We start from the raw sequence: 113430 nt of genomic DNA, 5'->3' as shown, positions 1-113430 counted from the left end.
CCGCTGCTGAAGGCATTCGACTGGCCGGAGATCCGTTCGCGGATCACCGTCGACGGCGTGATCGCGCTCGCCGATGCCGAGGCTGTCGCCGCTGGCCGCTTTGCGCCGGATCCTGACGCCGTCGAAGCGCAGCGCGCGGCGGACGAGAATTTGGACCATGAGACGCCGCTGTCGGAAGTGTTCGAGGATCAGATCGCCTGCGCCGACATCGTGCTGCTGACCAAGGCCGACCTCGCTGGGGCGGCGGGACTTGAAGCGGCCAAGGCTGCCATCACCGCCGAGATGCCGCGCCGCGTGCCGATGCTCCCCGTGACCGACGGTGCGATCGATGCGCGCGTCATCCTCGGTCTTGGCGCCGCCGCCGAGAACGATCTCGCCGCGCGTCCCTCGCATCATGACGGCGAGGAAGAGCACGAGCACGATGATTTCGCCTCGGTCGTGGTCGACCTCCCTGAAGTCGCCGACGTCGATGCGCTGGTCGCATCCGTCCAGAAGCTGGCGCGCGAGCAGAACGTGCTGCGCGCTAAGGGCTACATCGCGGTCGCGGGCAAGCCGATGCGGCTGCTGCTGCAGGCGGTCGGCGAGCGTGTGCGCCACCAGTTCGACAAGCCCTGGGGCGCAGGTCACAGGCAGTCGAAGCTCGTCGTGATCGGCGAGCACGGCGATATCGACGAGGCTGCCATCAAGGCAGGACTAGGTATCTGATGCACGTCGTCTTCCGCGAGAGCCGCGGTCTGGAGGAGACCGCGACGCCAAGGGATATCGGCCAGGACCCGGCCGATCTCGTGGTGCTCTCGTATTCGGATTCGGATCTCGCGGCGTTCGCAGCCGGCTGGCGGCGTGGTCGCGAGAGCCTGCCGTCATTGCGGCTCGCCAATCTCGCGGAGCTGCGCCATCCGCTGTCAGTGGACACCTATATCGAGCGCACGCTGTCTCAGGCGCGTGGCATTCTGGTTCGTCTGATTGGTGGTGAGTCCTACTGGCCGTATGGTCTGGCTGCGCTCCGGCAGCTCGCCAAGGACCGTGGCATTGTGCTGGCCGTGCTGCCGGCCGACGGCCGCGACGATCCGCGGCTGGATGGATACTCGACCGTGCCGGTCTCGACGCTGCGCCGGCTCAAGGTGCTCTGCGACACTGGCGGACCGGTCGCCGCGCAAGCCGCGATCGCACAGCTCGCACTGGCTTCGGGACTCTATGCCGGGCCTGTTATCGGCGACACCGCCGTGCCCGAGATGGGGTTCTACGATCCCGCCCGCGGCGTCATTGCGGCACCGGCGCACGGCGAGGGCAAGCCGCGTGTGCTGGTAACGTTCTATCGCTCATATCTCACCGCCGCGGATACGGGCCCGGTCGATGCCCTGATCGCAGAGCTGCGCGGGCGCGGCTTTGAAGCCTGCGGCGTGTTCGTGACCTCGCTGAAGGCCGCGGGCGTCGCGGATTGGTTGCGGGCGCATCTTGCACAAAATCCTCCGGCGGCGATCGTCAACGCGACGGCGTTCTCCGCGGCTGGCGACGACAGCACGACGCCGTTCGATGCCGCAGCGTGCCCGGTGTTCCAGGTCGCGCTCTCCACCGCCCGGCGCGAGGACTGGGCGGACTCGCTGCGCGGCCTGTCGCCCGGCGATCTCGCGATGCATGTGGTGCTGCCCGAGGTCGATGGCCGTTTGTTCGCGGGCGTGGTGAGCTTCAAGTCGGCAGGGATGCGCGATCCCGATCTGCAATTCGCGCATCTGGCGCATCGCGCCGATGAGGGGCGCGTGACAGCCGTCGCCGCGCGCGTCGCGGCCTGGCGGCGCCTCGCGGAGACGCCGGCCGGTGAGAAGCACCTGGCGCTCGTGCTCTCGAACTATCCGGGCCGTCCGCACCAGATCGCGCATGCGGTCGGGCTCGATGCGCTGGCCTCGGTCGAGGCGTTGGTGTCCGATCTCGCTGAGGCCGGCTTCGATGTTGTTCCGGTCCATGCGCTCGGCGAGGCGCTGCTGAGGCAGCAGCTCACCTGGGGCATCGCCGATTATCGCGCGGCGCTTTCGCGCCTGCCGCAAGTTTTGCAGGATGATCTTGCGCAAGCCTGGGGCGCGCCGGAGAGTGATCCGAGCTGCCGCGACGGCGCGTTTCATTTCGCCGCGATCCAATGCGGCAAGTCGGTCATCGCGGTCCAGCCGGAACGCGGCGATGCGACCACGCGCGATACCGATTATCACGATCTCGCCCGCACGCCGCGCCACGCCTATGTCGCGTTCTATCTCCGGCTTCGGCAGCAGGCCTGTGACGCCGTCGTGCACATGGGCGCACATGGCACGCTGGAATGGCTGCCCGGGAAATCCGTGGCTCTGTCGTCCGCGTGCTGGCCGGAAGCCCTGATCGGCGATCTTCCAATCATCTATCCCTTCATCGTCAACGATCCCGGCGAGGCCGCGCAGGCGAAACGGCGCTTGGGGGCCGTCACCATCGGCCATCTGCCGCCGCCGCTCACCGCATCCGCCGTGCCGGAAGGCTTGCGCCGGCTCGAACAGCTCCTCGACGAATATTCGACCGCCGATGGTCTCGATCCCGCGCGCCGCCAGCGATTGATCGCAGCGATCCGTGATGAGGCGCGCGTGGCGGGCCTCGAAGACGATCTCGGTTTGGATGCCTCGGCCGCGCCGGCCGAAGCCATTCCGCGCATTGATCGCTTCGTCTGCGATCTCAAGGAAAGCCAGTTCGGCGACGGCCTGCATGTGTTCGGCCGCGGCGCCTGCGGCGATGCGGAGCGCGATGCGTTGCGTTCGGCACTTGCCGGCAAGCGCGTTGCGCCGGGACCGTCGGGCTCGCCCTATCGCGGCCGTCAGGACGTGTTGCCGACCGGACGCAATCTCTTTGCCGTCGATCCGCGCGCGGTGCCGACGCCGTCGGCGCATGCGCAGGGCATCAAGCTTGCCGAAGAGCTGCTGCGCCGCCATCTGCAGGATCATGGCGACTGGCCGAAGGGCCTCGTGGTCGATCTCTGGGGCTCGGCAACGATGCGCACCGCGGGCGAGGAATTTGCGATGGCGCTGCATCTGGCTGGCCTTGCGCCGCGCTGGGATCACGCCTCCGGCCGCGTCATCGGATACGACATCGTCGCGCCGGCCGAACTCGGCCGTCCCCGCATCGACGTCACGCTGCGGGTGTCGGGCCTGTTCCGCGACGTCTTCTCAGGCCTTGCGCAATTGTTCGAGGCCGCCTCCGAAGCGCTTGCGACACGCGAGGACGAGGGCGACGAGAATCCGTACCGCCACCGCGCCTCCCGCGTGTTCGCGCCGCGTCCCGGACAATACGGCGTCGGTCTATCGGCGATCCCCGATGCCTTCACGCCCGAGACACGCGAAGCCGCGGGCGAAGCCTGGTTGTCGGCATCGTCCTGGGCGTTCTCGGCCGACGGCGAGCTGCAGCCGAATCGTGCCGGCATCGAGCAGCGCCTTGCTTCGGCTGATGGCTTTGTCCATGTCCAGGATTTGCCGGAAACTGATCTGCTGCTCGCGGCCGATTATGCCGCGCATGAAGCCGGCGTTGCGGCGGCTGCAGCGCATCTCGGCGCGGCAGGACCCTCGCTCTATCACATCGACACGACTCGTCCCGAGCAGCCCCACGCGCGCACGCTGACCGAGGAGATCTCGCGCGTCGTCCGAGCGCGCGCCGCCAACCCGGCGTGGATCGCCGGCATGATGCGTCATGGTTTTCGCGGCGCCGCCGAGATCACCGCGACGCTGGAGCATATGGCCGCTTTCGCTCATCTCGCCGGCGCCGTGCCGCCGCATCTGTTCGATCTCTACTACGATGCGACGCTCGGCAATGACGACGTCCGCGCCTTCATGGCACGTGAAAATCCGTCCGCTCTCGCCGCGATGGAAACCTGTTTCGCGCGCCTGCACGATGCTGCGCTTTGGCAAACGCGCCGCAATTCGATCGCGGCGGCGCTGCGGGAGGCCTCGTGAGCGCGGCCACGGTCAAGGGCTGGTGTCCCGGCGCGCTGCGCCCGATGCTCTCGGGCGATGGGCTCGTGGTGCGCGTGCGTCCGTTCGGTGGGCGGCTCGAAGCACCACAAATCACAGGACTTGCCGAGCTCGCCGGGCAACACGGCAATGGTCTGATCGACGTGACGAGCCGCGCCAATCTGCAGATCAGGGGCGTCAGTGAAGAAGGCCATCGGCCGTTGATCGACGGCCTTGCGCGACTGGCGCTGCTCGATCCCGATCCGGCCACGGAAGCCCGTCGCAACATCCTCGTCACGCCGTTCTGGCGCGCTGGCGACGCGACACAATCGCTCGCCGCCGAGCTCGAAGAAGCGCTCGAGGATAACGCGCTCGCGCTTCCAACGAAGTTCGGCTTCGCGATCGATGACGGGACCTCGCGCGTGCTCGCCGGCGATTCCGCCGACATACGCATCGAGCGCGATCGCACGGGCGGTCTCCTGGTGCGGGCCGACGGCGCAAAGCTCGGCCGCTCCGTCGCACGCGGAGAGGCCGTGAGCACGGCGCTCGCGCTCGCAGGCTGGTTCCTGGTCTCCGGCGGTGCGACGGGCGGGCGAGGGCGCATGGCGGCCCACATCGCCTCCGGCGCGGCATTGCCTCAATCGCTGCGCGGCGAGACCGAGCCCGCGCCCGTGATGGCCGCCTCGCGCCCCGGGCACTATCCGCAAGGCGCGATGGTGGGCGTCGCGTTCGGGCAGATGCTGCATACGACGCTGCATCAGTTCGCCGGGTGCGGTCATGCGCTGCGCATGACGCCCTGGCGGATGGTGCTGAGCGAAGGCAAGCGCGAGATGCCGAGCGCGCCGGGCCTGATCACCGAGCCGTTTGATCCCGCGCTGCGCGTCATTGCCTGCAGTGGCGCACCGCGCTGCCGCGAAGCCCATGCCGATACGCGTGCGCTCGCAGCAGCGCTCGCCCCGCGCATCGCCGCCGATACGCGGCTCCACGTCTCCGGCTGCGGCAAGGGCTGTGCCCATTCCGGCACGGCCGCGGTCACGCTGGTGGCGACCCGTGCCGGATTCGATCTCGTCCGTGACGGCTCGATCCGCGACGAGCCGGTGTTGCGCGGCCTGAACGGCGCCGACATCGTCAGCGATCCCTCCATCCTGGTGGGAGGGAACTGATGCCGCACACTTACGAGACCGATGGCGCTGCGATCTACCGGCAGTCCTTTGCGACCATCCGCGCCGAGGCCGATCTTGCCCGCTTCTCGCCCGACGAGGAGCAAGTCGTGGTGCGGATGATCCATGCCGCCGGCATGGTGGGTCTTGAGGCGCATATCCGCTTCACCCCAGGCATGGCGATCGCTGCGCGCGCCGCCTTGCAGAAGGGCGCGCCGATCCTCTGCGACGCGCGCATGGTCTCGGAAGGGATTACGCGCGCAAGGTTGCCCGCAGCCAATGCTGTGATCTGCACGCTTGGCGACGAGACCGTGCCTGCACTCGCACAATCCATGCACAACACCCGCTCGGCCGCGGCGCTGGAGCTGTGGCGGCCGCATCTCGATGGCGCGGTAGTTGCGATCGGCAATGCGCCGACCGCGCTGTTTCATCTGCTCAACATGCTGGAGGACCGTGACTGCCCACGGCCCGCGGCGATCATCGGCTGTCCCGTCGGCTTCGTCGGCGCGGCCGAGTCCAAGGCCGCGCTGATGGCCAATCCGCCCGTGCCGGCGCTGACGGTCCAGGGCCGCCTCGGCGGCTCCGCGATCACCGTCGCCGCCGTCAATGCGCTGGCGAGCCGGAGCGAATAGCGATGGGACGCATCATCTGCTGCGGTCTCGGCCCCGGCGATCCTGATCTGATGAGCGTGCGCGCCGATCGCACCGTGCGCGCCGCGCAGCACGTCGCTTATTTCCGCAAGAAGGGCAGGCCGGGTCAGGCGCGGCGCATCGTCGAAGGCATGTTGGCGACCGATGTCACCGAATATCCCATGGAATATCCCGTTACGACGGAGATCGCCTTCGACAGCGCCGAGTATGTGCAGCTGCTCGCCGGCTTCTATGACGAATGGGCCGAGCGTCTGGCGCGGCTGGCGCGCGCCGTCGATGTCGTCGTGCTCTGCGAGGGCGATCCCTACTTTTACGGCTCCTTCATGCATCTGCACACGCGTCTGCAAGGCCGCGTCGAGATCGAGGTGATCGCGGGCATTCCCGGCATGGTCGGCTGCTGGAATGGTGTCGGACAGCCGATCGCGCTCGGCGATGACGTGACGACGGTGCTGATGGGGACGCTGGCTGAAGACGAGCTCGAGCGGCGTATGCGCGATTCCGATGCGCTCGTCGTCATGAAGACCGGCCGCAATCTCGCAAAGGTGCGCCGCGCGCTCAGCTCTGCCGGCCGGCTAGACGATGCCTGGCTGGTGGAGCGCGGCACCATGGCGGGCGAGCGCGTGGTGCGGCTCGCCGAGGTCGATGGCGCCGACTGTCCCTATTTCGCGATCGTGCTCGTGCACGGCAAGGGCCGGCACCTGGACGCTGCCGAATGACGGGCACGTTGACCATCGCGGGCCTCGGGCCGGGCAGCGATGCGCTGGTGACGCCCGAGGTCACGGCCGCGCTGGCTTCCGCAACCGACATTCTGGGTTACGCGCCCTATGTCGCGCGCGTGCCGCCGCGTGCTGGGCTGAAGCTGCATCCCTCGGATAACCGCGAGGAGCTGCAGCGTGCGAGCGAAGCGCTGCGGCTTGCCGCCAAAGGCGGTCAGGTCGTCGTCGTCTCCTCCGGCGATCCCGGCGTCTTCGCGATGGCCTCGGCCGTGTTCGAGGCGCTCGAACAGGCGCCGCAATGGCGGGATCTTTCGATTCGCGTGCTGCCTGGCATCACCGCGATGCTGGCGGCGGCCGCACGCGCCGGCGCGCCGCTCGGCCATGATTTCTGCGCGATCAATCTCTCCGACAATCTCAAGCCGTGGGCAGTCATCGAGAAGCGCCTGCGGCTCGCCGCCGAAGCCGATTTTTCGATTGCGATGTATAATCCGCGCTCGGCAAGCCGGCCGGAAGGTTTCGGCCGCGCGCTTGCAGTGTTGAAAGAGGCCGGCTGCGGCGAGCGCCTCGTGATTTTTGCACGCGCGATCAGCGCTTCTGACGAGAGCATCGAAACTGTCACGCTGAACGAAGCTCGGCCCGAGATGGCCGACATGCGGACGCTGGTGATCGTGGGAAATTCGCAGACGCGCCGGGTCGGCCGCTGGGTCTATGCGCCGAGGCGGGTAGAATGACCGAGCCACTGCATGATCTCGGCCACGCTCTCGACCCGCAACCGCTCGGGCAGCTCCGGCCGCGATATCATCATCACGGGCAGGCCGAGCATGCGGGCCGCGTCGATCTTGGCGCGCGCGCCGTCGCCGCCGGAATTGCGGGCGACGATCCAGCCGATGCCGCGCCTACGCAACAGATCAAGCTCACTGTCGAATGTGAACGGCCCGCGCGACACGATCACGTCGGCGGCGAAGGGCAGGGGCGCCTCCGGCGGATCGACGAACCGCAGCGTATAGGTATGCTGCGGTTTACTCGCGAACGGCGCGATATGCTGGCGGCCGATGGCGAGGAACACTTTTGCGGGCGCCTCGGGCAGCGCGGCGACGGCGGCGCTGACGTCCGTGACTTCGATCCAGTTGTCGCCGGGCGCTTTCGTCCAAGGCGGGCGCTCCAGCGCAATCAGCGGTGCGGCGGTTTCCGCGCACGCTTCGATCGCATTGCGGCTCATCTCGGCAGCGAACGGATGCGTCGCGTCGATCACATGCGTGATGCCTTCGCGGCGGATGTAATCGGCCAGTCCGCTAACGCCGCCAAAGCCGCCGATGCGGGTCGGCAGCGGCTGATCGGCCGGCGCGCGGGTGCGACCGCCATAGGAGTAGACGGCCTCGATGCCTGCGCGCGCGATCGCCGCGGCGAGCTGGCTCGCATCGGCAGTTCCGCCCAGAATGAGGGCGCGCCTCATGGCTGATTCCTTGGCTGATCCCTGGCTGACCATCATCGGTATCGGCGAAGATGGCCTTGCCGGGCTGTCCGAAGCAAGCCGAAAGGCGCTCAATGAGGCCGAAACCGTCTTCGGTGGTGAACGGCATCTCGCGCTTGCCGGCGTCGGCAGCCGCGGCCGTCCGTGGCCGGTGCCGTTCGACGCCGGTGTCGTTCTGAGCTGCCGCGGCCGGCCGACCGCGGTGCTCGCTTCCGGCGATCCATTCTGGTACGGCGCCGGCGCAGGTCTTGCCGAGAAGCTCGGAGGGGACGAGTGGATCGCGCATCCGGCACCGTCGACCTTCTCGCTCGCGGCAGCGCGTCTGGGCTGGCGTTTGGAGTCCGTGACGTGCATCGGGCTTCATGCCGCGCCGTTCGAGCGTCTCGTGCCGCATCTGGCGCGGGATGCACGCATCATCTGCCTGGTGCGCGACGCAGCGGCGGTCGACGAACTCGCGAAATGGTTGACCGAACGCGGATGGGGCGCTTCACTCTTGTGGACCCTCGTGGCACTTGGCGGCCCACGGGAATACATTGATCAGCATCGCGTCGATCTCTTTGCTGATGATATCGCTGGAAATCTGGTTGCGGTAGCGCTGCTGGCGAGGGGCACGCAAGGTATCCCCCGCAGCTCGGGACTTTCGGACGATCTGTTCGTCCACGACGGCCAGATCACCAAGCGGCCAGTGCGCGCGCTCGCGCTCTCGGCGCTGGCGCCGCGTCCGGGCGAGCGGCTGTGGGATATCGGCGCCGGCTCGGGGTCGATCTCGGTCGAGTGGGCGCTGTGCGGCGGGACGGCGACCGCGATCGAGGCGCGCGAGGAACGCGCCGCAAACATCCGCAGCAATGCAGCGGCGTTTGGACTTTCGCACCGGATCACGGTCGTCAAAGGGAGGGCGCCCGAGGCTGTTGCTGCCCTCGAAACACCGGATGCGGTCTTCATCGGCGGCGGCCTCGATAGCGCGATGTTCGATGCGATCTGGTCGCGGCTTGCGCCGGGCACGCGGCTGGTTGCACATTCAGTCACATTGGAGACGGAAGCGTTGCTCGGCGATCTGCACCAGCGCCACGGCGGTGAGCTGATGCGGGTGGAGATCGCGCATGCCGCGCCGCTCGGCCGCTACCGCTCCTGGGAGGCGGCACGGCCGGTGGTGCAGTGGAGTACGGTCCGATGAAGGTGGCCGGGTTTGGGTTCAGGAGAGATGTCAGTCTCGCTTCGCTGCGCGAAGCACTGCTGGCGGCGGGTGATCCCGAAGGTCTTATGGCGATTGCAACCGTTAGCGACAAGGCTGATGCGGAGCCGCTGCAGGAGCTCGCGCGTGAGTGCGGTGTGCCGATCAAGGCTGTTCCAGCCGATATGTTGGCCGGCATCGCCACGCCGACCCAGTCCAATCTCGTGATGGAGAAGTTCGGCACTGGATCGGTCGCGGAAGCCGCGGCGCTCGCTGCGGCCGGGCCTCGCGCTCGGCTGATTTCGACACGCGTTGTCTCGCAGGATCGCACGGCGACGGCCGCGATCGCGGAAGGAGATGGCGCATGACGGTGCATTTCATTGGCGCGGGGCCGGGCGCTTCCGATCTGCTGACGTTGCGGGGGCGCGACCTGATCGCGGCCTGTGCGGTCTGCCTCTATGCCGGCTCGCTGGTCCCCGAGGGCGTGCTGGCGCATTGCCCGCCCGGCGCGCGCATCGTCAATACCGCGCCGCTGTCGCTCGACGAGATCATCGCCGAGATCGCTGCCGCGCATGCGGCGGGCAAGGACGTTGCTCGCCTGCATTCGGGCGACCTCTCGATCTGGTCGGCGATGGGCGAGCAGCTCCGCCGCCTGCGCGCACTTGGCATTCCGTTCACTGTGACGCCTGGTGTGCCGTCCTTCTCCGCCGCAGCGGCAGCGCTCGAGGTCGAGCTGACGCTGCCGGGCCTTGCCCAGACAGTCGTGCTGACGCGCACGCCGGGCCGCGCCAGCGCGATGCCCGAGCGCGAGAAGTTGGCAGCCTTCGCCGCGACCAGTGCAGTGCTTGCGATCCATCTGTCGATCCATCTGCTCGACAAGGTCGTCGCCGAGCTCGCGCCGCATTATGGCGCGGATTGCCCGATCGCCATCGTCTGGCGCGCGAGCTGGCCGGATCAGCGCATCATCCGCGCCACGCTGGCTACGCTCGATGCTGCCATCGGCACCGAGATGGAGCGCACCGCGATCATTCTGGTCGGCAAGACGCTCGGCGCTGCGGATTTCGACGAGAGCCGCCTTTACGCCGCCGATTACGATCGCCGCTATCGGCCGGTCGGCGCCGAGCCGCGTTTTCCGGAGGGCTCGTGATGGCGGCAGGCCTCGTCATCTCCGCACCGGCCTCCGGCGTCGGCAAGACCACGCTGACGCTGGCGCTCGCGCGCGCCTGGCGCCATCGCGGCTTGAACGTGCAGTGCTTCAAGAGCGGTCCCGATTACATCGATCCCGCCTTCCACGCCGCCGCCACGGGGCGCGCTTCCGTCAACGTCGACAGCTGGGCGATGGATCGCGGGGCGATCTCGCATCTCGTCAGCCGCGGCGCGGACGCCGATGTCGTGCTCGCTGAAGGATCGATGGGCCTGTTCGACGGCGTCGCCGCGCCCGGTGTTTCCGGCACCGGTGCCACCGCCGACATTGCGGAGATGCTGGGCTGGCCGGTGGTGCTGGTGATCGATCCTTCCGGACAAGCGCAGACCGCGGCGGCGATCGCCGCGGGTCTTCGTGATTATCGCCCCGGCGTACGGCTCGCCGGCGTCGTGCTCAACCGCGTTGCCAGCCCGCGCCACGAAGACCTCGTGCGGCGTGCGCTCAACGACGCCGGCATTGCCGTGTTCGGCGCGCTGCCGCGCCATGCCGAGATCAGCCTGCCGAAGCGGCATCTCGGCCTGGTGCAGGCCGAAGAGCAGGCCGAGATCGGCAAGCTGATCGACGAGGCCGCGCGCTTCGTTGCCGAGCATGTCGATCTCGATGCCGTGCTGCGATCGGCCGCCAGCTGGTCGCCGCAACCTGCCGCGAATGGGCTAAACGTGACGCCGCCGGGCCAGCGCATCGCGCTCGCACGCGATGCGGCGTTCTCTTTCGTCTATCCGCACATGCTGGAAGCCTGGCGCGGGGCGGGCGCGGAGATCTCGACATTCTCGCCGCTCTCCAATGAAGCGCCCGACGCGAGCGCCGATGTGTGCTGGCTGCCCGGCGGTTATCCCGAGCTACATGCCGGCAAGATCGCGGCCAATGCGCGTTTTCGCAGCGGCCTGCGCGCCTTCGCCGAAACGCGACCGGTGCACGGCGAATGCGGAGGCTATATGGTGCTGGGAACCGCTTTGACCGATGCGGACGGTGTTCGCCATGAGATGACAGGCCTGCTTGGCCTCGAGACCAGCTTTGCCAAACGTCGCATGCATCTCGGTTATCGTCTCGCGACGCTGGCCGCGCCGATGCCGGGACATCGCCCCAGTGCACGTCTGCGCGGCCATGAGTTCCACTATTCGACCATTCTTGCCCAGCCTGATACGCCGTTGGCAGTCGTGCACGATGCAACCGGCGCCGTCATTGCCGAGACCGGCTCGCAGCGCGGCCACGCCACCGGCACGTTCTTTCATCTGATCGCGGAGGACCGGTGAGCGGATTCGTCTCCTTCATCTCCGCCGGACCCGGCGACCCCGAGCTTCTCACGCTCAAGGGCGCCGCGCGGCTGCGCGAGGCCGACGTCGTGCTCTATGACGATCTCGCCTCCGGCGCGATCCTTGATCTCGCCCGGCCCGGCGCCAATCTCGTCGCGGTGGGGAAACGGGCAGGGCGTCCCTCGACCAAGCAGCACCACGTCAACCGCCTGCTGGTCGACTATGCCGCAACAGGTGCGCGCGTGGTTCGGCTCAAGTCGGGCGATGCCGGCATTTTCGGCCGGCTCGAGGAGGAGCTGGAGACGCTGCGTGAGGCCGGCATCGGCTACGAGATCGTTCCCGGCGTCACCTCGGCCTGCGTTGCCGCGGCGCAAGCCGGCATCCCCCTGACCCGGCGCCACACCTCGCGCCGGGTGCAATTCGTCACCGGCGCTGATGGCACCGGCGAGTTGCCGCCGAATCTGAATTGGGCGGCCCTGGCCGATCCTGAGGCGACGACCGTGGTCTATATGGGCCGGCGCACCTTCCCCGCGCTTGTCGCAAAGTTGATCGCGCACGGCCTCGCTGCAGATACCCCCGCGCTGTTCGCCGAATCCCTCGGCCGCCCCGACGAACGGCTGGTCCGCACCACCATCGCCGAGCTTGCCGAGCAGCTTGCGCGCGGCGGCGCCGCGTCGACGGCCGCCGTGATCCTGTTTGGGGCGCTGGCGGGGGATTATCCGTCATGACGGCCTTGGCCGCCGTTCGCCCCTTGACGCAGGCTCAGCGAAAGGGGCACACAAGAGAGGCATGGTGCTCGACGCAACGCAAAGCGCCGGAGCATAATCGGGAATGGGGGTGGGCGGACCCAGTTGCGGCGCCCAAAACCCCAGCCGCCCCCGCGACTGTAAGCGGTGAGGGACTCCGATCAGCCACTGGGCCGCAAGGTCCGGGAAGGCCGGAAATCCCGGGGAACCGCGAGCCAGGAGACCGGCCCTGCACGTTTTGAGGCCAAGGCCGTCGGGTGTGACGGCAGGAAGGAATTGAGCCATGCATATCGAACCCGGGGTCGTGACGGGCGCCAAGCTCGTGTTGAGTTACGCAACCGGCATCGCCGCAGGCGGCGTTGCGCTGAAGCTCGCGGTGGAAACCGTGCGTGAGCAGGGCATCACGTCGTTCGCGGCGCGGACGCTCGCCACCACAGTCCTTGTGTTCATCTTCTTCGAGATCCTGCCGCACTTCCCGGTCGGCGTCTCCGAGGTGCACTTCATTCTCGGCTCGACACTGTTCCTGCTGTTCGGCGCAGCGCCCGCGGCCTTCGGCCTCGCATTCGGCCTGCTGCTCCAGGGCGTATTCTTCGAGCCGGTCGACATCCCGCAATACGGCATGAACGTCACGACGCTGCTGGTGCCGCTGTTCGCGATCCAGGCGATCGCCACGCGGATCATCTCGCGGAACACCGCCTATGTCGATTTGAAGTATCGGCAGGCGTTGGCGCTCTCGACGACCTACCAGGCCGGCGTGATCGCCTGGGTGGCGTTCTGGGCGCTCTATGGCTCGGGCTTTGCGATGAGCAACCTCGCCAACATCGCGACGTTCGCGGCGTCCTATGCGCTGGTCATCGTGATCGAGCCGCTCGCCGATCTCGCGGTACTGGCACTGGCGAAGTCGCTGCGCGGCGTCACCGCGCCCGGTCTCGTCACCCCGCGCCTGCATAACGCGGCCTGAGAGACAAGCGAACGGGCGGCCAGCAGGGCCGCCCGTCGCGTTCGCGATGCTCACGCTCTCCCTGATAGGTATCGGTTGCGGCGATCCCGACCAGCTCACGCGCGCCGCTGTTCGAGCGATCAACGCCGCCGATCTCGTCCTGATCCCGCGCAAGGGTGCCGCGAAGTCCGATCTCGCCGATCTCAGGCGGACGATCTGCGCGGATGTGCTCACCAGAGATAACACAGCCATCGCCGAATTCGACCTTCCCGTGCGCGATGCAGGTGAGGCGGAATACCGCAAGGGCGTGGACGATTGGCACGATGCGGTTGCCGCGACTTGGTCGAAAGCGATTGCGAACCATCTCGAAGGCGAGGGCAAGGTTGCGCTGCTGATCTGGGGCGATCCCTCGCTCTACGACTCCTCGCTGCGCATTGCGCGGCGGCTCAATCCCTTGCCTGACATCGAGGTCGTGCCCGGCATCACCTCGATCCAGGCGCTGTGCGCGGCGCATGCGCTGCCGCTCAACGATATCGGCGAGCCCTTTCTGGTCACGACGGGGCGGCGTTTGCGCGAAGGCGGCTGGCCGGCAGGGGTGGATACCGTTGTTGTAATGCTCGACGGCGGCACGGCATTCCAGTCGCTTGATCCAGCCGGGATTCAAATCTATTGGGGCGCCTATCTCGGCATGCCCGACCAGATCGTCATGTCCGGCGTGCTCGCCGAGGTTGGCCCGCGCATCGTCGCGGCGCGGCAGGAAGCGCGCGAGCGGCATGGCTGGATCATGGACAGCTACATTCTCAAGCGCAGGCCGTAAGCGAGGCAGCATGCTCTCCGAATGGGTCACCCGAAATTGCCCCGATGTCTCCGCCGTGCATCGCGAGGCGGCGATCGCACGGCAGGCGCAACTGACAAAGCCGACCGGTGCACTCGGCCGGCTGGAGCAGCTCGCAATCGAGCTTGCGGGCCTGCAGGCGACCGAACAGCCGCGTGCCGCACGGGTGCCGATCATCGTCTTCGCCGGCGACCACGGCATCGTCGCGCAGGGCGTCTCGGCCTATCCGCAAGCCGTGACCATCGCGATGATGGCGAATTTTGCCTCCGGCGGCGCCGCGATCTCGGTGCTGGCGCGCGAGCTTGGCTCGAGCCTGGACGTCGTCGACGCCGGCACGCTGGCAACAGAGGCGATGGCGGGTGTCATCACCGACAAGCCGCGCCATGGCACGCGCGATTTCAGCGTCGAAGCCGCGCTCGCACCCGCCGAGCTGGCGTATGCGTTCGAGGCCGGCCAGCGCGCGGTTGCGCGCGCGCAAGCCAATCAGCCCGATCTCTTGATCTTCGGCGAGATGGGGATCGGCAACACGACGACGTCGGCGGCGATTGCTGCAGGCCTGCTCGGCATCAGCGCCGAAGAGATCGCGGGCAGCGGCACCGGCGTCGATGCGGCCGGCCGCGCACATAAGGCCCGCGTGATCGACGCGGCGATCGCGCGTCACGGCGTTGGCGGCGCTTCGCCGGAAGAAATCCTATGCGCCGTTGGCGGCCTGGAGATCGCGGCGATCTCAGGTGCGATCATTGCGGCCGCGCAGCGCCGTATTCCCGTATTGATCGATGGCTTCATCGTCTCGGTGGCAGCGCTCGCAGCAGTACGGCTCAATCCGTCGTGCCGGCCGTTCCTACTGCCGTCGCATCAATCGGCGGAGCAGGGGCATCGGCTGGTGTTGCGCGCGCTGAACGTGCAGCCGTTGATCAGCCTCGATCTCAGGCTCGGCGAGGGATCGGGTGCCGCCATCGCGCTGCCGCTGGTGCGGCTCGCCTGTAGCCTTCACAACGGCATGGCGACGTTCGCGCAGGCCAATGTGCCTGACAGACCTAACTGATCGGCTGATTGACGGAGACGACGCGCCAGCCGCTCGCAAGGCGATCGATCCGGGTCAGCGACAGCGGATCGACCACGAAGCGCAAGGCGGCCTGCGGCGTCAGATCCAGCGCGATGCAGAGCGCGGCGCGGATGGTGCCGGAATGCACGACGAGCGTGGCCGATCCGGCTGCGATCCGCGACAGACCCAGCCGGACACGCGCGACCTGATCCGCAAAGCTTTCGCCGCCCGGCGGCCGTCCGCCAGCCGGATCGCTCCAGAACTGCGCATAGGCCTCGCCGCGGGTCGCCTCGAGTTGGTCATGGCGATGGCCGGTCCAGTCACCAAAATCCTGCTCGCGGAATTCACTGACCAGCTTCGGTTCGAGTCCCAGCGCGCGTGCCGTCTCGATCGTGCGCCGCGACGGGCTGGCATAGCCGGCGGCATCCGGTGGCAGGCGCCGTCGCACAGCGTCCAGTTGCACGCGATCGCTGAGATCGGCCGGCGCGTCGGCGGCATGGATGGTGCCTGTGACGCCCGCGACGGGCGCGTGCCGTATCAACCAGAGGAAGGTCTCGCCTTCCATGCTCATCTCCAAGGAAGTTGGTCGTTGTGGCCATAACGCCGCAACTGGCACATTGACTCTGTTGTGATGGTAATCCTAGATGCTCGCGACGGTTTTCCCGAGAGGGAATGAAAAGGGAATACGGTGCGGGGACATTGTCCCCAACGCCGTGGCTGCCCCCGCAACTGTGAGCGGATAATCCTTCGTCAGAAGCCACTGGGTCCTCGGTCCCGGGAAGGCGACGAAGTGGTGATGACCCGCGAGCCAGGAGACCTGCCGTCAGCCGTGGTCACACGCGAAGATGTCGGTCGGGGAGTACAGACATTCGGCTTCATCGGACGGCTGAAGAGCCAAAAGGTGAGACCTCGTTCGCTGTGACGTGCCACTGACGTCATACCGAGGTCCGAAAACCGTGTCTTCCATCCGTATCGTACGACCGCGACAATTCCTGCTCGCATCCGCTGCGCTCACATCCCTTGCCGCGCTCGATCTGCCCGCTGCGCTGGCGCAGCAGGCCCGTGAACCCCTGCCGCCGGTCGAAGTATCGCCGGCCCAATCCCGCACGCAGGCCAAGCCTGCCGGCCGGGAGGCGCAGAGCACGCGCCGGGCAGCAGCGCGCAGGCCGGCGGCCGCGGCAGCGATGCCGAAGCCCGTCGTGCCGGCTACGGCACCCCCGACGCCGCTCAACAGCAACGCCGTGGCCGAAAGCGCTTCGCGGCTCGGCCTGACGGTGCGACAGACGCCCGCGACCGTCGAGGTGATCTCCGCCGAGACCATGCGCGAGCAGGGCTATCGCACTGTGTCCGACGTGGCCCAGGGCGCGGTCGGCGTCACCGCCGGCGATAATCCGGCCGAACCTTCCGCCTTCTCCATGCGCGGCTTCACCAACAGCCAGATCAACACGCTCTACAACGGCATCAAGATCGGCCCGCAGAACATGACCTCGCGGATCATGGACACCGCCAATCTGGAAGCCGTGGAATTCCTGAAGGGGCCGGCCTCGCTGATCTCGGGTGAAGGCGCCGCCGGCGGCGCGATCAATTTTGTGACCAAGCAGCCGCACACGGGACCGATCCTGAACGAAGCTGATTTCTCCTGGGATTCGCTGAATTCGTTCCGCGCGCATTACGGCTCGGGCGGCAGCACCAACGTCCAAGGCCTCGACTATCGCTTCGACATCAGCCGTTCCGCACTCAACGGCTTTGCCGACGACACCAACACCAAGATGCTCGATGTGTCCGGCCAGCTCAATTACCGCATCTCCGACAGTCTCAAGATCTGGGGCGCGATCGAATATCGCGAGGACCGCTCGAAAGCCTATTGGGGCGCGCCGCTGGTGCCGATAGCCTTCAGCGGCTCGCATGCGACGTCGGGGATCGTCTCCGGCAACTACTTCAACAGGACCGACCTGGGCGCGGTCACGATCGACGACCGCACCTTCAACACCAACTACAACGTCCTCGACAACCGCAACGTCGCGCAGGAGGTGTGGCTGCGCGGCGGCTTCGAGCTGAAGCTGGCGCCGGACCTGACGCTGAAGAGTCAAGCCTATGGCTACGGCGCGGAGCGTACCTGGTTCAACAACGAGATCGAGGCGTTCGATTCCACCAACAACCAGGTGTATCGCGAGCGCTTCTATGTCGCGCACAGCCAGCGCCTGGTCGGCAACATCACCGATTTGATCTGGGACGCGAATATCGCGGGCTTCGACAATCGCTTGGTCACGACGCTGTCGTCGAGCTATCTTGATTTCGTCAGGCCGGGCGCGGCAAACTTCCCGAACGATTATGTCTCGCTGGTCGATCCGAACCGCGGCTTTTACGGCCTGCTGACGACGCAGCAGCAGACCGCGCGGATCGACAACGAGGCGCTGTCGTTCGAGGACCGGCTGAAGCTGACGCGGACCTTCGCGCTGATCGGCGGCCTGCGCGTCGAGCATATCGGGCTCGACCGCAATTCGACCGATTCCGCCGGGCTTGTGAGAGCCGGTTTTCCGTTCACGAAAGACTGGGCGCCGGTGACGGGCCGCATCGGTTACACCTGGGAGGCCGTGCCCGGCCTGACCTTCTTCAGTCAGTACGCAACCGGCGCCGACGTCGCCGCGAACACCAGCTTCCTGCTGTTGCCGACCCAGCCGCTCGATCTGACGACCTCGCGTACCTACGAGACCGGCGTCAAGCACCTGTTCTGGGACAACAGGGCGGAGTGGTCGTTCTCGGCCTACGACATCGTGCGCAAGAACGTCTATGCAGCGGCGGGCGGCATGGCGCTCAACATCGCCGGGCGCCAGGAATCGAAGGGCGTCGAGCTTGCCGCTTCGGTTCGTCCGATCGATCCGCTGCGTCTGTGGGGCAACATCGCCTATGTCGATGCCCGCTATGCCGACTACAATTTCGCCGGCGGCTCGTTCTCCGGCAATACGCCGCCGAACGTGCCGCGCATTGTGGCGAATGCTGGCGCGTCCTGGCGCTTCTTCACGCCCTGGCCGGTAGAGCTCGGCATCACTGGCCGCCATGTCGGCGACCGCTACAACACCGATGCCAATGTCGTGACGATGAAGGCGTATACCGTCGCCGACGTCTATGCCTTCGTCGATATCCCCAAGACGGTGTTCAGCGCGGTCGACCAGGCACGCCTGACCTTCCGCGTCCGCAACATCACCGATAAGCGCTATGCGATCTGGGGCGATCCGTTCTATCCCGACCAGATCCTGCTCGGTGCGCCCAGGACCTACGAGCTCTCGGCCGCGTTCAAATGGTAGGGCACTGAACGCATGATGGGCGCGATCGTCCTTACGCATCGCTGGCTCGGGATCGCGTTCTGCCTGCTGTTCGCGATGTGGTTCGCGACGGGGATCGTGATGCACTTCGTGCCGTTTCCGTCGCTGACAGAAGCGGAACGGTTTGCCGGCCTGGCGCCGGTGGATCGCGAAGCGGCGAGGATCCCGGTTGCGGCGGCGGTCGCTGTGAGCGGGGTCGTGGACGCCGTGCGCGTTCGGCTGATCCAGCGGAGCGATGCAGCGGTCTACATTGTGTCGGGATCATCGCGCGTGCGCGCGGTCCGTGCCTCCGACGGAGCGGATGCGTCGGTCGCAATGGCCGATACCGCGCTTGCCATCGCGCGGGAGCACGCGCGCAATCGCGGGCTCGATGCCGCGCCGGCCGCGGTCGTTGCCGGTCCGGACTATGATCAGTGGAGCGTTCCGAACGGCTTCGATCGCCACCGGCCGCTGTTTCGTGTGGCGCTCGGCGATGCTGCCGGGACGGAAGTCTATGTCTCCTCGCCCACCGGCGAGATCGTCCTGGATACGACGCGGCGCGAGCGGGGCTGGAATTGGGCCGGTAGTGTGCTGCACTGGATTTATCCGACGGTCCTGAGAAGCAACTGGTCGCTGTGGGATCGCGTCGTCTGGACACTGTCATTGCTGGCCCTGATCGCGGCGATGCTTGGCGCGGTGCTCGGGATCGCGCGGGTGAAGCTGCGAGGGCGCCGGATGTCCTCGCCCTATCGTGGCTGGCACGCGTTGCACCATGTCATTGGCCTCGCGGCAACAATGTTCGTGCTGACATGGAGTCTCAGCGGCTGGCTCTCGATGGATCACGGCCGGCTGTTCTCGCGCGGACAATTGACCTTGGCCGAATCCGGCGTGATGAACGCGCCGCCTGATTGGGCGGCTGCCTCATGGCTCGATCGGCAGCCAATATCGCCCTCGACCCGGGAGATCGAATGGTTTGCCTTCAACGGCAGCGTCTATCGCCGCGATCGGGTGAGCCTCGACCGTCAGGTCTTGATCAAGGCAGGGGACGCGTCCCTCGACGGACCAAGGGAATTTCTGGATAGGCATGAGATCCAGAGTCTCGTGGCGCACCTTGCTGCCGGCTGCGGTGCGGCGTCCGTTCTTGCTGGCAACGACGACTACCCCGCGCAATCGGCTATTGCCGGTGCGCCCGTCTACCGTTCGCGCTGCGGCGACCTCTGGTTCGATATCGACGGTGCCGACGGCAGTGTGCTGCAAAGGCTGGATTCATCGCGGCGGGCCTATCGCTGGCTCTACAGCGCGCTCCACACGCTCGATTTTCCCCTTCTGGTGGCGCACCCGCGTCTGCGCGATACCATCATCGTCGGACTCTGTGCGTTGGGACTGGTGTTCTCCGTCACCGGGATCGCGATTGGCTGGCGGCGTCTGCGGCCCCGACCGACCCGTAGGTCCTGACCGACAGCCGGCCGTTCCATCGGTTCCTCTCTAATCCAAACCGGTCTTGCCCGGTGCCCAATAGGCTTTCGCCCTGATCCGCGATGATGCGACGCCGGCGGCCTTCAGGGTGCGGCCGACGCGCTGGATCGAGGGTGCCTTGCCGGTCAGGACGAACTGTGCGCCGTTTGCGGCAAGGCGCAGCAGCTCGGATTCTGCAGTTGCAAGATGGGTGTCATCGGCACTGCGTGCGATTAATCTGGCCTGGCCGAGGCCGATGGAATCCAGCACCAGTCTCGACTCCGCGACATCGGTGGCTTCGAACAGATGGAGCGCGCCGCCAGCCTGCAGGCTGTCGCGCAACGCGGCCGCAAGGCCGAACGAGGTTTCATCGCCGAACAGAACGATGGGCGCTCCGAGGTCCGCGAGGTCGAACGAGCGGCGTGGACCAAAGAACTGGCAGGCGTTGCCCGCGCGCAAGCCGCTGGCCCAGCGGCTGCCGGGACCATCGCCATGTGCAAAGGCGAGCAGCCGCGTTCTGCCGTTGCCGGCGTCCCACGACATCGGCGTATAGGTGCGCGCGCTCAGGCCCGAGCCCATCGCGACCTGGATCTTGTCGCCAGCCGTCCAGGCGACGTTTCTGAGCGCTTCGCCTTCGAGCTCGACGAGCCGGAAACTCTGCGAGAGCGTCTCAACGCCGGCAACGTGTGCAGGACGCATCAGCCATCGCAGCAACATCCGCGTGAGCCGTCCCTGCGGTGCCCGCGATGGCTCGGACGTCTGTGGCTCGTGAGCGGGCTCGTTCAAATTCGGCTCCATCACAGTTTCACCACCGCGCCGATCATCGGGTCTTGATCGTGAATTCGTTGCCGCGTCCCGGCTCGAACGGCAGCGACAGTGAGAGGTAGCCGTTCTCGGGATCGCGTACGTAGTCGATATAGCCCGAAGCTTCCTCGAGCGCGTTCTCGCCGACGATGAGCGCGCCGCGCTTCAGGTGCGGCTCCAGCAGCCTGAGAATGGGAAGATAGAGAGTGAAAGCGCCATCGAGCATCACCATGTCGACCTCGCCGCCGAGGCCGGAGCTGAGCGTTTGGCGCGCATCGCCGTGCCTGAACTCGACGAGGTCGGCGAGCCCCGCGGCGGCAAGGTTCGCTTGCGCCCGCTCGATCTTGCCGGGTTCGAGATCGGTCCCGATCAGACGGCCGCCACCGATGTCGCGCAGGCCCGCCGCCATGTAGATCGCGGAAATCCCCATCGAGGAGCCGAACTCGACGATGCGCTGTGCCTTGGTGGCACGGACGCACATGTAGAGGAAGCGTCCGAACCGCGGAGAGACGCTCAGGAAATTGTCCGCAAGTCCACGATAGACTTCGTTCAGATCACGGCTCTCGGCGGCGATGGTCTTGCTGATGATCTCATCGCGGCTGTTCGCTTCGTTCGCGAAGGTTTGCATCAGTTGTCCGTCGGCGACCTCCGCTTCCTGGTGAAGGCGATGGAGGACGTCGGCGACGACGCCCTTGCTGAGTGAATCCATGTCGGTCGGCTCCTTAATGCGCCCGCCGGGCGCTTCGGAGCCTGGATACGAAATGGTCCCTCAGACCGCATTCCGCGAACGGGACAATCGATTGCGAATTCCGGTCAGTGTGCGCCGATGCGGCGTTCGGCCAGATATCGCGCCGGCGGCTTGCCCAGCGCCTTGCGGAACATGGTGACGAAAGCGCTGGCTCCCTCATAGCCGAGATCCAGCGCCACCGCCTGGACCGATGCGCCCTGGTCGAGGCGCTGAAGCGCGATCAGGATGTGGAGCTGCTGGCGCCAGCGGCCGAAGCTCATGCCGGTCTCGCGTTGCAGGATGCGGGTGAGGGTGCGCGGGGCGACGGCCATGCGCCGGCTCCAATCCTCGATCGTCGCGCGATCGGAAGGATCAGTCATCATCGCGCTGGCGATCCGGCGCAGCCTGGCATCGGCCGGCATCGGGAAGCGCAGCTCTTCGGCGGGAGCCAGCGACAGCTGGTCGAGCAGCACCGCGGCGATCCTGCCGTCGGCGCCGTCGAGATCGTACATCACCGGCATGTGGGTGGCGTGCACCAGCAAACGCTCGAGCAAGGGCGAGATCGTCAGCGCGCAGCATTGCCGCGGCAGCGCCGGTACCGCCTCCGGTTCGACGAACAGGCAATGCATCTCGACGTCGCCGGCGACGCTGACGCTGTGCGGGACATGCCCGGGAATCCACACCGCACAGCGCGGCGGGACGATCCAGACGCCGTGTCCGGCCTCCAGCCTGACGAGGCCGCGCATGGTCAGGACGAGCTCGTCCTTGCGATGCTCGTGCATGGCCAGCTCCATGCCCTTGGTGACCATCTGGCCCCCGAAAGCGGCGACGGCGCGCGGCACGTTTTCTGGATCGAAATCCCCGAGATCATCGGGGTTCACATGGTCGTCGTTGAGCCGGAAGAAGGGCATGGCAGGTGATGGTCGATCCGAACATGACTGGCGGGTTCGGGCAATATCTGGCCCGCGATCGCGACTTTCAACGCAGGACGTCCGAATCTCGATGGTTTCTAACGAGCTTGTCCAACGGATCGCGGCGCTGCTTGCGAGACGATATCCTCGCTTACTGACCGTACAATAAAGAAAGGCTGTGCCGCCTGGCGTGCATAGCTCATAGGATACAAACCTCGCGTCCGATCGCCTGCAAATTAGACAGATGATTTTAGACGTTGCGATTGCACTGCAACGGACGTGACGGTTTGCGCCGAAAAATCCGTGGTGCGATGCACTCTGCTGGTGTCCAGCAATCGACATCTGCATGCTCTCCGCGCGGGCAGAGCTGCACCAAAACGTGCAACCGAATTTGCGGCTCGCGGCGCCGGCCCGGTGGTTTGCGACAACTCTGGCTCTATCCCGACCTGACCGCTCTGTCGCACACTCGCGGACAATGGCAAGACAAGGGATGCATGATGAGCGCTCTCGGTTGGGCATTGGATGTCGCGATGGACGGTAACAGCCCGGCGTCCGGTTCGGACCTCATCCGTCGCTGCCCTCGCACATGAGCTCCTCCGAAAATCACTGGGAGGTTGGCACCGATATCGGCGGCACCTTCACCGATATCATCGCGATCCGGCGCGATTCCTCGGAGGCGCGGATCGCAAAGGTGCCGTCGCGCCCCGGCGCTCCGGTTCAGGCGATGCTGGAAGCGATCGAGGCGGTGGGCCTGCGCAAAAGCGAGGTCAGGCGCTTCGTCCACGGCACCACGCGCGTGACCAACGCTATCGTCGAGGGCCGGCTGCCGAAGGTGGCGCTGGTCGCGACCGAGGGCTTTGCCGACGTGCTCGAGATCGCGCGTTATCGCCGCCGCGATCTCTACCGTCTCGACATTCCGCCGAAATCGCCGCCGCTCGTGCCGCCTGAGCGCTGCTTCGGGCTCGCCGAGCGCCTCGATCACGAGGGACACGTGCTGAAGCCGCTGGAGCAAGCGGAGATCGAGCGCCTGGTGGCCTGGCTGAAGGAAGCCGGCGTTCAGAGCGTCGCGGTGGCTCTGCTTCACGCCTATGCCAATCCGGTGCACGAAAAAATGCTCGGCGAGCGCCTCAAGGACGTCGTCGCCCATGTCTCGCTGTCGCACGAGGTCAACCCCGAGGCACGCGAATATGAGCGGACTTCGGCGACCGTGTTCAACGCGGCCGCGATGCCGATTGCGGTGGAATATCTGAGCGAGCTGGAGCAGCGGCTGCCGATCGGGCCGGGGTTGCAGGTGTTTCATTCCGCCGGCGCGATGATCCCGATCTCCGCGGTGAAGCGTCGCCCGCTTGTGATGGCGATGTCGGGCCCGGCCGCCGGCGTCTCGGCGTCGGTCAGCATCGCGCGCCACTTTGGCACGCCGCGCATGCTGACCTTCGACATGGGCGGCACCACGACGGACGTGTGCCTGATCGTCGACGGTCAGGCCGAGATGACCGACGGCCGCATGCTCGGCGACAAGCCGCTGCGCCAGCCGATGCTCGCGGTTCACTCCATCGGGGCGGGCGGCGGATCGATCGTGCGCAGCGGCCCGGGTGGCCTGACCGTCGGGCCGGAGAGTGCCGGCTCCGAGCCGGGTCCGGCCTGCTACGGCCGCGGCGGCACCGAGCCAACCATCACCGACGCCAACGCCGTGCTTGGCTATCTCAATCCCGAAACCAAACTCGGCGACCGGATCGGCATCGACGTCCAGGCGGCCAGGCGCGTCATCGAGCCGATCGCGCGGGCGTTGGGGCTGAGCCTGACCGAAACGGCGCTCGGCATCATCAAGGTCGCCAACGCGACGATGGCCCGCGCGCTGCGCCGCGTCACGGTCGAGCGCGGCATCGACGGGCGCGACTGTACGCTGCTCGCCTTCGGCGGTGGTGGCCCCATGCATGCCGCGGGGCTTGCCGATCTCTACGGGATTGCGCAGGTCGTCGTGCCCAGCGCATCGAGCGCGTTCTCGGCGCTGGGCTGTCTCACCGCCGATTTCAGCTTCCTGCAGCAGCAAACCTTGCGCGCCGGTCTCGACGGCATCGATCTCGTACGTGTATCGGAGCGCATTGGGGCGCTCATCGACGATGCGTCGGCGCCGCTGATCGCCAACGGTGTCGCACAGGCGGAGATCGAAATCGAGCTGGTGGCGCTGATGCGTTACGCGGCGCAAAACGACGCCATTCCGGTCCCGCTCGCACTCCCGCTCGACGTGATCAGGCTCAAGAGCAATTTTCTGGCGCGGCATCACGAGCTGTTCGGCTATGCGACGAGCGAGCCCTGCGTCATCGAATCCGTGCGGGTACAGGCGCGCCGGCCGTCGACAACGGTGGTGAGCCGGCCGGCGACGGCGGCCAGGGCGATGTCGTCAGGCACGCGCCTCTGTTCGTTCGATGGCTTCCACGACATCGCGACAGGGATCATCGACCGTGCCTCGCTGGCCGACCCCGTCCGCGGCCCGGCCATCATTGAAGACGCCTGGTCCACCGTGGTGGTGCCGCCGGGCTGGCAGGCGAAGCCTGATGCCGCAGGCAATCTGTTCCTGACGCGGAGGGCAACATGAAGCTCGATCCGTTCGTCGTCGAGGTTATCAGGCACGGGCTCTCCGCTGCGGCCGAGGAAATGAGTCTGGTGATGACGCGGTCGGCGCGCTCGCCGCTGCTGCGCGAGGCCGGCGATTTGTCGTCGGCGATCACGGACGGCCATGGCGGCCTGGTCGGGCAGGGCCGCGACATCCCCATCCACCTTGGCGCGATGGCTTACACGGTCCCCGAATTGCTGAAGGTGGTGCCGCGCGACAGCCTGAACGACGGTGACGTCGTGATCTACAATGTCGGCGCGCTCGGCGGCAATCATCTCAACGACGTCAAGGTCGTGCGCCCCGTCTTCGTCGACGGCGAGATCGTGGCGTTCGCGGTCAGCCTCGCGCACTGGCCCGATATCGGCGGCACCTGGCCAGGCAGCTATTTTGCAAAAGCCATCGACACGTTCCAGGAGGCGATGCGCATCCCGCCGGTGCTGATCGCGACTGCAGCCGGCGTCAACGCGCCGATTGTGCAACTGCTCAAGGCCAATATCCGCGACCCCGAATCCGGCGAGGGCGATCTGCTTGCGCAGATCGCGGCGACCAAGGCCGGCGAGCGGCGCATCGTTGATCTCTGCCGCGAGCACGGCAAGGCGGTGTTCACGGCGACGCAGTCGCGCCTGCATGACCTCTCCGAAATCGAGATGCGCGAAGCGTTGCGCGCCTTGCCGGATGGCGTCTACGAAGGCGAGGACCATCTGGACGACGGCAGCGCGAACGACGCGCCCGCGCGTATCCACGTCAAGATTACCATTGCCGGCGACGAGGCGACCTTCGACCTTTCGGGGAGCTGTGACCGCGTCTCGAATTTCTGCAACACGACGCCGTTCATGGCGCGTTCGGCGGTCGCCTATGCCGCCCGCATCATGAGCGGGCGCGACATGCAGCAGAATGCCGGCGCGCTGCGCCCCCTGACCATTATCACCCGCCCGGGCTCGATCCTGGAGCCCGGCTGGTCGGCCTCCGTCGCCGCGGGCAACCACGAGACGTCGATGCGCATCGTCGATGCGATCTTCCGCGCCATGCAGGACACCATCCCCGAACGATTGTCCGCGGGCGGCGCGACCACTGCGGGCGTCCTGTTCTTTGCGCAGCCGCGGCAGGACGGTTCCTGGAAGATGCTCTACGAGGTCCACGGCGGCGGCGAAGGCGCGCGCCATGACCGGGCCGGCATCTCGGCAACCCGGGTGCATCTGTCCAACACCTCGAACACGCCGGTCGAGGTGATCGAGGCGAACTACGCGATCCGCCTCGAGCAGCAGGCCATCCGCCGGCAATCCGGCGGCGCCGGCGTCCACCGCGGCGGCGATGGAGTCGTGCGTGCTTACCGCATTCTGGCTCCGTCGATGCATCTGACCACCTGCATCGAGCGGATGGTGATTCCGCCGTTCGGCATGCAGGGCGGTGAACCCGGCAAGGCCTGTCGCATCTCGCTTGTCAGGCAGGGCGCAAACGTCGCGATCGACGGCAAATCCAACCTCGTGCTGCAGCACGGCGATCTCGTCACCGTCGAGACTTGTGGCGGCGGTGGCTACGGCGCTGAAGCTGCGGAGTGAGAGGATTGCGATGAGCAAATTATTGCGAACCGGACTGAACGCGGGCGAGAGCGCGCCTATGGCCGTGGTCGGCGGCGAGGGCGTCTATTTTCATCTTGCGGACGGCCGCAAGCTCATCGACGGCAGCAACACCGGCGGCGGTCTCGGTCACCGTCATCCCGCGATGGTGGAGGCGATCCGCCGCGCGGCGGATACGCCCGTGGTCAACGAGGGCTGGACCTGGGTCGGCCGCGAGCAGGCCGCCGACGATCTGATGGCCATCGCCTTTGCCGGCGAGGAGGATTGGGTCGGCGCGGTGCGATTCTGCATCAGCGGCAGCGAGGCCAACGACATGGCGCTGTCGCTCTGCCAGGCCTTGACGCAGCGCTCGGCGCTAGCGACGCGTGAGCGTGCCTATCACGGCATCACGGGCCTGTCGCGCAGCATGACCGTGCAGCCGCAATGGCATGGCGGCCTTGCGGTGCACTCCGGCGGCTCCAGGCTACCGGCGCCGATGGCGTCGGTGCGAATCCTGCCGGCGCCGGATGGTGCGATCTACGGTGGGCCGGCCAGCAACAAGCCGCCACGCGAATATCTGGCCGACGCCACGCGTTTGTTGTCGGATGCCGCCGCAACGATCATCGACTACACCCAGGGCGGCATCTATTACGACGGTGCCTATCAGGACGAGGTGGCGCGCTGCGCGCGACAAGCGGGCTCATACTGGATCGCCGACGAGGTCGTCACCGGCGCGGGCCGCGCCGGGCGCTGGTTCGCGTTTCAGGGCGCCGAAAGTCGCCCCGATATCGTGACGCTCGGAAAGTCGCTCGGCGGCGGCGCGGCCGCGGTGGCGGCGGTCGTGGTGTCGAAAGAGATCGTCGAGCGGTTGAATGGCACGAGCTGGCAAAACTACGGCACCTTGCGCGGCCATCCGATCAGCATGGCCGCCGTCAGTGCCTACCTGAAGGTCATCAGCGAAGAGAAGATTCTCGAGCATGTGAAGAGCCTCGAAAAGCTGTTCAGCCGCCGCCTGCTCGCGATCGCGCGGAAACATCCCAGCGTGCAGCGCGTGGCGGGGCAGGGGTTGCACTGGACGGTGGAGCTGCACGGACCGGACTGGCGCTCCTGGCACGCCGACACCACGGAAGTGCCGATCGCCTCGCGCGTCGCGACGCGGGCGCTGGAAGCCGGCGCGGTGATCGGAACCAGTGGCGAGCAGGTTTCGCTGTTCCTGGCACCGCCGCTCGTCATTTCGGAGCACGAGGCCGACCAGCTTCTGGACGCGCTCGATCATGGCCTCGATGTTGCCGACGAGGAGCACCGATGAGCGCCGATCGCGCCACAAAAACTGTCCAACCCATCCGGCTGGAAACCTTCGGCGGTGCCGCGTTACGCTGCACGCGCCGGCAATTCGTTGAAGCTTTCACTTCCTCCAAGAGATCACCGGGAAATCGCTGATGCGTATCGTCAATGTTGCCGCCGCCCAGATGGGTCCGATCCAGAAGGCCGACAGCCGCGAGGTCGTGGTCAAGCGCATGATCGCGCTGATGGACGAAGCCAAGAGCAAGGGCGCCGATTTGATCGTCTATCCGGAACTGGCGCTGACGACATTCTTTCCGCGCTGGTACGCGGAGGACCGCGCCGAGTTCGACATCTGGTTCGAGCGTGAGATGCCGAACGCGGCGACGAAGACGCTATTCGAGCGCGCAGCGCAGCACCAGATGGCGATGAACTTCGGCTATGCGGAGCTGACACCGGACGGCCATCACTTCAACACGGCGATCCTGACCGACAAGTCCGGCAAGATCGTCGGCAAATATCGCAAGGTTCATCTGCCCGGCCATGTGGAGTACGACACCAAGCGCTCGCACCAGCATCTGGAGAAACGCTATTTCGAGCCGGGCGATCTCGGCTTCAACGTCTGGCGTGAGCTGGGTGGCATCATCGGCATGGCCATCTGCAACGATCGGCGCTGGCCGGAGACTTATCGCGTGATGGGCCTGCAGGGCGTCGAGATGGTGCTGATCGGCTACAACACGCCCTCCGTCAACGCGGAGCGGAGCGAGGAGGGCGTCGAGAAGCGCCTGTTTCACAACCGCCTTTCCGTGCAGGCCGGCGCCTATCAGAATTCGACCTGGGTGGTCGCGGTGGCCAAGGCCGGCAATGAGGATGGCCACCCGCTGTTCGGCGGCAGCCTGATCGTCGATCCCAACGGCGAGATCGTTACTGAAGCCAGGACGGAGGACGATGAGCTCCTGCTCCATCCCTGCGATCTCGATGCCACAAATTTCGGCAAGACCACGATCTTCAATTTCGCGCAGCATCGCCGGATCGAGCATTACGGCCTGATCACCAGCCAAACCGGCGCGGTGCCGCCGCCGGAGAAATGACGCCGATGTCGGATAATGGCATTTCCTTGCGCGAGCTTGATCCGCGCGATCGCTACAAGCTGCTCTGCGGCGTAATCGTGCCGCGGCCGATCGCGCTGGTGACGACATTGGACGAGAACGGGGCGGTCAATGCGGCCCCGTTCAGCTTCTTCAACGTGTTCTCCGAGAGCCCCGCGCTGATCGTGCTCGGCCTTCAGCACAAGCCGGATCACTCGCCGAAGGATACCACCCGCAACATCCATCGCGGCGGCGAGTTCGTCGTGCACATGGTGGACGAGGCGCTGTCGGTCGCGATGAACGATTGCGCGGTCGATTTCCCTTCGGGCGACAGCGAGGTCGCGGCGACCGGGCTTGCGACGCTTCCCTCCGTCGATGTGAAAGTGCCGCGCCTCGCCGCTGCACCCTTCGCGCTCGAATGCCGGCGTCATGTCGTGCTGAACTTCTCGCCCGACCGGGAGCTGCTGGTTGGCGAGGTGCTCAGGATTCACGCTCGCGAGGGCCTGGTCGACGAGGCCAACATGTATGTCGATCTCGACGCTTACCGGCCGATCGGCCGCATGTTCGGCAATCTCTACACGACCCAACGGGATGTTTTTTCGCTGACGCGCGAGAGCCATGCGCAATGGCGCGCGCGGCAGGACGCCAAAGAGCTGAAGGACGCCTAGTGAGCCGAGAACTGCACCGTGCCCAGCGCCATCGTGACGGCCGCCTGTGTCGGGTCGATCACGGGAATGCCCAGCGCGTCTTCGAGCGGGCGGCGATGGCGCGCCATGCCGGCGCAGCCCATCACGATGGCGCGGGCGCCGTCCTGGTCGCGCAGCGCACGGCCGATTTCGATCATCTTCGCCAGCGTGCCTTCGCCCGAGGCGGTCTCGGCAACGCTCATGTTGAGCGGCCGCTCGCCGGCGAGGCGATCGGTCAATCCCATCTGCCTGAGATAGCGCATGTGGCGCGGGATCGAGCGCTGCGCGATGGCGATGACGCCGAACGTTTCGGCGCGGGCGAGCGCGGTCAGCACGCCGCACTCGGCAATGCCGAATACCGGCCGTTCCGTGCCTTCGCGGCAGACCTGAAGGCCGGGATCGCTATAGCAGGCGATGACGAATGCCGAAGAGCTGTTGTCGCTTTCGACCAGCCGTCGCAGCGGCATCGCGACGCCGTCGACGTCGGCCTGGCTCTCAATGCCGAACGGACCCTCTGCCAGCGACTGGCAGACCAGTTCCGGCCCACCCTCGAAACCGAGCGGCCTCAAGGCCTCCTCCAGCCCTTGCGTGACTGCAGGGTTGGAGTTCGGATTGATGACGAGAATGCGTGGCCGGGACATGATGGTCTTCCTACGAAACGGAGATCATTTGCCCAAAGCCTATCACGGAGTGCCTCATGACTGAACCCACCTACGACCTGATCATCCGCGGCGGACGCGTCGCCACCACCACCGATGTCTTCGAGGCTGACGTTGCCATCTCCGGCGAGACCATCGCGGCGATCGGCCGCGGACTTCCGGCGGCCAGGCGCGAGATCGATGCGCGCGGCAAGTTGGTGCTGCCTGGCGGCGTCGACAGCCACGCCCATATCGAGCAGCTGTCGGCCGCCGGCATCATGAATGCCGACACGTTCGAGAGCGCGACGGTCTCTGCCGCCTTCGGCGGCACCACCACGGTGATCCCATTCGCCGCCCAGCATGTCGGCATGAAATTGCCGCAGGTGGTGGAGGATTATCACGCGCTGGCGAAGAAGGGCGCCGTGATCGACTACGCCTTTCACATGATCATTGCGGACGCGACCAAGGAGACGGTCGAAGAGCATATTCCGGCGCTGGTGAAGCAGGGCCACGCCTCGATCAAGATCTTCATGACCTATGACCGGCTCAAGGTCGACGACGAGCCGTTGCTCGACATCCTGCTCGCGGCGCGCCAGTCCGGCGCGATGCTGTGCGCCCATGCCGAGAACCACGGCATCATCGCCTGGATGGTGAAGCGGCTGCTCGCGCGCGGCTACACCATGCCGAAATACCACGCCGTCAGTCATGCCCGTGTGTCGGAAGCGGAAGCTTTCACCCGGCTGATCGGCATGGCGGCGCTGATCGACCAGCCGATCATGATCTTCCATGTCTCGACCGCCGGAGGCGCCAAGGTGATCCGCGACTCCCGCGGGCAGGGGCTGAAGGTGTTCGCGGAGACTTGTCCGCAATATCTGTTCCTCACCGCCGCCGATCTCGACAAGCCTGGCTCGGAAGGCGCCAAATGGATGTGCAGCCCGCCACCGCGCACGCATGCAGATCAGGAGGCGCTGTGGCAGTCGCTGGCGCTCGGCGACCTCCAGACCATCTCGTCGGATCACGCGCCCTATCGCTTTGACGAGACCGGCAAGCTGCGCGCCGGCCCTAATCCAAATTTCAAGCAGGTCGCGAACGGCCTGCCGGGACTGGAGCTGCGGCTGCCGCTGCTGTTCGACGCGATGGTCTCGAAGGGGCGGCTGGGCCTGGAAAAGTTCGTCGAGCTGACCTCGACCGCGCCCGCCAAGATCTACAATCTGCACCCGCGCAAGGGCTCGATCGCGGTCGGCGCCGATGCCGATATCGCGATCTGGGATCCCAACCGAGAGACCGTGATCGCCGACGAGATGATGCACGACCTCGCCGGCTACACGCCGTTCGCGGGCCGCAAGCTGAAGGGCTGGCCGGTGTCGGTGCTGTCGCGCGGCCGCGTGATCGTCGACGGCGACAAGTGCCTCGCGAGCGCCGGCAGCGGAAAATTCCTGGCGCGCAGCGGCGGCGAGGCGGCGAAGCCGACGGGCCGGCTGGTCGCCGACATGGATCCGGAACGGAATTTCGGGGCCAAACTGCTGTGATCGTGGATCGCGCGCGATGAAGATCGTCATCTTCGGCGGCACCGGCTTTGTCGGCCTCAACCTCGCCGAGGTGCTGCTCGCGCGCGGGCACGAGGTGATGCTGTATGATCGCGCGCCGCTGCCGAAGACTGCGCAGCGATCGCTGGCCGATCGTCGCGAGCGGCTCAAGGTCGTTCAGGGCGACATCACCGACGCCGAGGCCATCGAGGCCCTCATCGCCGGGGGCTGCGATGCGATCGTGCTCGGCGCTGCGGTCACCGCGGGCGATGACCTCGAACGCGCATCGCCGGCGCGCGTTCTCGAGATCAACGTGATGGCGCAGATTCCGATCCTGCAAGCCGCGATCCGCCATGGTGTTCGCCGCGTCGTCAATCTCTCGTCGGCATCGGCTTACGGCGCTGCGGGCCAGCGCTGTCAGGTGCTCGACGAGGAAACGCCCTGCGATCCCGTCTCGTTCTACGCCATCAGCAAGTTCACCTCGGAGCACTCCGTGGCACGCCATGCCGAGCTCTTTGGCGGCGACTTCCTCAGTGTCCGCTTGAGTGCCGTGTTCGGTCCGTGGGAGCGACCCGGCTCAGTGCGCGATACGCCAAGCCTCCAGTTCCAGATTCTCGCCGAGTTCGCCCGCGGTGAGCCGGCGCTCCTTCCCGCGCCGGGCACCAAGGATTGGACCTACGCGCCCGACGCCGCCGAAGCGGTGGCGGTGCTGATCGAGGCCGAGCGGCCGCGCCGCCGGCTCTACAACATCTCCAGTGGTGCGGCCTGGTCGGCGCTGCAATGGGGCGAGGCGTTTGCGGCCCTGCATCCTGGGCTGGTGTGTCGGCTCGCGTCTCCTGGAGAAAAGACCTTCATCAAGCTCCATGGCGGGGATCGGGTGCCGCTGTCGGTCGAGCGGATGGCCGATGAGTTCGGCTGGCGCGCCCGGTTCGGCTGCGCGGAGTCGGCCGCTGCGATGAGCGCTTGGTGGATGCAGCACAAGGATGGGATCTGACATGCGGCTGCAGGGGCGCACGGCCATTATCACCGGAGCGGGCTCGGGCATCGGCCGCGCCAGCGCAAAGCTGTTCGCAGAGGAAGGCGCACGTCTCGCTCTGGTCGATCGCGACGCCGCAGGGCTCGAAGAGACGTTGCGCTTGGTGGGCGAGGCCACGACGCATATCGGCGACGTCGGCGATGCCGCATTCGCCAAGACTGTCGTAAGCGACGTCGTCTCTCGGCACGGCCGGCTCGACATCCTGATGACGGCGGCCGGATTTTCCGTCGGCGGCACGGTGCTGACCACGGATCCGGACGATTGGGATGCCGTGTTCCGCACCAATGTCGGTGGCACCTGGCTGTGGGCGCGGGCCGCGGTGCCGCAGATGCAGCGGCAGAACAGCGGCTCCATCATCACGCTGGCCTCGCAACTCGCGATCGCCGGCGGCAAGGGCAACAGTGCCTACATCGCTGCCAAGGGCGCCATCGTCAGCCTCACCCGCACGATGGCGGTGGATTTCGCCACCGACGGCATCCGCGTCAACGCCATCGCGCCGGGTGCGATCGACACGCCGATGCTTCGCCGCAGCTTTGCCCGGCATGGCAACGCCGACGAGGTGCGCGAAGCCTCCCGCAACCGCCATGCCATGAAGCGGGTCGGCGTGGCTGAGGAGATCGCGCAGACCGCGCTGCATCTGGCGAGCGACGCATCCTCGTTCACGACCGGCACGGTGATGGTGGTCGACGGGGGATGGCTCGCGGCATGAGTGATGCGCTGACACAGCTCGAAGCGGGCATTCGCGCCGATCTCGCGCGGATCGCGCATCCCGGCGCCGCCTGGCTCGAACCGAAGATGGGCCCGGACTGCAAGCCCGCGCTGGACGTGCTCATCGTCGGCGCTGGCCAATCCGGCGTGGCGATCGGCTTCGGTCTGATGCGCTCCCGCGTCAGCAACATCCTGCTGCTCGACAAGGCCGCGGAGGGGATGGAGGGGCCGTGGCTGACCTATGCCCGCATGCCGACCTTGCGCAGCCCGAAGGACTATACGGGGCCCGACCTCGATATCCCGAGCCTGACCTATCAGTCCTGGCATGAAGCCCGCTTGGGCAAGGAGAGCTGGCAGGGGCTTGGCCTGATCGAGCGCGGCCATTGGGCGGACTATCTGCTCTGGCTGCGACGCACGATAGACCTGCCTGTGCGCAACGGCTGCGAGCTTCTGAAGATTGCGCCAGCGGCCGACGGCCTGCTGGCTGCCGTCGTGAAAAGTGCCGATGGCGTCGAGACGCTCCATGCGCGCAAGATCGTGCTGGCGACGGGACAGGAGGGCATGGGCGGCTGGATGATCCCGGAGCCGCTGCGCGATTTGCCGGCACGTTCGGTCGCAACCGTCGCCGACGAGATCGATTTCGAAAACCTTCGCGGCAAGCGCGTCGCCGTAATCGGTGCCGGCGCATCCGCCTTCGACAATGCGGCCACGGCGCTGGAGGCGGGCGCCAGTGAGGTGCACCTGCTCTGTCGGCGCGCGCAGATCCAGGTGATCCAGCCCTATCGCTGGCTGACCTTCCGCGGCTTTCTGCGCCATCTCAGCGATCTCGACGATGCCTGGCGCTGGCGCTTCATGCGCACCATCCTCGAAATGCGGGAAGGATTCCCGCAAGCAACCTATGACCGCTGCGCGCGCCACGCCAATTTCACGTTGCATGAGGGCGCGCCGATCGAGGCCGCGTGCGCGACCGGAAAAGGTATTGAATTGCACACGCCGCTTGGCGCCATAGCGGCGGACTTCGTCATCTGCGGCACCGGCATCGATATGAACTTTGCCGCGCGCGGCGAGCTCGGTCGATTTTCTGGCAATATCGCGACCTGGGCCGACCGTTACCAGCCGCCGGACCACGAGCGCAACGCGCGGCTCGGCCGCTTCCCTTATCTCGCCGACGATTACGCCTTCACCGAACGCGTGCCGGGCGAGACGCCGTGGATCTCCGACATCCATCTGTTCGCCATCGCCTCGACCATGAGTTTCGGCCCGTCGGGGTCATCTATCAACGCGATGACGACGGCCGTGCCGAAGCTGGTCCACGGCCTGACGCGTGGCCTGTTCCGCGCCGATGTTGCGCGGCACTGGGCCTCGCTCAGCGCCTACGACGTGCCGCAGGCCGTGGTCACGCGGAGGGCGGGAAAAATAGGAGAAGCGCGATGATCATCCATGCGCCGCCGCGACGATGCGCCTCTGCGAGACTGGCGCGCAACTTGCTTCTTTCTTAACCTGCCTTGTTGACGTTGTTGTCGAAATCTTGGGGAAAACGAATGCGTTTTGTGTCTTTCAGGCCGGCGTCCTCCGTGCTCGCCGCCACTGCGCTGTTGCTCGTCGCCACCGCGCCTTCGCAGGCGCAAACCCGGGCGGAGACGCTGCGCTATGTCACCGGCGCATCCGTCAACACGCTCGATCCCAACATCCCCGGCTCGACGCGGGAATCGTTCGCGCTGAGCATGAGCACCTATGACCGGCTGGTGGCGTTCGGCCGCAAGCAGCTCAACGGCAAATGGGTGTTCGATCTCGACAAGATCACCGGCGAGCTCGCCGAATCCTACGACGTCAGTCCCGACGGGTTGAAGCTGACCTTCCGCCTGCGCAAGGACGCAAAATTCCAGGACGGCTCGCCGGTCACGGCGGAGGACGTCAAATGGTCGCTCGATCGCTGCGTCACCGCGCCGATCCTCGGCAAGGCGCAGCTGCTTACGGGCTCGTTGACGTCGGCCGACCAGTTCAAGGTGATCGATCCTCTCACCATCGAGGTGACGTTGCCGAAGCCCGACAAGCTCGCGCTGCCGAACCTCGCCACCGTCTATCCCATGATCATCAATTCGAAGGTAGCGAAGGAGCACGCGACCGCGGATGATCCCTGGGCCACCGCCTGGCTGAAGGAGCACACCGCCGGCAGCGGCGCCTATGTGATCGAGACGTTCAAGCCGGGCGAGCAGGTGATCGTCAAGCGCAACGAGGCCTGGAATCGCGGTTCGCCCGATAAGCCGGCGTTCTTCAAGCGCGTGATCATCCAGTCGGTGCCGGAGCCGGCGACGCGCGCTAATCTGGTCGAGCGCGGCGATGCCGATCTCGTGGTCGATCTCCAGGCCAGCGACGTGCAGTCGCTGGAGGCCAAGGGCAAGCTGAAGGTGATCTCGACCCCGCAATACAATTCGATCACCTTCGTCTCGATGAACAACCAGATCCCGCCCTTCGATAACGTCAATGTCCGCCGCGCCGTCGCCTTCGCGCTGCCCTATGACGACATGTTCAAGGCCGCTCTGTTCGGCCGCGGCGCGCCGCTGTTCGGTGCGAGCTGGCCGGACGGCAAGCCGCTGAACGGCATCTATCCGTTCCAGCAGCCCGTCAAGATCGACCTCGACAAGGCCAGGGAATATCTCAAGGCCGCAGGGCTCCCCGAGGGCTTCTCGACCACCTTCAGCTTCAACGTCGGCCAGGCCTCGACCGCCGAGCCGATGGCGGCGCTGGTCAAGGAGTCGCTTGCCAAGATCGGGATCAAGGTCGACATCCAGAAGCTGCCCGATGCGCAGATGTCGACGCAGATCAACGAGAAGAAGCTGCCCTTTTACACCGAAGGCATCGTCGCGTGGCTGCCGTCCACGGACTACTTCTACCGCAACTTCTACACCGGCAATCAGCGCTGGAATTACAGCTCGATCAACAACCCGGACCTTGCCGCGATCGCGCAGGAAGCCCGCTTCGAGCCGGATAAGGCGAAGTACGAGGAAGCAGGCCGCAAGCTCAACGCGATGCATTTCGATTTGATGCCGCAAATCATGCTGTGGCAGCCGAATCAGGATGCGGTGATGGCGTCCTCGATCGAGGGCTACACCTACGAGTTCCACCGCCAGGTCGACTATCGCGACGTCAGCCGCAAGTGATAGCGTCAGTCCAAAGGAGCTCTAGAAGGTGAGGACCGGACTTGGCGCAACGATGGTGCGGGCGGGCAGGCGGCTGCTGTCGTCGCTGCCGGCGCTGTTCGGTGTTCTGGTCTTCACTTTCCTCCTGATGCGCGTCCTGCCCGGCGACCCCGCGGTGTTCTTCGCCTCCGGACCCAATGCCGGCAAGGAGGAGATCGAGCAGATCCGCAAGCAGATGGGGCTCGACAAATCGGTGCCGGAGCAGCTCGTGTTCTATCTCTCCGACATCGGCCGCGGCAATCTCGGCCGCTCCATGATGACCGGGCAGCCGGTGCTGAAGGATCTGCGCGAGCGGCTGCCGGCCTCGCTCGAGCTCACCTTCACCGCGCTCCTGATCGCGCTGATCGCCGCGGTGCCGCTCGGCGTGGTCGCGGCCTTGAAGCCGGGCTCGGTCGTCGATCACGGCGTCCGGCTGTTCTGCGCGCTCGGCGTCTGCGTGCCGACCTTCGTGTCGGGCCTGCTACTGATCTACGTCTTCTACTATCTGCTCGGCCTTGCACCTGATCCGACGGGGCGGATCGACGTTTTTACTTCGCTGCCGCCGCAGCATACCGGGTTTCTCTCGATCGACTTCCTGCTCGCCGGTGATTTCGAGGGCTGGTGGGCGGCCTGCAAGCAATTGATCCTGCCGGCGGTGAGCATGGCGCTGTTCGTGATCGCGCCGCTGGCGCGGATCACGCGTGCCTCGATGCTGGTCTCGCTCGGCAGCGACTTCGTGCGCACCGCGCGCTCGGTCGGGTTGTCCTGGCGCAAGGTGGTCGTGACCTACGCCCTGCGCAATGCGATCCTGCCCGTGATCACCATTGCCGGCATCGTGTTCTCGACCATGCTGGGCGCCAATGTGCTGGTCGAGAAGGTGTTCTCCTGGCCGGGCGTTGCCTCCTACGCGCTCGATGCGCTGCTGTCCTCCGACTATGCGCCGGTGCAGGGTTTTGTGCTGCTGATGGCCAGCCTGTTCGTGCTGGTCAATCTGGTCGTGGACATCTGCTACGGCATCGCCGATCCCAGGGTGTCGATCGGATGACCAGCGCAACTCTCCGTCATTCGGTCTGGATCCTGCGCGGCAACCCGCTCACCGCCGTTGCCGCCACCGGTGTACTCCTGTTCGTGCTGGTTGCGATCTTCGGACCGTGGATCGTGCCTTACGATCCCGTAGCCTCCAACGTCTCGGAGGCGTTGCTGCCGCCGAGCGCGGCGCACATCGCCGGCACCGACCAGCTCGGACGCGACGTGTTCAGCCGTCTCATCATCGCCGCGCGTCTTGATCTCGCCATTGCGGTCTCGGCCGTCGGCATCTCCTTCGCGATTGGTGCCGTGGTCGGATCGTTCTGTGGCTATGCCGGCGGTCGGCTCGATCGCGGCGTCGGCCGCTTCGTCGACGTGATGATGGCCTTTCCGCTGTTCGTGCTGGCGATGGCCATGGTCGCAGCCCTCGGCAACCGGATCGAGAACATCGTGATCGCAACCGCGATCATCAATCTTCCCTTCTACATCCGCTTCGCGCGGGCCGAGGTCAATGTCCGCCGGAATGTTGGTTGGGTCGAGGCGGCGCGGGCCTGCGGCGAGAGCCATTTCTCGGTGGTGCTGCGCTTCCTGCTGCCGAACATCCTGCCGGCGATGGCGGTGCAGATCTCGCTCAACCTCGGCTGGGCCATTCTCAACGCCGCGGGCCTGTCCTTCATCGGTCTGGGCGTCAAGCCGCCGACGCCGGAATGGGGCATCATGGTCGCGGAAGGTGCGCGCTTCATCTCGACCGGGCGCTGGTGGCTGGTCGCATTTCCGGGGCTGGCGCTGATGATGGCCGTGCTGTGCTTCAACCTCCTCGGGGACGGGATGCGGGACATTCTCGACCCCCGCATGCGCACATGAGCCAGGCGCTGCTCAGCATTGACGACCTCCACGTCGCGTTCTCGACGCGTCGCGGCATGGTCGAGGCCGTGCGCGGCGCGACGCTCACGGTCGAGAAGGGCGAGATGCTCGGCCTTGTCGGCGAGAGCGGCTCGGGCAAGTCGGTGACCGGCTTTGCCACGACGCGGCTGCTCGACGCGGCCGGCCGCGTTACCCGCGGCAAGATCCTGTTTCGCGGGCAGGACGTGACCAAGCTCAGGGGCGATGACCTTCGTCAGCTCCAGGGCGCCGCCATGTCGATGATCTTCCAGAACCCGCGGGCGGCGCTCAATCCGATCCGGGCCATCGGCCTGCAGATCGCGGACGCGATCCTCACCCATAAGCGCATCTCGAAAGAGGCAGCGCGGGGCGAGGCGCTGGATTTGCTGCGCGCCGTTCAGATCCGCGAGCCCGAGGCGCGGATGAACGCCTATCCGCACGAGCTTTCCGGCGGCATGTGCCAGCGCGTCATGATCGCGATCGCGATCTCCTGCAATCCCGCGCTGCTGATCGCGGACGAGCCGACCACCGGCCTCGACGTCACCACGCAGAAGGTGGTGATGGATCTCCTGGCAGATATCGCCGCCGCGCGCGGCATGGCCACGATCCTGATCACGCACGATCTCGGGCTTGCGGCGCGCTATTGCCGCCGTATTGCCGTGATGGAACGTGGCCGCATCGTCGAGGAAGCGAGTCCCAGGACACTCTTCAGCGCGCCGCAGCATGCCTATACCAGGCGCCTGGTCGCGGCATCGCCGACCGCGACGTCCCGTATCGAAGACCTTGTGACGGATGAGGAGAGGGAGCGCTACGCGACTGTCGTCGGCAAGCCCCGAGCGGAGCTCGCGCACGGCACGCCGCCGCTCCTGGAGGTGCGAAAACTGGCAAAGCGTTTCGACCAGGGCTCTGCTGCCGTGGCCGACTTCTCGATGACGATGGCCGGTGGCGAGAGCGTCGGTCTCGTCGGCGAGTCCGGGTCCGGCAAGAGCACGACGTCGCGGATGATCTGCCGGCTGATCGACCAGAGCGAAGGCGACATCGTGTTCGACGGGCATTCGATCGGTCACGTGGCCTCGCGCGATTTTCACCGCTCGCCCTTGCGCAAAGACATCCAGATGGTGTTCCAGGATCCGAACGAGAGCCTCAATCCGCGCTTTACGGCCTTCGATTGTATCGCCCACCCCCTAATCCGGCTTGGCGGCATGCGGGCGGGTGAGGCGCTGCGCGAACGGGTGGAAGAATGCGCGGAGCGGGTCGGGCTCCCGCTCGATCTGTTGCCGCGCTTTCCGCACCAGCTCTCCGGCGGCCAGAAGGCCCGCGTCGGCATCGCCCGCGCTATCGCCTGCCGGCCGCGGCTGCTGGTGCTGGACGAGCCGACTGCCGCGCTCGACGTCTCGGTGCAGGCGGTTGTGCTGCAACTGCTCGACCGCCTCAGGCGCGAGAACGACATCGCGCTGCTGTTCGTCAGCCACGATCTCAACGTGGTGCGCATGCTTTGCGACCGCACCATCGTGCTGCGCAATGGCGGAATCGTCGAGCAGGGCGAGAGCCGGGCGCTGTTCGACAATCCGAAGACGGACTACACGCGCAAGCTGGTCGAGGCCATCCCGCATATCGAGACTGGCGAGATGCTGGCGGCAGCTCTGTGAGGCCTGGGCCGGCCCAAAAGACATTGAGATCCCGCTGGCGAAGGTCCGGTTAGTGGCATACCATTTGCACGCCAACGGGTTCTGGTTTCACCTGCTCTTGGCCAACGATGGCCGGCATCACGGCATTAACGGGAGGACTTCATGGATCGCAGGACCGTATTGAAGGGACTGGCTGGCGCGGGCGGTCTGGCATTGACGGGCCTCTCGGCCCCGGCGATCGCGCAGGGCGCATCAGCCCGCACCCTCCGCTTCGTGCCGCAAGCCAATCTCGCCAATTTCGATCCGATCTGGGGCACGCAATATGTCGTGCGCAATGCCGCCGCGCTGGTCTGGGACACGCTTTACGGCATCGACGCGCAGCTGCAGCCGCAGCGGCAGATGGTCGAGTCCGAGGAGACTTCGGACGACGGCAAGATCTGGACGTTCAAGCTGCGCCCCGGTCTCAAGTTCCACGACGGCGAGCCGGTGCTGAGCAAGGATGTCGTCGCGAGCCTGTCGCGCTGGGCTGCGCGCGATCCGATGGGCCTGATGATCCTCGCCAACCAGCAGGAATTGACCGTCGTCGACGACCGCACCTTCAAATGGGTCTTGAAGCAGCCCTTTCCGAAAATGCTCTACGCGCTCGCCAAGAACAACGCGCCGTGCTCCTTCGTCATGCCCGAGCGCATTGCCAAGACGGATCCGTTCAAGCAGATCACCGAGTATGTCGGCTCCGGGCCGATGAAGTTCGCCAAGAGCGAATGGGTGCCAGGCGCCAAGGCCGTGTTCGAGAAGTTCGCCGACTACGTGCCGCGCCAGGAGAAGCCGTCGTGGCTCGCAGGCGGCAAGCAGATGCAGCTCGATCGCATCGAATGGATCGTGATGCCGGATCCGGCCACCGCGGCGGCCGCGTTGCAGAACGGTGAAGTCGACTGGTGGGAGAATCCGATCGCCGATCTCGTGCCCGTGCTGAAGAAGAACAAGAACATCAGCGTCGATATCGGCGATCCCCTCGGCAATATCGGCTCGTTCCGCATGAACCATCTGTTCGCGCCGTTCAACGACGTGCGGGCGCGGCGCGCGGTGCTGATGGCCATGAGCCAGGAAGACTACATGCGCGCGATCGTCGGCGACGACAACGCATTGTGGAAGGCGCTGCCCGGCTTCTTCACGCCGGACACCCCGCTCTACAGCGAGCTCGGCGGCGAGATCCTGAAGGGCAAGCGCGATCTCGAAGCGGCCAAGAAGCTGCTGGCCGAAAGCGGCTATTCCGGCCAGCCGGTGACTTGCTTGGTGGCGCAGGATCAGCCGATCACCAAGGCGCAAGGCGACGTCACCGCGGATCTCCTGAAGCGGCTCGGCATGAATGTCGACTTCGTCGCGACCGACTGGGGCACGGTCGGCTCGCGCCGCGCGGCGAAGACGCCGCCCGGGCAGGGTGGCTGGAACATGTTCCACAGCTGGCATGCCGGCGCCGACTGCATCACGCCCGCCGCCTACACCGCCATCCGCGCCAATGGCGAGAAGGCCTGGTTCGGCTGGCCCAATAGCCCGACTACCGAGAAGGAGATCACGACCTGGTTCGACGCCAAGAATCTCGAGGAGGAGAAGGCGGCGATCGGGCGGGTCAACAAGGCCGCGCTCGAGGATGTCGTCTATGCGCCGACCGGCTTCTTCCTGACCTACACGGCCTGGCGCAAGAACGTCTCCGGCATCACCAAGGGGCCGCTGCCGTTCTTCTGGGGCGTGTCGAAGTCTGCATGATCGTCCGTTGAGGCCAGATGCTCTCCTACATCCTCCGTCGCATCGTCGCGACCCTGCCGGTCATGGCCATCGTCGCGCTGTTCGTGTTCAGCCTGCTCTACATCGCGCCGGGCGATCCCGCCGTGGTGATCGCGGGCGACCAGGCGAGCCCGGAGGATGTGGAGCGCATCCGCCAGAGCCTCGGTCTCGATCGCCCCTTCCTGGTCCAGTTCGGAAGCTGGGTCTGGCGTATCCTGCACGGCGATCTCGGCACCTCGATCTTCACCAATTTGCCGGTCTCGGCGATGATCGGGCAGCGCCTCGGACCGACGCTGTCGCTGATGATCGTCACGCTGCTGCTCACGATCGTGGTGGCGGTGCCGCTCGGCGTGGTGGCGGCCTGGAAGGCCGGCAGCCTGATCGACCGCGTCATCATGGGCTTCGCCGTGTTCGGCTTCTCGCTGCCCGTGTTCGTGGTCGGCTACATGCTCGCCTACATCTTCGCGCTCGAGCTCGAATGGCTGCCGGTGCAGGGCTATACGCCCCTCAACCAAGGCTTCTGGCCCTGGCTCGAGAACCTGATCCTGCCGGCGATCGCGCTCGGCTGCGTCTACATTGCCCTGGTCGCGCGCATCACCCGCGCCGCCATGCTCGAAGTGTTGCAGCAGGACTATATTCGCACCGCCAAGGCCAAGGGCCTCGGGCAGGGCGGCATCCTGTTCATTCACGCGCTGAAGAACGCGGCGGTGCCGATCGTGACCGTGATCGGGATCGGCATCGCGCTGCTGATCGGCGGCGCGGTGGTGACCGAGAGCGTGTTCGCGATTCCCGGCCTCGGCCGGCTCACGATCGATGCCATCCTGCGCCGTGACTATCCCGTCATCCAGGGCATCGTCCTGCTGTTCAGCTTCGTCTACGTCCTCGTCAATCTGATGATCGACGTCATTTACACGCTCGTTGACCCGAGGATCCGCTATTGACCGATACGACCGTCAATCCGCAATCGCTTCCGGCCGGCCTCGTCCTAGCGCCACAACTGCCTGAAATCCTGCGGCCGGTCACGATCCGGCGCGGCTTCGTCGGATTCTTGCGCGGCCATCCGACGGTCGCGATCGGCGGCGCGCTGCTGCTGGCGCTCGTCCTGATCGCGATCTTTGCGCCCTATCTCTGGACGGTCGACCCGACCGCGCTCGCCCCCGCCAAGCGCACCCGGGCGCCGTCGGCCGATTTCTGGTTCGGCACCGACGTACTCGGCCGCGACATCTATTCACGCGTACTGTTCGGTGCGCGGGTCTCGCTCACGGTCGGCCTGTCGGTCGCTATCTTCGCATCCGTGGCCGGCCTGGCCATCGGCATGGTCTCCGGCTTCATCCGCTGGGCCGACGGCATCCTGATGCGGTTCATGGACGGCTTGATGTCGATCCCGCCGATCCTGCTGGCGATCGCGCTGATGGCGCTGACGCGGGGGAGCGTCGGAAACGTCATCCTCGCCATCACCGTTGCCGAGATCCCGCGCGTTTCGAGGCTCGTGCGCAGCGTGGTGCTGTCGCTGCGCGAGCAGCCTTATGTGGATGCCGCAATCGCCTGCGGCACGCGCACGCCGATGATCATCCTGCGCCACATCCTGCCCAATACGCTTGCGCCCATGCTGGTGCAGGCGACCTATATCTGCGCCAGTGCCATGATCACCGAGGCGATCCTGTCCTTCATCGGCGCCGGCACGCCGCCGACCATTCCGTCCTGGGGCAACATCATGGCCGAGGGCCGCGCGCTGTGGCAGGTCAAGCCCTACATCGTGTTCTTTCCGGCGGCCTTCCTCTCGGTCACCGTGCTTGCGGTGAATCTACTCGGCGACGGTCTCCGCGATGCGCTCGATCCGCGCATGGCCAAGCGTCTCTGACCGGGGTTGATCACGATGGCGCTGCTCGAAGTCGAAAACCTCCAGACCCACTTTCGTACCCCCGGCGGCATCAACCGCGCGGTGGACGGGGTGTCCTTCCATGTCAACGAGGGCGAGACGCTCGCCATCGTCGGTGAATCCGGCTGCGGCAAGTCGGTGACATCGATGTCCTTGATGCGGCTGATCCCGGAGCCGCCGGGCAGGATCGCAGGCGCGATCCGCTTTGCAGGGAGAGACCTGCTGCAACTCTCCGATCGCGAGATGCGCGCGATCCGCGGCAACGACATCTCGATGATCTTTCAGGAGCCGATGACGAGCCTCAATCCGGTGCTGACCGTCGGCCGGCAGATCCGCGAGACCTTGATGATCCATCAGGGCCTGGACAAGCAGGCCGCCGAGGCGCACGCGATCGAGATGCTGACGCTGGTTGGCATCCCCGAGCCGAAACGCCGCGTGCGCGAATATCCGCACCAGCTCTCCGGCGGCATGCGCCAGCGCGTCATGATCGCGATTGCGCTGGCCTGCAATCCCAAGCTTCTCATTGCCGACGAGCCGACCACCGCGCTCGACGTGACGATCCAGGCGCAGATCCTGAAGCTGATGCTGGACCTCAAGCGCCGGGTCGGCGCCGCCATCATCCTGATCACCCACGATCTCGGCGTCGTCGCCGAAATCGCCGAGCGCGTCATGGTGATGTATGCGGGCCGCAAGGTCGAGGAGGCGCCGGTGGCCGAACTGTTCCGCGCGCCGCGGCATCCCTACACGCAGGGCCTGCTTGGCGCGGTGCCGCGGCTCGGCTCGTCGCTCACGGGCACGGCAAGACGCCTCGCCGAAATTCCCGGGCAGGTGCCCGATCTCAGAAAGCCGATCACCGGCTGCGTCTTTGCCGGCCGCTGCGCGCTTGCGACCGATCTCTGTCGTCAATATGCGCCGGGGCTCGAAGAGAAAGGCCCTCGTCACGTCGCCGCCTGCCACTATGCGGCCAAGGGAGCTGTCGCGGCATGAGCCCTCCGCTGCTCCAGGTCAACGACCTCAAGAAGCACTTTCCGGTCAAGTCCGGCCTGTTCGGCCGCAAGTCCGAATTCGTCTATGCGGTCGATGGCGTCTCCTTCGAGATCGCGCGCGGCGAGACGCTGTCGCTGGTCGGTGAGTCCGGCTGCGGCAAGTCGACGGTCGGGCGCGCCATTTTGCGGCTGTTCGACATCACCGCAGGCCAGGTCATCCTCGACGGCCAGCGTATCGACGACGCACATCCGGGCACGATGCGCCAGATGCGCCGGCGCGTGCAGGTGGTGTTTCAGGACCCGTTCTCCAGCCTCAATCCGCGCATGCGGGTGCGCGACATCCTGGCCGAACCGATCCGGAATTTCGGCCTCGCCAAATCCGCCGAGGATCTCGAGGTCCGCGTCACCTCTCTGATTGACACCGTGCGCCTGCCGCGCGAGGCGCTGAACCGCAGGCCGCACGAGTTCTCCGGCGGCCAGCGCCAGCGCATCGGCATCGCCCGCGCGCTCGCGGCCGAGCCCGAGCTGATCGTGTGCGACGAGGCGGTCTCGGCGCTCGACGTCTCGGTCAAGGCGCAGATCGTCAATTTGCTGCAGGATCTCCAGAGCGAGTTCGGCCTCGCGTTGCTGTTCATCAGCCACGACCTCGCGATCGTCGAGCACATGACCCACCGCGTGGCCGTGATGTATCTCGGCAAGATCGTCGAGATAGCGCCGCGCCGAGAGATCTTTGCCGCGCCAAGGCATCCCTACACCAGAGCGCTGCTGTCCGCGGTGCCGCTCCCCGAGCCCGGCGCCCAGCGCAATCCCATCATCCTCAGGGGTGACGTGCCGAGCCCGATCAATCCGCCGAAGGGATGCCGCTTCCACACCCGCTGCCCGCTCGTATTCGATCGCTGCCGGGTCGAAGAGCCGGTGCTTCGCGCAACTGGGACCGAGCAGTGGGTGGCCTGTCATCTCGAAGACGGAGCTGCGGCGACGAGCGGCTGAAGGGTGAGATTCGCGCCGGAAATTCGTCAGCAAAAACAACCCCATTCTACTGTGCATGGGGTTGTTTTCGCATTTTTGATGGGGCCGGCCTCAACCCTGCCGGCGCAGGAAGCCCGTGATCGTGACCTTTTCCCAGATGCCGGCCGCGGCAAAGGGGTCGGCGCGATTGAAGGCCTCGACGTCGCCACGGCCGGGCGCCTCGATCAGGAACAGGCTGCCGATCATCGTTTGACCATCGTCGGAGACGAGCGGCCCCGACATCACGATCTTGACGCCGAAGCGCGAGGTGTCGCTGAGGAAAGACTTGTGGGCGTCGTAATTGGCAAGCCGGGTCGGCAGCGCGCCGGCGCGGTCGACGGCGTGAATGGCGAACAGCATGGTGGTCTCCGTTTCTTGACTTTGGTTCTTGGGACGGCCGCGAGAGGCGGCCGTCCGGACGTGATCGGTGGACTTACTTCGCGCTGAGCTTGCCGGCATCCTCGAAGGTCGGGCAGGTCCGCTGCTCCAGCGGCACGTCGAAGGGCCCAAAATTGTCCTTGGTGATGACGGTCGGCTTCAGCACGATCTCGGCGATGACCGGCTGATTGCGCAGGGAGCGGATCGCCATCATGGTGCCGAGGCAGCCTTGGGCAAATCCGTTGTAGTCGCCGCTCGCGAGCAGCTTGCCGGACTTGATCGCGTCGATGGCCTCCTTGGTACCGTTGATGCCGATCACCTGGGCCTTGCGGTTGGCGCCGTCGAGCGCCTCGATCGCGCCGACCGCCATGGCGTCGTTGGCCGCCAGCACGCCGTCGATCTGCGAATTCGACTGCATCAAATTCTCCATCACCTGGAGCGCCTGGAGCCGCTGGTAGTTGCCCGGCTGCGAGGCCAGGAGCTTCGCACCAGGGGTCTCCTTCAGCGCGTCGTTGAAGCCGCGGACCCGGTCGACATTGGTCAGCGAACCCTTGACGCCCTCGATGATGACGATGTTGCCCTTGCCGCCGAGGGTCTTGAGCAGGAACCGTGCGGTCTCGAGCCCGAGGCTGTAATCGTCGGCGCCGACGAAGGAGAGGAACTTGCCGCCCGCGGAACGGTCGGTGATGTTGACGACGGGGATCCTGGCTTCGTTGATCTTCTCGACCCCGGGTACCATCGCCTTGTAGTCGACCGGCGTGAACACGATCGCGCTCGGCTTCTTCACCACGACATCCTCGATCTGGCTCAGCTGCTCCGGGATCGAATCCGGCTTGGTCGGGATGTATTGCAGCGTCTTGGCGTTCAGCGCCTTCGCCATGTTGTCGGCGCCGACGCGCACCGTCTGGAAGAACGGGTTGGTCTGGTTCTTGGTGAAGACGGCGATGGTCTCGCCGTCGGCGCGCGCCTCGGTGGTGAACGCGGCCGCCATCAGCAGCGGCAGCGCCAGATAGCCCAGTTTCTGTCTCATATTGCCTCCATCCCTCGTTTTGCTTGTTGGATATCGAAAAACACTTACTGCGCGCGGCGGCGGGTCTTCATGTCGAGCCAGACCGCGAGAATGACGATGATGCCGGTGACCAGCGGCTGCCAGTTGGCGCTGACCGAAAGCAGGTTCATGCCGTTCAGCACCAGCGTCAGGATCAGCGCGCCGATGAAGGTGCCGAACACGGTGCCGACGCCGCCGAACAGCGAGGTGCCGCCGATCAGCACGGCCGCGATCGCGGGCAGCGTCAGGCTCTCGCCGATATCGGCCTCGGCCGAATTGAGCCGCGACAGGAAGATGATCGATGCAAGCCCCGCCATGGTGCCCGAGACCGCATAGACCAGCAGCAGGCGGCGCGCGACCGGGATACCGGAGAGGCGGGCCGCGACCGGATTGGCGCCGATCGCATAGATCTCCTGGCCCCAGATCGTCCGCTGCGCAAACAGCGTCCCGATCCCGAGGAACACCAGCAGCAGGTAGACCGGGATCGGCAGGCCGAACAGATAGCCGCTCCCGATCTGGCGGAAGCCCGCGGGGAAGCCGTGAAGGGTCTCGCCTGCCATGTACCAGTAAGTGAGGCCGTTCAGCACCCAGAGCATGCCGTAGGTGGCGATGAAGGAGGGGATACGCAGCGCGGTGACCATGATGCCATTGAGCAGGCCAACGATGCCGCCGCAGGCAAGCCCGGTGAGGATGCCGAGCGCGGGCGAACCGGTCTTGTGGATCACGGTGCCGGCGATGCAGGCCGACAGCGCAACATTGGCGCCGACGGAGAGATCGAGGCCGGCGGTCAGCACCACCAGCGTCAGTCCGGAGGCGATGAAGAAGGTCAGGCTCGCTTGTCTCAGCACATTGAGGATGTTGCCGAGGCTGAGGAAGGAATCGCTGAGCACGGCGAGCACCGCGCAGATCAGGAGAGCTGCGAGCAGGCGATAGAACACCTGGATCGCGTCCTGCGACAGGAATGAGCGGGGCGGCATCATGGCGTCTTTCGTGATGTCGGTCATGCCCGGCTCCTGAGACCATCGAGGAACAGCGCGACGATGACGAGGACGCCGACGCTTGCGACCTGCACGGAGGAGGGCAGCGAGATCAGGTTGAGCCCGTTGCGCAACACGCCGACGGAGAGGACGCCGAGCAGGGTACCGAGCAGCCAGCCATTGCCGCGCTCGAACGAGGTGCCGCCGACGGCGACCGCGGCGATGGCATCGAATTCGAGGCCAAGGCCGGCGGTCGGGTGGCCGGAATTCATCCGCGCGGTCATCAACAAGCCCGCGATGCCGGCCATGGCGCCGCCGAGCGCGTAGACCGCGATCAGCAGCTTGTTCGGCGAGAGGCCGGCATAGCGCAGCGCCTCGCGGTTGCCGCCGAGCGCGAAGATGTAGGTACCGAAGCGGGTGTGATAGAGCAGGCCGTGGAACGCAGCGTAGGTGACGAGCGCCATCACGATCGGCACGGGAATGCCGAGCAGCGTCGCCGAATAGATGTCGCGGACGCTGTGGGGGATGCCGACCACGCTCTGGCCGTCGCTGACGATCAGCGACAGGCCCTGGGCCATGCCGAGCGTGCCCAGCGTCGCGACGAAGGGCGGAATGCCGAGGATGGCGACCAGCCAGCCATTGGCGACGCCGAAGGCCGCACCGACCAGCAGGCCGGCGCCGAAACCCAGCAACATCGATTTGGTGGCCAGCGACACGATCGCGACGCAGAGCGAGGTCAGCGTCAGCACCGCGCCCATGGAGAGGTCCAGCCCCTCGGTCATGATGATTAGGGTCATCGGCAGCGCGAGCATGGTCAGGATGGTCGACTGCACCAGCACGTTGGAGAGGTTGGCGACCGACAGGAAGCCGGGCGCGATCACGCTGAACAGCGTGATCAGGAGCACCAGGACGATGGCAACGCCGGGAATGCGTTGCAACGGATTGGGTTGTGAAACGACCGCGGCCTCACGCATGATGCATCCCCAATCGCACGATGTTTTCCTCGGTCAGTTCGTTGCGGTTCAGGTGGCCGGCGATGCGCCCCTCGCGCATCACATAGGCGCGGTCGCAGACATGGCAGATCTCGACCTGCTCGGACGAGATCATCAGTGCCGCCGCGCCTTCCGCGACCAGGCGGTCGATCAGCGCAAAAATCTCGGACTTGGCGCCGATGTCGATGCCGCGCGTCGGCTCGTCGAAGATGAAGAGCTTTGAGCCGGCCGCCAGCCATTTGCCGATCACGACCTTCTGCTGGTTGCCGCCCGAGAGCAGGCCGACGGTCTGACGCGCACTCGGTGTCGCGATCCTCAATTGCCGGATCAGGCCGTCGGACGTCCGTTGCGCGCCACGGGAATCGAAAAGTCCGCTCGGGAACAGTTTTCGCAGCGCCGAGACCACCAGATTGTCGCTCACCGAGCGCAGCAGCGCGAGGCCCTCGCTCTTGCGGCTCTCCGGGATCAGCGCGATGCCCCGGCGGGCGGCGAGGTCAGGCTCGCCGGAGATGGTCTTGCCGTCGAAGATGATCTCGCCGGCGCTGACGGGATCGGCGCCGAAGATGGCGCGCGCGACTTCGCTGCGGCCCGAGCCGACCAGGCCGCATAGGCCGACGATCTCGCCCCGGCGCACCTCGATGTTGATGTCGGAGATGCCGGTCGAGGCGGTCAGACCCTTGACCTCTAGCAGCAGATCGCCGGGCTTGTCGGCAAAGTTGCGCGGATAGGTCATGTCGACGTTGCGGCCGACCATCATGCGGACCAGTTGGTCGGGCGTGACGTCGGCGGGCCGGACGCCGTCGATGCGCCGGCCGTCGCGCAGCACGGTGATGCGATCGCCAAGCGCGAACACCTCGGCCATCCGGTGCGAGATGTAGACGATCGACACGCCGTCGGCCTTCAGCCGTGCGATCAGGGCGAACAGCAGCTCGGTCTCGCGGTCGGACAGCGCCGCGGTCGGCTCGTCCATGACGAGGATGCGGGCGTTCTGGCTGATCGCCTTGGCGATCTCGACCATCTGCTGCTGCGCGACGCCGAGCTTATCGACAATGGTGGAGGGATCGATGTCGAAGCCGATGGTATCGAGCACGCGCTTTGCGTCAGCCAGGATCTTGCGGCGGTCGATGGTGCCGGGGATGTGGCCTTTCGGCTCGCGGCCGAGGAAGATGTTCTGTGCGATATCGAGATAGGGGACGAGCGAGAATTCCTGGAAGATCACGGCAATGCCGAGCTTCTGCGCATCGGCGGTCGAGGAGATCGCGACCTTCTCGCCCTTGTAGTAGAACTCGCCGGCATCGGCGCGGTAGGCGCCGCACAGCACCTTCATCAGGCTCGACTTGCCGGCGCCGTTTTCGCCGAGCAGCATGTGCACTTCGCCGGGGTAGACGGCAAAGGACACGTCATCCAGCGCCTTGACGCCGGGGAATTCCTTGCTGATGCCGCGCAGCTCCAGCAGCGGTGTCGGCGAGGTGACCTCGATCGGGAGCGCGTCGCTCATGCTTTGGCTCCGCTCGCAAAGATCTTTCCAGGGTTCATCAGACCATTCGGATCGAGCGCGGTCTTGATGGACCGCATCACATCGACGGCTTCGCCGAGCTCGTCGGTGAGATAGCCGATCTTGCCGAGTCCGATGCCATGCTCGCCGGTGCAGGTTCCGTCCATGGCGATGGCGCGGGCAACCATGCGGGCCTGCAGCGCCTTGGCGTCTTCGGCCTCCTCGGGCTTTGTCGGGTCGATCAGGATCAGCATGTGGAAATTGCCGTCGCCGACATGGCCGACGATCGGCGCCGTAAAGCCGTGCTCGTCGGCGTCGCGCCGCGTCTCTGTCAGGCATTCCGCCAGCCGCGAGATCGGCACGCAGACATCGGTGATCACGGCGCGCGCCCCGGGCCGGAGGCCCAGGCCCGCATAGAGCGTGTTGTCGCGGGCGTGCCAGAGCCGGCTGCGATCTTCCTGTGCCTTGGCCCAGGCAAAGCCGTGGCCGCCATTGTCGGCGGCGATCGCCTGCGCGGCCTCGGCCTGCTCGGCGACCGAACTCTCGGAGCCGTGGAATTCGAAGAACAGGGTGGGCGCTTCGCGATAGCCGAGCTTGGCGTAGGCATTGATGCCGCGCATCATGACGTCGTCGAGCAGCTCGATGCGCGCGACGGGGATCGCGGACTGGATCACGGAGATCGCGGTGTCGACGGCATTATGGAGTGTGTCGAAGCTACAGACCGCGGCCGAGATCGCCTGCGGCACCGGATGCACCTTCAGCGTGATCTCGGTGATGATACCGAGCGTGCCCTCCGCGCCGACGAACATGCGCGTGAGGTCGTAGCCGGCCGCCGATTTGCGCGCGCGCTTCGCGGTCCGGATCACGCGGCCATCGGCCAGGACCACTTCCAGCGCCATGACATTGTCCTTCATGGTGCCATAGCGCACCGCCATAGTGCCGGAGGCGCGCGTGGAGGTCATGCCGCCGATCGAGGCGTCGGCGCCGGGGTCGATCGGGAAGAACAGGCCGGTATTGCGCAGCTCCGCATTCAGCTGCTTGCGGGTGATGCCGGGCTGCACCACGACATCCATGTCGCTGTCGTGCACGCTGAGCACCTTGTTCATGCGGGCGAAGTCGAAGCAGACGCCGCCGGCGACCGAGGCCGCATTGCCTTCGAGCGAGGTGCCGGCGCCGAACGGAACGATCGGCATGCCCGCGCTCGCGCACAGCTTCACGATCTCCGCGACCTCCTGCGTGGTCTCAGGGAAGACGACGATGTCGGGCGGCAAATTGCGATAGTGCGACTCGCTTTGCCCGTGCTGATCGAGCACGCCGCGCGCAACGCTCGCGCGCGGGCCGATCATGCCCGTGAGGCGCTCGGCCAAGATGCTCGTGCTGACCCGCGGTCCCATCCTCAGCTCCCGTCTGCTCCCTGTTGCCGGACTCTTGCTGGTCCGTCGCCGCTCTAGCTTAAGCGGCTCTTGCGTTGCTCGCGGCCTGCTTCAGGCCGAAATCATAGTTGAGATGGAAATACTCGCTGTCCACCATGCGACCATCAGGCGCACGGCCGGCCGGATGCCTCGCGAATTCACGGATCAGGCTGTCCTTGACGCCGAACACCACGTCCGAATCGAGATACTGGTCGCCGGCGACGAACACGTGTGTCACGAGCTGCTCAAAGCCAGGCGCGGAAATCATGAAATGCACATGCGCTGGCCGCCAGGGATGACGGCCCTGCGCCTCCAGCATCTCGCCGACCGGCCCGTCATGCGGAATGGGGTAGGCGGCCGGCTTGATCGACCAGAAATGAAATCTGCCGTTGGCGTCGGTGTGGAAGCGCGCGCGCATCGCGAGATCGCCGATGGCGTCGAGCTGCTGCACGTCGTAATAGCCGTCATCGTCGGAGTGCCAGACGTCGACGACGGCCCCTGCGAGCGGCTTTCCGTCGACGGTCGACACCGAGCCGGTGACAAGCATCGGATCGCCCTCCATCGGACCGGAGATATCCGCGCCGCTGTCCTTTTCCGGTGCGGCCTGGACGAAGAACGGGCCGAGCACCGTTGTCTCGGTCGCGCCCTCCGGCACCGGGTGGTTGATCGCATCGACGAGCATGGAGACACCGAGCGTGTCCGACAGCAGGATGAACTCCTGGCGCTTGTCGTCGCACATGTGGCCGGTGCGGGTCAGGAAGTCGATGCCGAGCTCCCATTCCTTCTGGGTCGGACGGATCTCGCGGACGAAGGCATGAAGGTGGCGCACTAGCGCTTCGCTGACCTGCTTGATGCGCGGATCGCCAGCGTCCTTGATCCGCTCCAGCACCGCGTCGGTGATCGTGTTCTCGTTGAAATTGCGCATGTGTGCCTTCCGCCGATCAGAGTTTGGGCTCGCCGAGCCCGGACAGCCGTTCGAGGTGCTTGACGGTCGCGATGAAGTCGGTGTCGCCGTCGCCTTGCGCGACCAGCGAGCCGTAGGTCTCGCGCACTTGCGCCGCGAGCTGCAACGGCACGCCGACGGCGTGGCCGGCTCCCAGGATCAGGTCGAGATCCTTGGCCATCTGCTTGCAGGAGAAAGTGGATTCGAAATCGCGGGTGCGCAGCGGCGCGGTCTTGTACTTCACCATCGGCGAGGCCACCGCGCTGTCGTCGAGCACCTTCAAGATGTCCTGCCAGGCGATGCCGCCCTTGCGCGCCAGAGCCAGGCTCTCCGCCATCATCGCCGCCGATACCGCGATCATCAGATTGACCGAGAGTTTCGCGTAACGGGCTTCCTCGGCCGGCCCGAGATAGGTCTGCGCGCGGGTGAAGGCGGCGAACAGCGGCTTTGCGTTTTCGAAGGCGTCTTTCGGCCCCGAGACGAAGCAGGTCAGCGCGCCCGTATGAACGATGCTGGCATTGCCGGAGACCGGTGCGCGCAGATAGGCAATGCCGCGGGCCTGCGCCGCAGCCGCAACTTCCGTAGAAGCCTCGACGCTCACTGTGCTGGTTTCGATCAAAACGGCGCCGGGCGCCATGGCGGCGATGACGCCGGTGGGGCCGAGCATGGCGCCGCGCAACGCGACGTCGTCGGGCAGGGAGGTGACGACAGCCGCCTTGCCGCTCACGGCCTCGGCCGGCGATGCGGCAATCGCAATGCCTTGCGTGCGTGCCTCGTTGATCCGCGCGGCGCTCTGGTCGAACGCGGTGACGGCATAACCGGCCTTGGCGACAAGCGCCGACATCGGCAGGCCCATCTTGCCGATCCCGATGAAAGCGATGTTTTTCGAGGTGTCTGTCATTGTTGTTGTCCGTTGGCGCCTCAGGCGGCGCGTCCCTGTCGTTCGATGTCCTGCACCAGCCGCCGGCCGGATTGCGCCAGTAGCTCTTTCTTCGTCTCCAACCCCTCAGCCAGCAGTCGGCCGTTCCGCTTCTTCCAGGCGCCGCCGATCATGACCGCCTCGATATTGGCGAGGCTCGTCTGCATCAGAACGGTCGCAACGGGATCGTGCACCGGGACGAGGTTGAGATCGGAGGCGTTGATGATGACGAGGTCGGCAAGTTTCCCGGGTGTCAGCGAGCCGATCTGGTTTTCGCGGCCGAGCATGCGAGCGCCTTCCGTCGTGATCCAGCGCAGCGCCTCGCGCACCGGAATCGTGGTCGTAGCGGGGATGGTGCCGCTGGTCTTGCGGGACTCCGCATTGTCGAGCGATCGCTGCATCGAGAGCGCAATGCGCGCGGCGGAGAACAGGTCGCCGGCGAGGATTGATTCGAGGTCAATGCCGATGGTCGGTCGCACGCCACGCCTGAGCAACCGCCCGGTGATCGGAAAGCCATGGCCCTGGATCATCTCGTTCTCGGGCGTCACCGAGAAGGAGACGCCGAGATCGACGAGACGATCGAGCAGATCGTCGGGCAGATCGTTGCCATGGACGATGTTGATGCCGGTGCCGACGAGGCCGGCTTCGATCAGCTTCTCCCAGCCGCCGGGTGTCTTGGCCGGGCCACCGCCCTGATGCATCGATGCGATCAGCTTGAGCTCGCGCGCCATGCGGAAGTCATGCATGGCGACCTCGAGCGTCGAATAATGCGGGCCGAGGATCGCAAGGCCCAGCGTGACGAGACCATCGCGGTCGGCGAGGGGACCGGCCAGCAGCCGCTCGACCTCGCGGCGCGGATGCGGCACTTCCGAGAAATGCGGCTCGCCCGGCTTTGGCTCCGGCTTCGGCGAGCCATGGAAGAAGGCGGCGCGAATGCCGCTCTCGATCAGGCCGCGCACGGCGGCGTCGGTATGATCAGGCGTCGGATTGTTGTGGCACCAGTCGACCAGCGTGGTGGTGCCGCAATTGATCTGGTTCAACGCGCCCACGAGGGTTGCGATGTAAATGTCGTCGGGTCGGAACACGGTCGCAAGGCCCGCATGCATGTGGCGGAAATATTCCAGCAACGTCCAGTTCGCGGCATAGCCGCGCAGGCCGGTCTGCCAAGTGTGCATATGCGCGTTGATCAGGCCTGGGATGATGATGCGCCCTGCGCCGTCGACGATCTCCGTGTCGGCCGCGACGTCGATCGATGGCCGCACCTCGACGATGCGGCTGCCCTCGATCAGCACGTCGCCGTTGCCGAGGTCGCCGATCGCGTCATCCATGCTGATGACGGTCGCGGATCTGATCAGGGTGCGCTGCATCGCCTCAAGCCGCCGCTTTGATTGGGGCCGGCGGCTCGCCAGCCCAGGCGCGCGCGATCAGGTCGCGGATGGCGCCGCGCTCGAGCGGGCGCGGATTCCAGTAGGCGTTGGTGACGGCAAGATCCGCCGCCTTGTCGATACCGCCCTCGGGCATCCCGATATCGCGCAGTGCCGTCTTCGCACCCAACCGCTTCGCAAGCTCGAAAAGTCCCTGCGATGCATCGGCAGCGCCGATTGCGCGCGAGACGCGTGCCATGGCGTCGGGCACGGCTGGCGCGTTGTAGGCGAGCGCATGCGGCAGCACGATGGTGTGTGTCTCGGCATGCGGCAGGTCGAAGGTTCCACCGAGCGTGTGGCAGAGCTTGTGATGCAGCGCCATGCCGACGGTGCCAAGACAGACGCCGCACAGCCATGCACCATAAAGTGCTTCGGTGCGGGCCTCGCGGTCATCGCCCTTGGCCGCGATGGCAGGCAGGGCGCGGGCCAGTGCGCGGATGCCTTCTTCCGCCATCAGCGAGGTCACGGGATTGGCATCCCGCGCATAGAGGGCCTCAACGGCATGGGCGATCGCGTTGATGCCCGATGTCGCGGCCAGGCTCGCCGGCAGCGTCAAGGTGAGATCGACATCGTAGATCACGGTCTCCGGCAGGATTGCCGCATCGCGCACCGTGGTCTTCAGGCCGTTCTCGGTCTGGCCGACGATCGGCGTCATCTCGGAGCCTGCATAGGTGGTGGGAATGCAGAGCTGGTTGATTCCGGTGCGCAAGGCCAGCGCCTTGCCGAGGCCGGTGGTTGAGCCGCCGCCGAGCGAGACGACGCAATCGGCCTCGCACGCCTTCATCGCCGCGAGCGCACGCTCCGTAACCTCAACAGGCGTGTGCATGGTGGCGCCGGAAAACAGTCCAGCATAGAGCGGGCCGAGCGCCGACCCAAGGCTCTTGCCCTGCGCCTCCTGCTGCGGCGTCGTCAGCACCAGGGCGCGCTTGCCGCCGAGCCGCTCGACCTCGGCCTTCGCGGAGCCAAGCGTTCCGCTGCCGAACACGACGCGGCAGGGCAAGTTTTCAAAGGTGAACGAACCGATCATGCGCCGGTCTCTTTGATGGGATAATCGACCTGGAAGCGCCCGATCCGCAAGTCGCCAAGCGCCTCGCGCACGCGCAGATGTTCCGGATGGTTGGCATAGGCCGAGAGCGCGGCCTGGTCGGTGAATTCGGAGAACAGCACCACGTCGCAGGCGTAATCCACCGCGCTGACGTCCATGCCGACTTCGATATGGGTGAGGCCGTCGATCCGGCCCTTGAGGCCCTCGAACAGAGTCTTGACCTTGACCCGGGCGGCGGAGCGCTCCTCGGGGCTTTCCCCGCGCAGCCGCCACATCACGATGTGCCTGATCGGGCCCGACATTTCCTGATTTCCTCGCCTGCCATTGTGCTTTGTTGGCGCTATTTTGCCTTGCAGAAATCGGAAATAAAGGCCAAAATTTGTAAGTCTCTTTTCCTGTTTTCGCAAAAATGGACCGGCTGCTCCAACTCGAAGTCTTCTCCAAAACCGCCGAGCTCGGCAGCCTGTCCAAGGCCGCCGAAATCCTGCGGATGTCGAACGCGGCCGCCAGCCGCCACCTCAGCGCGCTGGAGGAACGACTCGCAGTCAGGCTGATCGAGCGCAACACGCGCCGCCTATGGCTGACGGAGGCAGGGCAGGAGCTCCTGCAGCGGTGCGGCACATTGTTGAACGAGCTCGCCGAAGCCGAGGATGCCGTCTCCGACCGCGCGCTGTCGCCGAAGGGCATGCTGCGCGTGACGAGCTCGCTGTCCTTTGCGATGATCTATCTCGCGCCGATGCTGCCCGCCTTCCGCGCGCTCTATCCTGATCTCAGCGTGCAGATCATCAGCGCAAACCGCTACCTGGACTTCATCGAGGCCGGCATTGACGTCGCGATCCGCACGCGCGAGCACGAGCCGGATTCCAACATCATCGTCCGCCGTATCGGCCAGATGCACCGCGTGCTTGCGGCGGCGCCGTCATATCTGGAGAAGCACGGCCGGCCGGAGCACCCTGCCGATCTCGCCCGCCACAACATGCTGATCTACAATCTCGCCAACGATCCCTATTCGCTGCGGCTCAGCCAGGGCAGCACGACGCAGACGGTGCGGATCGCGCCGACGCTCGACAGCAATGATGGCCAGATCATCTGCGGTGCGGCACGCGCGGGGCTCGGCATCCTGATCCAGCCACTTTACATCGTGCAGAGCGATATCGCGGCCGGCCGGCTCGTGCCTGTCCTGATGGGCTGGGAGCTGCCGCTGCTCACCATGAACATCGCCTATCAAAACCGCGTCCGGCTGCCCGCCAAGATCAGGGTGTTTTCCGACTTCCTGGTCAGCCACATCCGCGAGCATTCGGAACCGGGGATCTGGATCGACGCGGCGAAGTGAGCGGCAGCAGTCATGTATCTCGGCATCGATCTCGGCACCTCCGCAGTCAAAACCGTTCTCGTCGACGGTGCCCAGCGCGTGATTGCAAGCGAGAGCCGGCCGCTGACGATCACCTCGCCGCAATCAGGCTATTCCGAGCAGGATCCCGCGCAATGGATCGAGGCGACCTTCGCCACGCTCGATGCCCTGAAGGTATCGCATGGAAGAGAACTCGCGGCGGTCGAGGGCATCGGGCTGTCCGGACAAATGCATGGCGCCACGCTGCTCGATGCGAGCTTGAGACCGCTGCGGCCTTGTATCCTCTGGAACGACGGACGCGCCGCCGCCGAGTGTCGCGTCCTGGAGCAGCGCTGGCCCGCCTTGCGTGCAGTGACGGGCAACAAGGCGATGCCGGGATTCACCGCGCCAAAACTGCTCTGGATCGCGAGGCACGAACCTGAAGGCTTTGCAGCGACGAAGTTGGTGCTGCTGCCAAAGGCCTACCTGCGCCTGGTGCTATCAGGCGAAGCCATCGAGGACGTCTCGGATGCGTCGGGATCGCTGTGGCTCGACGCCGCGCGCCGCGACTGGTCGGACGCAGCGCTGGCGGCGACCGGACTGTCGCGCGAGCACATGCCGCGTTTGGTCGAGGGATGCGCGCCTGCAACGACGTTGCGCAGCGAGCTCGCGCGACGCTGGAGTATGACCGGGCCGCCGGTGATCGCGGGCGGCGCCGGCGACAATCCGGCCGGCGCTGTCGGCATCGGCGCGATCGAGCCGGGAACCGCATTCATCTCGCTGGGAACCTCGGGTGCCTTGCTGGCCCCGACCAACAGGATAGCCGCCAACCCCGACCGCGTCGTGCACACGTTCTGCCACGCCATTCCCGGCATGTGGATTCAAGCCGGCGCGATCCTGTCGGCTGCCTCCTGCCTTGCCTGGACCGCGCGCCTGTTCGGCGTTACCGAGGCTGAATTGCTGGCACCGCTCGGATCGCGCCCGCGGGCACCGTCGCCCGCGAGCTTCCTGCCGTATCTCGCGGGTGAGCGGACGCCGCACGACGATCCCGTCGTGCGCGGGATGCTCGATGGTTTGAGCCATGGCACCGATCGCGGGATGATCGTGCAGGCGGTGCTCGAGGGCGTTGCATTTGCGCTCGCCGATTGCCGCGACGCGCTCGCCGATGCTGGCATTGTGATTACGGAAGCCGATGCCATTGGCGGTGGTTCACGGTCCGGCTTCTGGCTCTCGGTGCTGGCGAACGTGCTGAATGTTCCGATCCACCGCTTCGCCGGAGGTGAGACCGGCGCCGCGTTCGGTGCGGCGAGATTGGGGCGACTTGCTGTCACGGGTGAGGCAATCGAAACCGTGTGCACGCGGCCGCAACGCATCGACACGTTCGAACCTGACGCTGGGCTGACGGATGCTTATGCCGAGCGGCTTCCCGCGTGGCGCGAACTGTATCGGCCGCGCCACTAGCATCGCCTCGATGCTACATTCCGGCCTGTTCGGTATTGCCCTGTGCCGCGGCCTTTTGTTTAATGCGCAAGCCGCGCTGACAGAATGATTGAGACGCGGGTGGGAAACGCATTGTGCGCCGGGAGGCACGATGAACGATCCGATCCTCGAGATGCGTGGGGTCTCAAAATCCTTCTTCGGCATCAAGGCGCTGCGTGCCGTCGATCTCACCGTCTATGCCGGCGAAATTCATGCGTTGATGGGTGAGAACGGCGCCGGCAAGTCGACGCTGATGAAGATCCTGTCCGGCGCCTACAGACCCGATCCCGGCGGCGAGATCCGCATCGAAGGACATCCGGTCCGGATCGAAGGCCCGCTCGGCGGCCGCGCGGCGGGCATCTCCATCATCTATCAGGAGCTGTCGCTCGCGCCCAATCTCAGTGTTGCCGAGAATATCTATCTGGGACGGGAGATATCGCGGACAGGCTTGCTGGCGCGCGGCGCCATGCGCGAGGCCGTCGGTCCGATACTGAAACGGCTCGGCGCTGACTTCCAGCCGTCGACGCTGGTGGCGCATCTGTCCATGGGACAGCGGCAACTGGTCGAGATCGCGCGGGCGTTGCATGCGAGATCAAAGATCCTGATCATGGACGAGCCGACCACCTCCTTGTCGGCCGCCGAAAGCGAGCGGCTGTTCGCGCTGATCCGGCAGCTTCGCGCCGAGGGCCTCGCCATCATCTACATCTCGCATCGCATGGACGAGGTCTACGCGCTCGGCGACCGCGTCACCGTGCTGCGCGACGGCCGCCTGGTCGGCTCGCTCGACAAGGCCGAGATCCGTGCCGACACCATCGTGCGGCTGATGGTCGGACGCGACGTCTCATCGTTCTACAAGAAGGACCATGATCCGGAGGCAGGACGCGGCCATCCCGTGCTCGCCGCGATCGACATGGCCGATGGCCTGCGCGTCAAGGGCTGCTCGCTGACCGTGCATGCGGGTGAGGTGGTCGGTCTCGCCGGTCTGATCGGCGCCGGCCGCACCGAGCTTGCGCATCTCATCATCGGCGCGTTGCCAAAAACCTCCGGCCGGCTCGAGCTGGAGGGGCGCCCGGTCGAGATCCGCGCGCCGGGTGAGGCGCTCGAGGCCGGGATCGCCTATCTGACCGAGGACAGGAAGGCGCTCGGCCTGTTTCTCGACATGTCGTGTCTGGACAACATCAACCTCGCGGTGCTCGGCCGCGATGCGAAGCTCGGCTGGTTCCTGGATCGTGACAAGGCACGCGAGCGCGCCGATCGAGCCTTCGCAGGGCTCAGCATTCGCGCCGCCAATGTCGGCGTCCCCGCCGGTGGCCTGTCCGGCGGCAACCAGCAGAAGCTGCTGCTGTCGCGGCTTCTTGCCATTGCGCCAAAGGTGCTGATCCTCGACGAGCCGACGCGCGGCGTCGACGTCGGCGCCAAGTCCGAGATCTATTCGATCATCGACAATCTCGCCAAGGCCGGCACCGCCATCCTCGTCATCTCGTCCGATCTGCCGGAGATTATCGGCATCTGCGACCGCGTCGTCGTCATGCGAGCCGGGCACATCGCCGGCGAGGTCAGGCGTGAAGTGGCGGTCGCGCTGAACCAGGAAGACATCATGGCGCTTGCGACGGGGATGGAGCATCTCGATGCCTGACAATGGTGCTTCGCAGGCCAAGCCGGCATCGACGACGACCAACGGTGCTGCCGCAGAGTCCAAGCGCCAGCGGGTGAGGGTGCTGATCAGCGCGCTCGGCATGCTGCCGGTGCTGCTGATCCTCTGCATCGGCTTCCATTTCCTGTCCGAGGGCCGCTTCTTCACCGGACAAAATCTCGGCATCGTGCTGCAGCAGGCGGCGGTGAACACCGTGCTCGCCGCGGGCATGACCTTCGTGATCCTCACCGGCGGCATCGATCTTTCGGTCGGCTCGATCCTGGCGGCTTCCGCGATGGCCGGGCTGACGCTCTCCAAGATGCCGGAGCTCGGGATGCTGTGGCTGCCGGCCGCGCTGCTCACCGGCCTTGGCTTCGGTGTCGTCAACGGCGCGCTGATCGCGCTGCTCCAATTGCCGCCCTTCATCGTCACGCTCGGCTCTCTCACCGCCGTGCGGGGCCTGGCGCGACTGCTCGGCGCCGACACCACGGTGTTCAATCCCTCGATTCCCTATGCTTTCATCGGCAACGGCTCGCTGACGCTCATTCCCGGCGTCGTCTCGATCCCATGGCTCTCGGTGATAGCCTTGCTCGTCATTCTCGTCTCATGGCTGGTGCTGCGCCGGACCGTGCTCGGCGTGCACATCTACGCGGTGGGCGGCAATGAAAGCGCGGCGCGGCTTGCCGGCATCAAGGTCTGGGCCGTGCTGATCTTCGTCTACGGCGTCTCCGGGCTTTTCGCCGGGCTCGGCGGCGCCATGCAGGCGGCGCGGCTCTACGCCGCCAACGGCCTGCAGCTCGGCCAGTCCTACGAGCTCGACGCCATCACCGCCGTGATCCTCGGCGGCACCTCATTCGTCGGAGGCATCGGCTCGATCTGGGGTACGCTGGTCGGCGCGCTGATCATCGCGGTGCTGTCGAACGGCCTGATCCTCGTCGGCGTCTCCGACATCTGGCAATACGTGATCAAGGGCCTGGTGATCATCGGTGCCGTCGCGCTCGACCGCTATCGGCTGCAGGGCTCCGCCAGGACGTGAAAGGTTCCGGTGCGGCTACTGGTCTGCCGTGCCTGACATGAAGACAGACCAGGGAGGAAGCCAATGTTGAAGACGATCACGCTCGCCGGTGCCGCGACGGCGCTTGCCCTAAGCGCCGCGCCATCCTTCGCCAAGGAGCTCAAGTCGATCGGCGTCTCGCTGGGGTCGATGGGCAATCCGTTCTTCGTCGCGCTGTCGAAGGGCGCCGAGTTCGAGGCGAAGAAGACCAATCCCAATGTGAAGATCACGACCGTCGGCTTCGAATACGACCTCGGCAAGCAGGTCACCCAGATCGACAATTTCATTGCCGCCGGCGTCGACCTGATCCTGCTCAATCCCGGCGATCCCAAGGCGATCGGGCCGGCGATCAAGAAGGCACAGGCGGCGGGCATCGTCGTCGTCGCGGTCGACACCGCGGCCGAAGGCGCCGATGCCACCGTGACCACGAACAACGTGCAGGCCGGCGAGATCTCCTGCCAGTACATCGTCGACAAATTGGGCGGCAAGGGCGAGGTCATCATCGAGAACGGGCCGCAGGTCTCGGCGGTGATCGACCGCGTCGTCGGCTGCAAGAACGTCTTCTCGAAGAACGCCGGCATCAAGGTGTTGTCCAACGACCAGGATGGCAAAGGCTCGCGCGAAGGCGGCCTCACCGTCGCGCAGGGCTATCTGACCCGCTTCCCCAAGATCGACGCCATCTTCGCCATCAACGATCCGCAGGCGATCGGCACCGACCTTGCGGCGCGCCAGCAGAACCGCAGCGGCATCGTCATCACCGCGGTCGACGGCGCGCCCGATATCGAGGCCGCGCTGAAGGATCCGCAGTCGCCGCAGATCCAGGCCTCGGCTTCGCAGGACCCATTCTTCATGGCGCGGCGGGCCGTGCAGGTGGGCGTCGGCATCCTCAACGGCCAGAAGCCGGCCTCGACCGTCGAGCTGCTGCCGTCCAAGCTCGTGACCCGGGACAACGTCGCCGAGTATAAGGGCTGGACCTCGGATCGTTCGCAGTAAGATGCGGTCCCGTGCCGGGAGCGATTGAAACGGGGATGACGGGCGGCGTTTGAAACCACGCTGCCTGTCATGCCAAAGCCGATGCACGTGCCGATCTGCTGTACGAGCGGGCGGGCTGCCTCTTGTGTTAGCCTCGCGCAACCTCGACCGGTCGAATCGGAAGCGATCTCGTGAAATCCAGGACATCCGGTACCGCCTGGCGGCATGCCAATATCGGCCGCCTGCTCAACAACGCGGTTCGCCGCTTTGAAGGCCGCGTCCTCGAATTGATGGGCGAGCGGGGACACGACGAGACGCGCATTGCCCATGTCAGCCTCACCCGCAATCTCGACTTGGAGGGGACGCGGCTCACCGAGCTCGCCCGCCGTGCGTCCATGAGCAAGCAGGCGATGGGCGAGCTGGTCGATCAATGCGCCGAGCTCGGCCTCGTCGATCGCATCGCCGATCCGACCGACCGGCGCGCCCGCATCGTCATGTTCACGCCGGCCGGCCGCAAATGGCTCGACGCGTTCCGCGATGCGGTCGACATCGCCGAGCAGGAGATGCGCGTCGAGCTCGGCAAGTCCGCCATGGACGCCATCCTGAAAGGGCTGACGGTCTACGGGGCGAAGTTCGACACGCTCGACGATTAGTCAGGTAACTTGACGATATCGTCAGCAGCCTTACCATGCAAGATAGTGCTGGTGGGGAGAAACCTATTGGAAACACGTCTGACGGCCTCGGTGCTCATCGTCGGCGGGGGACCCTGCGGGCTGATGCTGGCCAACGAGCTCGGCCGGCGCGGCGTGTCCGCGATCCTGGTCGACGACAAGCCGGGCACCGCATTCAATCCGCAAGCCAACGCAACGCAGGCGCGCTCGATGGAGCATTATCGGCGGCTGGGTTTTGCCGACGAGATCAGGCGCGAGGGCCTGCCCGCGGACTACCCGACCGACGTTGCGTATTTCACCCGCTATACCGGTTACGAGCTGGCGCGTTTTGCATTGCCGTCATCGTCCCGCGCGGGCGAGCTGATCAAGGGCATGTCGGGTTCCTGGAGCGCAGCGGAGCTGCCGCATCGCGTCTCGCAAAAATATGTCGAGGCGGTGCTGCGCCGCCATGCCGAGCGGCTTCCCGGTATCCAGCTCAACTATGGCCACCGGCTCGTCGGTTACACCGAAAACGATGACGGCATCGTCGGCGAGATCGAATGTCTCGATGATGGCAGGCGCTTTCAGGTCCGGGCCGACTTCTTGGTCGGCGCCGATGGACCCCGCTCGGCGGTTCGCCAATCGCTCGGCATCGTCTATGGCGGCGAGACCGGGACGCATCGCGATTTCATGGGCGGCCGCATGCTGGCTGTGTATCTCCGCTCGCCGGAGTTCTACGCGAGCATCCCGCACGCCAAGGCGTGGATGTACAACTGCTTCAATGGTGACCGCCGGGCCTTCATGGCCTCGGTGAACGGACGCGACGAATTCGCGTTTCACACCCAGCTGCGGCCGGGTGAAGACGCGAGTGCGATCACGATCAATGATGCCAAGGCCGCGTTCCAGCGCGCCTGCGGCGCTCCGATCGAATGCGAGGTGCTGTCCTTCGTGTCCTGGACCGCAGGTCACGCGCTGGTCGCGAACGGCATGCAGCGGGGCAGGGTGTTCCTCGGCGGCGACGCGGCGCATCTATTCACGCCGACCGGCGGGCTCGGCTACAACACTGCGATCGAGGACGCGGTCAATCTCGGCTGGAAGCTGGCAAGCGTCGTCAAGGGCGTAAGCCCGGTATCGCTGCTCGACAGCTACGAGGTCGAGCGGCGTCCGGTGGCGCTCCGCAACACCGACTATGCCCGGCGCTTCGCGGACTCCCTTGGTCTCTTTGCGCCTGCGCCTGACATCGAGGACGCCACGGACGAAGGCAGCGAAGCGCGGCGTACGGCAGGCGTCTATCTCGAGCAGCACGCTCGTGCCGAATTCAACATCCCCGGTGTTACCTTCGGTGGGCGTTACGACGGTTCTCCAATCATCGTCTCCGACGGCAGCCGGCCGCCGCCTGATGCTGCGAACGTCTACATTCCCAGCGCCTGTCCCGGTGGCCGCGCACCGCATGCGTGGCTGGAGGACGGCGTGTCCTTGTACGATTTGTTCGGATTCGAATGGACGTTGCTCCAGTTCGGCGAGGTCGCGCCGGCGCCCGCTGCGGTCGCCGACGCCGTCCGCGTGCTCGGGGCGGATGTGAAGCTCGTCACGCTGCCGGGATCCTTGCGCGAACTCTATGACGCCGACCTTGCTTTGATACGTCCCGATCAGATCGTGGCCTGGCGTGGCAGCGCGTCACAGGTCGGAACGATCGGGCGTGTCCTCGCCCGCGCGCTTGGGCACGGCGCAAGCGACGGCGCGCCGGCGGCTTCAGCCGGCGGTGTATGAACTGGTGCGCGGAGACTGAACGGCGGACGGAAGTTTGCTCGCGAAGGCGCGGGTCTTGGGCTGGACACGCGATCCGTCGATCACCTCGAGTCGGCCGCAGCGGTTCAGGGTGTGCAGCTTTCTGCCCGGCCACGCCGGTCCGGGCTTGAGGGAATGGCGGACGATCTGCTTGAAGGCCGTCGGCGACAGCTCGATGACTTCCGCCAGCGCGAGCGCCGCACCGTATCCGTCGGCACAGTTCTGGACCGGGCGCCACAATTGGTCATTGATGGTCACGAAATTCCCCGCCGGCCGCGTGCTTGCACGGTCGATCAGGACCGGATTGCTGGCGTGCGGCAACCAGGGCCCCAGGAGGTGCTCGGCGTAATAGATCGCCAGCGAGTCCGAATAGCCACCGGTGCCATCGCGCCAGGCGCCGAACAGATAATGCAGGCCGTTGTGCCGCGTGATCGTGACGTCGGCGAGCTCAAGGCCTGACAGGAGAGTCGCGTGTCTCTCCCATTTGTCCGGGAAGCGAACGCATTTATAGAGGGCAACGTCGCCGTGGATTGAGCTCTCCGGGATCATCCACAAATCGCCGCCGTCTTCGATCAGGAAGGGATAGGAGAGGTGCCAGGGCTCCTCAAGCACGGGCACGACCTCGCCGGTCGGCCCATTGTCACCGAACTCGATCGCCGAAATGATGCCCTTTCCAACCCGGTGATCGAGGTCTTCGAAGAAGACGAATGTTCGGCCCTGCCACGTGACGGGAATGGGATCGGCGTAGAAGTGATTGCCGGGATCGGGAAGAATGTTCCAACCTGGTCCAGACAGGTCGCCCGTCTGCCAGACGCCTGCGCCGTCGTTGAAACGCCACCCGATATGCCAATGCGGGGCGTAGCAGCAGAGGCGATAGATCTCCTTGGCAATCGACACGGCAAGGCCGCGCGCGACATAGCCGGCGGGACCCCGCCGCGAGCCATCTCCGGCGGGACGCGCCAGTTGCGGCACAATCCGCGGCCGTCCCGACAGGATCGCCGATACCATGGTCAGCGTTCGCGCCATGACGGTTTCGAGTGCGCCGCTGAGGCCTGCGGCAATTTCGCCGGAAGGATGGCCGCGATCGACGACCGAGCCGTCGATCTCGTTGACGATGTCGATCACCGGCAGGTCGCCGGCCAGGATGGCGGCGAGCGCGGCGTTTTCGCCTGCTACTCCATTGAACAGCGGACGGAGATACAGCCGGGCCGAGCTGTTCGGATCGCGCGCGCCGCCGGTGAAATCGACGATCACGTCGGCCGTCCGGGTGCGAACCTGCGTCCGTTCCGCAACAATGTTCAGCCTGTTGGCGCCGCTGTGTTTGCCCTTGTGCAACACCAGGCGTTCGAGCTCGAACAGGGCGTCGAGACCTGTGGGGCGCGGCTCTGCAGTCGCCGTCCACGCGATTTGAACCGGAACGTCCCGGCCGTCGATCGACAGTGTCTGGCGATCCATCCACCGCCGCGCGTAGTCGCGTTCACAGCGAAACTCGATGATCATGTCGAGCCCATCTATTCCAACGTATCAGGTCAAGTGACCTGGCCGAGAATTCGAACGTATTCCTCCACCATGGCATCTACCGAATAGCGCAGCCGCAGGCCTTTGGCGTTTTGTCGCAGTTGGTCGCTCAAATGTTGGTCCGTCAACAGCCCGGAGACGGCTGCAGAGAGCTTCGCGTGATCGGAGGCGTCGACGAAGAGCGCAGTCGGCTTTCCTTCGTAGGACAACACTTCGCGCAAGACGGGAAGATCGGTGACGACGGAGGGAACACCGGCGTTCGCAGCTTCGACCGCGGCCAGACCGAAGGTCTCGGCCTGGGTCGGGAATACGAACACGTCGAGGCAGGCGAGAAAGTCCGCCATCCGGCTGGGCGGGATTTCCCCCAGCAAATGCAGCCTGTCTGACACCTTCAATTCACTCGCGAGCAGCTTCAGCCGGGCCTCGTCGGCTCCCTGGCCGGCGAGCGCGAGGTGCCAGGACGGTTGATCCGGCAGCAGACGTATCGCCAGGTCGAGACGCTTGTGCGGATGCAGCCTCGCTGCGCAGCCGAGCAATATACGATCCGGCGGCAGGCTGAGTTTTTGTCGTGCGGCTTCCTTCGACAGGATCAGGGCCTTGTCATCGAAGCCGTGCGGGACATGCACCATGCGCGACCGGTAGGCCGCGGGGTAGCGCGAATATTCGCGCTCCATGTCTTGCGAATTGAGCGTGATGCGATCGAAGAAGCCGAGGCTGCCCATGGCGATGTCGGCGGTGCGGACCGGCCAGCTCATCGACAATGCGGATGACACCTGATTGGCGATGACAGGTGCGCGGCTGACGAGGCGCGTCACGCCGCCGCCGATGACGTTGCCGAAATGCTGGAAGGTCAGGACGGCGTCGGGCCTGATGGTGCTGATATGGCGGCCGAGCGCCCACAGCATCCGCAGCAGTGCCACCGGATTGCCGGGTCGGCTCGGCGCGCAATAGAGCGTATCGGGCGGCTCGTCGAAGGAATCCGATTTGCGGAAGAAAAATAGATTGGTGACGCGGTAGCCACGCGCGGTCAGCCCGGCGCCGAGAAGCCTGGAGATCTCCTGCGCACCGGCGTTCTCGGCCTGGGTCTGCGCGAGAAGCACGTGCAGCTTTCGTCCGCTGCCGTTCGACCGCGCGGGTGCCGTCGCGGTCGTCTCGCCCAATTCCTTGTTCGGCTGATAGTGGAGCACCGATCCCGACCCGCTAAAGAAACGAAATCTTCACCTTCTTAACTCCGTACCTATCATGCGGGCATCGCGCGGACACCGACTAGCAACAAACGGAGTTAATGCCAGGCCTGGCCGCCGACATCGTTCCCGCAGGCATTTTACGGGTTCCCGGATGCTGCGCAGCGAGCGCGTTAACCAATCGATCCCGAGCGCTACCAGCGCGTGATCGCGAACTGCCGGCGGAGGGCGTGATTGAGGCCTAGTCGCTGGAGTCGGCGCCGCGCACTGCATAATTGCCGCGCTTCAAGGCGGAGAAGCGCAGCAGCACGAGGATCGAAGGATCCACCCCTGTTCGGCGGCGGCAGAGGACGTTCAGGGCAATGGTCGCGAGCGCCAGCGATACGGTCGCCGAAATCGCGGCGCCAAGCACACCGAGCCAGGGAATGAGGATGAGAAATCCCACGAGCCGCAGCGCGACATTGGCGGCAACGACGGGAACGTAGATTCGTTCATGGCCGGTCAGTTGCAGGATCGCAGCAGACGGGCCGCCTGCGGCCTGGATGGCCGTTCCGATTGCGAGCACGATCAAGACCGAGTGCTGCGCGGTGAAATGAGGTCCGAACAGGTTGAGGAGATAGGGGCCGCCGATCCAGATCGTTGCCAGCCCGGCGATCACGCATAGCGCGGTCACCTCCGCCATCAGCTGTAAGGTTCGCTCGAACTCCCGGTGGTTCTTGCTGAAATACAGCGAGGGAAGCCGGCGGGCTCCGAACGTGTATAGCGCTGCCGACAGCATGGCGAAGATGTTGGCAAGGCGCGATGCGGCAAAGTAGATACCGGCAGTCACCGGATCCAGCATCCAGTACACCAGAATGACGTCGAAATACTGGTTTGCAGCTTCAAGGATGGATGCAAGCCAGAAGTGCAGGGCGCTCGAGCGCCAGCGGGACGTTTCGGAGCGCGCCGGAGTACCGCGCAAATCCGGCAGCACGCGCGCGATCGAAACGATTTGCGCAACCAGGCCCACCGATATGGCAAGTGTCATCACCGCCATCAACTCGGCGGGATCGAGTTGCCGATGACCGAGCAGCATGGCGAGCAGAAACAGGACGACGATGACTCGCCAGAAGAACTCGCGATTTCCTTCGCCTGTGAGAATGCTGACCAGGGAGCGTGCGATCTGGCTGCCAAGCATCACTCCGGCAGTCGCGGCCGTATAGGCCGACACCGCAAGTATGAGCAGCCACCCGTCGCCTCTCATGTCCGCCGCGATGGCGATCCCGATGATCACAATCAGCATTGCGACCGAGGTAATCTTGAAGCTCGACAGGAGAACACCTTTGGTGAGGTCCGGCCTGTCGCCGACCTGATACTCGTTCAGGAACCGCACCAGCAACGATTCCTGGCCGACCAGTCCCACGACGGCGGCGATCTGGGCAACCGAAAGCCAGGTCGCAAAGATACCGAAACCGTCGGGCGACATCGTTCGCGCCGCCAGCGAAAACAACGCAAACGCGAGCGCGCCGCTACCAACCTTGAGCAGGATGGTACCGACGACACCGCGCGTGACATCGCGCCGCATGAGCTGGAGGATGGATTTAATCATGGAAGTTTAAGGAGCTGCTCTCCCCTGAAAAACATGTTCCGATATCGGTGACAACCTAGCATGCCGAAAAACAGCGAGTGTTAATGCGGGCGTCCAGGATCTCGCCCGCAACTCGATACCGCGATGATGCCGGTTGCTCCACTGTGGAACATCGCCGTCCCCGTTGTCCCAAATAGAGCAGCGCCGAGCTCAGGCCGACTGACGGCATAGTGCCGCATCGACGGCCGATAAAGGCGAGATCAGGCGCTTGAATGCGGAATGGCTCGCCGGGATCGGCCGCAGAACTGCCGGAAGCCGGAATTTACCGAGAATCCCGAGCAAGAGGCGTGCCGGTTATCGTCTGGGTAGCCCGGCTCTCTGCTTCATTAACCTCGATACCGAGAAATGATCGCGTTTGGTCCTGCGATGCGACATCAGGCCGGAGAATTGCACGTGCGGCTTTGGTTGACCGTGGGAGCCTGGATCATGACGGCGGATAGAACTGTGACCGAGCCGATCGGCGCGGCTGGCACTTCGACGATCGTTGCGGATATCGCGATCGTCGGCGGCGGCCTCGCAGGATCGCTTGCGGCGGCCGTGCTGGCGCGGGCAGGGCATCGCATCGCCCTGATCGACAAGCGGGCAGTCCATCCGGATGAGTTCCGGGTCGAAAAGATCGGTGGCCATCAATTGGCGATGCTCCGCAAGCTGGGCTTCCTCGATGCGCTCGAAAATGTCGCTTGTCGATATGATCAGGTGCTCAATATCCGGGAAGGCAAGGTGGTCGATGTCAGCGTCGGCCAGGCCTACGGATTTCCCTATGCCGACCTCGTCGCCATGGCGCGCAGCCGGATCCCCGATCCATCCGATCTGATCGTCGACGAAGTCACCGCGATCAGCTGCAGCGACGACGTCCAGCACCTCGAGCTGGCCTCCGGACGGCGCGTGACTGCGCGTCTCGTCGTTCTGGCCACGGGCATGGCGGCGGCTCTCGGTTATAAACTCGGTATCAAGCGGCAGATTCTGGCCGAACGCCATTCGGTTTCGTTCGGCTTCACGATCGCCCGCCGCGATGGCGCGCCGTTCGATTTCGAGGCGCTGACCTGCTATGGCGAGCGCACCGCCGACGGCATCGACTATCTCAGCCTGTTTCCGGTACGCGCCGGCATGCGGGCCAATCTTTTCATGTTCCGCGACCCGACCGATCCGATCATGCGCGAGCTGCGTCGTGAGCCGGAAGCGACAGTTCTGCGCCTGCTGCCGGGATTGCGGCCTTATCTCGGCGATTTCCGCGTCACTGACCGTGTCCAGAACTGGGTGATGGATCTGACCGTGGTCGAGGGACATCTCCAGCCCGGCATCGTGCTCATCGGCGATGCGTTCCAGACCAATTGTCCCGCCGCCGGCACGGGCGTCGCGCGCCTGCTGGTGGACGTCGATCGTCTGTGCACTGAATATGCTCCGAAGTGGCTCGCGACCCCAGGCATGGGCCTGGACAAGATCCCGCAGTTCTATTCCGACCGCGACAAGATTGCGGCGGACCAGCAGTCCCTGAAGATGGCGCGCTTCCGCCAGGCCCTGACATCCCGCAACGATATCGCCTGGGATGTCCGGCGCCGGTTGCACTTCCTGCGGCGCAGCCTGGCGCACCGCGTCGATCAAATGCATCCCGGCTGGCTCGGGCGTGTTCGCGGGGCGTTGCGCGCCTGAGCTCCGTGGCCCTTCGCCTGCCGTTTTTCAGCGCGTGGGCGTTGGAGTGCGGGCGGGCAGGAGCCGCAAATCCGACAGCCGCTTGGCCGCCAGTTTGAGCCAGGGAGCCTGCTTCAGCGCGAAAAGGGCGATGGCACCTGCGGTGCTGCCGGCTTTCGTGATCGCCCACATCGGCGAGGGCTGTCCGCCGAACAGTTTCTTGTATGGCTCGTCACCAATGGTGAAATCGAGCATCTGATCGCCGCGCTCGATACAATCCCGCGCGACCTGCTCGAACATCAGCGCGCCGAGCGACTGGCTCTTGTACCCGGCAATGTCGAAGGCGCTCATGATGATGAGGAAACTGCCCTGATGGCAGAGGCCGAGCACGGCGGCGATCACTTCGCCGTCCATCTTCATGGCATAGAGACGCACAAAGGAGCCGAGACCACGAAGGGCCACGTCGGAATAGAAGCCGAAATATTCGGGACGCTGGAGCAGATCTCCGTCGCCTTGCGCCTGAAAGCGCGGACCGCGAAACTTCCTCATCACATCCAGCGCTTCGAGCACGGAGGCGCTGTCATTGCAGCATGAGAAGCTCAGTGCGCCTTTTTTCTGGAGCTGACGATATTTCTTTGCGAGCTCCTTCTGATAGGAGCGATCGATCGCACTGGCCCGCCATTGCTCGAATGGCGCGACGAGCACCGTCGCGTAGGCATTGGTGTCCATCGATACGCGGCGGGACGTAGCCAGGAGGTTCTCGATCGGAAGCCGCCCGTCGGGCAGCTTCGTCATCCGGAGCAGGTCGAAAGGACGAACGAGGCGCCGAATCTCCGCGCATGCTTCGGCGTCGTCGAGCAGTTGTGAAAACAATTTCGGGCTGCAAACCGGCGCCAGATAATCGGAGACACGGAGGTCGGCGAACTCGACGGTTCGGATCGGACCGCGCCGGATCCGGAGCAAGGGCAGCACCATCGCAAGGGCGCCCGTCGCGCGGTGGCGGACCACGACGACCAGAGGTGTCGCACCCGCATCCGACGCGAGCCTGGTGTAGAGGCTGTGCAGCCAGATCGGATGCTGGAACGCAGTAGCGGCCGAGCGATCAAACAGCTCGGCATATTCCGGAGACAGAAAGTCGAACGCCTGCTCGATGACGATGTCGAACGTGTTGCTAAGCTTGTTCATGCGCAATCAGGGAAACCGGATAATTCGCGAAGTCGATCGAGCCGTGGCTACGCCTTATAGCAGGCCGTTACGAGCTAGACACCGGCGGTGTGCGATTTGCATTAACGCGCTCAACCACGTTCGTATCCTTACCAAATTCTTAAATTCCAGAGCCGTTTGGGCTTGGTCTCAGGATGAGATTGTGCAGAGGCGGCCTGATGCCAGACAAGGCTCCGGGCAGCTGAAGTTCACCTGCCCCAACGAAACCTCGTCTTTGACGCCGGTGGTGGTCGTGAATGTGCGCTTGCGCCAAGCGCGGCAGCGATCGTCCTGCACGGATTTCCAAGGTCCCTCATTCGTGTATGATGACCAGCTCAGTTCGGAATATGCGGAAGATGTCCCCCCTTTCACGGCGAGAGCTGTTCGATATGGCGGCGCGGATCACGGCGCTGGCCGCATGGCCCGGCTGCGCTGCCGCCGACGATTATCCCTCCCGTCCCATCAAGCTGGTCATTCCCTATACGGCTGGCGCCGCTGGTGATCAGATCGGACGTCCCTGGGCGGACAGGATGGGCTCGCTGCTGGGGCCGATTTATGTCGAGAATATCGGCGGCGCCGGTGGTGCGATTGGATCCGCCGCGGTGGCGCAGAGCGCCCCCGATGGCTATTCGATTTTGCTCGGTAATGGCAGCACGCAGGTGATGATTCCGTTATCGTCGCCGCAACCCGCCTACGACACGGTTCGTGATTTCCGCGCCATCTATCGCCTGATTAGCAGCACGCTCGCATTCGCGGTTCATCCCTCCTTGCCGGTGAAAGATCTGCAGGAATTGATAGCCTTTGCGAAGGCTCACCCGGGCAAGCTCTCCTACGGCACTCCAGGCGTCGGCACCGGCAATCATCTCGTCGGGGAAATGTTCAGGCTGCAATCCGGCCTCGCAGCGGACGTCGTCCACATCCCCTATCGGGGCATGAGCCCCGCCACCAACGACCTGGTCAGCGGCCAGATCTCTGCCGTCATTGCCGTGGTATCGAGTCAGATCCTGCAGTTGCACCTTGCGGGCAAGCTGCGGCTGATCGCCGTGACGAGCGAACAGCGGCTGAGCGGCGCGCCGGAGATTCCGACGGTGGCTGAATCCGGCATGCCGGGCCTCAAATACGCCGGCTGGTTTGGCTTGTTCGCTCCAAGAGCGACCCCGGATACGATCGTGGAGCGGATCGCAGCGGCGACCCGCACGGCGATGGCCGATCCTCACTTGCAGGAAAGCTATCGCTCACAAGGTCTGGAGCCGGACATCGATTCGGGTCCTGACAAGTTTCAGCGCCTGGTCGAGGACGAACTGGTCCGCCTGGCTCCCATCGTCAGGTCGACAGGGCTCAAGCGCGATTGAGATCGCGCCAGGCCTGCGTGTGAAGCCGGAACCAATGCCGACGGAAGCCGTCGCTGAGCGAGAGCTCTTCGGGATGTTCTGCCGGTGGCGGTCAGTGCCATCGGGTCTGCCCGCTGCATCAACCTGCCAGCCTTACCGCGCTCGTTCGATATGAGCCCGGATCGCCTGTCGCTCGGCATCGATCCAGCCATGCTGGCGCGCCTTGGCTACCATCTCCGCATAGCGCCGATCCCAGCTTGCGTCATCAGGGCGGCCCGCCAGCGTAGGGACCAGATCGATCGAGACGAGCGCATCACGATCGTCGAGAAGCGTGATCCCTTTCCAGCCCTGCGTTTCGGAATTCGCGTCGGCATGCAGCGCCAGCTTGAAGTTGCGGAAGTCGAACGGCTCGGTGAGCCGGACAATTCCGCCGTCGAAGCATTCGATGATCACGATGCCGCTCCCGTGTTCTGGCCCTTGGGCGACGATGCCTGGTTTGGCACCGCCGGAGCCGCCTATGCCTGAGGCAAGGCCCGCAGTGCGCCCTGAAAGTTGACGAGAGGATCGCCGTCCCCGCCGCGCGTCGCCACGATCCTGCCGATGAAGAGACCATGCGTGCCGACCATCTGGTGGTGGTGCAGCACGCATTCCAGGACGCCGATCGCCGGTTCGAGCAGCGGCACGTCGAGGACGCCTTGTACCCATGGCGACGTCGCGAAGCGGTCGATGCCCTTGGCGCCGCCGGCGAAACGCAGCGCCAGATTTTCCTGTCCGCTGCCGAGGAGGCTGATGCCAAAGCAGCCATTGGCGAGGATGGCGGCATGCGTTTCGGAGCTCGCATTGACGCCGACGAGCAGACAGGGCGGCTCCATGCACAGCGAGGTGACGGAGCTGACCGTCAGCCCGCGCCGTGCGGTCCCTGTTCCCGTCGCCACGATCGCCACGCCGCTCGCGAGGTTGCGCATGGCCAGGCGGAATTCAGCAGCTTCGACTGAGCGGACATCGGTCATTTGCGAGATCTGGCATCCCATGACGTACCTCCGGGCTCGCCCTGGCGCCGCGCTATGCCGAAACCGCGTCGCCCGCGATCGTGCCGCGACCGGCAGGGGCGGATTTCAGCTCTTTCCGGATCGCGGGGATGATCCTGCTGCCCCACAATTCGATCTGGCGCAGCATCGTGCGCTGATCGAAATCGCCGAGCTGGGTCTGAAGCGCGATATGGGACGGCTTGAGAATGCTGATCTCTTCCAGCATACGGTCGATCACCTGGTTGACGCTGCCGACGGGCAGGTTGCTGCGCATCGTTTCCAGGCTCATATCGTTCGGGCCGGCTTCTTCCTTGATCAGATAGCCGTCGTCGCTCTGGGCGCGTCGGAACTTCAGGCTTTCGGAGAGCCGGCGCTGGAAGCGCGCATTGTCCAGATAGGACTGGATCTCACTGTCATTGTCGCTGGCATAGGCGCAGCGCAGGAAGCCGAAATGCGTGTCGTCGATGGAACGGCCTTCGTTAGCCGCGATCCCCTCGAGACGTTCGCGCAGCGCCTTGATGGCGTCGAGGCCGTTGAGCAGCGCGGTGACGAACAGATTGTGGTTGTCACGGATGGCGCGGCCGAGAGTCTCGCCATGGCCGGACGTGACCCAGATCGGCGGCATCGGTTTCTGCACCGTGCGCACGGCGATCGCGGTCGGCGGCATCTTCAGGTGCTCGCCGTCATAGGAGAAGATGCGTTCGCGCATGCCGGCCTCGAGCACGTCGTAGAATTCGGCGAACAGCGCGTGCGAATGGTCGAGATCGATTCCGAAGCGATCGAACTCGAATTTCTGGTAGCCCGAGCCGATGCCAAGATCGAGGCGGCCGTTCGAGACGGTGTCGGCAAAGCCGATCTCGCCGAGCAGTCGCGCCGGATTGTACAGTGGCAGCACGCAGACCGCAGTGCCGAGGCGGATGCGCCTGGTCAGGCCGGCGCAATGCGCGACCATCATCAGCGGCGAGGGGCAGAGGCTGTAATTGTTGAAATGATGCTCGGCGTACCACGCCGTGTCGAAACCGGCGTGCTCGGCGATAACCGTCTGCTCGACGGCGTTGTTGATGACCTGCTGCGAGCTTTGATGATAGCCGCGCTGCTGCGCCAGAATGAATACGCCGAATTCCATCGGTTGCGTCCTCCACCGGATTGCTTCTCGGCCGCGCTTGCGGCCGCTCGTCGCTTTTGCGACGCGTTCTCAGCAAGCTAGGGGCTTGAGCTTTTTCGAACAATTGACGTAATCTGAGCATGTCCTTTGCAAAATCTGAAAAGATCGAATGAATCGCCTTCAGGCCATGGAATTGTTCGTCAGCGCCGTCCGTGAAGGCAGCTTTTCCGCGGCCGGGCGCCGCGTCGGGCTCTCGCCGGCGTCGGTGTCGCGCTACGTGGGCGAGCTCGAGGCGCAGCTCGGCGTGCAGCTGTTGAACCGCAGCACGCGCCATCTCGGATTGACCGATGCCGGCAAGATCTTCTTCCAGCGCACCGAGCAGGTGCTGCACGGCATCGAAGATGCCGAAGCCGCGGCGCTTGCGCTTCAGACTGCACCGCGTGGAACGCTGCGGGTGCACTCGCGGACGCTGTTCGGCATCAAGGTGCTTTCGCCCCTGATACCGGGCTTTCAGAAGCTCTATCCGGAGCTGAAGGTGGAGCTGCGTCTGTCCGAGCGGCGTCCCCAGCTTCGCGAAGATGAATTCGACGTCGACTTCCAGATCCAGGCGGCGAAGGACGCGGGCCTCATGCAGCGAAGGCTGCTGAGGAGCGAGCGGATTCTCGTGGCTTCACCGGACTATGTCGGCCGGATGCCGAAATTGCGCGAACCGGAGGACATCACCCGCCACAATTGCCTGACCTACTGGATGGGTCCCGACGACGTGGTCTGGAAGTTCATGCGCAAGAACCGGCTGCGCGAGATCGTCGTGCCTTCGTCCCTCAGTAGCAACAACGGCGTGGTGCTGTGCGATCACGCCGTTTCCGGGCACGGCATTGCCCTGCTGGACGACTACACCGTGGCGGAGGAGTTGAAGAGCGGGCGTCTGATCCGCCTGCTGCCGGGCTTCCGGGTGACGAACTCCACCTTCGATGAAGGCATTTACGCGACGTTTCTCCAGAGCAGCTATCTGCCGGAGAAGATCAGGGTGTTCGTGGACTACATGGCGGAGAACGTACCGAAGCAGGTCAAGCGATCGCAGTAATCGAGGTCGCGCTTAGCCCGAAGCAAACCAGTGCGCCGGCAGCCCGCGCACGCCGAGGCCTTCGACCGCGAACAGGCCGCCGGCATCCGGGTGATCGTCGGCGAGCGCGTGGCTGCGCGAGATCGATGTCACGTAGAGGACGTCGAGATCGGGTCCGCCGAAGGCGAGGCTGGTCGGGTGACGGATCGGCATGTCGATCGTCCGCACCATCGTCCCGTCAGGTGCAAACCGCGCGATCTTGCCGATGCGCACGAGGACGGACCAAAGGTAGCCTTCCGAGCCGATCGTTGCACCGTCGCAACCAGACTGCTGCGCCTCCGTCTCGACGAAGACGCGCTTGTTCGCGAGGGGACCCTCCGCCCTGTAGTCATAGGCCCAGATCATCCGTCTTGCGCTGTCGGCGAGATAGAATGTCCGGCCGTCCGGGCTGAAGCACGGTCCGTTGCTCACGGCAAGGTCGGTCTCCAGCAGCTCCACCGCGCCGGTTGCGTCCAGCCGGTAGAGACCGCCCAGCGGCGTCTCATCCTCGGCGCGGTCACTGTGCATCGTGCCTGCCAGGAAGCGGCCATGGGGATCGGCCTTTCCGTCATTCAGCCGCAGCTTCGGGTGGTCCAGCCCGATCGACGGTCCCTCGATCAGCGTGCGCTTGTCGAAATCGTAACCGGCAAATCCGTGGCGCATGGCCAGCACCGCGCCGCCATCGTCTCGCAGGGCCATCGAACCGATCGGCGCAGGCACGCTGAACGCGTCCGCCACACCGGTGGCGAGGTCGCGCATGCGGATCAATCCGGCCAGCGCGTCGATCCAGAAGAAGCGCTTCCGCCGCTCATCCCATACCGGGCTCTCGCCGAGTTGGTCCTTTGTCGCGCCGAGGCGCATAATCCGGATTGCGCTCATGGTTCCTCTCGAAGTGGGCGCCGGGCTTGACCGATCGGTCTGTGAAAAACTAGTTTCATTCCAGGGTTCTCTGGTTGGCGCCGGGCCGCCGAATGGATTGCAGGCTTCATGACTGAACTGTCAACGATGAAGGACGGCGTTGCGAACCAGGCCGAGGCCTCCGACCGCGTGCTGCAGATTCTTGCCGAAGCCGGGCGGCTGTTCGCCAGCAAGGGATTCGAGGGAACGTCGATGCGCGATATCGCGCTCGCCTGCGGCATCTCCAAGTCGCTGCTCTACCACCATTTCGCCAACAAGGACGAGATCTACGCGCGCGTGGCGGTCGGCTCGACGCTCGAGCTCTATCTGTTCGTGCGCGATCGCATTCCCGACGGGGCGCCCTCGCAGAAGATCCGCGCGTTCATGGTCGCCACGGCCGAATACTTCCGGCGCTATCGTTGGGCCTGGATCGCCTCCACGACCGCCTTCTGGAACGATCCCGATCGCCACAGGCACAAGGAGCGGCTGACGCGCCGCGACCGTTTCGAGAATTTTCTCCGCGGCCTGATCCAGGAAGCCATCGATGCCGGCGAAATCCGCAAGGTCGACGTTCCCATGACCGGGCGGCTTATCCTTTCCTCGCTCAATTGGATGCATCGCTGGTACAACCCCAACAAGTCCGCGACCCCCGAGCAGATCGCGGAGATCTTCTTCGACATGATCTTCAATGGGCTACGAAGCGGCGAGCTGGTCGAGCTTCCCGGAGCGGTGCCGCCCAAGGAGCCGCTCAAGACAGGCCGGCGCAAATCGCGCTGAGCGGCGGCTGGTGGCCGGGCCTCATTCCAACACGATGTTCTGCGCCTTGATCACCGGTCCCCAGAGCGCGGCATCCTTGGTCAGCTGCGCGTCGAGCCGGTCCGGTGCGCCGGTATCGACCATCAAGCCGTCGGTCTCGAGCTGTTTTGCGATCTCGGGCTTCTGCATCGCGGCGTTGGCCGCCGCGTTCAGCCGCGCGATCGCATCGCGCGGCGTGCCCGCAGGCGCGTGCAGCGCGGTCCAGAACGATGCCGTCAGGTCGGAATAGCCGGATTCGGCCAGGGTGGGGATCTCCGGGAAGCTGGCCATGCGCTTGTCCGAGGAGACCGCGAGGATGCGAAGCTGACCGCTGCGCGCGTGCTCGATGACTGCGGCGGGCGTTGCGAAATTGAGGTCGCATTCTCCCGAGAGCGTTTCCATGATGGAGGCCGGATTGTTGCGATAGGCGACGTCGGTGACGGCAAATCCCATCGACTTGCTCATCATGATTCCGAACAGATGAGTGACGCTGCCCGGACCGAGGGTAGCGTAGAACAGCGGCTTGTCGCGCCCTTTCGCATAGGCGACGAAGCTCTTCACGTCGGCGACGGGCGTCCGCGCGTTGACGGTCAGCGACAGCGGGCCGTTGCAGAGCATGGCGACGGAGACGAAATCCGCGAGCTTGTAGGGCAGGTTCTTGCGCAGCAGCACGTTCAGCGAAATCGGGCCGGTGCCGCCGGCCAAGAGGACCGATCCATCCTTCGGCGCGCGCGCCACATATTGCGATCCGACGATGCCGTTGGCACCGGGCTTGTTGTCGACCAGAACCGGTTGGTCCAGGCTTTCCGCCATCGCCTTCGCGATCGAGCGCATCAGGCTGTCGATGGAGCCGCCGGGCGCATAAGGCACAATGATGAAAACCGTCTGAGAGGAGCGCGCTCTCACGATGCCAGGTGCGGCAAGCGGAGCGGCGAGGGCGCTGGCGATCAGAGTTGCCGCCTGGCGTCGGCTGATCCTGGGCATGCGAGTCCTCCTCAAGGTCGTTCTTTGATTGCATGTGAATCTATCGGCTGACCGATCGGTCGGTCAATAGGACATCGGCAGGATATTGCCAGCTGCGACGTTCGGTGCTATCACCGCGAAAAGCTGACCGATCGGTCAGGCGATAACAAGCAAGACAAACCAGGCAAGCAGAAGCCCAGGAGGAAGCCATGTCAGGAGATATCGTCACCCTCGAAGTGTCCGACCACATCGCGCTGGTGACGCTGAATAGGCCTCCCGTGAATGCGCTCGATCGCGCGATGCGCGACCGCATCGTCGCCGTGTTCGACGAGATTTCCGAGCGCAGCGACGTCAGGGTCGCAATCCTGACCGGAGCCGGAAAGGTGTTCTGCAGCGGCGCGGATCTGAAGGATCGTCCGGATCCGACCCAGATCGGTGCGTTCCACAGCCACAACCGGATCACGCGCGAGACCGGCAATTGCATCCGCGAATGCTCAAAGCCCGTCATTGCGGCCATCAACGGCGTTGCGCTGGGGGCCGGCGTTGGCCTGATGGCCTCCTGCGACATCTTCTACGCCAGCGAAGAGGCCGTGTTCGGCATGCCCGAGATCAATGTCGGGCTCGCCGGTGGTGCGGCCATGCTGAACACCTTGTTCGGCCGCTCCCTGATGCGCCGCATGTTCTTCACCGGCTATCGCGTGCCGGCCGCCGAGCTTTACCGCCTCGGCATCATCGAGGCCTGCACGACCAGGGAAAACCTGATCCCCGAAGTGATGAAGCTCGCCCGGGAGATCGCGTCCAAGAGCCCGATCGCGATGGAATACGCCAAGAACGCGGCGAACATGGTCGAGCTGATGCCGCCGCGCGACGCTTATCGCTTCGAGCAGAACATCACCATGGCGCTGTCGAAGACGGAAGACGCCAAGGAAGCGCGGATGGCGTTCCTGGAGAAGCGCGCACCGGTGTTCAAGGGGCGCTGAGATGCGGCCGGGAGAAGGTCTCGACGCGCTGATGTCGCCGCGTTCGATCGCGATCATTGGCGCCTCGCAAGAGGCGACCAAGATCGGTGGCCGGCCGGTCGATCTGTTGCGTCGCCACGGCTACGCAGGCCGCATCTATCCGGTCAACCCGAAGGCCGCGATGGTGCAGGGCCTGAAGGCCTATGCTTCCGTTGCCGAGGTGCCGGAGGCGCCGGATCTCGCCATCATCGCGGTTGACGCGGAGCGCGCGGGCGAGGCCGTGGAGCAGTGCGCCGCGCGTGGCGTCCGCAGCGTCGTCGTGTTCTCGTCCGGTTTTGCCGAGCTCGGCGAGCAGGGTTGCGCGATGCAGGAGCGGCTGCGCGTCGCCGCGCGCAATGGCGGCATGCGCCTGCTGGGGCCGAACTGCCTCGGCGCGGTCAGCATCGCCGAGAAGAGCATCGCGACGTTTTCGATCGTGCTCGAGCACAGCATGCCGGTTGCCGGCTCGCTCGGAATCGTGTCGCAGAGCGGCAATCTCGGCAGCTACACCATGCGGCTCGCCAGCGAGCGCGGTGTCGGCGTCAGCCGCTTCATCACGACGGGCAACGAGTGCGACATCGACATCGCCGACGGCATCGCCTGGATGGCGCGTGATCCCGCTACCAAGGTCATCCTGTGCTGCCTCGAAGCCTGCCGTGACGCCGGCCGCCTGATCTCGGCGCTGGAGGAGGCGCGTGATGCCGGCAAGCCCGTCATCGCGATGAAGATCGGGACGTCGGCGGCTGGGCAGGCTGCCGCGGCTTCGCACACCGGAGCAATGGCCGGATCGGACGCCGTATTCGACGCACTGTTTGCCCGTTGCGGCGCGGTGCGCGTCCGCAGCATCGACGAGCTCATCGATCTCGGCCACGCCGCATCGATCCTGCTGCCGGATCGGCTGCCGAAGGGGCCGGGCATCGCGATCCTCACCGCATCGGGCGGCTTCGGCGTGCTGCTCGCGGATGCGGCACAAGCGGTCGGGCTGACCCTGCCGGAACTCCGACAGGAGACGCAGCGGCAGATTCTTGAGCTGGTGCCGTTCGCATCGGCCCGCAACCCGGTCGACGCCACGGCGCAGATGTCGAGCCGTCCGGATCTTCTGGAGAAGATCATGTCCGCCGTCGTGGCGGACGAGAGCGCTGATGCGGTGATCCTGCCGCTGCCGTTCTCGCTGCACCTGCCGCGCCTGCGATCCATCTATATGGACACGCTGCGCAACATCCGCACGCAATTTCCGCACCGTCCCGTCATCCTGTGCGTCGACGGTCCGGAGGATGCGCTGACCGAGCTGCACGCACTGGGCTTTCCGACGGTGGAAAGTTTCGACGGCTGCTGCGCAACCATCGCCGCGCTGGTGCGATTGCAGGCGGTGTCGAAGCGTCCGCAGGACGCGCCCGCGGCCGTCGCGCTGGCGGGGCCGCTCCCGACCGATGCCTTCCGCCACGAGCTCGGAGCCAAGCGCGCGCTGGCCGAGGCCGGCGTTCCAGTCCTTGCCGAGCGTCTCGTGCAGGATGTCGATGCGGCGGCGCGTGCCGCCAGCGAGATCGGCTATCCCGTGGTGCTCAAGATTGCCTCGCCCGATCTGCCGCACAAGACCGAAGCCGGTGGTGTGGTCGTAGGCCTGGGCTCGGAGGCCGAGGTCCGGCGAGCCTACGCCCAGATGCGCGACCGCGTCGCCACCAGGGCGCCGCATGCAACGATTGATGGTGTGATCGTAGCGCCAATGGCCAAGGGCGTCGCCGAGCTCATCCTGGGCAGCCGCATCGATCCCGTCTTCGGCCCGGTGGTGATGGTCGGCCTCGGCGGCATCTTCGCAGAGATCCTCCAGGACTCCGCCGTAGAGATGGCGCCGGTCAGCGAGACGCAGGCCATGGCCATGCTGAAATCGCTCAAGGCGTTCGCGGTGCTCGACGGCGCGCGCGGCCGGCCGCGGGCCGACCTCGCAGCTGCGGCCTCGGCCGTTGCCGCGTTGTCGCGTTTTGCCGCCGCACATGTCGATGAGATCGCCGAGATCGACGTCAACCCGCTGCTGCTACGGGCGGAGGGCGAGGGGGCCGTGGCGCTCGATGCGCTGCTGATCCCGCACGGAGAGCGGCCGGTCCCACACTGAATCTAAACGAAGAGAACCGGCAGAAGCCGGTCCAGAGGAAGCGCGTCAAAGCAGGAGGAAACGGTGAAGAGATCGACGATCACTGCGCTCGGCATGATTGCCTTGCTGCTCACGAATGCGCCGCTGTCCGCACAGGGCATCTCCGGCGACGTCGTCAAGATCGGCATCATGAACGACCAGAACGGCCCCTATGCCGACAATTGCGGCCTCGGCTCGGTCGCCGCGGCTAAGCTCGCGGTTGGCGACTTTGGCGGAACGGTCAATGGCAAGAAGATCGAGCTCGTGATCGCTGACGACCAGAACAAGCCCGATATCGGCGTCGCCATCGCGCTGCGCTGGGTCGACAACGAAGGTGTCGACGCCATTGTCGGCTGCTCGGCGTCGTCGATCGCGCTGGCCGTGCAGGATATCATGAAGAACCGCAAGAAGCCTTATCTTCTGGCCGGCACCGCGGGCTCGTTCTTCACCAACGACAAATGCTCGCCGATGACCACGCAGTGGGTGGTTGATACCTATGCCCAGCCGAAGGCCACCGTGAAAGCCCTGCTCGCGCAGGGGATCGATAGCTGGTTTTTCCTGACGGTGGATTATGCCTTCGGCAAGGCCTGGCAGGCGGATGCGACCAAGTTCATCGAAGCGGGCGGCGGCAAGGTGGTGGGCTCGGTGCTGCATCCGCTCAACTCGTCGGATCTCTCCTCGTTCCTGCTGACGGCACAGGCCAGCGGCGCCAAGGCGATTGCGCTCGCCAATTCGGGCGCGGATTTCGCCAATGCGATCAAGCAGGCGCAGGAGTTCGGACTGACCAAATCGCAACTGCTTGTTCCCCTCGGCCTCATGATCAGCCAGACGCACGGAATTGGTCTCAAGGATCTTCAGAACGTGCGGCTGACAACGCCGTTCTACTGGGACATGACGCCGGAGAGCCGGGCCTTTGCCAAGCGCTATGCCGAGGCCACGAATGGTCAGCTTCTCAATGAGGGCAAGGCCGCCACCTACAGCGCCATCACGCATTATCTGAAGGCGGTCGCTGCCGCCAGTTCCGACGACGGTGATGCCGTGATGCGGCAAATGAAGAACGCGCCGATCAACGATTTCGAAATGAAGAATGTCAGCATCAGGGCTGACGGCCAGGTCATGCGTCCGCTCTATGTCGCGCGCATCAAGGCTCCGACGGAATCCAAATACACCTACGACTATTACGACATCACGGGCACGATCGCGCCCGAGGATGCGTGGCGGCCGGCATCGGAGAGCGCCTGCGATCTTCTCAAGTCGCAGTGAAGGACTGGCGGCCGGGCAGGACATGTCGGCAGATATGACGAAAGCAGGAAGCGTGCGATGAGCGTGGTTGAAGCGGTATCGATGCAAGCCGTCGCGGTGGAGAACCTGACGGGTGAAGCCTATCGCGGCGCGATGCGTCGCTGGCTGCATGGCAATCTGCCCGCCAGTTTCCGCAGCGACAGCGCTGCATTCGCATCGCCCACACTTCAGCAGTCCATTGCCTGGGAGGCGGCGATGTACCGCGCCGGGCTGACGGGCATCACCTGGCCGCAGGCCTATGGTGGGCACGGCCGCTCCTTGCGAGAGCACCTGATCGCCAATCAGGAGATCGGCGCGCTCGCGATGCCCGAAAGCGTCAACTCAATCGGCAAGGAGCTTGCTGGTCCCATCATTCTCGCGGTTGGGACCGAAGAGCAGAAGCAGCGTTTCCTGCCTGCGATCCTCGACATGCGCAACATCTGGTGTCAGGGTTTTTCCGAGCCCGAAGCCGGCTCCGACCTGGCGGGGCTCCGCACCCGCGCCACCCGGGACGGTGACGGCTGGCGCATCACCGGCCAGAAAATCTGGACCAGCGGCGCATACCGGGCCCAACGCTGTCTCGTGCTCGCCCGCACCGGGCCGCTGGAGGACCGCCATCGCGGCCTTGCGATGTTCGCGGTGCCGCTCGATGCGAAGGGCGTGCGGGTGCAGACCATCAAGTCGATCGATGGCCGCGAGAGCTTCTGCGAGGTGTTCTTCGACGAGGTCGAGGTGGCCCAGACCGATGCGATCGGCGCGCCCGACGAGGGCTGGGCCGCGGCGATCCGCGTGCTGGAGATCGAGCGCGCCACCAACCGCATGTATCGCGCCTGGCGCTTCGAGAACGAGCTGCGCCACCTGATTTCGGTCTGCAAGGCGGACGCCGCGCTGTCGCAGTTGGTCGACGATCATCACTACGCGGTCAGGCTCGGCGAGGTCGCGGTCGAGATCGAGGTGCTGAAAGCACATGTCGAGACCGCCGTCGAGGCGCTCGTCAATGGTGACAAGATCGGCGCGCGGGGCAGCCTTGCGAAGCTCTATTGGAGCGAATCGCATCAGCGCTTTGCCGCGCTCGCCCTGGAGCTGCTCCAGCAGGCCATGTTGCCGCAGCTCGCGGCGATCAAGGTGGCGCGGCGGCGGTTCGAGGCGATCTATCTGCAGGCCCGCGCCGAAACGATCTATGCCGGCACGACCGAGATCCAGCTCGGCATCATCGCCGATCGGATCCTCCAGCTCTCGCGAGGCAAGTGATGATCCTGGCCGGTGAAGGACTGCAGCCCGCCGAATTCGCCGCAACCGCGACGCGTGCGGTCGTCGCCTGTGCGGGGCAGGAGATGCGGGCGCAGGCGCGCAATCTCGCCGGTGACGGACTGCTCGGCATCATCGCGGACGAGGAGGTCGGAGGGCTTGCCCTGCCGCTCGGCTTCGCGGTGCCGGTGATCGCGGCCGCCCATTCCGGACTGCTCGGCTTTCCGCTGCTCGAGACGCTCTTTGCCGGCCGCCTGCTCCAGCAGTCGCTGCCGCATCTCGCCACCGCGATCGTCTCGGGCGAGACGTTGGTGTCCATCGCGTGGCAGGGCGAGGCTGTCGCCGAGCGGGAAGGGGAAGCTGTCGTGTTGAGCGGCTGGGTTGCGCGAGCCCCCTGCGCGGACAAGATCGACTATCTGTTGGTCCGGATCGGCGAAGGTGCTGCGGCATTGATTCCGATCGATGCCGAAGGCGTTGTGGTGGAAGACGCGGCAGGTCTCGATCTGACTGTGCCGGAACACGCGGTGCGTCTCCAGAGGGTCCGCATCCCCATCGATTCGATCCTGCCGGCGAACACGTGGGATATGCTCAGCTCAGACGCCAACGTACTGCGTGCCGCGGCCATCCTGGGATCTGCCGAGGCCTGCCTGTCGCTGGCGCAGGAGCATGCGTCGACGCGCCGGCAGTTCGGTCACGCTCTGTCCTACAATCAAGCCATTCGTCATGCGCTGGCGCGACAGAAGCTGGGGCTGGAGAGCATTCGTCATGCGATCACGCGAAGCCTGTCCGAGGGGAGTGGTTCCGTTCAGCGCGATGCGGCGTTCCTGGCCGCGGCAACCTATGGCAGCTCGATCAGCGAAGGCGCGCTGCAGATCCATGGCGGTATGGGCTTCACCTGGGACATCCCGGTGCATCGTCATTTGCGCCGGATCCGCACGCTGCAAGCGCAGGGCGATGCCAGCGGCCTGATCAGCGCATTTGGCCGCCGTTACGTATCGGAAATTGCTCCGTTCACTGAGGCAGGAGCATGAAGGAGATGACCATGACCGAGACCAAGGATCAGACGCTCGCGGGCCGCGTTGCACTCGTCACCGGGGCCGGAAACGGCATCGGCCGTGCGACTGCGCTCAAATTGGCCTCACGCGGCGCGATTGTCGGCGTCAATGATCTGAAGCCGGAATTCGTGAACGGCACGGTCGATGCGATCAAGGCCTCCGGCGGCGAGGCGTTGGCCGTTACGCAGGACGTGTCCAGTCGCGACGGCATGCGGCAGGCGGTGCTTGGAGTGGCGGAGCGGCAGGGACGGTTCGACATCCTCGTCAACAACGCAGCCTGGGTCCGTTATCAATCGGTCGCCGACATCGCGCCGGAGACCGTCGAGCGCATGCTCAATATCGGCTTCAAGTCGGTGATGTGGGGTATCCAGGCGGCCGCGGAAGTCATGGATGCCGAACGTGGCGGTGCGATCGTCAACGTCGCTTCGGTGGCCGGTCTGCTTTCGGCCAAGAACAGCATCGTCTACAGCGGCATCAAGGCCGGCGTCATGGGCATCACACGCGCAGCCGCGGCGGAGCTCGGGGAGCGCAACATCCGCGTCAACGCGGTGGCGCCCTCGGCGATCCCGACCGAAGGAACCATGCGCAACCGCAACGCCGAGCTCGATGCGCGCCGGATCGCACGAACGCCGCTGGGGCGGCTCGGCACGGTCGACGACATCGCCAAGGCGATCTGTTTCCTCGCCGGCGACGACAGCGCATTCATCTCGGCACAGGTGCTCACCGTCGACGGCGGGATCACCCTGACCAATATTGCCTGACGGTGCGATCGCCATGTCCAGTCTGACGCCGGAACAGCAGGTGCTGAAGGAGACCTATATCAAGGCGCGCGGCTATTGGCGGCCCTGGACGGAAGGCCTGCTGCGCCTCGATCCCGAATTTCTTCAGACCTACGGCAAGTATGCGGGCTATGCCGCCGAAAAGGGGCCGCTGTCTCCCAAGATGCGGGAGCTGATCTACGTCGCGCTCGATGGCTCAGCGACGCATCTGTTCCGCTCAGGGCTCGCACTGCACCTCGGCCTCGCGCTTCAGGAGGGGGCGTCGGCGCGGGAGATCGTCGATGTATTCCGTCTCGCAACGGCCCAGGGGCTCGACGGCTGCAACGTCGGCGTCGGCATTCTCGCGGAAGAACTGGCAAGCGCGGGCCTGGAGGTCGATCAAGGCGAGCTCTCGGACGAGCAGAGGGTGCTGCGGGATGCCTATGTCGCGCGGTTCGGCGATTGGCCTGACTTCTGCGAGCAGTGGCTGCGACACGATCCCGGCTATTTCGCCCTCTTGTTCGATCTCCTCGCGGGCGGAGCGGCCGGGGAGGGCCTCGACCAGCGGTCGCAATGTCTGATCTCGATCGCATTGAACGCCTGCTTCACGGCGCTCAACCCGCAAGGGCTGCGCGTGCAGATCAAACGGGCCCTGCGGCTCGGCATCGGCCAGCGGGAGATCCTGCAGGTTCTCCAGATGACCGCGCATCTAGGCGTTCATGCCTGCGCCATCGGAGTGCCGGTTCTGATGGAAGCCCTCGATGAGCGTTCGTCGATGGCCGGCGCAAGCGGGGAAGGGCCGGGCGAGGGAGAGCGAGCATGAAGGGATTGGCGATCCGCAATCACAGGGCCTTCGCGTCCGGTGTCCTGTTCCTCGCCTTTGCAATCTTCTTCTTCGTGGCGGCGCTCGGCTACCCCGCGGGCACGGTCGCGCGAATGGGGCCGGGCTATTTCCCGCGCCTGCTCGCGATCGTGCTCGCTGCCATCGGCCTCGTCGTGATTCTCAGTGCCATGAAGCCCGCCGCGGAACGGCAGCTGCTGCGCAAATGGGATTTCAAGGGGCTCGCCTGGGTGACCGGGTCCGTGGTCCTGTTCGCAGCCTTGCTGTTTCCGCTCGGTCTGGTCGGCGCATTGTTCGTGCTGATCATGGTGTCGAGCCGGGCCAGCTCCGAGTTCACCTGGACAGGCGCGCTGGCGAATGCGGCGGTGCTCATTGCGCTGTGTCTTGCCGTCTTCGTCTACGGTCTCGGGTTGCAGCTGCCCGTCTGGCCGTCCCTTCTCACCTGAACGGGCCGATCGATGGATCTCGTCCACAATCTGGCGATCGGCTTTGCGACCGCCGCCCAGCCCGCCAACCTGCTCTACGCCTTCTTCGGATGTCTGCTCGGGACCTTGATCGGCGTGCTTCCCGGCCTCGGCCCGCTCGCAACTATCGCGATATTGCTGCCGATCACCTATGCGCTGCCGCCGGACGCCGCGCTGATCATGCTCGCCGGAATCTATTACGGCGCGCAGTACGGCGGCTCGACCACTGCCATCGTCGTCAATTTGCCCGGCGAATCCTCCTCCGTCGTGACCACGATCGATGGCTACCAGATGGCGAAGCAGGGCCGCGCCGGCGTCGCGCTCGCCACCGCTGCCATCGGCTCGTTTTTTGCAGGATGCGTGGCCACGCTCGCGCTGGCCGCCCTTGCAGGCCCGCTGACCGCGACGGCGCTGCTGTTTGGCCCAAAGGAATTCTTCGCGCTCATGATCCTGGGGCTGATCCTCGCCTCGGTGCTGTCGAGCGGCCCGTTTATCGAGGGCATCGGCATGGTCGTGCTCGGCATGCTCCTCAGCCTCGTCGGCACCGATTTGAACAGCGGCAGCCAGCGCTTTGCCTTCGGCATTCCCCAGCTGTTCGACGGTCTCGATTTCGTGCCGTTGGCGATGGGCATCTTCGGCTTTGCCGAGATCGTCAAGAATCTCGAGCAGGACGACAAGCTGTCGCTGGTCACCCAGAAGATCACCAATCTGTTTCCGACCCGCGACGACTTCCGCCGCATGGTGCCGGCGATGCTGCGCGGTACGGCCCTGGGCACGTTGCTGGGCGTCCTGCCCGGCGGCGGTGCGGTGCTCTCGTCCTTTGCGTCCTATACGCTCGAGAAGAAGCTGTCGCGGCATCCCGAGCAGTTCGGCAAAGGAGCCATCGAAGGCGTTGCAGGGCCTGAATCGGCGAATAACGCAGGCGCGCAGACCTCGTTCATTCCGCTGCTGACGCTCGGCGTTCCCTCCAACGTCGTGATGGCCCTGATGGTCGGCGCCATGAACATCCACAACATCCACCCGGGCCCGGAGGTGATGACGAAGAACCCGACCCTGTTCTGGGGCCTCATCGTCTCGATGTGGGTCGGCAATCTGATGCTGCTGATCCTCAATCTTCCGCTCGTCGGGCTGTGGGTGAAGCTGCTCACCATTCCTTACCGATATCTGTTTCCGGCGATCATGGTGTTCTGTTCGATCGGCGTCTATTCCATCAACAGCGGAACATTCGAGGTCTACGAGGCCGCGATGTTCTGTGTGTTCGGCTACGTCCTGATCAAGCTGCAATTGCCGGCGGCGCCGCTGCTGCTGGGGCTGGTTCTGGGCCCTGCCATCGAGGAGAATTTTCGCCGTGCCATGGTGCTGTCGCGCGGCGACGTCACCGTGCTGCTCACATCGCCGCTCTCGGCGAGCCTCCTGGCCGCGGCCGCCATCGCGATTCTCCTGATCATGCTGCCCACGATCCGGGCGCGGCGCGAGGAGGCGCTGCAGGAATGAGATGAGGGCATCAGCCGGATCCACCAGCTCAACATCGCCCGTCTCGCAACCAGAATGTCGTAACGCTCGGCAATTTCCGCCGATCTGAGCAGCCCCGTCCGTCCTGTCGCGACCCCCGGACCTATCGGCATTGCGGCCATCATCAGCCGGATCATGATCTCGCTGAGATCGAGCGTACCTCACGCAGCGGCAGATGTCGTCGCAATAAAGGCCACAGCAACGAAGTGATGGCGCCGAAGCATTCCTGACGACCGCACTCCCGGCGAATCTTCCTGCGGCATTTTGACCGCACCGATCTGCAATCATCGAAAGCGCATTTGAATCGTTCCAGACATTCTCCTCCCGGTTGGCGATGATCGAGGCATTCTAAGTCGCGCGCACGCATTTGCGTTGCCGTCACGATGGCGTCTTTTTAAAGAGGCGATGCAGATCGCTGACGTTCGGATGTTGCCGCCAAGACGAAGGCAGCAAACGCGCGTGCGCGTCTGCAGAGCAACTGATTGACGGGCCATGCATGCCGGCCGAGCTCGGATACGAAGAGCTGCTCTTCGATCCATGGTCGTTGCTGGCCAAACGCGGAAGCCGCTTCACGGCGGGCTGCGCGCTATTGATGAAGGACTTTCTGGAATGCGACGTGCGGGTGGGGATAAGACGGTAGCTCGCTTTGGTGCGGCGCTGCTGGGTGGTGTGGCGTGGCTGACGTGGTTCGAATCGCCTGCTCAATCCCAAACGCCTCAGGGCGGTAATTCCCTTCCGCCCGTGACTGTCGAAGCCCCGACGCAACAGTCGGTTCGCCGTGCGCCAACCAGGCGAAACGATGCGCGGGTCCGATCGACCTCACGGCGCGCCCCGCAAGCCCCGACGGTCGCAGTGCAATCGCAACCGGCTGTCGTCCCGCCATTTGCCGGCGGGCAGGTCGCTCAAGGCGCGCGACTGGGGATGCTCGGAAATACCAACACCATGAAGTCGCCGTTCAGCGTGACGAGCTACACGGACAAGCTCATTCGGGATCAGCAGGCGGCAACGGGTGCGGATGCCCTGATCCTCGATCCCTCCGTGCGAAGTTCCCACCCGACCGGCGGTATCGTCGATTCCTTCAACATACGCGGCTTTCCGATCAACGAAGGCAATAACGGTGAGTTCGCCTTCGAGGGCCTTTACGGAATCGCGCCGACATATCGGATCTTCACGGACTACGTCGAGCGCATCGAAGTGCTCAAGGGTCCCTCGGCCGCGCTCTCGGGCATGGCGCCCAATGGCGGCGTTGGCGGCGTCATCAATGTCGTGCCCAAGCGCGCGGAAGAGGATTTGACCCGCTTGACCGCGAGCTACGGCTCGACCGCACGTTTCGGCGGTCACTGGGATGTTGCGAGGCGCTACGGCGATGGCAAGGAATGGGGCGTACGCGCCAGCGGAAGCGTCCGCGGCGGCGACACGCCCATCAATCGCCAATCCGAGACGACAGGTGTCGGATCGCTGGCGCTCGACTATCAAGGCGAACGGTTCAGGTCCTGGCTCTATCTCATCGCCCAGACCGATCGGTTCGACGCGCCGTCACGTCCCTTTCTGATGGCTCCCGGCCTGCAGGTGCCGAAGGCGCCGGACGGCAAGCTGAACGTGACCCAGCCCTGGGAATGGTCGCGCATCAACGACCAGTCCGCCTTGCTGCGGACCGAGTACGATCTCACCGAGCAGGTCACGCTGTTCGCGGATGTCGGCGGCTCCAAGACCAACGTCGAGCGGTTCTTCGGTCTTCCGACCATCGTCAGCACGAGCGGCAATACGACCTCAACGCCCCAGTACTTCGGCCTCAGCATCGATCGAACTACATATGATGGCGGTGTTCGCGCCCGCTTCGATACCGGCTTCGTCCACCATGCCGTCGCCTTCCAGGCCTCGGTCTATCACGACGCGCTGCACCGGCGGCTCACCAATGGCAGTCTGGTCACCTCGAACATCTACAGTCCGACCGTCGCGCCGACGCAGTTCGCGAACGAGATCAGCGACCGTCCCCGGCTCTCGGACAGCGAGCTTACCGGGCTCTCGATTGCCGACACCTTGTCCGTGCTCGATGAGCGCGTCCTGTTGACTTTGGGCGTCCGGCGCCAGGGCATCGAGGCGCACAACTACCTCTCCAACGTCGGGACACTGACGTCGTCCTATGACAAGAGCGCGGTCACCCCTGTGGTCGGCCTCGTCGTCCGGCCCGTGGACAATATTTCCCTGTACGCGAACTACGTCGAAGGTCTCGCCCGGGGCGACGTGGCTCCTCAGAACGCGTCCAATTTCGGCGAAGTGCTGCAGCCTTACGTCGCCAAGCAGTACGAGGCCGGCATCAAGGTGGATTTTGGCCGGATTGCAACCACCTTCAGCGCGTTCGAGATATCGAAGGCGAGCGGCGAGCTGTCCGCCGGGCGCTTCGCGGCGACAGGCGAGCAACGAGTCCGCGGGCTCGAATTCAACGTCTCCGGCGAGCTCACGCCGGATGTTCGTATCCTCGGAGGCGTTTCGCTGCTGGACGGCACCCTGACCAAGACCGCCGTCGCGGCCAATGTGGGCAACACGCCGATCGGCGTTCCGAACATACAGGCCAATATCGGCGCGGAGTGGGACCTCCCGTGGATGAGAGAGCTCACCGTGAATGGAGCCGTGATCTACACGGGCAGGCAGTTCGTCGACGCCGCGAACAAGCAGCCGATTCCCGAGTGGACGCGGCTCGACCTCGGCGCTCGCTACACCACCGCGATCAATGGCAAGAAGACGGTTTTCCGCGCAAACATCCAGAACGTGACCGGTGAGAGTTACTGGTCCAGCGTGGCTTCGTTCGGAACGTTCTTCCTGGGAGCACCGCGCACATATCTCCTGTCGATGACCGTGGACATGTGATCGTTGCGCATTTCGCTCGCGTGAAACGCAGCCCAGCATTCCGCTCCGGCGCCGTGATGCGCCGGACTAAAAAAGTCTCCATTGAATCAACGAGGTGACTTCCGTCTCGGTGGGCCCTTTCGGCCGCCAGGCCGAAAAGTGGCGCGGCTCTTGCTCTTGCCAGTATGAGGGTTCTTGATAAACGTCATACTGCGGGATCAGGTGGATGGAGCAGGCGGTGAGGCGGACTCTGCGGGCGGTCGAGCCCGGACCGGTGGTGCTGTTCGGGGGGCTGATCGCCGCCAACATCGCCGCATGGGCCTGGGCCTTCGCGCTGTTCGGCGACCGGCCGACGGTGCTTGCGACTGCGCTGCTGGCCTGGGTGTTCGGTCTGCGCCACGCCGTCGATGCCGACCACATCGCCGCCATCGACAACGTCGTGCGCAAGTTGATGCAGGCGGGTGGCGCGCCGCACAGCGTCGGCCTCTATTTTGCGCTCGGCCATTCCACCGTCGTCGTGGTCGCGACCATATTGCTCGCGCTCGGTGTGGTGAGCCTGGGCGGCGACAGTCTGCTCAAGGAGATCGGCGGCCTCATCGGCACGTCGGTGTCGGCGCTGTTCCTGCTCGTGATCGCGGCCATCAATCTCGTCATCTTCGCCGGCCTGTGGCGGACGTTTCGTGCGGCGCGGGAGCAGGGCGTTCACGACGCCGAAGGTCTTGAGACGCTGCTCGCCAACCGCGGCTTCCTCGCGCGACTGCTCGGACCGCTGTTCCGCCTGGTCACGAAACCCTGGCACATGTATCCGCTCGGCTTCCTGTTCGGGCTGGGCTTCGACACGGCGACCGAGATCGGCCTGCTCAGCATCTCAGCAACCGAAGCCGCGCGCGGCGCGTCGGTCGCCGACGTGCTGGTTTTCCCTGCACTGTTCGCGTCGGGCATGGCGCTGGTCGATACCGCCGACTCCGCACTGATGGTGAGCGCCTATCGATGGGCCTTCGTCGATCCCTTGCGAAAGCTCTGGTACAACCTAACGATCACCGGCGCCTCCGTGGCGGTCGCGCTGTTCATCGGCGGTATCGAGGCGCTCGGGCTGATCGCCGACCGGCTCGACTTGTCCGGAGGGATGTGGACGCTGGTCGAGGGCCTCAACGAGTCGCTCGCCAATGTCGGCTTTGCCGTGATCGCGCTGTTTGCAATCGCCTGGGTCGTCTCGGTCGTGCTCTATCGCCGCATCCTTGCGGACGGCCGGCACCGGGCCGCGACGAAAGCTCTGGCATGCGCCGATGCGACCGAAGCGGCATGAGCCCTTTCGTGGCGGCGGCGCGCTGACGGCACTCTCGGCCCTGGTTCTGCTCGCGGATGACGGCCGCGCTTTCGCCCAGGGCGAAAACACCTCACGCGAGCTGCCGGCAATCCAGGTCGGCGGCGGCGAGACGGCGGGGCGCAAGAAGCCGGTCGCATCGCGCCGGGCCGGCAAGCCGTCCCCGGCCGACCACCGCATCCCCGCGTATCCGGCAGCGGCGCAAGCGTCGGATGTGCGCAGCGTCGCCTCGGGTGCAAAGGGTCAGCTTGGCATGGCCAGCGAGATCTCCGTCTCGGGCGAGGAGATCAATGCACGCCCTTTCACGCGGCCGGGCGAAGCGCTCGAAGCCGTGCCGGGTCTCATCGTGACGCAGCATTCCGGCGAGGGCAAAGCCAACCAGTATTTCCTGCGCGGCTATAATCTCGACCACGGCACAGACCTTGCCATCACCGTCGACGGCGTCCCCGTGAACATGCGCACCCACGCGCACGGCCAGGGCTATGCCGATCTCAACTGGCTGATCCCGGAAACCATCGCCGCAGTGGACGCGCGCAAGGGGCCGTACTTCGCCGACGAAGGCGATTTCGCCTCGGCCGGCAGCGTCCATATCGGTCTGATCGACCGCACCAGGGGAATAGCGCAGCTGACCGCCGGCAGCTTCGGCTATCGCCGTCTGCTCGGCATGGACTCTGCGAAGGTCGGTGACGGCTCCTTGCTCGTGGCCGGCGAGATCGGGACCTACAACGGCCCGTGGGACAACCCGGACAATGTGCGAAAGCTCAACGGCCTCGTGCGCTTCAGCCAGGGCACCGCGACCGACGGGGTCTCCATCACCGGCATGGCTTACGCCAACAAATGGAATTCGACGGACCAGGTCCCGCAGCGCGCGATCGCATCCGGCTTTCTCGATCGCTTCGGCTCGGAAGATCCAAGCGACGGCGGCAACACCAACCGTTTCGCGCTCTCGGGCCGCATCGCGCAGAGCGACGATTTCGGCTCCTGGAAAGCCAACGCCTATGTCGTGAAGAGCCAGCTCGACCTCTTCAACAATTTCACCTACTTCCTCAGCGATCCCGTGCTCGGCGACCAGTTCCACCAGCACGACGATCGCCTGATGGCGGGCGCCAACATTTCGCGCACGCTGAACGGCTCGCTGGCGGGCTTGCCGATGCAGACCAGCTTTGGCCTGCAGTCGCGCTATGATGCGATCGATCTCGCGCTCACCAACACTTTCCAGCGCGGCTTCCTTGCCAACATTCGCAGCGACAAGGTCGGCGAGGGGAGCGTCGGCATCTATGCCGACAATACGGTGCGCTGGACCGACTGGCTCAGGACGACGGTGGGCTGGCGCGGCGACTATTATGCCGCCGACGTCACCTCGCGGTTCAATGCCAACAACTCCGGCCGCACCGACGCCGTACTCGGCAGCCCGAAATTCAGGATGGTGCTCGGCCCGTTCAACCAGACCGAATTCTTCTTCGGCGCCGGCTACGGCATGCACTCCAACGACGCCCGCGGCGCGACCACGACGGAGGATCCCAGCGATCCCGCGACGAGGCTGACGCCATCGCCGCTCCTGGTGCGCACCAGGGGTGCAGAGGTCGGCGTGCGCAGCAGGATCGTTCCCGGCCTCGACACCTCGCTCAGCGTCTTCATGCTGGATCAGGATTCCGAGATCCTGTTCTCCGGCGATGCCGGGGACACGTCGGCAACCCGCGCCAGCCGACGCTACGGCTTCGAATGGACCAACCACTACCGACCGACGTCCTGGATCGACATCGACGCCGATCTCGCAATGACTCATGCACGCTTCCGCGGCTATGACAGCGAGCAGGCGGACGTCTATGCCTCGCTCGCCGGCTATCCCGAGGCGCAGATCGGCAACGCGCCCGGCAACTACATTCCGAACTCGCCGGCGATGGTGGCATCGGCAGGCGTCACGCTGGGCGAGAGGACCGGCTGGTTCGGAACCTTGCGCTGGCGCTATCTGGCGTCGAGCCCGCTGACGGAGGACAACGCATTCCGTTCCTCTGCGACCAGCATTTTCAACGGCCGCGTCGGCTATCGCATCGACAATGGCTGGCACCTTCAGCTCGACGTGCTGAACCTCTTCAACACGAGGGCGAACCAGATCAGCTATGCCTATGGCTCGCTGCTCAAGACCGATACGCTTTACAACCTCTGCATATCGGGCACTGCGCCAACTTCAGTCTGTCAGAACGGCGTGATGGACTACGTGCTGCACCCCGTGGAGCCGTTGACGTTCCGTCTTACCATCGCCGGGACGTTCTAGGTCGCGGCAGGCCATGGGCCGCGAGAGTCTCCGCGCGAAAAAATGGTCCCGCAACGCGCGATGCGTTGCAGGCGAGGTTTGTTGTGGTAGTGAACGGCGAGGTTGGCGACATATCGCGGCCTGAAAGCCCAGCAGGGGGACCGTCGATGAACCGTGACCTCGATCTCGCCGACTTCGAACTGCACCCGCAGCGTGGTGCGGTGCTGGCCGAGGTGCATGCCCGCCCATTCACCCGGCTGACAGCGCCGGTCACGGTGCTGCGCTTTGCCTTTCTCGGCCAAGGCGAGGTCGCCGAGGCGGACCGGCAGAGCTTCGTGGCATTCTGCATGTCGCACGGCCAGGCGCCGCCGGACGCCGGAACCAAGCATCATCAGGTGATGATCGGTGACACCCAGCTCCGCTGGGAGCAACACTCGGAGTTCAGCACCTTCACCTGGATCCTGAGCAGCCCGCAGACGCCCGCGCGCCGGTTCGGCGAGATCGGTGAAGAGTCGGCCGCGTTGATCCGGTCTCTGCGCCAATCCGGCCAATTGCTGGTCGCCGTCAAGCTCGAGGTCGAGCAGACTTCGGCGGCGCTGGAGCGTGCGCAGCAGCTGTTCGAGAGAGGCAGTCTCGCCATTGCCGCGGTCCGCAGCGGACCTGCCGTCGTTGCATCCGACTTTCGCACGGACGATCAGGGCTTCGTCCGCATTCTCGTTTGCAACGACGGCCTCTCGCCCGGCCGGCTCGGCGCCCTCGTGCAGCGTGTGCTGGAGATCGAGACCTATCGCACGCTGGCGCTGCTTGGTCTGCCCGCCGCGCTCGAGCTTGCGCCCGCTGTCGATCATATCGGTAGGCGGCTCGTCGAAGTGCGCGAGGAGATGCAGGGCGCCGAGGATCTCAAGCTCAACAACCATCTCCTGACGGAACTGACCGCATTGGCGGCTTCGCTCGAAAGGGGAGCTGCCGGCAGCTCGTTTCGGTTCGGCGCGAGCCGCGCCTACAACGATATCGTGCAGGCGCGCCTCGCCGTGATCGAAGGCGGCGAGATCGCGGGCTATCCGACCTGGTCCTCCTTCCTCGCCCGCCGCATGGCACCTGCGATGCGCACCTGCGCGACGATGGAGGACCGGCAGGCCGATCTGTCGATCAAGCTCGCGCGCGCGGCCGATCTGTTGCGCACACGCGTCGATGTCGAGCTCGAGGAGCAGAACCGCGATCTGCTACGCTCGATGGATGAGCGCACCCGGTTGCAATTGAGGCTACAGAGCACGGTCGAAGGCTTGTCGGTGGCGGCCATCGGCTATTACGTCGTCAGCCTGTTCGGCTACCTCGCCAAGGGTGCCCATGACGGCGGCCTGCATGTCGAGCCTTCGCTGGCAACCGCGATCTTCGTGCCGGTTGCCGTGGCGGTGGTCTGGATCGTCACCCGCAACATCCGCAGGCGGCACTTGAAGCACGACGAAATGTCCGGCGCTCACGACTGAGGGCGCAAACGAGGCCCTTGCGCTCCCGCGCCGATCCGGGATGTCGCTACGCTCGGGCTCCGGGGCCGAGCCTGTGTCGCCCTCTGTCAATCCGCTTCGCTAAAAATATTCCACTTTACCGAAATTCGGTTTCGGCGTATGTGTTGCCCATCCCGGCTCACCCAAGAGGGGCGACTATGTGTCGTCACTGTCGCGAGCCGGGTCTGCGGTGGACGCGGCAGCGTCGGCACGAGAGGCGCGGGCAGGGCGGGTAGTCCCTGTGAGCCCGAGGCTTCGTGCGGATGAGCGGCGCTGTTCAGTTCGTCTCGCCACATTCTTCCGGCAACGTCGACAAGGCCGGGAGATAATGTGGTGACCAGCGAACGCGCGTACGGCAAAACCGTGTGGTCCTGGCCGTCGTTGCTACGGTCAAGCCTTTCGCGGAGATGCGAGCGAGCCCAACCGGGCAGACTGCATCATCCAAATTCGCGGGGCGAGGGAGGCCAGAAGGAATGGTCGGCTCCCGGGAGATCACGGCATAAGCCGTCCAACCATCGCGCAGGGAAGGCCGAGTGATCGGCACCACCTGTATGCTGCTGTGCGGTTCTTTCTGCGTGTGCTTTTCGCGCAGCGGACCGCGGGTGCGAGCCAGCACCCGGCCTTCCCTGCGCCCTCTTGGCCTTAGAGGGTAGCGAGACGAAGCAAAGCTCGGGCGAATTGCGCCGCGAGGCTGCGAAGGCATGTCCGTCACCAACTCACCGTCGTCGCCCGGCTTGAGGCGAATTCGTCAGGTCGAGACCCCGAACAGTCTGCGAACGGCCGGCAGCCACTCGCCGGTCATCGTGAACTCGAGCCCAAGGCGCGCGCCGCAGGCGATGGCCAACATCGTGACGGGGGCCGAAACCGCGAGCGTCGACAGCGCGCTGAGGCCCTGACCGATGGTGCAGCCCATCGACATGATGCCGCCGATGCCCATCAGCAGCGCGCCGATCATGTGACGCTTCAACTCGCGTGCGTCGTCGCACGCTTCCCAGCGGAAGCCGCGCGCGAGCATCGCGGCGGCAAACGAGCCTGCGACGACGCCGGCAACCGAGCCGATGCCGAAATTGAGCCGCGCGCCGGAGAAGGTGGCGACGTAGAGAATGGCGTCACCAAGCGGTGCCACGAAGCTGAGCGAGGAGACCCGCACGGGGTCGAACTCGTCGTCGGCAAGCCATCCGGTGGCAAACCAGCCGAACGCAATCGCGGCGCCGACGGCAATGCCGGAGGCCAGCAGCCGCGGCGACCGGATCAGCCTGCCATCTGCAAGGGCCCAGAAGGCGAGCGCGGCGGACATCGCCACGACGAGGATCGCGCGCATCGCGCTGCCTGCGCCGAGCAGCGACGTCAAGGTCTGGGTGCTTCCCTCGGGTAGCCGCAACGACAACGGCTCGATCAGCATCAGGCGCAGCATGCCGGTGATGCCGCGCATGGTCGCGAGCGCCGACAGGCCGAGCACGAGAAAGACCACGATGGCGCGCAGATCGCCGCCGCCAACGCGCACCAGCGTACCGAAGCCGCAGGTGCCGACCAGCGCCATGCCGACGCCGAACATCAGCCCGCCGATGATCGCACCGCCAAGTCCGATCGACGCCGTGAGGTAGATCGACCGCGACAGATCGACAATGCCGAACGCGGCGAGCGCCTGGGTCGCGAGCAGGGCGACTGCCGCGGCCAGCGCGAAGGATTTCAGCCGACGAAAATCCGATCCGAAGAATGCGTCCTCGAGCATCGCCAGCGTACAGAAACGACCCGCGCGGCCGGCAACGCCGAGCACGGCACCGGCGGCAAGCCCGCATGCGAACGCTATGGTCGAAGGGCTCAGCATTCCTCCCGCTTCGTTTTTGGTTCTGCCTTGCGGGTAGTCTGCGCCGGTGGGGCGCGAAAATCCAGCGTGGAGAACTACCGGCGGCGCCGGCGAACCGGCTCGCAGAACACGTCGTAAACGGCGGTGAGAATCTTGCGGACGTCCTCGCTGGCGAGACTGTAGTAGATCGTCTTGCCGTCGCGGCGGGTCGTCACCAGTCGATCGAGCCGCAACCGCGCGAGCTGCTGGGAGACGGTCGATTGGCGCTCGCCAAGGAACTGCTCGAGCTCGGTCACGGACTTCTCGCCCTCGGCGAGGATGCAGAGCAGCAGCAATCGGGACTCGTGCGACAGCGCCTTGAGCATGTCGCTGGCCTCGCGCGCCTTCTCGATCATCTGCTCGAGTTCGGCGGAGCCCTCGATATCCTTCAGCTTTGGCAACGGCATCGCGTCAAGTTCCTCTCAGAAAATCCGTAAGATGGTCACGACCTCCCGGGTTCCGATCCCGTGTTTGACAGGATTCGGTCCAACAGGCCGAAGAAGAAGGCATCGCCGGGATAGCCGCGAATGCGCCCGATCTCACGGCCCCCTTGTACCACGACGAAGGTCGGCGTGAAGGGACCCGGATCGATTCCGGCGAGATCGGCGGGAAGGGGGCTGTTCAGGTCGACCCGGCGCAGTGGTGCAGCCCGGCTTTCGTCGGTCTTGCCGTAGATCGGGGCGATCTCGGCGTTGAAGCGCGCGCACCAGGCGCAGCCGGCGCGCTCGAACATGACGAGCTCGGCGGCGCGCGATGCCGTCGCGGGCAGCGTGAGCCCGACGGCGAGCGCGAGCAAAACGATGATTCTATTCATGCTGCGTAACCGGCCTTTGCAGACTTCCTCGTGAAGGACTTGCTTTCCAAACGTCGATCGGCGCTTTATATCATTAAATTCGTATATGTGCTAGGGATGGGGCGGAAATGACCTTGGACGTTACGCTGGGTGCGGCCTTCGTCGCGGGCCTATTGTCGTTCCTGTCGCCCTGCATCCTGCCCCTGGTGCCGCCCTTCCTGTGCTACATGGCCGGCGTCTCGGTCACGGATCTGTCCGGCGACAGGCCGGATCTGCGGCCGCGGATCCTGATCTCCGCGCTGGCCTTCGTGGCGGGCTTTTCGCTGGTGTTCGTCGCGCTCGGCTCGACCGCCTCGATCGCGGGACGCTTCATTTCCGCGCACCTGTCGACGCTCGGCATCGTCGCCGGCGGGCTGATTATCGTCATGGGGCTGCATTTCCTGGGGCTCCTTCGGATTCCGCTGCTCTATCGCAGCGCGACCGTGCAGGTCGACAACCGCCCGGCCGGCGTGGCGGGGGCTTTCGTCATGGGTCTGGCCTTTGCGTTTGGCTGGACGCCCTGTGCCGGCCCCATCCTCGCCGCCGTCCTGCTGATGGCGGGATCGGAGGACACGACCGGACGGGGCGCACTGCTGCTCCTCGCCTATTCGGTCGGGACCGGCATTCCCTTCCTGGTCGCGGCGGCCTTCACCGGTCGCTTCATTGCCGCGCTCGGCCGTGTGCGCCGGCATCTCGGTCTGATCGAGAAGACGATGGGCGTATTCCTGGTCGCGACGGGTCTGATGTTCCTGACCGGATTGATGCCCGTGGTCTCCGAATGGCTGCTCGAGCATTTTCCTGCATTGACCAGCATCGGCTGAGGCTAGCCGTAACGGAAGTCGAGCAACTGGGCAAAGGATTGCAGTTCGATGAGGTAACGATGCACGAGGGGGCCGTCGCCCGCCATCGCGGCATGAGCGATCTCGCCGCTGCTGGCGATTGCGCCGTCGATCAGGCGGCGGAATTCACCTTGGGCGGCGATCTCGCTGTTTGCCCATTCGTTACAGCGTTGAAGCCGATCGCGGAACGCGCTCGCGGCGGCGACGGTGTCCTCGGCATTCGCCGATGCCGGCTGTTCGCCGTACCTGGTGGCGGCGATACGCAACGCTTCCATGGCGGGCGCGATCTCGAAGATGCAATCGCCGAGATCGTACAGGCCCGCGTGACGCCTGAGCGCGTGAAAAGCCTGCCGAACCGCAAGCAACTCGCGGCCGGCGGCGACATTGTCTCCGCGGTCCAGCGCGCCCGTGATCGCCGTGAGTCTCTCGCGACCTCCGTCGAGAAATCGCGTCAATTCGGCCGGCGCATAAGCGGGCGGGGGACCGGATGTGCTCGGCACAAGCCGCTTCCACCCGGCGACCGCTTCGTCCGTCTCGATCTGCGCCAGTGCGAAATTTCCAGTGCGCGCATAGCTCACGGCGGTGCGCAGATTGGCCATGATAGGCGCCATCGCCGATGCGAAATCCGCAGGTCTATCGGCTTCCGCGCCGAGCGCGAGCGCGTTCGAGGCCAGCCATGCCAGCAGCACGATGGTGCAGCGCAAGATCGGATCTCCTTGTCACATTCGTGTATTCGAATATCATAATGAAAATGAGCAACGCGCAAGACCTTCCGAGGCACGAAACCCCGACGTCGCTTCGCAAGCCGACGCGACGCGGCGTCCTCGCATTCGCTGCAGGCGCGGCGTTGGCCGGCCGCGGCGCGGCGGCGGCCGAGGCCGCCGTCGGAGAAGACGGGCTCTATCACGAGCCCTGGTTTCTGCAGAGCTTCCTCGATCTGCGCGAGGATCTGGAGGGCGCTGCGGCCGGCGGCAAGCGGCTTGCCATCATGTGGGAGCTGCGCGGCTGCCCCTATTGCCGCGAGACGCATCTTGTGAACTTCGCCGATGCCGGCATCGCCAGCTATATCCGCGACAATTTCGAGGTGTTGCAGCTCAACCTGATCGGCGCGCGCAAGGTGACGGACTTCGACCGCCAGGAATTAACAGAGAAAGAGCTCGCCCAGAAATACGGGATCCGGTTCACGCCGACCTTTCAGTTCTTTCCACCATCCGCCGATGGCCTCGAAACAAAGGATGCAATGGCGCGCGAGGTGGCGCGGGCTCCCGGTTATCTCAAGCCGCCGCACTTCCTGGCGATGTTTCGTTTCGTGCGGGAGCGCGCTTACGAGCGCGGCTCGTTCCGGGATTTTCTGGCCGCGAACGGCTGATGCGGAACGCCGTCGAATTCCGCTTGACGCCGGCGTTTATATGAACATATCATAATAACTGAATTTGATGGACTGTGAGTCCGTCGTGACCAAGAGCGGGCGTCACCCCGCGATCCGAGGGTAGGGAACATGCGGCGCTCGCTTGCAGCTGCGTTTGCACTTTGTCTGTCGGCCGGAAGCGCTCTGGCGCAAGATCCGAACAAGGAGCCGATCAGGCTCGATATCGTCAACGACTCCTTGCCGAAATCCCTGACCGGCGCGCCCGGTAATGCCGCCGCCGGCAAGAAGGTGTTTCTGACGCGCACGCTCGGCAATTGCCTGGCCTGCCACCAGGTCACCAGCCTGAAGTCCGAGGATTTCCACGGCGAGTTCGGTCCATCCCTGGACGGCGTGGCCGGCCGCTACACCGAGGAGCAATTGCGCCTCATCATCGCCGACCCCAAGCGCATCTTCACCGACACCGTCATGCCGGCGTTCTTCCGGAATGATGGCCTCAGCCGGGTGCGCCCGGAGTTCGTCGGCAAGTCCATTTTGACGGCCGCGCAGGTCGAGGACGTCATCGCTTTTCTCAAGACGCTGAACTGACGGCGAGGAGGATCAGGAATGAGAGCCATCAATCGAAGGCAGGCATTTGCGCTCGGGGGCGGCTTCGTCATGCTGACGCTGATGCCCATCGCAGCCGATGCCGAGGTGACGGGCGATGCGGCGAAGTGGATCGAGGCGTTCACCGGCGGCAAGCAGCCTGCCAAGGGCAAGATCGCGCTCGACCTGCCGGAGATCGCGGAGAACGGCAACACCGTGCCGCTCTCGATCAACATCGAGAGCCCGATGACGACAGACGCCTATGTGAAAGACGTTCTGATCATCGCCGACGGCAACCCCAATGCGGGCGTGGCGACGCTGTCGTTTACGCCGCTGTCGGGCAAGGCGGAAGCTTCGATCCGGATCCGGCTTGCGACCACGCAGAACGTGATTGCGGTCGCGAAGATGAGTGACGGTTCGCTGTTCATGGAGCAGAAGACCGTCAAGGTCACCATCGGCGGCTGCGGCGGCTAGGGCGTCAGGAGAGGAACAATGGCAGACAAACCGCGCATCAAGCTTCCCAAGGAAGCGGCCAAAGGCGAGGTAATCCAGATCAAGACCCTGGTCTCGCATGTCATGGAATCCGGCCAGCGCAAGGACGCGCAGGGCAAGGCCATTCCGCGCAAGATCATCAACAAGTTCGCCTGCGAGTTCAACGGAAAGCCGGTGTTCTCCTGCGCGCTCGAGCCTGCGATCTCGGCCAATCCCTACGTCCAGTTCGACGCGCGGGTCGACGAAGCCGGCACGTTCAAGTTCTCCTGGACGGACGACGATGGCACGGTGATCACGGCTGAAGAGAAGATTGCGCTCAAGGCATAATGCGCATCGCGCATTGAGGGAGGCACGCAATGGCGCGACGATATGTTGGGTTGGCCGCTCTGGTCGCGGCCGCCGCGTCGGTTGCGACGCTCGCGGTCGCCGAGGACGCTGAGCGCAAGGGCATCGCGGCTCCGCCCGGCCACGTCTTCAAGACCATCATCTCCGGCTACGAATTTCGCAGCAAGGAGACCCGCGCGTTGCAGGACGACGATCTCGAAAATCCGGGCTTCCTCGCCGTGGAGCGCGCGGCTGACGTCTGGAAGAAGGTCGAGGGCAGCGAGGGCAAGTCCTGCATGAGCTGTCACGGCGAGGCCGAGACCAGCATGAAGGGCGTCGGCGCCGCCATGCCGAAATGGGACGACAAGCTGAAGAAGCCGGTCAATCTCGAACAGCGCATCAACATCTGCCGCAGCGAGCACATGAAGGCCGAGCCCTGGAAATTCAAATCCCGTGAGCTGACCGACATGACAGCCTTCGTGCGCTACCAATCGCACGGCATGAAAGTCTCGGTGAAGACCGACGGGCCGATGTCGCCCTGGTTCGAGCGCGGCAAGCAGATCTATTACACGCGCTACGGCCAACTCGATCTCGCCTGCGAGTCCTGCCACGAGCGCAACAACGGCAAGTTCATGCGCGCGGACTTCCTGAGCCAGGGCCAGACCAACGGTTTTCCGACCTATCGGCTGCGCGACCAGCGCCTGGTGCCACTGCATGAGCGATTCGAAGGCTGCATGTTCGACGTGCGCGCCGAGCCGTTCAAGCCGCTATCGGACGAGTTCCTCGCGCTCGAGCTCTATGTGGCCTGGCGCGGCATCGGCCTTCCGGTCGAGACGCCATCGGTGCGCAACTGAAACGTTGAGCTTGCAGGAGTGTTGCGCATGATCTCTCGCCGCGAGTTCATTCAGGTTGCCGCGGCAACGGCGGGACTTTCGACCGGTGTGGGCTCCAGCCTGACCCGTGCGTTCGCCCAGCAGCGCTTGACCGAAAAGGAATTGTTGGCCTTCGAGCCGCTCGGCAACGTCACGCTGGTGCATGTGACCGATATCCACGGTCAGCTGATGCCGCTCTATTTCCGCGAGCCCTCGACCAATCTCGGCGTGGGCGAGGCCAAGGGCCTTCCGCCGCACGTCACCGGCAAGGAGTTTCTCGCCCGCTTCGGCATCGCGCCCGGCTCGTCGGCGGCTTATGCCCTGAGCTCGGAGGATTTCGAGGCGCTCGCCAAGAGCTATGGCCGGATCGGCGGCCTCGACCGCGCCGCGACCGTGATCAAGGCGATCCGTGCCGAGCGCGGCGACAAGGTCGCGCTGCTCGACGGCGGCGACACCTGGCAGGGCTCATGGTCGTCACTGAAGACGCGCGGCCAGGACATGATCGACTGCATGGCGCTGCTCAAGCCCGACGCCATGACCGGCCATTGGGAGTTCACCTACGGCTCCGAGCGGGTCAAGCAGGCCATCGAAGGCCTCGGCTTCCCGTTCCTCGGCCTCAATATCCGCGACACCGAATGGAACGAGGCGGCGTTCGAGGGCTCGACCATGATCGAGCGCGGCGGCGTCAAGATCGCGGTGCTCGGCCAAGCCTTCCCCTATACACCGGTCGCCAATCCGCGCTGGATGATTCCGAACTGGTCGTTCGGCGTGCGCGAGGAGGACGTCCAGGCGCAGGTCGACAAGGCGCGCAAGGGCGGCGCACAGCTTGTCGTGGTGCTGTCGCATAACGGTTTCGATGTCGATCGCAAGCTCGCGAGCCGGGTCAAGGGCATCGACGTCATCCTGACCGGGCACACTCATGACGCCCTGCCCGAGGCCGTGAAGGTCGGCAAGACCCTGCTGATTGCGTCCGGCTCCTCGGGCAAGTTCGTGTCACGGCTCGATCTCGACGTTCGCGACGGCGAGGTCAAGGCTTTCAGGTACAAGCTTATCCCCCTGTTCTCCGATGTGATCGCTGCGGATGCCGAGATGGCCGCAAAGATCACCGAGGTGCGCAAGCCTTTCGCGTCCGAACTGTCGAAGGTCCTTGGCAAGACCGATTCGCTGCTCTACCGGCGCGGCAATTTCAACGGCACGTTCGACGACCTGATCTGCCAGGCGCTGCTGCAGGAGCGCGATGCCGAGATCGCACTCTCGCCCGGTTTCCGCTGGGGCACCAGCGTGCTGCCCGGACAGGACATCACTTTCGAGGACGTCACCAACGCGACCGCGATCACGTATCCGGCGGTTTACCGCATGGGCATGACGGGTTCGCGGTTGAAGGAGATCATCGAGGACGTCGCCGATAACCTCTTCAATGTCGACCCCTATTATCAGCAGGGCGGCGACATGGTGCGGATCGGCGGGCTTTCCTACGCGATCGACGTCACCAAGCCGCAGGGGCAGCGCATCTCCGACATGCAGGTCCTCAAGACCGGCACGCCGATCGAGCCCGCCAGGGAATATCAGGTCGCCGGCTGGGCCAGCGTCAACGAAGGAACCGAAGGGCCGCCGATCTGGGACGTCGTCGCGAATTACCTGACGCGACAGAAAACCGTTCGGCTCGAGCCCAACCGGGCCGTCAAAGTTACCGGAGCGTAAGAAGCGATGTCGAAGATGGACAGTCAATCCCGTCGCAGCTTCCTGGCCGCCGGCGCCGGCGTCGCAGCCTCGATGCTGGCAAGGCCGGCGGCCGCAGGCGGAAATCCCGCCAACCAGCCGCCCAATGTGCCGGAATGGACCAAGTCGCTCGGCGAGGGCGTCGCGGTGCGCCCGTATGGTAAGCCGTCGAAATTCGAGAAGGACGTCGTCCGGCGCGACGTCGAATGGCTGACCGCCTCGCGCGAATCCTCGGTGAGTTTCACGCCGCTGCATGAGCTCGAAGGCATCATCACCCCGAACGGCCTCTGTTTCGAGCGGCATCACGGCGGCATCGCCGAGATCGATCCGGCCGATCATCGCCTGATGATCCACGGGCTGGTCGAGCGTCCGCTCATTCTCACCCTGGAGGAGTTGAAGCGCTATCCGCGCGTCAACCGCATCCACTTCATGGAATGCGCGGCGAATTCGGGCATGGAATGGCGCGGCGCCCAGCTCAATGGCTGCCAGTTCACCCACGGCATGATCCACTGCGTGCAGTACACCGGCGTCTCGCTGCGCACCCTGCTGGAGGAAGCCGGCGTCAAGGCGAGCGGCAGGTGGCTGCTGGTCGAAGGCGCCGACGCGGCGGCGATGGACCGCAGCCTGCCGATCGAGAAAGCGCTCGACGACTGCATCATCGCCTACAAGATGAACGGCGAGGCGCTCTATCCCGAGCAGGGCTATCCGATGCGGCTCGTGGTGCCGGGCTGGCAGGGCAATCTCTGGGTCAAGTGGCTGCGCCGCATCAAGGTCGGCGACCAACCCTGGCACACCCGCGAGGAGACGTCGAAATACACGGACCTCATGCCGAACGGCAAGGCGCGCCGCTTCACCTGGTCGATGGACGCCAAGTCCGTGATCACGAGCCCGAGCCCGCAAGCGCCGATCAAGCACGGCAAAGGCTTTACCATCGTCTCGGGTCTGGCCTGGAGCGGCAACGCCAAGGTCAAGCGCGTGGACGTGTCACTCGACGGCGGCCGAAATTGGTGGCCGGCGCGGCTCGACGGGCCCGTTCTCGACAAGGCGCTGACGCGTTTTTACTACGAGTTCGACTGGAACGGTGAGCCGCTGCTGCTGCAATCGCGCGTGCAGGACGAAACCGGCTATTTGCAGCCGAGCAAGGCGGAGCTGCGCAAGATCCGCGGCGTCAACTCCATCTATCACAACAATGGCATCCAGACCTGGCATGTGCAGGCCAATGGTGAGGTCGAGAATGTCGAAGTCGCTTAAGTTCACTGCAGCCGCGCTGCTCGCATGCGCGCTGAGCGTGCCGGCGCTCGCGCAGCAGAAGGCGGACGCCAAGAGCGGTCCACGCTATCACATCGGCCGCGCGCCGACCGCGGACGAGATCCGCGGCTGGGATATCGACGTGCGTCCCGACGGCCAGGGATTGCCGGACGGCAAGGGCACGGCCATGCAGGGCGAAAAGCTGTTCATGGACAATTGTTCGTCCTGCCACGGCGAGTTCGGCGAGGGCAACGGCCGCTGGCCGGTGCTGGCCGGCGGCAAGGGCTCACTGACGTCTGACAACCCGGTCAAGACGGTCGGCTCGTACTGGCCCTACGCGTCCACCGTGTTCGACTACGTCCGTCACGCTATGCCTTATGGCAATACGGGATCCCTGTCCGTCGATGAATATTATGCGCTGGTCGCTTACGTCCTCTATCTGAACGACGTCGTCACCGATCAAAACTTCGAGCTGAACAAGAAGACCTTTGCGACGATCAAGATGCCGAACGAGCAGGGGTTCGTGATGGACGACCGCGCCACCAGCGAGAAGTCGTTCTGGCAGAAAGACCCCTGCATGAAGAATTGCATCGCCCCGGTGAAGATTACGGGGCGCGCTGCCGCCATCGACGTGACGCCCGAGGACGGCAAGGAGAAGAAGTCGCGGGGCGTGGAGTGAGACACGGCCGGGCGAGCCGCCGCGCGGTGCTGCATGCGGCTCTCGCTGTTGGCTCGCTCATCGTAATCCATCCGGCCGTGGCCCAGGCGGCCGAACCCCACAGGCTCGCGCTGCAGATCAGCGACGACGACCCGGTCAAGATGCGCGCCGTGCTCGATGTTGCGGCCAATGTCTCGCGGCATTATTCGGGACAGGGCGAGGACGTCGAAATCGCAGTGGTCGCCTTCAACGGCGGCGTCGACATGCTGCTTCAGGACCGCTCGCCGGTGAAGGAGCGCCTGGCGAACTTCCTGAAATCGATGCCCAATGTGAGCTTCATCGCTTGCGGCAACACGCTGGAGACGCTGGCGGCGAAGGAGGACAAGCGGCCGCCGCTGATTGAGGGCGTCAGCGTCACACAGGTCGGGGTTGCCGCGCTGATGGATTTGGCGGAGAAGAACTGGACGATTGTCCGGCCCTGAGGAGAAAGCCGCTGATGCGATGGTTGATAGGACTGGCCGTCTTGCTCGCGTTCGCAGGGTCCGCATATGCGGCTGAACAGGAGCTCGAACTGTCGGTCGACGGCCGCACCACGCTCGCGACACTGCGCACGCCAGCCGCGATGACACCGGACACGCCGCTCGTCGTAATGACCCACGGCACGCTCGCGCACAAGGACATGGAGGTCATTCAGGGCGTTGCCAAGGCGCTTGAGCAGCGCGGCATCGCTTCGCTCGCCCATACGCTGTCGCTGGGGCTCGATCGCCGCAAAGGCATGTACGACTGTACCGCACGGCATGATTATGTCGTTGAGGATGCAGTCGCGGAGATCGGCGCCTGGGTCGCGCGGGCGAGGGGCATGTCCCGGCTCGTCTTCGCGTTCGGCCATTCGCGCGGCGGCAACCAGGTGGCGCGGTATCTTGCAGCGAACGAGATTTCGCCGGTGGCGGGTGGGGTGCTGCTGGCGCCGGTGACCGCAAAAGCCGAGGCCGATCTGCGCGCCTCCTACGCCAAGACCTATGGCAAGCCGCTCGAGCCGGTTCTGGAGCTGGCGACGAAAGCGGTTGCGGCGGGCCGGGGCGGGGAGTGGATGGACGTGCCGGGCTTCGTCTATTGCCGCAATGCCGTGGTTTCCGCGCGGGCCTTTGCGTCATTCTACGGTCCCGATGCCGGCCAGGACACGGCCGCGCTGGTGGCGCGCGTGAAGATGCCGGTGCTGGTGCTCGCCGCGACCAAGGACACCGTCGTGCCCGACGTGGCGGCCGCCTTCACGTCGCTTGCCGGTTCGAGCGGGGGCAGGGTGCATCTCGACAAGATCGAGGATGCCGATCATTTCTTCCGCGACCTGTTCGCGGAAGACGTTGCCGATCGAATCGCCGAGTTCATCAAGCAGGCACGATAGGAGGGACCATGCAGCGTCGATCCATGCTTGGCGCGAGCCTTGCCGGGCTGTTTGGTGCGTTCGCGGTGCGCCCGGCGTCCGCGGCGACGGAAACGGCCGCGCGACAGCGCGTCGTCTATCATCTGGCCGATGCCGATCGTGTCGTCTTTGTTCTGGGCAATCTGCAGAACCATGTCGACGGCGTCGGTGGACCCGGCAAGGCCGACATCAGGCTGGTCTTGCACGGACCGGCGCTGCGTGCCTTCCACGCGCTCGCGGCGCAGGACCACACCGTTGCGATGATGACGAAGCTCGTCGATGCCGGCGTCGGCTTCGATGCCTGCGCCAATACGATGAAGGCGCAGGGCGTCAAGCTGGACGATCTCACGCCCGGTTTCGTGGTGGCCGAGAAGGGCGGCGTGGTGCGGCTCGTCGAGCTGCAACAGCAGGGATTTGCCTATTTGCGCCCCTGAGGCCGCTGTGTTCCGGCATCCTGCGACGTCGAGCTTTGATCTGGCTCATGGGACGCGACGACGCGATCGCTAGAATTGCATGCTCGCAGCAACAGCCGAGGCGGACGTGCTGACGCCGATCATCGATCTCTTGGGTGAAGATCCGCTGTCATCGTTCGGCGGCCTCATGGTCGGAGGTCTGTTCGGGTTCTTCGCGCAGCGCAGCGGCTTCTGTCTGCGTGCCGCGGCGGTCGAATTTTCCCGAGGCGAGGGCGGGCCGCGCCTTGCCGTCTGGCTCCTGACTTTTGCCGCGGCGCTGGTGGGTACGCAAGGCCTGGTCGCGCTCGGCTGGCTCGACATATCCGAGGCGCGCCAGCTCGCGCAGCAGGGCAGCATCTCCGGCGCTCTCCTGGGCGGTGTGATGTTCGGTTGCGGGATGATTTTTGCGCGGGGCTGCGCCAGCCGGCTGCTGGTGCTCTCGGCCAATGGCAATCTCCGGGCATTGTTGTCGGGGCTGGTGTTTGCGGTGACCGCGCAAGCCTCCTATCGCGGCCTGCTGTCGCCCGCCCGTGAATGGGTGACCAACCTGTGGCTGGTCGATGGCGGTCCGTCGCGCGACATCATGGCCATGTTCGGTGCCGGCACGCCCGAGAAGCTTGCATTCGGAGGTTTGTGGCTGATTGCGGGGCTGGCCTTCGCCTTTCGCAGCCGGTTGCCGCGCCGGCTGATCCTTGCCGCGATTGCGACCGGAACGGCCGTCGTCGCCGGCTGGCTCTTCACCTACCAGCTGTCACAGGCTTCCTTCGCGCCGGTGACCTTGAAGAGCCTCACCTTCAGCGGACCGTCGGCCGAGTTGCTGATGCTAGTGCTCAACAGCGCGCAGCTTCGGCTCGGCTTCGACCTCGGCATCGTCCCCGGCGTATTCCTCGGCTCGTTTCTGGCCGCGGCGCGCGCGCATGAACTTAAGCTTGAGGGATTTTCGGGCGGGCTCGGCATGCGGCGCTACCTGTTAGGGGCGGTGCTGATGGGGTTTGGCGCGATGCTCGCCGGCGGCTGCGCGGTCGGCGCCGGCGTGACCGGTGCCTCCGTATTCGCACTCACCGCCTGGCTCGTGCTCGGCGGCATGTGGCTGGGGGCGGGACTCACGGATCTGCTTGTCGACCGCGCCGGCGTGCCGCAGCAGACGACGGGCTTGCCGGCCGCGAGCGGCTGACATCAACATTGTCGCATTGCTAAGCACAACATCGAGCGCATTGGCGAATGCGCGTGCTTGCTTCTGAGGTGCGTAGATCAGAATTTTAGTTGCGTACCTCAAAAATCGGGAGCAGGATCGCGGCAAAGAATAAGATCGGTCGGGAGGAGATGTGATGAGACTGCTCCGGAAGCTGGGACTCGCCGCTGCCGCATGCCTGCTTTTGGCCGACGCCGCCGCAGCCGATACGATCGTAAAGTGGCTGCACATCGAGGCAAATCCGGCCCAGGTGAAAATCTGGGAGGAGGTCGCGCGCGCCTATGAGGCCTCCCATCCTGGCGTCAAGGTCGAGATGCAGTTTCTCGAGAACGAAGCCTACAAGGCCAAGCTGCCGACCATCCTGCAATCCAAGGATCGCCCGAACATCATCTACAGCTGGGCCGGCGGCGTCCTGAAGACCCAGATCGAGGCAGGTGTTCTCGACGACATCACCGAACAGGTGAAGGGTTACAGCGACAGTCTCACGCCGGCCGCGCTCGCCGCGTTCACCGCTAACGGCCGCGTTTATGGTCTGCCGACCGCGCTGTCGCAGGTCGGCTTCCTCTGCAACAACGAGCTGATGGCCAAGGCGAAAGTCGATCCTGCCGGGATCAAGAGCTGGGACGATCTGCTTGCGGCGGTGAAGACGTTGAAGGCCGCCGGTGTGACGCCGATCGTGGTGGGCGGCGCCGACAAATGGCCATTGCACTTCTACTGGACCCATCTTGCGGTGCGCATCGGCGGCAAGCCGGCATTCGACGCGGCATTGCGCGGCGAGGACAGCGGCTTCGCCGGCGAGACCTTCCAGAAATCCGGCGAGCTGTTCAAGCAGCTCGTCGATCTCCAGCCGTTCCAGAATGGCTTCCTTGGCTTCAAGAACCCGCAGGCCGTCGGCTATTTCGGCGACGGCAAGGCGGCGATGACGCTCGCGATCAGCACGGTCTATCATTTGCAGCGCGCCCTCGCCGCCGACAAGGTCGGATTGAGCGAAGACAAGATCTGCTGGTTCGACTTCCCGGTGGTGGCCGGCGGCAAGGGCGCGCCGACCGACACGCTCGGCGGCATTACCGGCTGGCTGGTCACGAAAGGTTCGCCGAAGGAGGCGGTCGATTTCCTGAAATACTTCGTCTCGAAGGATGTGCAGACGCGGCTTGCGGCGGGTAACTTCATCATCCCGGTGGTGCAGGGCGCGGACGCTGGTCTCAACAATGCCTTCATGAAGCTGATCGCGGCCAATCTGGCGAAGTCGAACTACCACCAGAACTTCTATGACCAGAGCCTTGGTCCGTCGGTCGGCCGCGTCGTCAACGACGTCACCGCGGAGATCGCCGGTGGCAGCATGAGCCCGCAGAATGCGGCGAAGGCGATCGAGGCGGCGTGGAAGCAGGGCAACTGACGGTGGCGCGGCGTATCGCGAATTCGCCCGCGATTGGCGTTGCGGGGACACCGTTCTCTTCGCTCGCGGTCCGCGGCCCGGCCTGGGACGGCCGCTTCACGGTCCTGATCCTGTTCCTGCCGCCGGCGCTGCTGCTGTTCACGCTGTTCGTGGTGCTGCCGATCGGCGAGGCCGCCTGGTACTCGGCCTTCAATTGGAACGGGTTCGGCA

The 113430-nt window shown here is 65.3% G+C and carries 103 protein-coding genes and 2 riboswitches (2 of these 105 only partly in view); of the genes, 73 read left to right on the top strand and 30 right to left on the bottom strand.

Annotation, left to right across the window (positions count from 1 at the left end):
• The 6 genes in view from cobW to cobJ are tightly spaced (at most 2 nt apart) and all read left to right on the top strand, a layout consistent with a single transcriptional unit that may run on beyond the window.
• Nucleotides 1–705, top strand: partial view of a cobalamin biosynthesis protein CobW gene (gene cobW, locus GGD67_RS05400; protein ID WP_179731342.1) — the 3' portion only. Its footprint begins 330 nt before the window's first position; 705 of the gene's 1035 nt are visible here — the last part of the coding sequence; its start codon lies off the left edge, out of view; it ends in the stop codon at nucleotides 703–705.
• Nucleotides 705–3953, top strand: a complete 3249-nt coding sequence (gene cobN, locus GGD67_RS05395) for a cobaltochelatase subunit CobN (RefSeq protein ID WP_179731340.1) — start codon at nucleotides 705–707, stop codon at nucleotides 3951–3953. Before cobW ends, cobN begins: the two co-directional genes overlap by 1 nt.
• A complete protein-coding gene (cobG, locus tag GGD67_RS05390) occupies nucleotides 3950–5113 on the top strand; it encodes a precorrin-3B synthase (protein WP_179731338.1) in 1164 nt (387 codons plus the stop codon). Before cobN ends, cobG begins: the two co-directional genes overlap by 4 nt.
• Nucleotides 5113–5742 (top strand): precorrin-8X methylmutase, encoded by a 630-nt coding sequence (locus tag GGD67_RS05385; RefSeq protein WP_179731336.1) that lies wholly within the window; start codon nucleotides 5113–5115, stop codon nucleotides 5740–5742. Before cobG ends, GGD67_RS05385 begins: the two co-directional genes overlap by 1 nt.
• A 2-nt stretch (nucleotides 5743–5744) precedes the next feature.
• Entirely contained in the window at nucleotides 5745–6476 is a 732-nt protein-coding gene (locus tag GGD67_RS05380) for a precorrin-2 C(20)-methyltransferase (protein WP_179731334.1), read from the top strand.
• Entirely contained in the window at nucleotides 6473–7207 is a 735-nt protein-coding gene (gene cobJ / locus GGD67_RS05375) for a precorrin-3B C(17)-methyltransferase (protein ID WP_179731332.1), read from the top strand. The genes GGD67_RS05380 and cobJ overlap by 4 nt, the downstream gene beginning before the upstream one ends.
• Here the strand turns inward: cobJ and GGD67_RS05370 are convergent.
• Nucleotides 7183–7929, bottom strand: a complete 747-nt coding sequence (locus tag GGD67_RS05370; RefSeq protein ID WP_179731330.1) for a cobalt-precorrin-6A reductase — start codon at nucleotides 7927–7929, stop codon at nucleotides 7183–7185. The two genes, cobJ and GGD67_RS05370, sit on opposite strands and share 25 nt — an antisense overlap.
• Nucleotides 7930–7939: 10 nt before the next feature.
• Between GGD67_RS05370 and cbiE the strand changes: the two genes are divergently transcribed.
• The 8 genes from cbiE (at nucleotide 7940) to cobT (ending at nucleotide 15141) form a co-directional block, all read left to right on the top strand.
• Nucleotides 7940–9121 carry a precorrin-6y C5,15-methyltransferase (decarboxylating) subunit CbiE gene (gene cbiE, locus GGD67_RS05365; protein WP_179731488.1) on the top strand — a complete coding sequence of 394 codons (1182 nt, stop codon included), beginning with the start codon at nucleotides 7940–7942 and terminating at the stop codon, nucleotides 9119–9121.
• A complete protein-coding gene (locus tag GGD67_RS05360; RefSeq protein WP_018315966.1) occupies nucleotides 9118–9486 on the top strand; it encodes a cobalamin biosynthesis protein in 369 nt (122 codons plus the stop codon). Before cbiE ends, GGD67_RS05360 begins: the two co-directional genes overlap by 4 nt.
• Nucleotides 9483–10265: a precorrin-4 C(11)-methyltransferase gene (gene cobM / locus GGD67_RS05355; protein ID WP_179731328.1), complete on the top strand. Its 783-nt coding sequence runs from the start codon at nucleotides 9483–9485 to the stop codon at nucleotides 10263–10265. The genes GGD67_RS05360 and cobM overlap by 4 nt, the downstream gene beginning before the upstream one ends.
• The gene (locus tag GGD67_RS05350; RefSeq protein ID WP_179731326.1) at nucleotides 10265–11575 is read left to right on the top strand and encodes a cobyrinate a,c-diamide synthase; all 1311 of its coding nucleotides are present in this window, start codon (nucleotides 10265–10267) and stop codon (nucleotides 11573–11575) included. The genes cobM and GGD67_RS05350 overlap by 1 nt, the downstream gene beginning before the upstream one ends.
• A complete protein-coding gene (gene cobA, locus GGD67_RS05345) occupies nucleotides 11572–12303 on the top strand; it encodes a uroporphyrinogen-III C-methyltransferase (RefSeq protein WP_179731324.1) in 732 nt (243 codons plus the stop codon). The genes GGD67_RS05350 and cobA overlap by 4 nt, the downstream gene beginning before the upstream one ends.
• Before the next feature lie 45 nt (nucleotides 12304–12348).
• A riboswitch (cobalamin riboswitch) is annotated at nucleotides 12349–12568 on the top strand.
• 36 nt (nucleotides 12569–12604) lie between these two features.
• Nucleotides 12605–13282, top strand: coding sequence for an energy-coupling factor ABC transporter permease (locus GGD67_RS05340; protein ID WP_092256176.1), 678 nt, complete (start codon nucleotides 12605–12607; stop codon nucleotides 13280–13282).
• A 46-nt stretch (nucleotides 13283–13328) separates the two neighbouring features.
• Nucleotides 13329–14078 carry a precorrin-6A synthase (deacetylating) gene (cobF, locus tag GGD67_RS05335; protein ID WP_179731322.1) on the top strand — a complete coding sequence of 250 codons (750 nt, stop codon included), beginning with the start codon at nucleotides 13329–13331 and terminating at the stop codon, nucleotides 14076–14078.
• A 10-nt stretch (nucleotides 14079–14088) separates the two neighbouring features.
• Nucleotides 14089–15141: a nicotinate-nucleotide--dimethylbenzimidazole phosphoribosyltransferase gene (cobT, locus tag GGD67_RS05330; RefSeq protein WP_179731320.1), complete on the top strand. Its 1053-nt coding sequence runs from the start codon at nucleotides 14089–14091 to the stop codon at nucleotides 15139–15141.
• On the opposite strand, the gene GGD67_RS05325 is transcribed toward cobT, so the two are convergent.
• Nucleotides 15134–15706, bottom strand: coding sequence for a histidine phosphatase family protein (locus GGD67_RS05325; RefSeq protein WP_177237092.1), 573 nt, complete (start codon nucleotides 15704–15706; stop codon nucleotides 15134–15136). The two genes, cobT and GGD67_RS05325, sit on opposite strands and share 8 nt — an antisense overlap.
• A 72-nt stretch (nucleotides 15707–15778) precedes the next feature.
• A riboswitch (cobalamin riboswitch) is annotated at nucleotides 15779–15981 on the top strand.
• Nucleotides 15982–16097: 116 nt separating this feature from the next.
• Here GGD67_RS05325 and GGD67_RS05320 point away from each other — a divergent pair.
• Nucleotides 16098–18446, top strand: a complete 2349-nt coding sequence (locus GGD67_RS05320) for a TonB-dependent siderophore receptor (RefSeq protein WP_179731318.1) — start codon at nucleotides 16098–16100, stop codon at nucleotides 18444–18446.
• A 12-nt stretch (nucleotides 18447–18458) separates the two neighbouring features.
• Nucleotides 18459–19898, top strand: coding sequence for a PepSY domain-containing protein (locus GGD67_RS05315; protein WP_179731316.1), 1440 nt, complete (start codon nucleotides 18459–18461; stop codon nucleotides 19896–19898).
• A 30-nt stretch (nucleotides 19899–19928) separates the two neighbouring features.
• Here GGD67_RS05315 and GGD67_RS05310 read toward each other — a convergent pair whose 3' ends face one another.
• The 3 genes from GGD67_RS05310 to GGD67_RS05300 all read right to left on the bottom strand — a co-directional run bounded on the left by GGD67_RS05310 (nucleotide 19929) and on the right by GGD67_RS05300 (nucleotide 22340).
• A complete protein-coding gene (locus GGD67_RS05310) occupies nucleotides 19929–20597 on the bottom strand; it encodes a siderophore-interacting protein (protein ID WP_246784205.1) in 669 nt (222 codons plus the stop codon).
• Between the two features lie 121 nt (nucleotides 20598–20718).
• A complete protein-coding gene (locus GGD67_RS05305; protein WP_179731312.1) occupies nucleotides 20719–21411 on the bottom strand; it encodes an O-methyltransferase in 693 nt (230 codons plus the stop codon).
• 104 nt (nucleotides 21412–21515) lie between these two features.
• Nucleotides 21516–22340, bottom strand: coding sequence for a helix-turn-helix domain-containing protein (locus tag GGD67_RS05300; protein WP_179731311.1), 825 nt, complete (start codon nucleotides 22338–22340; stop codon nucleotides 21516–21518).
• A 586-nt stretch (nucleotides 22341–22926) separates the two neighbouring features.
• On the opposite strand from GGD67_RS05300, the gene GGD67_RS05295 reads away from it, so the two are divergent.
• From GGD67_RS05295 to GGD67_RS05275, 5 genes are all read left to right on the top strand, one after another.
• Complete coding sequence (locus GGD67_RS05295) at nucleotides 22927–24936, top strand: hydantoinase/oxoprolinase family protein (RefSeq protein ID WP_179731309.1); 2010 nt, start codon at nucleotides 22927–22929, stop codon at nucleotides 24934–24936.
• Nucleotides 24933–26513, top strand: coding sequence for a hydantoinase B/oxoprolinase family protein (locus GGD67_RS05290; protein WP_179731307.1), 1581 nt, complete (start codon nucleotides 24933–24935; stop codon nucleotides 26511–26513). Before GGD67_RS05295 ends, GGD67_RS05290 begins: the two co-directional genes overlap by 4 nt.
• A gap of 10 nt (nucleotides 26514–26523) precedes the next feature.
• On the top strand, nucleotides 26524–27819 hold the full coding sequence (locus GGD67_RS05285) for an aspartate aminotransferase family protein (protein WP_179731305.1): 1296 nt from the start codon (nucleotides 26524–26526) through the stop codon (nucleotides 27817–27819).
• Nucleotides 27820–27949: 130 nt separating this feature from the next.
• The gene (locus GGD67_RS05280; protein ID WP_018315982.1) at nucleotides 27950–28882 is read left to right on the top strand and encodes an N-carbamoyl-D-amino-acid hydrolase; all 933 of its coding nucleotides are present in this window, start codon (nucleotides 27950–27952) and stop codon (nucleotides 28880–28882) included.
• Nucleotides 28879–29547, top strand: coding sequence for a flavin reductase family protein (locus tag GGD67_RS05275; RefSeq protein ID WP_179731304.1), 669 nt, complete (start codon nucleotides 28879–28881; stop codon nucleotides 29545–29547). Before GGD67_RS05280 ends, GGD67_RS05275 begins: the two co-directional genes overlap by 4 nt.
• Here GGD67_RS05275 and GGD67_RS05270 read toward each other — a convergent pair.
• On the bottom strand, nucleotides 29544–30206 hold the full coding sequence (locus GGD67_RS05270; protein WP_179731302.1) for an aspartate/glutamate racemase family protein: 663 nt from the start codon (nucleotides 30204–30206) through the stop codon (nucleotides 29544–29546). The genes GGD67_RS05275 and GGD67_RS05270 overlap by 4 nt on opposite strands.
• A 56-nt stretch (nucleotides 30207–30262) precedes the next feature.
• On the opposite strand from GGD67_RS05270, the gene hydA reads away from it, so the two are divergent.
• From hydA to GGD67_RS05205, 13 genes are all read left to right on the top strand, one after another.
• Complete coding sequence (hydA, locus tag GGD67_RS05265; protein ID WP_179731300.1) at nucleotides 30263–31732, top strand: dihydropyrimidinase; 1470 nt, start codon at nucleotides 30263–30265, stop codon at nucleotides 31730–31732.
• 16 nt (nucleotides 31733–31748) lie between these two features.
• Nucleotides 31749–32723 (top strand): NAD(P)-dependent oxidoreductase, encoded by a 975-nt coding sequence (locus tag GGD67_RS05260; protein WP_179731298.1) that lies wholly within the window; start codon nucleotides 31749–31751, stop codon nucleotides 32721–32723.
• Nucleotide 32724: 1 nt separating this feature from the next.
• On the top strand, nucleotides 32725–33474 hold the full coding sequence (locus tag GGD67_RS05255; RefSeq protein WP_179731486.1) for an SDR family oxidoreductase: 750 nt from the start codon (nucleotides 32725–32727) through the stop codon (nucleotides 33472–33474).
• On the top strand, nucleotides 33471–34907 hold the full coding sequence (locus GGD67_RS05250) for an NAD(P)-binding domain-containing protein (protein WP_179731296.1): 1437 nt from the start codon (nucleotides 33471–33473) through the stop codon (nucleotides 34905–34907). Before GGD67_RS05255 ends, GGD67_RS05250 begins: the two co-directional genes overlap by 4 nt.
• Nucleotides 34908–35014: 107 nt before the next feature.
• Nucleotides 35015–36634 (top strand): ABC transporter substrate-binding protein, encoded by a 1620-nt coding sequence (locus GGD67_RS05245; protein WP_179731295.1) that lies wholly within the window; start codon nucleotides 35015–35017, stop codon nucleotides 36632–36634.
• Nucleotides 36635–36662: 28 nt separating this feature from the next.
• Complete coding sequence (locus tag GGD67_RS05240) at nucleotides 36663–37697, top strand: ABC transporter permease (RefSeq protein ID WP_026201579.1); 1035 nt, start codon at nucleotides 36663–36665, stop codon at nucleotides 37695–37697.
• Nucleotides 37694–38542 (top strand): ABC transporter permease, encoded by an 849-nt coding sequence (locus GGD67_RS05235; protein WP_018315991.1) that lies wholly within the window; start codon nucleotides 37694–37696, stop codon nucleotides 38540–38542. The genes GGD67_RS05240 and GGD67_RS05235 overlap by 4 nt, the downstream gene beginning before the upstream one ends.
• Nucleotides 38539–40209: an ABC transporter ATP-binding protein gene (locus GGD67_RS05230; RefSeq protein ID WP_179731293.1), complete on the top strand. Its 1671-nt coding sequence runs from the start codon at nucleotides 38539–38541 to the stop codon at nucleotides 40207–40209. Before GGD67_RS05235 ends, GGD67_RS05230 begins: the two co-directional genes overlap by 4 nt.
• 141 nt (nucleotides 40210–40350) lie before the next feature.
• A complete protein-coding gene (locus GGD67_RS05225; RefSeq protein ID WP_179731291.1) occupies nucleotides 40351–41952 on the top strand; it encodes an ABC transporter substrate-binding protein in 1602 nt (533 codons plus the stop codon).
• A gap of 17 nt (nucleotides 41953–41969) precedes the next feature.
• Complete coding sequence (locus GGD67_RS05220) at nucleotides 41970–42911, top strand: ABC transporter permease (protein WP_018315994.1); 942 nt, start codon at nucleotides 41970–41972, stop codon at nucleotides 42909–42911.
• Nucleotides 42908–43831 carry an ABC transporter permease gene (locus GGD67_RS05215; RefSeq protein WP_018315995.1) on the top strand — a complete coding sequence of 308 codons (924 nt, stop codon included), beginning with the start codon at nucleotides 42908–42910 and terminating at the stop codon, nucleotides 43829–43831. Before GGD67_RS05220 ends, GGD67_RS05215 begins: the two co-directional genes overlap by 4 nt.
• Nucleotides 43832–43846: 15 nt before the next feature.
• Complete coding sequence (locus tag GGD67_RS05210) at nucleotides 43847–44836, top strand: ABC transporter ATP-binding protein (RefSeq protein WP_018315996.1); 990 nt, start codon at nucleotides 43847–43849, stop codon at nucleotides 44834–44836.
• Nucleotides 44833–45825: an ABC transporter ATP-binding protein gene (locus tag GGD67_RS05205; protein WP_179731289.1), complete on the top strand. Its 993-nt coding sequence runs from the start codon at nucleotides 44833–44835 to the stop codon at nucleotides 45823–45825. The genes GGD67_RS05210 and GGD67_RS05205 overlap by 4 nt, the downstream gene beginning before the upstream one ends.
• A gap of 90 nt (nucleotides 45826–45915) precedes the next feature.
• Here the strand turns inward: GGD67_RS05205 and GGD67_RS05200 are convergent, their stop codons facing one another.
• The 11 genes from GGD67_RS05200 to GGD67_RS05150 all read right to left on the bottom strand — a co-directional run bounded on the left by GGD67_RS05200 (nucleotide 45916) and on the right by GGD67_RS05150 (nucleotide 56778).
• Complete coding sequence (locus GGD67_RS05200) at nucleotides 45916–46203, bottom strand: YciI family protein (RefSeq protein WP_179731287.1); 288 nt, start codon at nucleotides 46201–46203, stop codon at nucleotides 45916–45918.
• A gap of 73 nt (nucleotides 46204–46276) precedes the next feature.
• Complete coding sequence (locus tag GGD67_RS05195; RefSeq protein WP_179731284.1) at nucleotides 46277–47251, bottom strand: sugar ABC transporter substrate-binding protein; 975 nt, start codon at nucleotides 47249–47251, stop codon at nucleotides 46277–46279.
• Between the two features lie 44 nt (nucleotides 47252–47295).
• A complete protein-coding gene (locus GGD67_RS05190) occupies nucleotides 47296–48273 on the bottom strand; it encodes an ABC transporter permease (RefSeq protein WP_179731282.1) in 978 nt (325 codons plus the stop codon).
• Nucleotides 48270–49220 (bottom strand): ABC transporter permease, encoded by a 951-nt coding sequence (locus GGD67_RS05185; protein ID WP_092256105.1) that lies wholly within the window; start codon nucleotides 49218–49220, stop codon nucleotides 48270–48272. The genes GGD67_RS05190 and GGD67_RS05185 overlap by 4 nt, the downstream gene beginning before the upstream one ends.
• Entirely contained in the window at nucleotides 49213–50736 is a 1524-nt protein-coding gene (locus GGD67_RS05180; protein ID WP_179731280.1) for a sugar ABC transporter ATP-binding protein, read from the bottom strand. Before GGD67_RS05180 ends, GGD67_RS05185 begins: the two co-directional genes overlap by 8 nt.
• Nucleotides 50733–52127 (bottom strand): FAD-linked oxidase C-terminal domain-containing protein, encoded by a 1395-nt coding sequence (locus GGD67_RS05175; RefSeq protein WP_179731278.1) that lies wholly within the window; start codon nucleotides 52125–52127, stop codon nucleotides 50733–50735. Before GGD67_RS05175 ends, GGD67_RS05180 begins: the two co-directional genes overlap by 4 nt.
• Nucleotides 52128–52185: 58 nt before the next feature.
• Nucleotides 52186–53070 carry an intradiol ring-cleavage dioxygenase gene (locus tag GGD67_RS05170; protein WP_179731276.1) on the bottom strand — a complete coding sequence of 295 codons (885 nt, stop codon included), beginning with the start codon at nucleotides 53068–53070 and terminating at the stop codon, nucleotides 52186–52188.
• A gap of 16 nt (nucleotides 53071–53086) precedes the next feature.
• The gene (locus GGD67_RS05165) at nucleotides 53087–53989 is read right to left on the bottom strand and encodes an NAD(P)-dependent oxidoreductase (RefSeq protein ID WP_179731275.1); all 903 of its coding nucleotides are present in this window, start codon (nucleotides 53987–53989) and stop codon (nucleotides 53087–53089) included.
• A 20-nt stretch (nucleotides 53990–54009) separates the two neighbouring features.
• Nucleotides 54010–55374 (bottom strand): amidohydrolase family protein, encoded by a 1365-nt coding sequence (locus tag GGD67_RS05160; protein ID WP_179731273.1) that lies wholly within the window; start codon nucleotides 55372–55374, stop codon nucleotides 54010–54012.
• 4 nt (nucleotides 55375–55378) lie between these two features.
• Nucleotides 55379–56458 (bottom strand): maleylacetate reductase, encoded by a 1080-nt coding sequence (locus tag GGD67_RS05155; protein WP_179731271.1) that lies wholly within the window; start codon nucleotides 56456–56458, stop codon nucleotides 55379–55381.
• Complete coding sequence (locus GGD67_RS05150) at nucleotides 56455–56778, bottom strand: Dabb family protein (RefSeq protein WP_038947956.1); 324 nt, start codon at nucleotides 56776–56778, stop codon at nucleotides 56455–56457. The genes GGD67_RS05155 and GGD67_RS05150 overlap by 4 nt, the downstream gene beginning before the upstream one ends.
• Nucleotides 56779–56885: 107 nt before the next feature.
• On the opposite strand from GGD67_RS05150, the gene GGD67_RS05145 reads away from it, so the two are divergent.
• The 7 genes from GGD67_RS05145 (at nucleotide 56886) to GGD67_RS05115 (ending at nucleotide 65364) form a co-directional block, all read left to right on the top strand.
• Nucleotides 56886–57809: a LysR family transcriptional regulator gene (locus tag GGD67_RS05145; protein WP_018316009.1), complete on the top strand. Its 924-nt coding sequence runs from the start codon at nucleotides 56886–56888 to the stop codon at nucleotides 57807–57809.
• A 12-nt stretch (nucleotides 57810–57821) separates the two neighbouring features.
• Nucleotides 57822–59267, top strand: a complete 1446-nt coding sequence (xylB, locus tag GGD67_RS05140; RefSeq protein WP_179731269.1) for a xylulokinase — start codon at nucleotides 57822–57824, stop codon at nucleotides 59265–59267.
• A 130-nt stretch (nucleotides 59268–59397) separates the two neighbouring features.
• Nucleotides 59398–60921, top strand: coding sequence for a sugar ABC transporter ATP-binding protein (locus tag GGD67_RS05135; RefSeq protein WP_179731267.1), 1524 nt, complete (start codon nucleotides 59398–59400; stop codon nucleotides 60919–60921).
• The gene (locus GGD67_RS05130) at nucleotides 60914–61954 is read left to right on the top strand and encodes an ABC transporter permease subunit (protein ID WP_179731265.1); all 1041 of its coding nucleotides are present in this window, start codon (nucleotides 60914–60916) and stop codon (nucleotides 61952–61954) included. The genes GGD67_RS05135 and GGD67_RS05130 overlap by 8 nt, the downstream gene beginning before the upstream one ends.
• 63 nt (nucleotides 61955–62017) lie before the next feature.
• On the top strand, nucleotides 62018–62965 hold the full coding sequence (locus GGD67_RS05125) for an ABC transporter substrate-binding protein (protein ID WP_179731263.1): 948 nt from the start codon (nucleotides 62018–62020) through the stop codon (nucleotides 62963–62965).
• Between the two features lie 170 nt (nucleotides 62966–63135).
• Complete coding sequence (locus GGD67_RS05120; RefSeq protein ID WP_179731261.1) at nucleotides 63136–63597, top strand: MarR family transcriptional regulator; 462 nt, start codon at nucleotides 63136–63138, stop codon at nucleotides 63595–63597.
• A 66-nt stretch (nucleotides 63598–63663) separates the two neighbouring features.
• On the top strand, nucleotides 63664–65364 hold the full coding sequence (locus tag GGD67_RS05115; RefSeq protein ID WP_179731259.1) for an FAD-dependent oxidoreductase: 1701 nt from the start codon (nucleotides 63664–63666) through the stop codon (nucleotides 65362–65364).
• Here the strand turns inward: GGD67_RS05115 and GGD67_RS05110 are convergent.
• The 3 genes from GGD67_RS05110 to GGD67_RS05100 form a co-directional block, all read right to left on the bottom strand.
• A complete protein-coding gene (locus GGD67_RS05110) occupies nucleotides 65347–66882 on the bottom strand; it encodes a hypothetical protein (RefSeq protein ID WP_179731256.1) in 1536 nt (511 codons plus the stop codon). The two genes, GGD67_RS05115 and GGD67_RS05110, sit on opposite strands and share 18 nt — an antisense overlap.
• A 29-nt stretch (nucleotides 66883–66911) precedes the next feature.
• On the bottom strand, nucleotides 66912–68087 hold the full coding sequence (locus GGD67_RS05105; protein WP_179731254.1) for a glycosyltransferase family 4 protein: 1176 nt from the start codon (nucleotides 68085–68087) through the stop codon (nucleotides 66912–66914).
• Nucleotides 68088–68325: 238 nt separating this feature from the next.
• A complete protein-coding gene (locus GGD67_RS05100) occupies nucleotides 68326–69672 on the bottom strand; it encodes a lipopolysaccharide biosynthesis protein (RefSeq protein WP_026201580.1) in 1347 nt (448 codons plus the stop codon).
• Nucleotides 69673–70137: 465 nt separating this feature from the next.
• Here GGD67_RS05100 and GGD67_RS05095 point away from each other — a divergent pair, with 465 nt between their 5' ends.
• Complete coding sequence (locus tag GGD67_RS05095; protein ID WP_179731252.1) at nucleotides 70138–71361, top strand: NAD(P)/FAD-dependent oxidoreductase; 1224 nt, start codon at nucleotides 70138–70140, stop codon at nucleotides 71359–71361.
• Nucleotides 71362–71388: 27 nt separating this feature from the next.
• Here the strand turns inward: GGD67_RS05095 and GGD67_RS05090 are convergent, their stop codons facing one another.
• Nucleotides 71389–72525 (bottom strand): GNAT family N-acetyltransferase, encoded by a 1137-nt coding sequence (locus GGD67_RS05090; protein WP_179731250.1) that lies wholly within the window; start codon nucleotides 72523–72525, stop codon nucleotides 71389–71391.
• 374 nt (nucleotides 72526–72899) lie between these two features.
• Here GGD67_RS05090 and GGD67_RS05085 point away from each other — a divergent pair, with 374 nt between their 5' ends.
• Nucleotides 72900–73895, top strand: coding sequence for a tripartite tricarboxylate transporter substrate binding protein (locus GGD67_RS05085; RefSeq protein ID WP_179731248.1), 996 nt, complete (start codon nucleotides 72900–72902; stop codon nucleotides 73893–73895).
• 132 nt (nucleotides 73896–74027) lie between these two features.
• Here GGD67_RS05085 and GGD67_RS05080 read toward each other — a convergent pair whose 3' ends face one another.
• The 3 genes from GGD67_RS05080 to GGD67_RS05070 all read right to left on the bottom strand — a co-directional run bounded on the left by GGD67_RS05080 (nucleotide 74028) and on the right by GGD67_RS05070 (nucleotide 76028).
• The gene (locus GGD67_RS05080; RefSeq protein ID WP_018316021.1) at nucleotides 74028–74327 is read right to left on the bottom strand and encodes a hypothetical protein; all 300 of its coding nucleotides are present in this window, start codon (nucleotides 74325–74327) and stop codon (nucleotides 74028–74030) included.
• Between the two features lie 62 nt (nucleotides 74328–74389).
• On the bottom strand, nucleotides 74390–74905 hold the full coding sequence (locus GGD67_RS05075; RefSeq protein WP_246790736.1) for a flavin reductase family protein: 516 nt from the start codon (nucleotides 74903–74905) through the stop codon (nucleotides 74390–74392).
• A gap of 31 nt (nucleotides 74906–74936) precedes the next feature.
• On the bottom strand, nucleotides 74937–76028 hold the full coding sequence (locus tag GGD67_RS05070; RefSeq protein ID WP_179731246.1) for an LLM class flavin-dependent oxidoreductase: 1092 nt from the start codon (nucleotides 76026–76028) through the stop codon (nucleotides 74937–74939).
• Nucleotides 76029–76176: 148 nt separating this feature from the next.
• Here GGD67_RS05070 and GGD67_RS05065 point away from each other — a divergent pair, with 148 nt between their 5' ends.
• On the top strand, nucleotides 76177–77091 hold the full coding sequence (locus GGD67_RS05065; RefSeq protein WP_179731244.1) for a LysR family transcriptional regulator: 915 nt from the start codon (nucleotides 76177–76179) through the stop codon (nucleotides 77089–77091).
• 12 nt (nucleotides 77092–77103) lie between these two features.
• Here GGD67_RS05065 and GGD67_RS05060 read toward each other — a convergent pair whose 3' ends face one another.
• Complete coding sequence (locus GGD67_RS05060) at nucleotides 77104–77988, bottom strand: SMP-30/gluconolactonase/LRE family protein (RefSeq protein ID WP_179731242.1); 885 nt, start codon at nucleotides 77986–77988, stop codon at nucleotides 77104–77106.
• Nucleotides 77989–78096: 108 nt separating this feature from the next.
• Here GGD67_RS05060 and GGD67_RS05055 point away from each other — a divergent pair, with 108 nt between their 5' ends.
• Nucleotides 78097–78783, top strand: coding sequence for a TetR/AcrR family transcriptional regulator (locus GGD67_RS05055; RefSeq protein WP_026201583.1), 687 nt, complete (start codon nucleotides 78097–78099; stop codon nucleotides 78781–78783).
• Nucleotides 78784–78804: 21 nt separating this feature from the next.
• On the opposite strand, the gene GGD67_RS05050 is transcribed toward GGD67_RS05055, so the two are convergent.
• Nucleotides 78805–79785, bottom strand: coding sequence for a tripartite tricarboxylate transporter substrate binding protein (locus GGD67_RS05050; protein WP_179731240.1), 981 nt, complete (start codon nucleotides 79783–79785; stop codon nucleotides 78805–78807).
• Between the two features lie 188 nt (nucleotides 79786–79973).
• Here GGD67_RS05050 and GGD67_RS05045 point away from each other — a divergent pair, with 188 nt between their 5' ends.
• From GGD67_RS05045 to GGD67_RS04980, 13 genes are all read left to right on the top strand, one after another.
• Nucleotides 79974–80744, top strand: coding sequence for an enoyl-CoA hydratase/isomerase family protein (locus GGD67_RS05045; RefSeq protein WP_179731238.1), 771 nt, complete (start codon nucleotides 79974–79976; stop codon nucleotides 80742–80744).
• A 1-nt stretch (nucleotide 80745) separates the two neighbouring features.
• Nucleotides 80746–82872, top strand: coding sequence for an acetate--CoA ligase family protein (locus tag GGD67_RS05040; protein WP_179731236.1), 2127 nt, complete (start codon nucleotides 80746–80748; stop codon nucleotides 82870–82872).
• A gap of 63 nt (nucleotides 82873–82935) precedes the next feature.
• Nucleotides 82936–84153: an ABC transporter substrate-binding protein gene (locus tag GGD67_RS05035; RefSeq protein ID WP_312009887.1), complete on the top strand. Its 1218-nt coding sequence runs from the start codon at nucleotides 82936–82938 to the stop codon at nucleotides 84151–84153.
• A gap of 57 nt (nucleotides 84154–84210) precedes the next feature.
• The gene (locus GGD67_RS05030; protein WP_179731235.1) at nucleotides 84211–85422 is read left to right on the top strand and encodes an acyl-CoA dehydrogenase; all 1212 of its coding nucleotides are present in this window, start codon (nucleotides 84211–84213) and stop codon (nucleotides 85420–85422) included.
• Entirely contained in the window at nucleotides 85422–86450 is a 1029-nt protein-coding gene (locus tag GGD67_RS05025) for an acyl-CoA dehydrogenase family protein (RefSeq protein WP_179731233.1), read from the top strand. The genes GGD67_RS05030 and GGD67_RS05025 overlap by 1 nt, the downstream gene beginning before the upstream one ends.
• An 11-nt stretch (nucleotides 86451–86461) precedes the next feature.
• Nucleotides 86462–87235: an SDR family NAD(P)-dependent oxidoreductase gene (locus GGD67_RS05020; RefSeq protein WP_179731231.1), complete on the top strand. Its 774-nt coding sequence runs from the start codon at nucleotides 86462–86464 to the stop codon at nucleotides 87233–87235.
• Between the two features lie 13 nt (nucleotides 87236–87248).
• On the top strand, nucleotides 87249–88055 hold the full coding sequence (locus GGD67_RS05015; RefSeq protein ID WP_179731229.1) for a carboxymuconolactone decarboxylase family protein: 807 nt from the start codon (nucleotides 87249–87251) through the stop codon (nucleotides 88053–88055).
• Nucleotides 88052–88519 (top strand): tripartite tricarboxylate transporter TctB family protein, encoded by a 468-nt coding sequence (locus tag GGD67_RS05010; protein WP_179731227.1) that lies wholly within the window; start codon nucleotides 88052–88054, stop codon nucleotides 88517–88519. The genes GGD67_RS05015 and GGD67_RS05010 overlap by 4 nt, the downstream gene beginning before the upstream one ends.
• 12 nt (nucleotides 88520–88531) lie before the next feature.
• Entirely contained in the window at nucleotides 88532–90031 is a 1500-nt protein-coding gene (locus tag GGD67_RS05005) for a tripartite tricarboxylate transporter permease (RefSeq protein WP_179731225.1), read from the top strand.
• A 960-nt stretch (nucleotides 90032–90991) separates the two neighbouring features.
• Nucleotides 90992–92917 carry a TonB-dependent siderophore receptor gene (locus tag GGD67_RS04995; protein ID WP_246784206.1) on the top strand — a complete coding sequence of 642 codons (1926 nt, stop codon included), beginning with the start codon at nucleotides 90992–90994 and terminating at the stop codon, nucleotides 92915–92917.
• Between the two features lie 205 nt (nucleotides 92918–93122).
• Nucleotides 93123–94202: a HoxN/HupN/NixA family nickel/cobalt transporter gene (locus tag GGD67_RS04990; RefSeq protein WP_179731221.1), complete on the top strand. Its 1080-nt coding sequence runs from the start codon at nucleotides 93123–93125 to the stop codon at nucleotides 94200–94202.
• The gene (locus tag GGD67_RS04985) at nucleotides 94183–96495 is read left to right on the top strand and encodes a TonB-dependent receptor (RefSeq protein WP_179731219.1); all 2313 of its coding nucleotides are present in this window, start codon (nucleotides 94183–94185) and stop codon (nucleotides 96493–96495) included. Before GGD67_RS04990 ends, GGD67_RS04985 begins: the two co-directional genes overlap by 20 nt.
• Before the next feature lie 146 nt (nucleotides 96496–96641).
• Nucleotides 96642–97961, top strand: a complete 1320-nt coding sequence (locus GGD67_RS04980) for a DUF3422 domain-containing protein (protein WP_179731217.1) — start codon at nucleotides 96642–96644, stop codon at nucleotides 97959–97961.
• Nucleotides 97962–98727: 766 nt separating this feature from the next.
• On the opposite strand, the gene GGD67_RS04975 is transcribed toward GGD67_RS04980, so the two are convergent.
• From GGD67_RS04975 to GGD67_RS04965, 3 genes are all read right to left on the bottom strand, one after another.
• Nucleotides 98728–99807, bottom strand: coding sequence for a YeeE/YedE family protein (locus tag GGD67_RS04975; protein ID WP_018316041.1), 1080 nt, complete (start codon nucleotides 99805–99807; stop codon nucleotides 98728–98730).
• Between the two features lie 74 nt (nucleotides 99808–99881).
• Nucleotides 99882–100232, bottom strand: coding sequence for a metalloregulator ArsR/SmtB family transcription factor (locus GGD67_RS04970; RefSeq protein WP_018316042.1), 351 nt, complete (start codon nucleotides 100230–100232; stop codon nucleotides 99882–99884).
• A gap of 35 nt (nucleotides 100233–100267) precedes the next feature.
• The gene (locus GGD67_RS04965) at nucleotides 100268–100639 is read right to left on the bottom strand and encodes a thioredoxin (protein WP_179731215.1); all 372 of its coding nucleotides are present in this window, start codon (nucleotides 100637–100639) and stop codon (nucleotides 100268–100270) included.
• A gap of 107 nt (nucleotides 100640–100746) precedes the next feature.
• Between GGD67_RS04965 and GGD67_RS04960 the strand changes: the two genes are divergently transcribed.
• Nucleotides 100747–101478, top strand: coding sequence for a cytochrome c biogenesis CcdA family protein (locus GGD67_RS04960; protein ID WP_018316044.1), 732 nt, complete (start codon nucleotides 100747–100749; stop codon nucleotides 101476–101478).
• 2 nt (nucleotides 101479–101480) lie between these two features.
• On the opposite strand, the gene GGD67_RS04955 is transcribed toward GGD67_RS04960, so the two are convergent.
• Nucleotides 101481–102095 carry a hypothetical protein gene (locus GGD67_RS04955; RefSeq protein ID WP_246790735.1) on the bottom strand — a complete coding sequence of 205 codons (615 nt, stop codon included), beginning with the start codon at nucleotides 102093–102095 and terminating at the stop codon, nucleotides 101481–101483.
• Nucleotides 102096–102241: 146 nt separating this feature from the next.
• Here GGD67_RS04955 and GGD67_RS04950 point away from each other — a divergent pair, with 146 nt between their 5' ends.
• The 14 genes from GGD67_RS04950 to GGD67_RS04885 all read left to right on the top strand — a co-directional run.
• Complete coding sequence (locus GGD67_RS04950) at nucleotides 102242–102865, top strand: thioredoxin family protein (protein WP_246790734.1); 624 nt, start codon at nucleotides 102242–102244, stop codon at nucleotides 102863–102865.
• Nucleotides 102866–102994: 129 nt separating this feature from the next.
• Nucleotides 102995–103450 (top strand): sulfur oxidation c-type cytochrome SoxX, encoded by a 456-nt coding sequence (soxX, locus tag GGD67_RS04945; protein ID WP_092261868.1) that lies wholly within the window; start codon nucleotides 102995–102997, stop codon nucleotides 103448–103450.
• 18 nt (nucleotides 103451–103468) lie between these two features.
• Nucleotides 103469–103921: a thiosulfate oxidation carrier protein SoxY gene (gene soxY, locus GGD67_RS04940; protein ID WP_179731212.1), complete on the top strand. Its 453-nt coding sequence runs from the start codon at nucleotides 103469–103471 to the stop codon at nucleotides 103919–103921.
• 18 nt (nucleotides 103922–103939) lie between these two features.
• Nucleotides 103940–104266 carry a thiosulfate oxidation carrier complex protein SoxZ gene (gene soxZ / locus GGD67_RS04935; protein WP_018316049.1) on the top strand — a complete coding sequence of 109 codons (327 nt, stop codon included), beginning with the start codon at nucleotides 103940–103942 and terminating at the stop codon, nucleotides 104264–104266.
• A 29-nt stretch (nucleotides 104267–104295) separates the two neighbouring features.
• A complete protein-coding gene (soxA, locus tag GGD67_RS04930) occupies nucleotides 104296–105117 on the top strand; it encodes a sulfur oxidation c-type cytochrome SoxA (protein WP_179731210.1) in 822 nt (273 codons plus the stop codon).
• 27 nt (nucleotides 105118–105144) lie between these two features.
• Entirely contained in the window at nucleotides 105145–106836 is a 1692-nt protein-coding gene (gene soxB, locus GGD67_RS04925) for a thiosulfohydrolase SoxB (protein WP_179731208.1), read from the top strand.
• Nucleotides 106837–106842: 6 nt separating this feature from the next.
• Nucleotides 106843–108105: a sulfite dehydrogenase gene (soxC, locus tag GGD67_RS04920; protein ID WP_179731206.1), complete on the top strand. Its 1263-nt coding sequence runs from the start codon at nucleotides 106843–106845 to the stop codon at nucleotides 108103–108105.
• Nucleotides 108044–108781: a cytochrome c gene (locus GGD67_RS04915; protein WP_179731204.1), complete on the top strand. Its 738-nt coding sequence runs from the start codon at nucleotides 108044–108046 to the stop codon at nucleotides 108779–108781. Before soxC ends, GGD67_RS04915 begins: the two co-directional genes overlap by 62 nt.
• Entirely contained in the window at nucleotides 108778–109242 is a 465-nt protein-coding gene (locus GGD67_RS04910; RefSeq protein ID WP_409411095.1) for a hypothetical protein, read from the top strand. The genes GGD67_RS04915 and GGD67_RS04910 overlap by 4 nt, the downstream gene beginning before the upstream one ends.
• A 14-nt stretch (nucleotides 109243–109256) precedes the next feature.
• On the top strand, nucleotides 109257–110162 hold the full coding sequence (locus GGD67_RS04905) for an alpha/beta hydrolase (protein ID WP_179731202.1): 906 nt from the start codon (nucleotides 109257–109259) through the stop codon (nucleotides 110160–110162).
• 8 nt (nucleotides 110163–110170) lie between these two features.
• Entirely contained in the window at nucleotides 110171–110614 is a 444-nt protein-coding gene (locus GGD67_RS04900; protein WP_179731201.1) for a DsrE family protein, read from the top strand.
• A 106-nt stretch (nucleotides 110615–110720) separates the two neighbouring features.
• Nucleotides 110721–111806 carry a YeeE/YedE family protein gene (locus GGD67_RS04895; RefSeq protein ID WP_179731475.1) on the top strand — a complete coding sequence of 362 codons (1086 nt, stop codon included), beginning with the start codon at nucleotides 110721–110723 and terminating at the stop codon, nucleotides 111804–111806.
• Between the two features lie 154 nt (nucleotides 111807–111960).
• Entirely contained in the window at nucleotides 111961–113220 is a 1260-nt protein-coding gene (locus GGD67_RS04890; protein ID WP_179731199.1) for an extracellular solute-binding protein, read from the top strand.
• Nucleotides 113221–113222: 2 nt separating this feature from the next.
• Nucleotides 113223–113430, top strand: the 5' end (the start) of a protein-coding gene (locus GGD67_RS04885; protein WP_092261879.1) for a carbohydrate ABC transporter permease. Its footprint extends 734 nt past the window's final position; only the first 208 of its 942 coding nucleotides appear in the window; the start codon lies at nucleotides 113223–113225; its stop codon lies beyond the right edge, outside the window.

This window comes from Bradyrhizobium sp. IAR9, from assembly GCF_013408065.1.
Taxonomy (GTDB): domain Bacteria; phylum Pseudomonadota; class Alphaproteobacteria; order Rhizobiales; family Xanthobacteraceae; genus Bradyrhizobium.
The sequence above is the reverse complement of the archived record's forward strand: the minus strand, read 5'-3'. Positions and strand labels throughout refer to the sequence as shown.

Excerpts from the sequence above, each read along its gene's own strand:
- cobN (WP_179731340.1), top strand. The coding sequence starts at position 705 with ATGCACGTCGTCTTCCGCGAGAGCCGCGGTCTGGAGGAGACCGCGACG.
- GGD67_RS05385 (WP_179731336.1), top strand. The coding sequence starts at position 5,113 with ATGCCGCACACTTACGAGACCGATGGCGCTGCGATCTACCGGCAGTCC.
- GGD67_RS05380 (WP_179731334.1), top strand. The coding sequence starts at position 5,745 with ATGGGACGCATCATCTGCTGCGGTCTCGGCCCCGGCGATCCTGATCTG.
- cobJ (WP_179731332.1), top strand. The coding sequence starts at position 6,473 with ATGACGGGCACGTTGACCATCGCGGGCCTCGGGCCGGGCAGCGATGCG.
- GGD67_RS05370 (WP_179731330.1), bottom strand. The coding sequence starts at position 7,929 with ATGAGGCGCGCCCTCATTCTGGGCGGAACTGCCGATGCGAGCCAGCTC.
- GGD67_RS05360 (WP_018315966.1), top strand. The coding sequence starts at position 9,118 with ATGAAGGTGGCCGGGTTTGGGTTCAGGAGAGATGTCAGTCTCGCTTCG.
- cobM (WP_179731328.1), top strand. The coding sequence starts at position 9,483 with ATGACGGTGCATTTCATTGGCGCGGGGCCGGGCGCTTCCGATCTGCTG.
- GGD67_RS05350 (WP_179731326.1), top strand. The coding sequence starts at position 10,265 with ATGGCGGCAGGCCTCGTCATCTCCGCACCGGCCTCCGGCGTCGGCAAG.
- GGD67_RS05340 (WP_092256176.1), top strand. The coding sequence starts at position 12,605 with ATGCATATCGAACCCGGGGTCGTGACGGGCGCCAAGCTCGTGTTGAGT.
- cobF (WP_179731322.1), top strand. The coding sequence starts at position 13,329 with ATGCTCACGCTCTCCCTGATAGGTATCGGTTGCGGCGATCCCGACCAG.
- cobT (WP_179731320.1), top strand. The coding sequence starts at position 14,089 with ATGCTCTCCGAATGGGTCACCCGAAATTGCCCCGATGTCTCCGCCGTG.
- GGD67_RS05325 (WP_177237092.1), bottom strand. The coding sequence starts at position 15,706 with ATGGAAGGCGAGACCTTCCTCTGGTTGATACGGCACGCGCCCGTCGCG.
- GGD67_RS05315 (WP_179731316.1), top strand. The coding sequence starts at position 18,459 with ATGATGGGCGCGATCGTCCTTACGCATCGCTGGCTCGGGATCGCGTTC.
- GGD67_RS05310 (WP_246784205.1), bottom strand. The coding sequence starts at position 20,597 with ATGCGTCCTGCACACGTTGCCGGCGTTGAGACGCTCTCGCAGAGTTTC.
- GGD67_RS05305 (WP_179731312.1), bottom strand. The coding sequence starts at position 21,411 with ATGGATTCACTCAGCAAGGGCGTCGTCGCCGACGTCCTCCATCGCCTT.
- GGD67_RS05300 (WP_179731311.1), bottom strand. The coding sequence starts at position 22,340 with ATGCCCTTCTTCCGGCTCAACGACGACCATGTGAACCCCGATGATCTC.
- GGD67_RS05295 (WP_179731309.1), top strand. The coding sequence starts at position 22,927 with ATGAGCTCCTCCGAAAATCACTGGGAGGTTGGCACCGATATCGGCGGC.
- GGD67_RS05290 (WP_179731307.1), top strand. The coding sequence starts at position 24,933 with ATGAAGCTCGATCCGTTCGTCGTCGAGGTTATCAGGCACGGGCTCTCC.
- GGD67_RS05285 (WP_179731305.1), top strand. The coding sequence starts at position 26,524 with ATGAGCAAATTATTGCGAACCGGACTGAACGCGGGCGAGAGCGCGCCT.
- GGD67_RS05280 (WP_018315982.1), top strand. The coding sequence starts at position 27,950 with ATGCGTATCGTCAATGTTGCCGCCGCCCAGATGGGTCCGATCCAGAAG.
- GGD67_RS05275 (WP_179731304.1), top strand. The coding sequence starts at position 28,879 with ATGACGCCGATGTCGGATAATGGCATTTCCTTGCGCGAGCTTGATCCG.
- GGD67_RS05270 (WP_179731302.1), bottom strand. The coding sequence starts at position 30,206 with ATGTCCCGGCCACGCATTCTCGTCATCAATCCGAACTCCAACCCTGCA.
- hydA (WP_179731300.1), top strand. The coding sequence starts at position 30,263 with ATGACTGAACCCACCTACGACCTGATCATCCGCGGCGGACGCGTCGCC.
- GGD67_RS05260 (WP_179731298.1), top strand. The coding sequence starts at position 31,749 with ATGAAGATCGTCATCTTCGGCGGCACCGGCTTTGTCGGCCTCAACCTC.
- GGD67_RS05255 (WP_179731486.1), top strand. The coding sequence starts at position 32,725 with ATGCGGCTGCAGGGGCGCACGGCCATTATCACCGGAGCGGGCTCGGGC.
- GGD67_RS05250 (WP_179731296.1), top strand. The coding sequence starts at position 33,471 with ATGAGTGATGCGCTGACACAGCTCGAAGCGGGCATTCGCGCCGATCTC.
- GGD67_RS05245 (WP_179731295.1), top strand. The coding sequence starts at position 35,015 with ATGCGTTTTGTGTCTTTCAGGCCGGCGTCCTCCGTGCTCGCCGCCACT.
- GGD67_RS05235 (WP_018315991.1), top strand. The coding sequence starts at position 37,694 with ATGACCAGCGCAACTCTCCGTCATTCGGTCTGGATCCTGCGCGGCAAC.
- GGD67_RS05230 (WP_179731293.1), top strand. The coding sequence starts at position 38,539 with ATGAGCCAGGCGCTGCTCAGCATTGACGACCTCCACGTCGCGTTCTCG.
- GGD67_RS05225 (WP_179731291.1), top strand. The coding sequence starts at position 40,351 with ATGGATCGCAGGACCGTATTGAAGGGACTGGCTGGCGCGGGCGGTCTG.
- GGD67_RS05220 (WP_018315994.1), top strand. The coding sequence starts at position 41,970 with ATGCTCTCCTACATCCTCCGTCGCATCGTCGCGACCCTGCCGGTCATG.
- GGD67_RS05210 (WP_018315996.1), top strand. The coding sequence starts at position 43,847 with ATGGCGCTGCTCGAAGTCGAAAACCTCCAGACCCACTTTCGTACCCCC.
- GGD67_RS05205 (WP_179731289.1), top strand. The coding sequence starts at position 44,833 with ATGAGCCCTCCGCTGCTCCAGGTCAACGACCTCAAGAAGCACTTTCCG.
- GGD67_RS05200 (WP_179731287.1), bottom strand. The coding sequence starts at position 46,203 with ATGCTGTTCGCCATTCACGCCGTCGACCGCGCCGGCGCGCTGCCGACC.
- GGD67_RS05195 (WP_179731284.1), bottom strand. The coding sequence starts at position 47,251 with ATGAGACAGAAACTGGGCTATCTGGCGCTGCCGCTGCTGATGGCGGCC.
- GGD67_RS05190 (WP_179731282.1), bottom strand. The coding sequence starts at position 48,273 with ATGACCGACATCACGAAAGACGCCATGATGCCGCCCCGCTCATTCCTG.
- GGD67_RS05185 (WP_092256105.1), bottom strand. The coding sequence starts at position 49,220 with ATGCGTGAGGCCGCGGTCGTTTCACAACCCAATCCGTTGCAACGCATT.
- GGD67_RS05180 (WP_179731280.1), bottom strand. The coding sequence starts at position 50,736 with ATGAGCGACGCGCTCCCGATCGAGGTCACCTCGCCGACACCGCTGCTG.
- GGD67_RS05175 (WP_179731278.1), bottom strand. The coding sequence starts at position 52,127 with ATGGGACCGCGGGTCAGCACGAGCATCTTGGCCGAGCGCCTCACGGGC.
- GGD67_RS05170 (WP_179731276.1), bottom strand. The coding sequence starts at position 53,070 with ATGCGCAATTTCAACGAGAACACGATCACCGACGCGGTGCTGGAGCGG.
- GGD67_RS05165 (WP_179731275.1), bottom strand. The coding sequence starts at position 53,989 with ATGACAGACACCTCGAAAAACATCGCTTTCATCGGGATCGGCAAGATG.
- GGD67_RS05160 (WP_179731273.1), bottom strand. The coding sequence starts at position 55,374 with ATGCAGCGCACCCTGATCAGATCCGCGACCGTCATCAGCATGGATGAC.
- GGD67_RS05155 (WP_179731271.1), bottom strand. The coding sequence starts at position 56,458 with ATGATCGGTTCGTTCACCTTTGAAAACTTGCCCTGCCGCGTCGTGTTC.
- GGD67_RS05150 (WP_038947956.1), bottom strand. The coding sequence starts at position 56,778 with ATGTCGGGCCCGATCAGGCACATCGTGATGTGGCGGCTGCGCGGGGAA.
- GGD67_RS05145 (WP_018316009.1), top strand. The coding sequence starts at position 56,886 with ATGGACCGGCTGCTCCAACTCGAAGTCTTCTCCAAAACCGCCGAGCTC.
- xylB (WP_179731269.1), top strand. The coding sequence starts at position 57,822 with ATGTATCTCGGCATCGATCTCGGCACCTCCGCAGTCAAAACCGTTCTC.
- GGD67_RS05135 (WP_179731267.1), top strand. The coding sequence starts at position 59,398 with ATGAACGATCCGATCCTCGAGATGCGTGGGGTCTCAAAATCCTTCTTC.
- GGD67_RS05130 (WP_179731265.1), top strand. The coding sequence starts at position 60,914 with ATGCCTGACAATGGTGCTTCGCAGGCCAAGCCGGCATCGACGACGACC.
- GGD67_RS05125 (WP_179731263.1), top strand. The coding sequence starts at position 62,018 with ATGTTGAAGACGATCACGCTCGCCGGTGCCGCGACGGCGCTTGCCCTA.
- GGD67_RS05110 (WP_179731256.1), bottom strand. The coding sequence starts at position 66,882 with ATGATCATCGAGTTTCGCTGTGAACGCGACTACGCGCGGCGGTGGATG.
- GGD67_RS05100 (WP_026201580.1), bottom strand. The coding sequence starts at position 69,672 with ATGATTAAATCCATCCTCCAGCTCATGCGGCGCGATGTCACGCGCGGT.
- GGD67_RS05095 (WP_179731252.1), top strand. The coding sequence starts at position 70,138 with ATGACGGCGGATAGAACTGTGACCGAGCCGATCGGCGCGGCTGGCACT.
- GGD67_RS05090 (WP_179731250.1), bottom strand. The coding sequence starts at position 72,525 with ATGAACAAGCTTAGCAACACGTTCGACATCGTCATCGAGCAGGCGTTC.
- GGD67_RS05085 (WP_179731248.1), top strand. The coding sequence starts at position 72,900 with ATGTCCCCCCTTTCACGGCGAGAGCTGTTCGATATGGCGGCGCGGATC.
- GGD67_RS05075 (WP_246790736.1), bottom strand. The coding sequence starts at position 74,905 with ATGGGATGCCAGATCTCGCAAATGACCGATGTCCGCTCAGTCGAAGCT.
- GGD67_RS05070 (WP_179731246.1), bottom strand. The coding sequence starts at position 76,028 with ATGGAATTCGGCGTATTCATTCTGGCGCAGCAGCGCGGCTATCATCAA.
- GGD67_RS05065 (WP_179731244.1), top strand. The coding sequence starts at position 76,177 with ATGAATCGCCTTCAGGCCATGGAATTGTTCGTCAGCGCCGTCCGTGAA.
- GGD67_RS05060 (WP_179731242.1), bottom strand. The coding sequence starts at position 77,988 with ATGAGCGCAATCCGGATTATGCGCCTCGGCGCGACAAAGGACCAACTC.
- GGD67_RS05055 (WP_026201583.1), top strand. The coding sequence starts at position 78,097 with ATGACTGAACTGTCAACGATGAAGGACGGCGTTGCGAACCAGGCCGAG.
- GGD67_RS05050 (WP_179731240.1), bottom strand. The coding sequence starts at position 79,785 with ATGCCCAGGATCAGCCGACGCCAGGCGGCAACTCTGATCGCCAGCGCC.
- GGD67_RS05045 (WP_179731238.1), top strand. The coding sequence starts at position 79,974 with ATGTCAGGAGATATCGTCACCCTCGAAGTGTCCGACCACATCGCGCTG.
- GGD67_RS05040 (WP_179731236.1), top strand. The coding sequence starts at position 80,746 with ATGCGGCCGGGAGAAGGTCTCGACGCGCTGATGTCGCCGCGTTCGATC.
- GGD67_RS05030 (WP_179731235.1), top strand. The coding sequence starts at position 84,211 with ATGAGCGTGGTTGAAGCGGTATCGATGCAAGCCGTCGCGGTGGAGAAC.
- GGD67_RS05025 (WP_179731233.1), top strand. The coding sequence starts at position 85,422 with ATGATCCTGGCCGGTGAAGGACTGCAGCCCGCCGAATTCGCCGCAACC.
- GGD67_RS05020 (WP_179731231.1), top strand. The coding sequence starts at position 86,462 with ATGACCGAGACCAAGGATCAGACGCTCGCGGGCCGCGTTGCACTCGTC.
- GGD67_RS05015 (WP_179731229.1), top strand. The coding sequence starts at position 87,249 with ATGTCCAGTCTGACGCCGGAACAGCAGGTGCTGAAGGAGACCTATATC.
- GGD67_RS05010 (WP_179731227.1), top strand. The coding sequence starts at position 88,052 with ATGAAGGGATTGGCGATCCGCAATCACAGGGCCTTCGCGTCCGGTGTC.
- GGD67_RS05005 (WP_179731225.1), top strand. The coding sequence starts at position 88,532 with ATGGATCTCGTCCACAATCTGGCGATCGGCTTTGCGACCGCCGCCCAG.
- GGD67_RS04995 (WP_246784206.1), top strand. The coding sequence starts at position 90,992 with ATGAAGTCGCCGTTCAGCGTGACGAGCTACACGGACAAGCTCATTCGG.
- GGD67_RS04990 (WP_179731221.1), top strand. The coding sequence starts at position 93,123 with ATGGAGCAGGCGGTGAGGCGGACTCTGCGGGCGGTCGAGCCCGGACCG.
- GGD67_RS04985 (WP_179731219.1), top strand. The coding sequence starts at position 94,183 with ATGCGACCGAAGCGGCATGAGCCCTTTCGTGGCGGCGGCGCGCTGACG.
- GGD67_RS04980 (WP_179731217.1), top strand. The coding sequence starts at position 96,642 with ATGAACCGTGACCTCGATCTCGCCGACTTCGAACTGCACCCGCAGCGT.
- GGD67_RS04975 (WP_018316041.1), bottom strand. The coding sequence starts at position 99,807 with ATGCTGAGCCCTTCGACCATAGCGTTCGCATGCGGGCTTGCCGCCGGT.
- GGD67_RS04970 (WP_018316042.1), bottom strand. The coding sequence starts at position 100,232 with ATGCCGTTGCCAAAGCTGAAGGATATCGAGGGCTCCGCCGAACTCGAG.
- GGD67_RS04965 (WP_179731215.1), bottom strand. The coding sequence starts at position 100,639 with ATGAATAGAATCATCGTTTTGCTCGCGCTCGCCGTCGGGCTCACGCTG.
- GGD67_RS04960 (WP_018316044.1), top strand. The coding sequence starts at position 100,747 with ATGACCTTGGACGTTACGCTGGGTGCGGCCTTCGTCGCGGGCCTATTG.
- GGD67_RS04955 (WP_246790735.1), bottom strand. The coding sequence starts at position 102,095 with ATGGCCAATCTGCGCACCGCCGTGAGCTATGCGCGCACTGGAAATTTC.
- GGD67_RS04950 (WP_246790734.1), top strand. The coding sequence starts at position 102,242 with ATGAAAATGAGCAACGCGCAAGACCTTCCGAGGCACGAAACCCCGACG.
- soxX (WP_092261868.1), top strand. The coding sequence starts at position 102,995 with ATGCGGCGCTCGCTTGCAGCTGCGTTTGCACTTTGTCTGTCGGCCGGA.
- soxY (WP_179731212.1), top strand. The coding sequence starts at position 103,469 with ATGAGAGCCATCAATCGAAGGCAGGCATTTGCGCTCGGGGGCGGCTTC.
- soxZ (WP_018316049.1), top strand. The coding sequence starts at position 103,940 with ATGGCAGACAAACCGCGCATCAAGCTTCCCAAGGAAGCGGCCAAAGGC.
- soxA (WP_179731210.1), top strand. The coding sequence starts at position 104,296 with ATGGCGCGACGATATGTTGGGTTGGCCGCTCTGGTCGCGGCCGCCGCG.
- soxB (WP_179731208.1), top strand. The coding sequence starts at position 105,145 with ATGATCTCTCGCCGCGAGTTCATTCAGGTTGCCGCGGCAACGGCGGGA.
- soxC (WP_179731206.1), top strand. The coding sequence starts at position 106,843 with ATGTCGAAGATGGACAGTCAATCCCGTCGCAGCTTCCTGGCCGCCGGC.
- GGD67_RS04915 (WP_179731204.1), top strand. The coding sequence starts at position 108,044 with ATGGCATCCAGACCTGGCATGTGCAGGCCAATGGTGAGGTCGAGAATG.
- GGD67_RS04905 (WP_179731202.1), top strand. The coding sequence starts at position 109,257 with ATGCGATGGTTGATAGGACTGGCCGTCTTGCTCGCGTTCGCAGGGTCC.
- GGD67_RS04900 (WP_179731201.1), top strand. The coding sequence starts at position 110,171 with ATGCAGCGTCGATCCATGCTTGGCGCGAGCCTTGCCGGGCTGTTTGGT.
- GGD67_RS04890 (WP_179731199.1), top strand. The coding sequence starts at position 111,961 with ATGAGACTGCTCCGGAAGCTGGGACTCGCCGCTGCCGCATGCCTGCTT.